The organism is Caballeronia sp. LZ016 (assembly GCF_031450805.1).
Lineage (GTDB): Bacteria > Pseudomonadota > Gammaproteobacteria > Burkholderiales > Burkholderiaceae > Caballeronia.
In genome coordinates, this window is sequence record NZ_JARTVY010000001.1 from 1202910 (window position 1) to 1318252 (window position 115343).

At 62.9% G+C, this 115343-nt stretch carries 99 protein-coding genes, 3 tRNA genes, 3 rRNA genes and 1 pseudogene (1 of these 106 only partly in view); 61 read left to right on the forward strand and 45 right to left on the reverse strand.

Annotated features, from left to right (window positions below; translation table 11 throughout):
* Nucleotides 1-28 precede the first annotated feature (28 nt).
* Nucleotides 29-1324 (reverse strand): glutamyl-tRNA reductase, encoded by a 1296-nt coding sequence (hemA, locus tag P9220_RS05805; RefSeq protein ID WP_309763969.1) that lies wholly within the window; start codon nucleotides 1322-1324, stop codon nucleotides 29-31.
* A gap of 170 nt (nucleotides 1325-1494) precedes the next feature.
* Nucleotides 1495-2307, reverse strand: coding sequence for a galactosyltransferase-related protein (locus P9220_RS05810; RefSeq protein WP_309763970.1), 813 nt, complete (start codon nucleotides 2305-2307; stop codon nucleotides 1495-1497).
* A gap of 298 nt (nucleotides 2308-2605) precedes the next feature.
* Here P9220_RS05810 and P9220_RS05815 point away from each other — a divergent pair, with 298 nt between their 5' ends.
* Genes P9220_RS05815 through P9220_RS05825 form a run of 3 tightly spaced genes read left to right on the forward strand, consistent with a single transcriptional unit; the run spans nucleotide 2606 to nucleotide 5400 of the window.
* Nucleotides 2606-2878, forward strand: coding sequence for a hypothetical protein (locus P9220_RS05815; protein ID WP_309763971.1), 273 nt, complete (start codon nucleotides 2606-2608; stop codon nucleotides 2876-2878).
* 46 nt (nucleotides 2879-2924) lie between these two features.
* A complete protein-coding gene (locus P9220_RS05820; RefSeq protein WP_309763972.1) occupies nucleotides 2925-4754 on the forward strand; it encodes an aminopeptidase P family protein in 1830 nt (609 codons plus the stop codon).
* Between the two features lie 22 nt (nucleotides 4755-4776).
* The gene (locus P9220_RS05825) at nucleotides 4777-5400 is read left to right on the forward strand and encodes an HAD family phosphatase (RefSeq protein WP_309763973.1); all 624 of its coding nucleotides are present in this window, start codon (nucleotides 4777-4779) and stop codon (nucleotides 5398-5400) included.
* Between the two features lie 20 nt (nucleotides 5401-5420).
* Here P9220_RS05825 and P9220_RS05830 read toward each other — a convergent pair whose 3' ends face one another.
* From P9220_RS05830 to ychF, 5 genes are all read right to left on the reverse strand, one after another.
* Nucleotides 5421-6545 (reverse strand): DUF748 domain-containing protein, encoded by a 1125-nt coding sequence (locus P9220_RS05830; RefSeq protein WP_309763974.1) that lies wholly within the window; start codon nucleotides 6543-6545, stop codon nucleotides 5421-5423.
* 139 nt (nucleotides 6546-6684) lie between these two features.
* Entirely contained in the window at nucleotides 6685-8352 is a 1668-nt protein-coding gene (gene ettA / locus P9220_RS05835) for an energy-dependent translational throttle protein EttA (RefSeq protein WP_309763975.1), read from the reverse strand.
* A gap of 159 nt (nucleotides 8353-8511) precedes the next feature.
* The gene (locus tag P9220_RS05840; RefSeq protein WP_309763976.1) at nucleotides 8512-8847 is read right to left on the reverse strand and encodes a DUF3761 domain-containing protein; all 336 of its coding nucleotides are present in this window, start codon (nucleotides 8845-8847) and stop codon (nucleotides 8512-8514) included.
* Between the two features lie 184 nt (nucleotides 8848-9031).
* Nucleotides 9032-9856 carry a hypothetical protein gene (locus tag P9220_RS05845; RefSeq protein WP_309763977.1) on the reverse strand — a complete coding sequence of 275 codons (825 nt, stop codon included), beginning with the start codon at nucleotides 9854-9856 and terminating at the stop codon, nucleotides 9032-9034.
* Nucleotides 9857-9989: 133 nt separating this feature from the next.
* Nucleotides 9990-11084 (reverse strand): redox-regulated ATPase YchF, encoded by a 1095-nt coding sequence (gene ychF, locus P9220_RS05850; protein WP_309763978.1) that lies wholly within the window; start codon nucleotides 11082-11084, stop codon nucleotides 9990-9992.
* Nucleotides 11085-11283: 199 nt separating this feature from the next.
* On the opposite strand from ychF, the gene P9220_RS05855 reads away from it, so the two are divergent.
* From P9220_RS05855 to P9220_RS05875, 5 genes are all read left to right on the forward strand, one after another.
* Nucleotides 11284-12465 carry a UbiH/UbiF family hydroxylase gene (locus P9220_RS05855; RefSeq protein ID WP_404980365.1) on the forward strand — a complete coding sequence of 394 codons (1182 nt, stop codon included), beginning with the start codon at nucleotides 11284-11286 and terminating at the stop codon, nucleotides 12463-12465.
* 61 nt (nucleotides 12466-12526) lie between these two features.
* Complete coding sequence (locus tag P9220_RS05860; RefSeq protein WP_309763980.1) at nucleotides 12527-13258, forward strand: DsbC family protein; 732 nt, start codon at nucleotides 12527-12529, stop codon at nucleotides 13256-13258.
* A 119-nt stretch (nucleotides 13259-13377) separates the two neighbouring features.
* On the forward strand, nucleotides 13378-15177 hold the full coding sequence (locus P9220_RS05865) for a PDZ domain-containing protein (protein WP_309765398.1): 1800 nt from the start codon (nucleotides 13378-13380) through the stop codon (nucleotides 15175-15177).
* A gap of 140 nt (nucleotides 15178-15317) precedes the next feature.
* Nucleotides 15318-15914, forward strand: coding sequence for an NAD(P)H-dependent oxidoreductase (locus P9220_RS05870; RefSeq protein ID WP_309763981.1), 597 nt, complete (start codon nucleotides 15318-15320; stop codon nucleotides 15912-15914).
* 19 nt (nucleotides 15915-15933) lie between these two features.
* The gene (locus tag P9220_RS05875; RefSeq protein WP_309763982.1) at nucleotides 15934-16149 is read left to right on the forward strand and encodes a hypothetical protein; all 216 of its coding nucleotides are present in this window, start codon (nucleotides 15934-15936) and stop codon (nucleotides 16147-16149) included.
* 329 nt (nucleotides 16150-16478) lie between these two features.
* Here the strand turns inward: P9220_RS05875 and P9220_RS05880 are convergent, their stop codons facing one another.
* The 8 genes from P9220_RS05880 to rpe form a co-directional block, all read right to left on the reverse strand.
* Nucleotides 16479-17252: a uracil-DNA glycosylase gene (locus tag P9220_RS05880; RefSeq protein WP_309763983.1), complete on the reverse strand. Its 774-nt coding sequence runs from the start codon at nucleotides 17250-17252 to the stop codon at nucleotides 16479-16481.
* The gene (locus tag P9220_RS05885; RefSeq protein ID WP_309763984.1) at nucleotides 17249-17902 is read right to left on the reverse strand and encodes a CYTH domain-containing protein; all 654 of its coding nucleotides are present in this window, start codon (nucleotides 17900-17902) and stop codon (nucleotides 17249-17251) included. Before P9220_RS05885 ends, P9220_RS05880 begins: the two co-directional genes overlap by 4 nt.
* 11 nt (nucleotides 17903-17913) lie before the next feature.
* A complete protein-coding gene (gene trpC, locus P9220_RS05890; RefSeq protein ID WP_309763985.1) occupies nucleotides 17914-18699 on the reverse strand; it encodes an indole-3-glycerol phosphate synthase TrpC in 786 nt (261 codons plus the stop codon).
* 12 nt (nucleotides 18700-18711) lie between these two features.
* Nucleotides 18712-19743 carry an anthranilate phosphoribosyltransferase gene (gene trpD, locus P9220_RS05895; RefSeq protein ID WP_309763986.1) on the reverse strand — a complete coding sequence of 344 codons (1032 nt, stop codon included), beginning with the start codon at nucleotides 19741-19743 and terminating at the stop codon, nucleotides 18712-18714.
* Nucleotides 19740-20330: an aminodeoxychorismate/anthranilate synthase component II gene (locus P9220_RS05900; RefSeq protein WP_309763987.1), complete on the reverse strand. Its 591-nt coding sequence runs from the start codon at nucleotides 20328-20330 to the stop codon at nucleotides 19740-19742. Before P9220_RS05900 ends, trpD begins: the two co-directional genes overlap by 4 nt.
* 12 nt (nucleotides 20331-20342) lie before the next feature.
* Nucleotides 20343-21839 (reverse strand): anthranilate synthase component I, encoded by a 1497-nt coding sequence (gene trpE / locus P9220_RS05905; RefSeq protein WP_309763988.1) that lies wholly within the window; start codon nucleotides 21837-21839, stop codon nucleotides 20343-20345.
* Nucleotides 21840-22236: 397 nt separating this feature from the next.
* Nucleotides 22237-22977: a phosphoglycolate phosphatase gene (gene gph, locus P9220_RS05910; protein ID WP_309763989.1), complete on the reverse strand. Its 741-nt coding sequence runs from the start codon at nucleotides 22975-22977 to the stop codon at nucleotides 22237-22239.
* Nucleotides 22974-23663, reverse strand: a complete 690-nt coding sequence (rpe, locus tag P9220_RS05915; protein WP_244793950.1) for a ribulose-phosphate 3-epimerase — start codon at nucleotides 23661-23663, stop codon at nucleotides 22974-22976. The genes gph and rpe overlap by 4 nt, the downstream gene beginning before the upstream one ends.
* Before the next feature lie 286 nt (nucleotides 23664-23949).
* Between rpe and apaG the strand changes: the two genes are divergently transcribed.
* The gene (gene apaG, locus P9220_RS05920; protein WP_309763990.1) at nucleotides 23950-24324 is read left to right on the forward strand and encodes a Co2+/Mg2+ efflux protein ApaG; all 375 of its coding nucleotides are present in this window, start codon (nucleotides 23950-23952) and stop codon (nucleotides 24322-24324) included.
* A 72-nt stretch (nucleotides 24325-24396) separates the two neighbouring features.
* On the forward strand, nucleotides 24397-25641 hold the full coding sequence (locus P9220_RS05925; protein WP_309763991.1) for an MltA domain-containing protein: 1245 nt from the start codon (nucleotides 24397-24399) through the stop codon (nucleotides 25639-25641).
* A 9-nt stretch (nucleotides 25642-25650) separates the two neighbouring features.
* On the opposite strand, the gene paaK is transcribed toward P9220_RS05925, so the two are convergent.
* The 4 genes from paaK to paaN form a co-directional block, all read right to left on the reverse strand.
* Nucleotides 25651-26955, reverse strand: a complete 1305-nt coding sequence (gene paaK, locus P9220_RS05930) for a phenylacetate--CoA ligase PaaK (protein ID WP_309763992.1) — start codon at nucleotides 26953-26955, stop codon at nucleotides 25651-25653.
* A gap of 66 nt (nucleotides 26956-27021) precedes the next feature.
* Nucleotides 27022-27447, reverse strand: coding sequence for a hydroxyphenylacetyl-CoA thioesterase PaaI (gene paaI / locus P9220_RS05935; protein WP_309763993.1), 426 nt, complete (start codon nucleotides 27445-27447; stop codon nucleotides 27022-27024).
* Between the two features lie 19 nt (nucleotides 27448-27466).
* Entirely contained in the window at nucleotides 27467-28258 is a 792-nt protein-coding gene (gene paaG / locus P9220_RS05940) for a 2-(1,2-epoxy-1,2-dihydrophenyl)acetyl-CoA isomerase PaaG (RefSeq protein ID WP_309763994.1), read from the reverse strand.
* Nucleotides 28259-28385: 127 nt separating this feature from the next.
* The gene (gene paaN, locus P9220_RS05945; protein WP_309763995.1) at nucleotides 28386-30095 is read right to left on the reverse strand and encodes a phenylacetic acid degradation protein PaaN; all 1710 of its coding nucleotides are present in this window, start codon (nucleotides 30093-30095) and stop codon (nucleotides 28386-28388) included.
* Nucleotides 30096-30231: 136 nt separating this feature from the next.
* On the opposite strand from paaN, the gene P9220_RS05950 reads away from it, so the two are divergent.
* From P9220_RS05950 to rrf, 6 genes are all read left to right on the forward strand, one after another.
* Nucleotides 30232-31008 (forward strand): enoyl-CoA hydratase, encoded by a 777-nt coding sequence (locus tag P9220_RS05950; protein ID WP_309763996.1) that lies wholly within the window; start codon nucleotides 30232-30234, stop codon nucleotides 31006-31008.
* A 465-nt stretch (nucleotides 31009-31473) separates the two neighbouring features.
* Nucleotides 31474-33005, forward strand: a 16S ribosomal RNA gene (locus P9220_RS05955).
* 61 nt (nucleotides 33006-33066) lie between these two features.
* Nucleotides 33067-33143, forward strand: a tRNA-Ile gene (locus P9220_RS05960).
* A 44-nt stretch (nucleotides 33144-33187) separates the two neighbouring features.
* Nucleotides 33188-33263, forward strand: a tRNA-Ala gene (locus tag P9220_RS05965).
* Nucleotides 33264-33548: 285 nt separating this feature from the next.
* Nucleotides 33549-36431 (forward strand): 23S ribosomal RNA (locus P9220_RS05970).
* 166 nt (nucleotides 36432-36597) lie between these two features.
* Nucleotides 36598-36710, forward strand: a 5S ribosomal RNA gene (gene rrf / locus P9220_RS05975).
* The 16S, 23S and 5S rRNA genes sit together here with 2 tRNA genes alongside, the layout of an rRNA operon.
* A gap of 101 nt (nucleotides 36711-36811) precedes the next feature.
* Here rrf and P9220_RS05980 read toward each other — a convergent pair.
* Nucleotides 36812-38005, reverse strand: coding sequence for a M20 aminoacylase family protein (locus P9220_RS05980; protein WP_309765399.1), 1194 nt, complete (start codon nucleotides 38003-38005; stop codon nucleotides 36812-36814).
* A gap of 163 nt (nucleotides 38006-38168) precedes the next feature.
* On the opposite strand from P9220_RS05980, the gene P9220_RS05985 reads away from it, so the two are divergent.
* On the forward strand, nucleotides 38169-40247 hold the full coding sequence (locus tag P9220_RS05985) for a molybdopterin oxidoreductase family protein (RefSeq protein WP_309763997.1): 2079 nt from the start codon (nucleotides 38169-38171) through the stop codon (nucleotides 40245-40247).
* A 128-nt stretch (nucleotides 40248-40375) separates the two neighbouring features.
* Entirely contained in the window at nucleotides 40376-42049 is a 1674-nt protein-coding gene (locus P9220_RS05990; protein WP_309763998.1) for a long-chain fatty acid--CoA ligase, read from the forward strand.
* A gap of 134 nt (nucleotides 42050-42183) precedes the next feature.
* Here the strand turns inward: P9220_RS05990 and P9220_RS05995 are convergent, their stop codons facing one another.
* A complete protein-coding gene (locus tag P9220_RS05995; protein ID WP_309763999.1) occupies nucleotides 42184-43347 on the reverse strand; it encodes a porin in 1164 nt (387 codons plus the stop codon).
* Nucleotides 43348-43702: 355 nt separating this feature from the next.
* Between P9220_RS05995 and coq7 the strand changes: the two genes are divergently transcribed.
* The 18 genes from coq7 to lpxC all read left to right on the forward strand — a co-directional run bounded on the left by coq7 (nucleotide 43703) and on the right by lpxC (nucleotide 64208).
* On the forward strand, nucleotides 43703-44356 hold the full coding sequence (coq7, locus tag P9220_RS06000) for a 2-polyprenyl-3-methyl-6-methoxy-1,4-benzoquinone monooxygenase (protein WP_309764000.1): 654 nt from the start codon (nucleotides 43703-43705) through the stop codon (nucleotides 44354-44356).
* A gap of 428 nt (nucleotides 44357-44784) precedes the next feature.
* A complete protein-coding gene (gene mraZ / locus P9220_RS06005; RefSeq protein ID WP_061121473.1) occupies nucleotides 44785-45213 on the forward strand; it encodes a division/cell wall cluster transcriptional repressor MraZ in 429 nt (142 codons plus the stop codon).
* A 16-nt stretch (nucleotides 45214-45229) separates the two neighbouring features.
* Nucleotides 45230-46183 (forward strand): 16S rRNA (cytosine(1402)-N(4))-methyltransferase RsmH, encoded by a 954-nt coding sequence (gene rsmH / locus P9220_RS06010; RefSeq protein WP_309764001.1) that lies wholly within the window; start codon nucleotides 45230-45232, stop codon nucleotides 46181-46183.
* Nucleotides 46180-46524, forward strand: coding sequence for a cell division protein FtsL (gene ftsL / locus P9220_RS06015; RefSeq protein WP_309764002.1), 345 nt, complete (start codon nucleotides 46180-46182; stop codon nucleotides 46522-46524). The genes rsmH and ftsL overlap by 4 nt, the downstream gene beginning before the upstream one ends.
* A complete protein-coding gene (locus P9220_RS06020) occupies nucleotides 46521-48374 on the forward strand; it encodes a penicillin-binding protein 2 (protein WP_309764003.1) in 1854 nt (617 codons plus the stop codon). The genes ftsL and P9220_RS06020 overlap by 4 nt, the downstream gene beginning before the upstream one ends.
* A complete protein-coding gene (locus P9220_RS06025; RefSeq protein WP_309764004.1) occupies nucleotides 48371-49909 on the forward strand; it encodes a UDP-N-acetylmuramoyl-L-alanyl-D-glutamate--2,6-diaminopimelate ligase in 1539 nt (512 codons plus the stop codon). The genes P9220_RS06020 and P9220_RS06025 overlap by 4 nt, the downstream gene beginning before the upstream one ends.
* Nucleotides 49906-51336 (forward strand): UDP-N-acetylmuramoyl-tripeptide--D-alanyl-D-alanine ligase, encoded by a 1431-nt coding sequence (gene murF, locus P9220_RS06030; RefSeq protein WP_309764005.1) that lies wholly within the window; start codon nucleotides 49906-49908, stop codon nucleotides 51334-51336. Before P9220_RS06025 ends, murF begins: the two co-directional genes overlap by 4 nt.
* 23 nt (nucleotides 51337-51359) lie before the next feature.
* Nucleotides 51360-52529, forward strand: coding sequence for a phospho-N-acetylmuramoyl-pentapeptide-transferase (gene mraY / locus P9220_RS06035; RefSeq protein WP_309764006.1), 1170 nt, complete (start codon nucleotides 51360-51362; stop codon nucleotides 52527-52529).
* Between the two features lie 53 nt (nucleotides 52530-52582).
* Nucleotides 52583-54094: a UDP-N-acetylmuramoyl-L-alanine--D-glutamate ligase gene (gene murD, locus P9220_RS06040; protein ID WP_309764007.1), complete on the forward strand. Its 1512-nt coding sequence runs from the start codon at nucleotides 52583-52585 to the stop codon at nucleotides 54092-54094.
* Nucleotides 54091-55389: a putative lipid II flippase FtsW gene (gene ftsW / locus P9220_RS06045; RefSeq protein ID WP_309764008.1), complete on the forward strand. Its 1299-nt coding sequence runs from the start codon at nucleotides 54091-54093 to the stop codon at nucleotides 55387-55389. The genes murD and ftsW overlap by 4 nt, the downstream gene beginning before the upstream one ends.
* A complete protein-coding gene (gene murG / locus P9220_RS06050; protein WP_309764009.1) occupies nucleotides 55386-56504 on the forward strand; it encodes an undecaprenyldiphospho-muramoylpentapeptide beta-N-acetylglucosaminyltransferase in 1119 nt (372 codons plus the stop codon). The genes ftsW and murG overlap by 4 nt, the downstream gene beginning before the upstream one ends.
* A 4-nt stretch (nucleotides 56505-56508) precedes the next feature.
* Nucleotides 56509-57903, forward strand: a complete 1395-nt coding sequence (murC, locus tag P9220_RS06055; protein ID WP_309764010.1) for a UDP-N-acetylmuramate--L-alanine ligase — start codon at nucleotides 56509-56511, stop codon at nucleotides 57901-57903.
* Between the two features lie 32 nt (nucleotides 57904-57935).
* Nucleotides 57936-58877 carry a D-alanine--D-alanine ligase gene (locus P9220_RS06060; RefSeq protein WP_309765401.1) on the forward strand — a complete coding sequence of 314 codons (942 nt, stop codon included), beginning with the start codon at nucleotides 57936-57938 and terminating at the stop codon, nucleotides 58875-58877.
* Between the two features lie 33 nt (nucleotides 58878-58910).
* The gene (locus P9220_RS06065) at nucleotides 58911-59663 is read left to right on the forward strand and encodes a cell division protein FtsQ/DivIB (RefSeq protein ID WP_309764011.1); all 753 of its coding nucleotides are present in this window, start codon (nucleotides 58911-58913) and stop codon (nucleotides 59661-59663) included.
* A gap of 26 nt (nucleotides 59664-59689) precedes the next feature.
* Nucleotides 59690-60922 carry a cell division protein FtsA gene (ftsA, locus tag P9220_RS06070; protein ID WP_035966862.1) on the forward strand — a complete coding sequence of 411 codons (1233 nt, stop codon included), beginning with the start codon at nucleotides 59690-59692 and terminating at the stop codon, nucleotides 60920-60922.
* Nucleotides 60923-61064: 142 nt separating this feature from the next.
* Entirely contained in the window at nucleotides 61065-62261 is a 1197-nt protein-coding gene (gene ftsZ / locus P9220_RS06075; RefSeq protein ID WP_309764012.1) for a cell division protein FtsZ, read from the forward strand.
* A gap of 252 nt (nucleotides 62262-62513) precedes the next feature.
* Complete coding sequence (locus tag P9220_RS06080) at nucleotides 62514-63017, forward strand: peroxiredoxin (RefSeq protein WP_309764013.1); 504 nt, start codon at nucleotides 62514-62516, stop codon at nucleotides 63015-63017.
* Nucleotides 63018-63290: 273 nt separating this feature from the next.
* Nucleotides 63291-64208 (forward strand): UDP-3-O-acyl-N-acetylglucosamine deacetylase, encoded by a 918-nt coding sequence (lpxC, locus tag P9220_RS06085; RefSeq protein ID WP_309764014.1) that lies wholly within the window; start codon nucleotides 63291-63293, stop codon nucleotides 64206-64208.
* A 50-nt stretch (nucleotides 64209-64258) separates the two neighbouring features.
* Here lpxC and P9220_RS06090 read toward each other — a convergent pair whose 3' ends face one another.
* A complete protein-coding gene (locus P9220_RS06090; RefSeq protein ID WP_309764015.1) occupies nucleotides 64259-64753 on the reverse strand; it encodes a DUF721 domain-containing protein in 495 nt (164 codons plus the stop codon).
* A 1273-nt stretch (nucleotides 64754-66026) separates the two neighbouring features.
* Between P9220_RS06090 and ltrA the strand changes: the two genes are divergently transcribed.
* From ltrA to P9220_RS06115, 5 genes are all read left to right on the forward strand, one after another.
* On the forward strand, nucleotides 66027-67727 hold the full coding sequence (gene ltrA, locus P9220_RS06095) for a group II intron reverse transcriptase/maturase (RefSeq protein WP_309764016.1): 1701 nt from the start codon (nucleotides 66027-66029) through the stop codon (nucleotides 67725-67727).
* A 193-nt stretch (nucleotides 67728-67920) separates the two neighbouring features.
* Nucleotides 67921-70737: a preprotein translocase subunit SecA gene (gene secA, locus P9220_RS06100; RefSeq protein ID WP_309764017.1), complete on the forward strand. Its 2817-nt coding sequence runs from the start codon at nucleotides 67921-67923 to the stop codon at nucleotides 70735-70737.
* Between the two features lie 193 nt (nucleotides 70738-70930).
* Complete coding sequence (gene argJ / locus P9220_RS06105) at nucleotides 70931-72172, forward strand: bifunctional glutamate N-acetyltransferase/amino-acid acetyltransferase ArgJ (protein ID WP_309764018.1); 1242 nt, start codon at nucleotides 70931-70933, stop codon at nucleotides 72170-72172.
* Nucleotides 72173-72204: 32 nt separating this feature from the next.
* On the forward strand, nucleotides 72205-73068 hold the full coding sequence (locus P9220_RS06110; protein WP_309764019.1) for an ATP-binding protein: 864 nt from the start codon (nucleotides 72205-72207) through the stop codon (nucleotides 73066-73068).
* A 5-nt stretch (nucleotides 73069-73073) separates the two neighbouring features.
* Nucleotides 73074-73505 carry an NUDIX domain-containing protein gene (locus P9220_RS06115; RefSeq protein ID WP_309764020.1) on the forward strand — a complete coding sequence of 144 codons (432 nt, stop codon included), beginning with the start codon at nucleotides 73074-73076 and terminating at the stop codon, nucleotides 73503-73505.
* A 13-nt stretch (nucleotides 73506-73518) separates the two neighbouring features.
* Here P9220_RS06115 and P9220_RS06120 read toward each other — a convergent pair whose 3' ends face one another.
* The 9 genes from P9220_RS06120 to P9220_RS06160 form a co-directional block, all read right to left on the reverse strand.
* Entirely contained in the window at nucleotides 73519-73710 is a 192-nt protein-coding gene (locus P9220_RS06120; RefSeq protein ID WP_309764021.1) for a DNA gyrase inhibitor YacG, read from the reverse strand.
* A 70-nt stretch (nucleotides 73711-73780) separates the two neighbouring features.
* On the reverse strand, nucleotides 73781-74536 hold the full coding sequence (gene zapD, locus P9220_RS06125; RefSeq protein WP_309764022.1) for a cell division protein ZapD: 756 nt from the start codon (nucleotides 74534-74536) through the stop codon (nucleotides 73781-73783).
* A 158-nt stretch (nucleotides 74537-74694) separates the two neighbouring features.
* A complete protein-coding gene (gene coaE, locus P9220_RS06130; protein ID WP_309764023.1) occupies nucleotides 74695-75297 on the reverse strand; it encodes a dephospho-CoA kinase in 603 nt (200 codons plus the stop codon).
* A gap of 16 nt (nucleotides 75298-75313) precedes the next feature.
* The gene (locus P9220_RS06135; RefSeq protein WP_309764024.1) at nucleotides 75314-76225 is read right to left on the reverse strand and encodes an A24 family peptidase; all 912 of its coding nucleotides are present in this window, start codon (nucleotides 76223-76225) and stop codon (nucleotides 75314-75316) included.
* A gap of 31 nt (nucleotides 76226-76256) precedes the next feature.
* Nucleotides 76257-77465, reverse strand: a complete 1209-nt coding sequence (locus P9220_RS06140) for a type II secretion system F family protein (RefSeq protein WP_309764025.1) — start codon at nucleotides 77463-77465, stop codon at nucleotides 76257-76259.
* The gene (locus P9220_RS06145; RefSeq protein WP_309764026.1) at nucleotides 77462-78625 is read right to left on the reverse strand and encodes a GspE/PulE family protein; all 1164 of its coding nucleotides are present in this window, start codon (nucleotides 78623-78625) and stop codon (nucleotides 77462-77464) included. Before P9220_RS06145 ends, P9220_RS06140 begins: the two co-directional genes overlap by 4 nt.
* A gap of 71 nt (nucleotides 78626-78696) precedes the next feature.
* Nucleotides 78697-79983, reverse strand: coding sequence for an HlyC/CorC family transporter (locus tag P9220_RS06150; protein WP_309764027.1), 1287 nt, complete (start codon nucleotides 79981-79983; stop codon nucleotides 78697-78699).
* A 146-nt stretch (nucleotides 79984-80129) separates the two neighbouring features.
* Nucleotides 80130-80206, reverse strand: a tRNA-Pro gene (locus tag P9220_RS06155).
* A gap of 39 nt (nucleotides 80207-80245) precedes the next feature.
* Entirely contained in the window at nucleotides 80246-81238 is a 993-nt protein-coding gene (locus tag P9220_RS06160; protein ID WP_309764028.1) for a polyprenyl synthetase family protein, read from the reverse strand.
* Between the two features lie 257 nt (nucleotides 81239-81495).
* Here P9220_RS06160 and rplU point away from each other — a divergent pair, with 257 nt between their 5' ends.
* The 4 genes from rplU to proB all read left to right on the forward strand — a co-directional run bounded on the left by rplU (nucleotide 81496) and on the right by proB (nucleotide 84575).
* A complete protein-coding gene (rplU, locus tag P9220_RS06165; RefSeq protein ID WP_309764029.1) occupies nucleotides 81496-81807 on the forward strand; it encodes a 50S ribosomal protein L21 in 312 nt (103 codons plus the stop codon).
* Between the two features lie 34 nt (nucleotides 81808-81841).
* Nucleotides 81842-82102 carry a 50S ribosomal protein L27 gene (gene rpmA, locus P9220_RS06170; protein WP_035966833.1) on the forward strand — a complete coding sequence of 87 codons (261 nt, stop codon included), beginning with the start codon at nucleotides 81842-81844 and terminating at the stop codon, nucleotides 82100-82102.
* 207 nt (nucleotides 82103-82309) lie between these two features.
* Nucleotides 82310-83407, forward strand: a complete 1098-nt coding sequence (cgtA, locus tag P9220_RS06175; RefSeq protein ID WP_309764030.1) for an Obg family GTPase CgtA — start codon at nucleotides 82310-82312, stop codon at nucleotides 83405-83407.
* A 49-nt stretch (nucleotides 83408-83456) separates the two neighbouring features.
* Complete coding sequence (proB, locus tag P9220_RS06180) at nucleotides 83457-84575, forward strand: glutamate 5-kinase (protein ID WP_309764031.1); 1119 nt, start codon at nucleotides 83457-83459, stop codon at nucleotides 84573-84575.
* A 79-nt stretch (nucleotides 84576-84654) separates the two neighbouring features.
* On the opposite strand, the gene P9220_RS06185 is transcribed toward proB, so the two are convergent.
* Entirely contained in the window at nucleotides 84655-85227 is a 573-nt protein-coding gene (locus tag P9220_RS06185; RefSeq protein ID WP_404989545.1) for a CNP1-like family protein, read from the reverse strand.
* Nucleotides 85228-85338: 111 nt separating this feature from the next.
* Nucleotides 85339-85980, reverse strand: coding sequence for an RNA pyrophosphohydrolase (locus P9220_RS06190; RefSeq protein ID WP_309765402.1), 642 nt, complete (start codon nucleotides 85978-85980; stop codon nucleotides 85339-85341).
* Nucleotides 85981-86279: 299 nt separating this feature from the next.
* Between P9220_RS06190 and P9220_RS06195 the strand changes: the two genes are divergently transcribed.
* Complete coding sequence (locus P9220_RS06195; protein ID WP_309764033.1) at nucleotides 86280-88016, forward strand: proline--tRNA ligase; 1737 nt, start codon at nucleotides 86280-86282, stop codon at nucleotides 88014-88016.
* On the forward strand, nucleotides 88016-88615 hold the full coding sequence (locus P9220_RS06200) for a MarC family protein (RefSeq protein WP_309764034.1): 600 nt from the start codon (nucleotides 88016-88018) through the stop codon (nucleotides 88613-88615). Before P9220_RS06195 ends, P9220_RS06200 begins: the two co-directional genes overlap by 1 nt.
* Nucleotides 88616-88658: 43 nt before the next feature.
* On the opposite strand, the gene P9220_RS06205 is transcribed toward P9220_RS06200, so the two are convergent.
* Nucleotides 88659-89210 carry a hypoxanthine-guanine phosphoribosyltransferase gene (locus P9220_RS06205; RefSeq protein ID WP_309764035.1) on the reverse strand — a complete coding sequence of 184 codons (552 nt, stop codon included), beginning with the start codon at nucleotides 89208-89210 and terminating at the stop codon, nucleotides 88659-88661.
* A 100-nt stretch (nucleotides 89211-89310) separates the two neighbouring features.
* Nucleotides 89311-90678: a signal recognition particle protein gene (ffh, locus tag P9220_RS06210; RefSeq protein ID WP_309764036.1), complete on the reverse strand. Its 1368-nt coding sequence runs from the start codon at nucleotides 90676-90678 to the stop codon at nucleotides 89311-89313.
* A 123-nt stretch (nucleotides 90679-90801) separates the two neighbouring features.
* Between ffh and P9220_RS06215 the strand changes: the two genes are divergently transcribed.
* The 3 genes from P9220_RS06215 (at nucleotide 90802) to P9220_RS06225 (ending at nucleotide 95727) form a co-directional block, all read left to right on the forward strand.
* Nucleotides 90802-91716: a cytochrome c biogenesis protein CcsA gene (locus P9220_RS06215; protein WP_309764037.1), complete on the forward strand. Its 915-nt coding sequence runs from the start codon at nucleotides 90802-90804 to the stop codon at nucleotides 91714-91716.
* Between the two features lie 25 nt (nucleotides 91717-91741).
* Nucleotides 91742-92050 carry a PP0621 family protein gene (locus tag P9220_RS06220; RefSeq protein ID WP_309764038.1) on the forward strand — a complete coding sequence of 103 codons (309 nt, stop codon included), beginning with the start codon at nucleotides 91742-91744 and terminating at the stop codon, nucleotides 92048-92050.
* Nucleotides 92051-92727: 677 nt separating this feature from the next.
* Complete coding sequence (locus tag P9220_RS06225) at nucleotides 92728-95727, forward strand: ribonucleoside-diphosphate reductase subunit alpha (protein ID WP_309764039.1); 3000 nt, start codon at nucleotides 92728-92730, stop codon at nucleotides 95725-95727.
* Nucleotides 95728-95918: 191 nt separating this feature from the next.
* Here the strand turns inward: P9220_RS06225 and P9220_RS06230 are convergent, their stop codons facing one another.
* Complete coding sequence (locus tag P9220_RS06230) at nucleotides 95919-97316, reverse strand: MFS transporter (protein ID WP_309764040.1); 1398 nt, start codon at nucleotides 97314-97316, stop codon at nucleotides 95919-95921.
* Here P9220_RS06230 and P9220_RS06235 point away from each other — a divergent pair.
* From P9220_RS06235 to P9220_RS06255, 5 genes and pseudogenes are all read left to right on the forward strand, one after another.
* Nucleotides 97291-97428, forward strand: a complete 138-nt coding sequence (locus P9220_RS06235) for a hypothetical protein (RefSeq protein WP_309765498.1) — start codon at nucleotides 97291-97293, stop codon at nucleotides 97426-97428. The two genes, P9220_RS06230 and P9220_RS06235, sit on opposite strands and share 26 nt — an antisense overlap.
* 7 nt (nucleotides 97429-97435) lie before the next feature.
* Nucleotides 97436-97645 (forward strand): DUF3820 family protein, encoded by a 210-nt coding sequence (locus tag P9220_RS06240; protein WP_309764041.1) that lies wholly within the window; start codon nucleotides 97436-97438, stop codon nucleotides 97643-97645.
* 578 nt (nucleotides 97646-98223) lie between these two features.
* Nucleotides 98224-99465: a ribonucleotide-diphosphate reductase subunit beta gene (locus tag P9220_RS06245; protein WP_309764042.1), complete on the forward strand. Its 1242-nt coding sequence runs from the start codon at nucleotides 98224-98226 to the stop codon at nucleotides 99463-99465.
* A 104-nt stretch (nucleotides 99466-99569) separates the two neighbouring features.
* A pseudogene (locus P9220_RS06250) lies at nucleotides 99570-99894 on the forward strand (hypothetical protein).
* Nucleotides 99895-99925: 31 nt separating this feature from the next.
* Nucleotides 99926-100690: a histone H1-like DNA-binding protein gene (locus P9220_RS06255; protein WP_309764043.1), complete on the forward strand. Its 765-nt coding sequence runs from the start codon at nucleotides 99926-99928 to the stop codon at nucleotides 100688-100690.
* A 252-nt stretch (nucleotides 100691-100942) separates the two neighbouring features.
* On the opposite strand, the gene P9220_RS06260 is transcribed toward P9220_RS06255, so the two are convergent.
* From P9220_RS06260 to P9220_RS06300, 9 genes are all read right to left on the reverse strand, one after another.
* Entirely contained in the window at nucleotides 100943-101422 is a 480-nt protein-coding gene (locus P9220_RS06260; RefSeq protein WP_244815181.1) for a hypothetical protein, read from the reverse strand.
* Nucleotides 101423-101447: 25 nt separating this feature from the next.
* Nucleotides 101448-102386, reverse strand: a complete 939-nt coding sequence (locus P9220_RS06265; RefSeq protein ID WP_309764045.1) for a carbohydrate kinase family protein — start codon at nucleotides 102384-102386, stop codon at nucleotides 101448-101450.
* A 131-nt stretch (nucleotides 102387-102517) separates the two neighbouring features.
* The gene (tpx, locus tag P9220_RS06270) at nucleotides 102518-103018 is read right to left on the reverse strand and encodes a thiol peroxidase (protein ID WP_309764046.1); all 501 of its coding nucleotides are present in this window, start codon (nucleotides 103016-103018) and stop codon (nucleotides 102518-102520) included.
* Nucleotides 103019-103118: 100 nt separating this feature from the next.
* Nucleotides 103119-104342 carry a DUF3426 domain-containing protein gene (locus tag P9220_RS06275; RefSeq protein ID WP_309764047.1) on the reverse strand — a complete coding sequence of 408 codons (1224 nt, stop codon included), beginning with the start codon at nucleotides 104340-104342 and terminating at the stop codon, nucleotides 103119-103121.
* Nucleotides 104343-104390: 48 nt separating this feature from the next.
* Nucleotides 104391-105293, reverse strand: a complete 903-nt coding sequence (prmA, locus tag P9220_RS06280) for a 50S ribosomal protein L11 methyltransferase (protein WP_309764048.1) — start codon at nucleotides 105291-105293, stop codon at nucleotides 104391-104393.
* A gap of 19 nt (nucleotides 105294-105312) precedes the next feature.
* Nucleotides 105313-106680 (reverse strand): acetyl-CoA carboxylase biotin carboxylase subunit, encoded by a 1368-nt coding sequence (accC, locus tag P9220_RS06285; protein ID WP_309764049.1) that lies wholly within the window; start codon nucleotides 106678-106680, stop codon nucleotides 105313-105315.
* Between the two features lie 148 nt (nucleotides 106681-106828).
* Nucleotides 106829-107305, reverse strand: a complete 477-nt coding sequence (accB, locus tag P9220_RS06290) for an acetyl-CoA carboxylase biotin carboxyl carrier protein (protein ID WP_309764050.1) — start codon at nucleotides 107303-107305, stop codon at nucleotides 106829-106831.
* 532 nt (nucleotides 107306-107837) lie between these two features.
* The gene (locus tag P9220_RS06295) at nucleotides 107838-108377 is read right to left on the reverse strand and encodes a TlpA disulfide reductase family protein (protein ID WP_309764051.1); all 540 of its coding nucleotides are present in this window, start codon (nucleotides 108375-108377) and stop codon (nucleotides 107838-107840) included.
* A 23-nt stretch (nucleotides 108378-108400) separates the two neighbouring features.
* Nucleotides 108401-109057, reverse strand: coding sequence for a UDP-N-acetylmuramate--alanine ligase (locus P9220_RS06300; RefSeq protein ID WP_309764052.1), 657 nt, complete (start codon nucleotides 109055-109057; stop codon nucleotides 108401-108403).
* A 174-nt stretch (nucleotides 109058-109231) separates the two neighbouring features.
* Between P9220_RS06300 and mpl the strand changes: the two genes are divergently transcribed.
* The 6 genes from mpl to P9220_RS06330 form a co-directional block, all read left to right on the forward strand.
* The gene (gene mpl, locus P9220_RS06305) at nucleotides 109232-110650 is read left to right on the forward strand and encodes a UDP-N-acetylmuramate:L-alanyl-gamma-D-glutamyl-meso-diaminopimelate ligase (RefSeq protein WP_309764053.1); all 1419 of its coding nucleotides are present in this window, start codon (nucleotides 109232-109234) and stop codon (nucleotides 110648-110650) included.
* Nucleotides 110647-111246, forward strand: a complete 600-nt coding sequence (locus tag P9220_RS06310) for a YqiA/YcfP family alpha/beta fold hydrolase (RefSeq protein WP_309764054.1) — start codon at nucleotides 110647-110649, stop codon at nucleotides 111244-111246. The genes mpl and P9220_RS06310 overlap by 4 nt, the downstream gene beginning before the upstream one ends.
* Nucleotides 111247-111308: 62 nt before the next feature.
* Nucleotides 111309-113357 (forward strand): RNB domain-containing ribonuclease, encoded by a 2049-nt coding sequence (locus P9220_RS06315; protein ID WP_309764055.1) that lies wholly within the window; start codon nucleotides 111309-111311, stop codon nucleotides 113355-113357.
* Complete coding sequence (gene aroE, locus P9220_RS06320; RefSeq protein WP_309764056.1) at nucleotides 113354-114211, forward strand: shikimate dehydrogenase; 858 nt, start codon at nucleotides 113354-113356, stop codon at nucleotides 114209-114211. The genes P9220_RS06315 and aroE overlap by 4 nt, the downstream gene beginning before the upstream one ends.
* Complete coding sequence (gene mtgA, locus P9220_RS06325; RefSeq protein ID WP_309764057.1) at nucleotides 114211-114972, forward strand: monofunctional biosynthetic peptidoglycan transglycosylase; 762 nt, start codon at nucleotides 114211-114213, stop codon at nucleotides 114970-114972. Before aroE ends, mtgA begins: the two co-directional genes overlap by 1 nt.
* A 362-nt stretch (nucleotides 114973-115334) precedes the next feature.
* On the forward strand, nucleotides 115335-115343 hold the beginning of the coding sequence (locus P9220_RS06330) for an IclR family transcriptional regulator (RefSeq protein WP_309764058.1). 906 nt of this gene lie beyond the right edge of the window; the window shows 9 of its 915 coding nt (coding positions 1-9); the start codon lies at nucleotides 115335-115337; the stop codon falls past the right edge of the window.

Below are 115343 nucleotides of genomic sequence, written 5' to 3' on the forward strand. Positions count from 1 at the left end.
GCATTCGGGAATAGCAAACGGGACGCCGCTAACGGTCCGACGATTCGGACGACGATCCGTGGCGGTAGAAGCCGCTCATCAGGTCGATGAGCTGGTCGCGCTCCTCACGGCTCGCGCGGTTAAGCGCATGCGTGGGGCCGTGAATGAGCTTGTTCGTGAGCGATTGCGACAGCGCTTCGAGCACGGCGGCGGGGTCGTCGCCGCGCGCGAGCAGCTTGCGCGCGCGTTCGACTTCGGCGCGACGCAACGCATCCGCTTGCGTGTGCATGTGACGGATGACCGGCACGATGCTGCGCGCATCGAGCCACTGCATGAAATTCGCGACGCGCGTCTCGATGATGGCCTCGGCCTGCGCGACGGCAGCCTGCCGCGACGCATTGCCTTCGCGAACGATCGCGCCGAGGTCATCGACGGTATAGAGGAAGACGTCTTGCAGATTGCCGACTTCCGGCTCGATGTCGCGCGGCACGGCGAGATCGACCATGAAGATGGGCCGATGCCGGCGCGCCTTCACCGCGCGCTCGACCGCGCCGAGGCCGATGATCGGCAGCGTCGACGCCGTGCACGACACGATGATGTCGAACTCGTGCATGCGCGCGGGTAAGTCGGACAGCGGAATGGCCCGCCCATTGAAGCGTTCGGCGAGCTTCTCGCCGCGCTCGGCGGTGCGATTCGCGACGACGAGTTCACGCGGGCTCTGCGCGGCGAAGTGCGTCGCGCAGAGTTCGATCATTTCCCCCGCGCCGATGAAGAGCACGCGCTGGCTCGACACGTTCTCGAAGATGCGCTGCGCAAGCCTGACGGCGGCGGCGGCCATCGATACCGACTGCGCGCCGATTTCGGTGGTGGAGCGCACTTCCTTCGCGACCGCGAACGTGCGCTGGAACAACTGGTTCAGGTAGGTGCCGAGCGCGCCGGCTTCCGACGCCGTCCGCACGGCGTCCTTCATCTGGCCGACGATCTGCGTTTCGCCGAGGACCATGGAATCCAGTCCCGACGCGACGCGGAACGCGTGGCGTACCGCCTCCGATTGCGGCAGCGCATAGACGTGCGGCGCGAGCTCGGAAACGGGCAGATTGTGGTACTGCGACAGCCAGTGGACGGCGGCTTCGCGCGCGGCGGTGTCGTCGGTGGCGCAGTAGAGTTCGGTGCGGTTGCAGGTCGACAGGATGGCCGCTTCCGGCGATGCCTTGACCTTCGGGCCGAGCCAGACATCCTTCAATGCGGACAAAGCCGGCTTGATCTGTTCGAGCGGAAACGCCACGCGTTCGCGCAGAGCGACAGGCGCAGTGTGGTGGTTGATCCCGATCGTGAGGAGCTGCATGTAATTATGCGTGTGGCCTAAGCCGTTGGCCTTTCAGATAGCCCAATATTATAGCGTTTTACGAATCCCTTCATTTATACGCGGCATTCGGGGAGCGATCCGGCACCGCCGCGCGGCGTATGCGGCCAAAGCTGCTTTCGCCCGGCGCGGCAATCGACCGCACCGTGCGGTCAGGCGAAATACTTCGCAAGCTCCGCTGCTCGCGCTTCGAGTTTCGGCAGCGGCATATCGCGCGTTTCGGCTGCGGCTTGCCGGTTGCGTTCGGCGGCAATCAGCGCGTCGCGCCGGGAGGTGGAGTCGTGGTGAAGGTGGAAGAGCGCGGCGCGCGGTTCCTGAATGGAATGCCAGCGCACCCCGAGCCGGATGGCGCGGCTGAGAAAATCGTCGTCCTCGCCGCCCCAACCGGTGTATCGCGGATCGTATCCCCCAACGCGTACATAATCCGCGCGCTTGATGAGTACGATTGCGCCCGGCGTATTCTCGTACAGCATTTCCATTGCTTCCGGTAACGCTGTTTCCAGATACGGTTCGAATAACGCGTAATTGCCGGCGTCGATGAAATCTTTTCGAAGCGCGTTCGTGACGTTAAACACGCGCAGGAACGGGCACAATGCATCGCTGGATACGCCATTTTTAATTGCGTGAATGCAAAGCGGCAGATATTCGGGATTCGCAATCTTATCCGCATCGTGGAAACAGATCACCTCTCCCGTGCATAAGCGTGCGCCAAGGTTGCACAGTTTCGCTTTGGGAAAAGGGCCGTCGTCGTGAACGAAGACATGGCGGATTTTTTCATCGCCGAGGCCGGACCAGTGGAACGTCGGCGTGGCGTCGGCTTCCATCAGGTAGAGCGTGTAATCTGAATACGTCAGGTTCAAATGGCGGAGCACGCCGCGAAGATTTTCGCGCCGTTCCTGCGTCGAGCCGCGATAGGTCATGATCATCTCAAGACCGTGAAGGGAAATCAGCTTTTTTTCGCTCATGCGTCGCATCCGGGTAAAGCGAAGTCGAAAGAGTATGCCGCCAGACATATGATTGCCGGGCATATTTGCTCGGTGCACTTTATTAGACGCTAATCATTGACTGGCGATAGTGAAATCGAGTGTAACACTTGGGCATTGCGCCGATCTTAAGGATATTCTCAGTAGTCTTTGAGACAGTACAGCGTCTTATTCGCTTTTCGGGCCGCTTGCCATCGCTAACCTGGCCCCCTAAACTCATTCGTTTCGCCCCGGCGCCCTGCGCCGTTTCTGAATCGAAGCCAAATGGAGCGGCCGCCCGATGAGTTGGATCGGCATGATTTTTCTAGGCGCGGTTATCGGCGCGGCGGGTTGGTGGCTCCATCCGCTGCGGCGCGCCGGACGTGTCGGGCAGGGCGCGGCAGGCCGCATATGGACCGCTGTCATTGCAGGCGTGCTGGCGGCCGTCATCGCGCGCATGTTCGGCAACGTCGTCGGTGTCTATCACGATGGCGATACCCTCGAGTGGTTCGCCTGCACGCTGTTCGCGCTGGTCGTCGTCACCGCGACCGTCGCACTGGCGGCGCGCCGCTGAAATCTCCCCAACATCGCATCCATCCGGCATTCAAGGCAGGTCACTCATGAACGATCGCGTTGCACATTCCGCCACCCCCGACGCAGCCACATTCGCGCACCGCGTCGAGACCTTGCGCCGCCGCCTGGCCGCGGACCGGTTCGACGCGGTGCTCGTCCCGTCCGCCGATCCGCACCTGTCCGAGTATTTGCCGGAACGCTGGCAGGCGCGTCAGTGGCTGTCGGGTTTCACCGGCTCGGTCGGCACGCTCGTCGTGACGCAGGATTTCGCGGGCGTCTGGGTCGATAGCCGCTATTGGACGCAGGCGGAGACGCAACTCGCCGGGACCGGCATCGTCTTGATGAAGATGATGGGCGGGCAGCAGACCGCGCCGCACGTCGAATGGCTCGCGGAAAACGTGCCGTCGGGCGGCGTCGTCGTGGTCGATGGCGCGGTGCTCGGCGTCGCGGCGGCGCGCGCACTCGGCGATGCGCTCACCGCGCGAGGCATCGCGCTGCGCACGGATGTCGACGTGCTCGACGCAGTCTGGCCCGATCGCCCAGGCCTGCCGGACGCACCCGTGTACGAGCACGCCGCGCCGCACGCGAGCGTCGCCCGCGCCGACAAGCTCGCGAAGATCCGCGAGGCGATGCGTGCGAAAGACGCGCAGTGGCACTTCATCTCGACGCTCGACGACCTCGCGTGGCTCTTCAACCTGCGCGGCGGCGACGTGAGCTACAACCCGGTGTTCGTCGCGCATGCGCTCGTCGGTCTCGACGACGCCACGATTTTCGTCGCCGAGGGCAAGGTGCCGGACTCGCTGAAAGAGACGCTTTCGCGCGATGGCGTGCGCGTCGCGCCGTACGCGAGCGCGCCCGATGCGCTCGCCGCGTTGCCTGCCGGCGCGACGCTGCTGATCGATCCGCGCCGCATCACACATGGCCTGCTGGAGAAGGCGCCGTCCGGCGTGAAGATCGTCGAGACGGTGAATCCGTCGACGTTCGAGAAGTCGCGCAAGACGCCCGCCGAAGCCGAACACATTCGCTCGACGATGGAGCAGGACGGCGCCGCGCTCGCCGAATTTTTCGCGTGGTTCGAAGAAGCGCTGGGCCGTGAGCGCATCACGGAACTGACCATCGACGAAAAACTCACGGCGGCGCGCGCGCGTCGGCCGGGCTTCGTCAGCCTGAGCTTCGCGACGATCGCGGGCTTCAACGCGAACGGCGCGATGCCTCACTACCGCGCGACCGACGCGTCGCATTCGGTGATCGAAGGCAACGGGCTGCTTCTGATCGATTCCGGCGGGCAATATGTCAGCGGCACGACGGACATCACCCGCGTGGTGCCCATCGGCGAAATCACGGCGGAGCACAAGCGCGATTTCACGATCGTGCTGAAGGGCACCATGGCGCTGTCTCGCGCTCGTTTCCCGCGCGGCATCCGCTCGCCCATGCTCGATTCGATCGCGCGCGCGCCGATCTGGGAAGCGGGCGCGGACTACGGACACGGCACGGGCCACGGCGTCGGCTACTTTCTGAACGTGCACGAAGGACCACAAGTCATTTCCCACTACGCGCCCGCCGAGGCGTGGACGGCGATGGAAGAGGGCATGATCACGTCGATCGAGCCGGGGATTTATCGGCCGGGCAAGTGGGGCATTCGGATCGAAAATCTGGTGATGAACGAGAGCGCCGGCAAGAGCGAGTTCGGCGATTTCCTGTCGTTCGAAACGCTGACGCTTTGCCCGATCGATACGCGCTGCATCGACCTTTCGCTGTTGCGCGACGACGAGCGCGCGTGGCTCAACGCGTATCACGAGACGGTGCGGCGGCGCGTGTCGCCGCATGTCGAGGGGGCGGCGAAGGCGTGGCTCGAGAAGCGGACGCAGGCGATCTGACACAGACAGGGAGCGACCAACGATGACCATCAAAGCAGTCGTATTCGATTTCGGCGGCGTGCTGATCGACTGGGACCGGGAGTATCTCTACCGGCAACTGATTCCGAACGAGACCGAGCGCCGCTGGTTTCTCGATAACGTCTGCAAGATGGATTGGGTCGTCCAGCAAGACGGCGGACAGAGCACCGAGGAAGGCACCGCCGAGCTCGTCGCGCTGTACCCGGAGCACGAAGCGCTGATTCGCGCGTTCTATGCGCGCTGGCATGAGATGGTGGCCGGCGTGCTGCAGGAGGGCGTGGCGCTGGTCGACCGTCTGGATGCGGCAGGCGTGCCGCTGTTCGGGCTGACGAACTGGTCAGCCGAGACGTTCCCCTACGCGTGGGAGCGCTTTGATGTGCTGCGCCGCTTCCGGGAAATCGTCGTGTCGGGACGCGTCGGCCTCGTCAAGCCGGATCCGCAAATCTTCGCGTTGATGCGCGCGGAAATCGAGAAGCATCTGCCGGGCGTCGAACCGCAAGAACTCGTGTTCATCGACGATAACCTGAAGAACGCGGAAGCCGCGACCGCGCTCGGCTGGCACGGCGTTCATTACACCGGCGCGCTCCATACGGAATCGAAGCTGCGCGCGCTGAACCTGCCCATCTGACAGCACGCGAACGGCACGCGCTACTGCGAGAGCAGATTCTTCAGCGCGTTGCCGATGCCCCGCACCGTATCGCCTGCGCCTTTCGCGACGCCTTCGGCGCTCACGCCCAGCGCCTTCGCGAACCCGGCCGCGAGCTTCCTGGACAGGCTCTCCGAGAGCGAGAATGTCGGATCGCGCAGATCCCCCTCGAGCACGAAATCGAGCTTGATCTCGTCCTTGCGATCTTTCAGCGCGGCGATGGCGGCTTTCGTCGGTATCGAGAGAAAGGTGTCGAGCGGACCGGCGCCGTCGCTGATCTGCAGGTGATTCAGCGTCAGAGAGCCGGGCGCGTGAATGCGGTAGTCGCGCACGCTGGCGTCGATCGTCATGTCGATGGTGCCGCCCGTCACTGCCGCCTTCGCGCCGGCTTTCTTCAGCAGGTAAGGATCGAGCGTCGAAATGTCGACGCTGCGCAGCGTCGCGCGCGTCTGCGAATCCTTGCTGGCGATCACCATCCAGCCGCCCCACGATACCGTGCCCGTGTGCGACGGACCTTTGATGGAGCCGGTCATCGAAAGGGACGTGCGTTCGGCGAGCGCCGGCAGATGCAGATGATCGATGGTCGCGCGTGCGTCGCTGATGAGCACCCGATACGGCGGCTGCTGAACCGATGCATCGAAGAATTCCATCGCGCCGCGTTCGAACGACACGCGGTCGATCAGCTTTTCTTCCTGCGCGGGGCGGGCGGTTTTGTCGGCGGGGCTGGCGTCGGCGGTGCGCGCGGTTTCCTTGAGACCGGGGAGGATGAGCACGCGGCCATCGGCGGCGCGCACGATCGACAGATAGTAGTTGTCGACGCTGACATTGCGCAGATGCACGCGATTCGACAGCGCCGCGCGCATATCGACATCGAGGACGATGCGCTCGGCGCGCATCGCGTCGGACGCCGGCCAGTCGTTCGGGCCGCGCAGCCGCACCCGCGTGAGCGTCACCTGGCCGAAGCCGACATCGATCTCGTCGACGGAACCGTTCGGCCCGAGCGTCTCGCGGATGCGCTCTTTCATCTGATGGGCGATGAAGAACCATCCGCCGATCGCCACGACGACGATCGCAATGACGATCCCCACTGCCCATCGCGCTCCCCGCCGCGCGCCCGATGCCGCCATGTGTTGCGTCTCCCCGTGCTAGCTCGTCGATTGGCGAAAGCCGCCGCGCAAAGAAAAAATGGCGACGTGCCCGAGACAGTCGCCATTTTTGTGCTTGATGTCCGTGCGCGCGCCCGCATTGAGCGCACTCCGGCGCCGGTCAGCGCGTGATCGGCTTGTAGCGCAGGCGCTTGGGTTTCGCGCCTTCTTCGCCGAGGCGCTTGCGCTTGTCGGCCTCGTACTCCTGGTAGTTGCCGTCGAAGAACTCGACGTGCGATTCGCCTTCGAACGCGAGAATGTGCGTGGCGATCCGGTCGAGGAACCAGCGGTCGTGCGAAATCACCATGACCGAGCCGGCGAATTCGAGCAGCGCGTCTTCGAGCGCGCGCAGCGTTTCGACGTCGAGGTCGTTCGACGGTTCGTCGAGCAGCAGCACGTTGCCGCCCGCGATCAGTGTCTTCGCGAGATGCAGACGTCCGCGCTCACCGCCCGACAGGTTGCCGACGAGCTTTTGCTGGTCGCTGCCTTTGAAATTGAAGCGGCCGATGTAGGCGCGCGACGGCGTTTCGTACTTGCCGACGGTGAGCACGTCGGCGCCGCCGGAGATTTCCTCGAAGACGGTCTTGTCGGCTGCGAGCGCGTCGCGGCTTTGATCGACATAGGCGAGCTTGACGGTCGGTCCCTTGATGATTTCGCCCGAATCCGGCTGCTCCTTGCCGGTCAGCATGCGGAACAAGGTGGACTTGCCCGCGCCGTTCGGCCCGATGATGCCGACGATCGCGCCGGCCGGAATCTTCATGCTGAGGTTGTCGATCAGCAGCCGATCGCCATACGCCTTGCTGACGTTCTTGAACTCGATGACTTCGTTGCCGAGCCGATCGCCGACAGGAATGAAGATTTCCTGCGTTTCGTTGCGCTTCTGATATTCCTGGCTGTTCAGTTCCTCGAAGCGTGCGATACGCGCCTTCGATTTCGCCTGACGTCCCTTCGGATTCTGGCGCACCCATTCGAGTTCTTTCTTGATGGCCTTTTGACGCGCGGATTCGCTCGCCTCTTCCTGCTTCAGGCGGTCTTCCTTCTGGTCGAGCCAGCTCGAATAATTGCCCTTCCACGGGATGCCGTGGCCGCGGTCGAGTTCCAGAATCCATTCCGCGGCGTTGTCGAGGAAGTAGCGATCGTGCGTGACTGCGACGACGGTGCCGGGGTAGCGTGTGAGGAACTGCTCGAGCCATTCGACGGATTCGGCGTCGAGGTGGTTGGTCGGTTCGTCGAGCAGCAGCATGTCGGGCTTTTGCAGCAGCAGCTTGCAGAGCGCGACGCGGCGTTTTTCGCCGCCCGAAAGATGTTCGATCTTCGCGTCCCAGGCGGGCAGGCGCAGCGCGTCGGCGGCGACTTCGAGTTGTTGCTCGGGGCTGCCGCCGTCGCTCGTGGCGAGGATGGCTTCGTATTTCGCCTGTTCGGCGGCGAGCTTGTCGAAGTCGGCGTCGGGTTCGGCGTAGGCGGCGTAGATTTCGTCGAGTTTCTTTTGAGCCTGGAAGACATCGCCGAGACCTTCCTCGACGGCCTGACGCACGGTCTGCTGCGGGTCGAGCTGCGGCTCCTGCGGCAGGTAGCCGATGTTGAGGTTCGGCATCGGCTGGGCTTCGCCTTCGATGTCCTTATCGACGCCGGCCATGATGCGGATGAGCGTCGACTTGCCGGAACCGTTCAGCCCGAGCAGGCCGATTTTCGCGCCGGGGAAGAACGAGAGCGAGATGTCTTTCAGGATCTGACGCTTCGGCGGGACGATCTTGCCGACGCGGTTCATGGTGAAGACGTATTGGGCCATGTGGATTGTCTGTGATCGTTTGAAGATGCGAACGCCGTGCGCGGGCGGCGCGTGAACCGGCGTTCGATGGATTCGTTCGCGCGGGATGGTGCGCGTGCCCGCTTCGCTGAACGGGGCGCGGCGGGGTCGTGTGTCATTGTACTTCGGGCTTGAGTCGGGTTATTGCCAGCCGTATCGCCCGCCATATTGCCACCGCGCGACGCCGCCGTGCCGCGAGCATGTGCCGCTGTGATGGCGGCTGAAGCTGTAGGTCCCGTCGCGACACTGGGCGCTCGCGCCTTCGGGGACGACGCCGGAGCGCGAGCGGGCGGGGGAGTGGATGATGTTGCCGTCGCGGTTCTTGTAGTGGCCGTGGTTGTCGAGGTCGGATTCGTTCGGTTGCTGCTGGTACGTGCCGTTGTAGTAGGCGTGGGCTGGAACGTGGGGTAAGACGCCGGTTGCCAGCGCGAGCGCGCAACCTAGCAGGAACGTGCGGATGCTTCTATGTCTCTTCATTTTGTTTTGGCCTCTCATTGTTCTTATCGGCGATCGTTCGCCATGCGCCGCTCATGAAAAAAGCGGAGTGCCATTTTTCAGGCGCTCCGCTTCTAGAAGCAAGGTGTTGTGACGACTCTTGACGCTTCTATCGATTCGTCGGTTTGCTACATGACGCTTCGTTGCTCCTAACAGCGTGAAGCGCTCAATGGAGGGCTGTTGTCAAAGGCTGCGTCGCGGATGGCTGCCTGGAATGATTCGTCGCGGCCATGGTCTTTTCCATCAGCGTGCAGAACGCATCCTGCGTTAAGTCAGGAAACAGCGAGGGCGAGTAGTGCATTCCGCACGAAATCTCTCTGTCCGCAGTCAATTGGGGAGAACGATAGTAAATTCGTTGCAACACATATTTTAAGCCTTCGTCTTTCGTCGCGAAACGAACGCGAATCAGTGGCGCATGGCGGCGCACGGCGGCAACGACTAAAAGCATCCGCGGAATAACGTGTATGTCGCTAAGTACGTTGAAGATGCGTGGACTGTGCGGCTTCAATACGCGACGGGCATGAGCACTGCCGTACAAGCATGCGAGAGCCAAGACGACGAGCGGATCGCTAGTGGGCAAACTGCATTCATGTGCGGATTGGATGATCCGGTTTTCTATTTTGTTTCTACCACGCTTTTCAACGCCCGTGGCGATCATTGGCGCTACGCACTGCAAGAAGCTGGATCGAGCTTCGCTTCTAAAATTAATGTTTCCAGCAAAGGCCTCTGCTAGCTCTTGTGATGCCACGTCAAGGTGGTCGGAGTCAGTGACGGCCAAGCGAAAGAATAGGCGAATAGCTTGGTATTCCTTTTTCTGCGTTACTTGCTTCTCTGTAACCGATTCAGGCTCGCCCAACTGTCCTTCGATAATTGAGAGTAACGGGCTTATGAGATTGCCCGGACGATCCAACTTGCGGGTCTTTCCGAGGTGCTCGATTTTTTTCTTCTCTGTCTGAACAATGCCGTTGTTGCCGTCCTTTATAAGCGACACAAGGCAGCGGTCGAGAAAGTAGACGTATCGAATCGATGGACACCTTTGCATGTCAGCCTCACAACGAAAAAGCGGAGTCCCTTTATCGCGGACTCCGCTCGGCGAGGCAAGCTGCGTTGACCGTTCTTGACGCTCACACGTTAAACAGAAAATTCATCATATCCCCATCCTGCACGACATACTCCTTCCCTTCCGCCCGCATCTTCCCGGCTTCCTTCGCGCCTTGTTCGCCCTTGTACGCGACATAATCATCGAACGAAATCGTCTGTGCGCGAATGAAGCCGCGTTCGAAGTCCGTATGGATCGCGCCCGCCGCCTGCGGCGCCGTATCGCCGATATGGATGGTCCACGCGCGCACTTCCTTCACGCCCGCCGTGAAATACGTCTGCAATCCCAGCAGCTTGAAACCCGCGCGAATCACGCGATTCAGCCCCGGCTCGTCCATGCCCATGTCAGCGAGGAAGTCCTGCTTGTCGGCGTCGTCGAGATCGGCGATTTCCGCTTCGATCGCCGCGCACACCGCCACCACCGGCGCATTTTCTGTTTCCGCATGCTTGCGCACGACGTCGAGATACGGATTGTTCTCGAAGCCATCGTCCTTGACGTTCGCGACATACATCGTCGGCTTCGCGGTGATCAGGCAGAACGGCTTGATAAGCGCCTGTTCATCTTCGTTCAGATTCAGGCCACGCACCGGCTTCGCCTGATCGAGCTGCGCGCGCACTTTCTCGAGCACCGCGACGAGCTTCGCCGCTTCTTTATCGTTGCCCGACTTCGCCGCCTTGGAATAACGCGTGAGCGCCTTCTCGACCGTCGCCAGATCGGCGAGCGCCAGTTCGGTGTTGATGACTTCGATATCCGCGATCGGATCGATCTTGCCCGCAACGTGAATCACGTTCTCGTCTTCGAAGCAGCGCACGACGTGCGTAATGGCATCCGTCTCGCGGATGTTCGCGAGAAACTGATTGCCGAGGCCTTCGCCCTTGCTCGCACCGGCGACCAGGCCCGCGATATCGACGAACTCGACGACCGCCGGCAGGATGCGCTCCGGCTTCACGATTTCCGCCAGCGCCGTCAGACGCGCGTCCGGCACTTCCACGACGCCGACGTTCGGCTCGATCGTGCAGAACGGATAGTTCTCGGCGGCAATCCCCGCCTTGGTCAGTGCATTGAAAAGTGTGGACTTGCCGACGTTAGGCAAGCCGACGATGCCGCATTGGAGGCTCATGGAATCCTTCGAACTGGTGAGACGGCGCTTCGTCGCGCGCATTCGCCAAACGATGCTCGCGAGGCGGCCAGAAATGCGCGCCAGCGCCGGGCCGCATCCGCAGCCGGGCAAACCGACATTGTACCGCCGCCCGGCATCGGGGTTTCCGCGCGATCCGCGTCAAAGCTGCGCCAAAACCCGCGCAACCCTCGCGGCTATAATGCCCCACATGACTTCGCATCCCTTGACCTATCACGCGGTCGTCGTCGGCGGCGGGCTCGTCGGCAAGACGGCTGCACTCGCGCTTGCCCAGTCCGGCCTGCGCACCGCGTTGCTCGCGCCGCAGGCAGCAGGCTTGCCGCCCGGCGCCATCTTCGATTCGCGCATCTACGCGCTGTCGTCCAGTTCACAGGAATTGCTCGAACGGCTGCGCGTCTGGCAGGCGCTCGACCGCTCGCGCCTCGGCCCCGTCTTCGACATGCGCGTGTTCGGCGACGCCCACGCGGAACTGCACTTCTCCGCTTTTCAGGCGTCGGTGCCGCAGCTCGCGTGGATCGCCGAATCGACATTAATCGAACAGGCGCTCGACGCCGCTTTGCGCTTCCAGCCGAGCCTTTCGTGGTTCGAAGCACGCGCGCAAGGCATGACCGTCGAAGAAGACGCGGCGTTCGTCACGCTGTCGAGCGGTGAAACGCTGCAGACCGATCTGATCGTCGGCGCGGACGGCGCGCATTCCTGGGTGCGCGCGCAGATGGGCGCGAAGATGGAGCGTCGCGACTATCGGCAAACGGGCGTCGTCGCGAACTTCAAGGCGGAACGGCCGCACGGCGAAACGGCGTATCAATGGTTCCGCGATACGGAAATCATCGCGTTGCTGCCGCTGCCGGGCGATTACGTGTCGCTCGTCTGGTCGGCGCGCACCGAGCATGCGGACGAACTCGTCGCGCTCGATCCGGCGCAGCTCGCCGCGCAAGTGGAACACGCATCGCAACACATGCTCGGCGCGCTCGATTGCGTGACGCCCGCGCGGGGCTTTCCGCTCGGCCTGCAGACGGTCGACCGGCTGATCGCGCCGCGTGTCGCGCTCGTCGGAGATGCCGCGCATCTCATTCATCCGCTGTGCGGCCAGGGCATGAATCTGGGTCTGCGCGATGTCGCCGCGCTCGCGGATGTCATCGCCAACAAGGAAGCGTTCCGCGACCTCGGGGATTCGATCCTGCTGCGCCGCTACGAACGCGCGCGCCGCGAAGATATTCAGAAGCTGGTGATCGTCACGGACGGCATGCAGCGCCTCTTCTCCGCGCCGGGCACGATCGCACGCGCGATCCGCAACACGGGCATGGCTTTCGTCGGGGCGCAGCCGCTCGCCAAGCGCTGGCTCGTCTCGGCGGCGCTCGGCTGAGCGGTCAACTCACATTCAGCGGGGCGCTCGACCACGTCGCCCCGCGTTCACGGGAAACGGCATGAAAACCACGCTTCGCCTGAGTCTCGCCGCGGTCACGACGCTGGCCGTGACGCTCGGCCTCGGCTATTCGGCTCAGGCCGATCAAACCACCGACAAGCTCAAATCGACGCTCGAATCGCGCATGGGCGATTCGACCATCAAGAGCATCGAGAAAACGCCCGTTTTGGGCCTTTACGAAGTGAACCTTGGTTCCCAAATCATTTATAGCGATGCAGCCGGCAACTACGTGCTGCTCGGCGATCTCGTCGATACGCGCAACAGCAAGAACCTGACCGAAGCGCGGCTCGCGGAAACCAACAAGATCGATTTCGCGAAGCTGCCGTTCGAGAACGCGGTGAAGGTCGTGAAGGGCAACGGCAGCCGGAAGATCGCCGTGTTCTCCGACCCGAACTGTCCATACTGCAAGCAGCTCGAATCGACGCTGAAGTCGATCGATAACGTGACTGTCTACACGTTCCTGTATCCGGTGCTGTCGCCGGACTCCACGGCGAAGTCCAAGTCGATCTGGTGCGCGAAGGATCGCGCGATGAGCTGGGAAGGCTGGATGCTCGACCACAAGGCGCCGACGAGCGCCGCCGCCTGCGACACGACAGCCATCGACAAGAACCTCAAGCTCGGCCGTTCGATGAACATCACCGGCACGCCGACCGTGTTCCTCGCCGATGGCCGCCGTTTGCCGGGCGCGGTGCCTGCGGACCGGTTGGAGAAGGAATTGTCGACGGCACGCTGAAGGCGGTGTGATCGACGGGAAGGAGGCGCATCTGCGCCTCCTTTGGTTTTTCGGCCTGCCATTGCGCACGCGCGCCGTGCAGCCCCAAAAAGAACAAGGACTACGCGATGAATTCCCCGCTGCAACCGGTGCGCTACAGCATCGTGCCGAAGAACCCGGCCGCCCACGTTTTCGAAGTGACCCTCACCGTTGCGGAGCCGGACCCGGCCGGCCAGCGGTTCATGCTGCCGGTGTGGATTCCCGGCAGCTACATGATTCGCGAATTCGCGCGCAACATCGTGACGCTCCAGGCGTTCAACGCGGCGGGGCGGCGAATCGCAATCGAAAAGACCGACAAGCACGCATGGCAGGCCGCCCCGATCGATGGCCCGATCACGCTGCGCTACGAGGTCTACGCGTGGGACATGTCGGTGCGCGCCGCGCATCTGGACGACACCGTCGGCTTTTTCAACGGCACGAGCGTGTTCCTCGCGGTGGAAGGGCAATCGACTGCGCCTTGCATCGTCGATATTCAACCGCCCGCCGGCGGCGCACTTCGCAACTGGCGCGTGGCGACGGCGCTTGCCGAATCGCGTGGAACGAAGCGTTACGGCTTCGGCGCTTACGAGGCGGCGAACTACGACGAACTCGTCGATCATCCCGTCACGCTCGGCGAATTCGCGCTCGGCGGATTCACGGCGCATGGCGTGAAGCATGACATCGTGATTGCGGGACGCGTCGTCGGGCTAGACATGCAGCGGCTCGCCGTCGACCTGAAGCGCGTATGCGAGGCACAGATCGCGCTGTTCGAACCGCGCACGAAGAAAGCGCCGATGGACCGCTACGTGTTCATGACCGTCGCCGTCTCGGATGGCTACGGCGGCCTCGAGCATCGCGCATCGACGGCGCTGATCTGCAATCGCGGCGATCTGCCGGTGCAGGGCCGACCGGAAATGAGCGACGGCTATCGCACGTATCTCGGTTTGTGCAGCCACGAGTACTTCCATACGTGGAACGTGAAGCGCATCAAGCCGGCGGCGTTCGCGCCGTACGATCTGTCGCAGGAGAATTACACGTCGCTGCTGTGGCTCTTCGAAGGCTTCACGTCGTATTACGACGACCTCATGCTCGTGCGCAGCGGACTCATCAGCGCAAGCGACTATTTCTCGCTGCTCGGCAAGACTATCGGCGGCGTGCTGCGCGGCAGCGGCCGGCTGAAGCAATCCGTCGCGCAGAGTTCGTTCGATGCCTGGGTGAAGTACTACCGCGCCGACGAAAACGCGCCGAACGCGATCGTCAGCTATTACCAGAAGGGTTCACTGATCGCGCTCGCATTCGATCTGTCGATTCGCGCGCAAACCGGCAATCGGAAGTCGCTCGACGACGTGATGCGTCTGCTGTGGCAGCGCTACGGCCGCGACTTCTATAACGGCAAGGCGCGGGGCATCCGCGAGGGAGACGTCGAGGCGCTCTTCGCCGAAGCGACCGGCGCGGACTTGCGCACGCTGTTTCGCGACGGCGTGCGCGGCACTCGCGATCTGCCGCTCGACGTGCTGCTGGAGCCGTTCGGCATCGCACTTGCGCCCGACGTGGCGACCAACGGCACGGCCGGCAAGCCGTCGCTCGGCGCGCGCGTGCGAGGCGGCGCGGATTGCACGCTGGCGGTCGTTCACGACGGGGGCGCGGCGCAGAAAGCGGGGCTGTCGGCGGGCGACGTGCTCGTGGCGATCGATGGCCTGCGCGTCACCGGATCGAATCTGGATGCGCTGCTGGCGCGATATCTGCCGGGCGCGAAAGTCGAAATTCATGCGTTCCGACGCGATGAATTGCGTCGCACCGAGTTGCGGCTCGACGCGCCGGAAGTATCGCGTTACGTGCTGACCGCGATGGACGGACGCGGTCCGTCGAAGCAATGGCGCGAGCGCTGGCTGAGAGGTTGAACGCGAGGCTGAGGGCGATTGTTCTACCGGTGCAACGATCCTTCACGGTCGCGCGGCTTTTTCGCGGACGTCGAAAAACTGAGAATGCTTTCCAACGCGGGCGCTTCCGGCGCCCGGATTCATACAGGAAGGAAGACATCATGACGACGATTCTGCAAATCAACTCCGCTGCTCGTTCGCAAGGCGCTCAATCGACGCTGCTGGCCGACGAACTGACCGCAAAGCTGCAACAGAGCAATCCGGGCGCGAAGGTTGCCGTGCGCAATCTGCTTGCGGACAACCTCCCGCACCTCGACGATGCCACGCTCGGCGCGTTCTTCACGCCCGCCGATCAGCGCAGCGCGGAACAGGCGGCGATCGTCGCGAAGAGCGACGCGCTGATCGCGGAACTGCAAGCGGCGGATATCGTCGTGATCGCGGCGCCGCTGTACAACTTCGGCATTTCGTCGCAACTGAAGGCGTACTTCGACCAGATCGCTCGTGCGGGCATCACGTTCCGCTACACCGCGAACGGTCCCGAAGGATTGGTGACGGGCAAGAAGGTGTTCGTGGTGTCGGCGCGTGGCGGAAAGTATGTCGGCACGCCGCACGATTCGCAGACGCCGTATTTGCAGTCGTTCCTCGGCTTCCTCGGCATGACCGATGTGAACTTCATCTACGCGGAAGGCCTGAACATGGGCGCGGATGCGGCCGGTGCGGCGCTCGCGCAAGCACGCGAGGCGATTGCGGCGCTGTAAGCTGGCGATACGCCGGTGCATGAAAAAACCCGCTGGGTCTCGCGACCGCAGCGGGCTTTTTTGCGTCGATCACGTTCCCGGGTGCGCGGTGAAGATCCCCGCGATCAAGGCGCTGATACACGCGATGGCCGGCACAACGGCGATGGCTCGCATTGTCGAGTCTTGTGAACGCGCGGCCCATGTCGCCATTGCTATGGTCAAGACGAAGAAAACAGCGGCGGCCGGGAAAGCATAGCAGCTCAGAGACGCCAGATTGACTCGCCAAAGGTTCGTCAGAATCAAGTACGACACAGAAACTCCTCGAAGTGCCCGCACGTGACCTCGCAGCAGAGAGTCCGTGGAGAATGTCAAACGGCAGCGAATCTGTGCTGTTCGGCACACTGCTCGTGCGTTGAAGCTCACATGATAGTTCGTCATCCTTATATTGAAATTAAGCGCAGTTGATTCATTCTGTGCCAAAAGCCCGCGGGCGATTCAACGGAAAGAGCGCGCTGTCCTCCAGCCGCGTCCAAAAAAAACCCGCTGGGTCTCGCGACCGCAGCGGGTTTTTTTGCGTCGATTCCTTCAATCCGGCAGCCGCCAGTCGATCGGCTCCCGCCCTTGTTGCACGAGATACTCATTCGCGCGCACGAAATGCCCGCATCCGAGAAATCCGCGATGCGCCGACAGCGGCGAAGGATGCGGCGCTTCCAGTACGCAATGCGCCTTTCCCGTCCCTTCGATCAACCCGCGCTTCGCCTGGGCATGCGCGCCCCACAGCATAAAGACGAGGCCATCGTGCCGAAGCGCCATCTCGTGGATGAGCGTGTCGGTGCATTGCTCCCATCCGCGTTTCGCGTGACTGCCGGCTTTATCGCGCTCGACGGTCAGCGATGTGTTGAGCAACAGCACGCCTTGCTTCGCCCACGCATCGAGACAGCCGTGCGACGGCGCTGCAAAGCCGAGACTCGCGTGAATCTCCTTGAAGATGTTGCGCAGCGACGGCGGCGGGCGCACCGGCGCGGGCACCGAGAATGCAAGGCCGTGCGCCTGTGGCGCACCCTTGTCCTCGCCGTGGTACGGGTCCTGGCCGAGAACGATCACCTTGACGTCTTCGGGGCGCGTCAGGCGCAGCGCGCGGAAAACATCGGCGGGATAGACCGTCTTGCCCGTGGCGCGCTCCGCATCGACGAATTCGCATAGCGCCACATAGCGCGGGCTGTCGATGAACGCCTTCAGATGACGCCGCCAGTCGGCGGGCAGGGCGTCGAACTGGCTTTCGAGCGTAGTAAAGCCCGACGCGTCGGATGCGTCCGGTGCGGCTTCGGCTTCCCCGAAAAGAGACGGCTGACGATTCATGCTTCGGCGTCGTTGATATGAGTCTCTGGCCGCTCGCGCAGCCGATACCCGCGCTGCGCCTTGCTGACGTCCTCGGGATCGAGCGCCGGAAAGGCGCCGCGCAACTCGGCGGCAAGCGTTTCGAGCGCGCTTGCGTCGCCCGATTTCAGCTCGATCTCCAGTTCGCTGATCTCCGCGCGGCGCGGCTCGCCATCGACTTCCGCAGTGATCGCGCCGGAATCGAGCGCGACTTCGATCTGCGATCCTTCGCGCTCGACATCCCACACGATGCGCGTGAAATCGGTCCGAAACAGCGCGATGAGATCCGGCGCGGCGGCTTGCAATGCGTCGCGGGCGGCGTCGTCGTCGCAGGCGGCGAGAAGGGCATCGATTTCGAGCGCCTCGCCCAGGACCGGCAATTCCCATTCGTGCCGGCTATGCAATCCGGCCTTCGCTTCGCCGAGCGTCTTGTAGGTCTGCAGCCATTGCTCCGGCGTGCGGCGCAGGCGCAACGCGGACTTCGCCTTGGCGAGCGTCAGCGACGGCGTGTCGAAGTAGACATTGCCGAGCGTCATCGGCTTTCCCGCGCCGGTGCGTTCGTCGAAGAAACGTGCGACATCGTCTTGCGACGAAGGCGGCAGCGCCAGCTTGATTTCTCGTTCGATACCCACGATTGTGCCCGTCAGAAGAACATGCGGGCGAGTTCCGCGCCCGGATCGTCGGCGCGCATGAACGCTTCGCCCACGAGGAAGCTATGCACGTGCATCGCGCGCAGCCGCTCGACATCGACGCGCGACAGAATGCCCGACTCCGTCACGACGATACGATCATCCGGCACCGATTCGAGCATGCCGATGGTCGTGTCGATCGTCGTCTGAAACGTGCGCAGATTGCGGTTGTTGATGCCGATCAGCGGCGTCTTGAGCGTCAGCGCATTGCGCAGTTCGTCGGCGTCGTGCACTTCGACGAGCACCGCGAGCCCGAGCGAATGCGCATACGCTTCGAGGTCCTGCATCTGCGACAGTTCGAGCGCGGCGGCGATCAGCAGGATGCAGTCGGCGCCCATCGCGCGCGCTTCGATGATCTGATACGGATCGATGATGAAGTCTTTGCGCAGCACCGGCAGACTGCACGCGGCGCGCGCTTCTTCGAGATACGCGACGCTGCCCTTGAAGAACTGCACGTCGGTCAGCACGGACAGACACGCGGCGCCGCCTTGCTCATACGAACGGGCGATGTCGGCCGGCACGAAATGCTCGCGCAACACGCCCTTGGACGGACTCGCCTTCTTCACCTCGGCAATGACAGCAGCCTGATTCGCCGCGTGCTTCGCGCGCAAGGCGCCGACGAAATCGCGCAAGTCCCGCGCGCTGGCTTCGAGCTTCAGTTCTTCGAGCGGCGCGCTTTGTTCGGCGGCGCGGATTTCCTCGCGCTTGACCGCAATGATGCGATCCAGAATGTCACTCATGTCGGCTTCCGTTTAACTTTTGAACTGCTGCGTGAACTTGGCCAGCGTCTCGACCTTCTCGCGCGCCGCGCCGCTCGCGATAGCCTCGCGCGCCGCAGCCATGCCATCCGCGATCGAATCGACGACATCTGCGGCATACAGCGCCGCGCCCGCGTTCATCGTAACGATTTCACGCGCGACGCCCGCCTTGTTGTTCAGCGCGCCGAGCAGCATGGCCTTCGATTCCTGCGCGTCCTGCACCTTCAGCGTGCGGTTCGACACCATCTGCAAGCCGAAGTCCTCGGGATGAATTTCGTACTCGGTCACTTCGCCGTTCCTCAGTTCGCCGACCTTGGTCGCGGCCCCCAGCGACACTTCGTCCATGCCGTCCTTGCCGTACACGACGAGCACGTGTTTCGCGCCGAGCCGCTGCATCACGCGGACCTGGATGCCGACGAGATCCTCGTGGAACACGCCCTGCAGCTGATTCGGCGCGCCCGCCGGATTCGTCAGCGGCCCGAGAATGTTGAAGATGGTCCGCACGCCGAGTTCGCGTCGCACCGGCGCGATGTTTTTCATCGCTGGATGATGATTCGGCGCGAACATGAAGCCCATGCCGGTTTCGTGAATCGATGCGGCCACCTGTTCAGGCGTCAGATCGATATTGACGCCGAGCGTTTCGAGCACGTCCGCGCTGCCCGACTTGCTCGACACGCCGCGGTTGCCGTGCTTGGCGACCTTCGCGCCGGCGGCCGCCGTGACGAACATCGACGCAGTGCTGATATTGAAGGTATGCGAGCCATCGCCGCCGGTGCCGACGATATCGACGAAATTGGAGTTGTCGTCGACTTCGACGTGATTGGCGAACTCGCGCATGACGGTGGCCGCCGCCGCGATTTCACCGATGGTTTCCTTCTTCACGCGCAAGCCGGTGATGATCGCGGCGGCCATCACGGGCGACATCTCGCCGCGCATGATCGTGCGCATCAGGTGCAGCATCTCGTCGTGGAATATCTCGCGATGCTCGATCGTGCGTTGCAGCGCTTCCTGTGCAGTGATGGTCATCGTTTCGCGCCCTTGCCTGCGGTAGTGTTTTTCACGAAGTTCTCGAGCAGGGCGTGACCGTGCTCGGAGAGAATCGATTCCGGATGAAACTGCACGCCTTCCACTTCCAGGTCCCTGTGCCGTACACCCATGATCTCGCCGTCCGGTGTCCACGCTGACACTTCCAGACAGTCGGGCAGAGACTCACGTTCAATTGCAAGCGAGTGATAGCGCGTGACGTTGAAGTGTTTGGGCAGATCGGAGAACACGCCCTTACAGTCGGTTTCGATCTGGCTCACCTTGCCGTGCATGATGGTCTGCGCGCGCACGACGCGTCCGCCGAACGCCTCGCCGATCGCCTGGTGGCCGAGGCACACGCCGAGAATCGGCAGCTTGCCGGAGAACTCGCGCAGCACGTCGAGCGTGATGCCCGCGTGCTGCGGATTGCTCGGTCCCGGCGACAGGCAAATGCGGTCGGGTTCCAGCTTCGCGATGTCATCGAGCGTGATTTCGTCGTTACGATAGGTGCGCACGTCCTCGCCGAGCTCGCCGAAGTACTGGACCAGGTTATAGGTGAACGAGTCGTAGTTATCGATCATCAGCAGCATGGTCTTGTCTCCTCAGAAGTCGCTGTCGAGGCCGTCTTGCACTTGCTCGGCGGCGCGCAACACGGCGCGTGCCTTGTTTTCCGTCTCTTGCCATTCGGACTCGGGCACCGAATCGGCCACGACGCCCGCCGCCGCCTGAACATACAGATTGCCCTTGTTGATGAGGCCGGTGCGGATCGCGATCGCCAGATCCATCTCGCCGCTGAACGACAGATACCCGACCGCGCCACCATACAGTCCGCGCTTGACGGGCTCCAGTTCGTCGATCAGTTCCATCGCGCGCACTTTCGGCGCACCGGACAGCGTGCCGGCCGGGAACGTGGCGCGCAGCACGTCGAAGTTGTTCATGCCGGGCTTCAGCTTTCCTTCGACAGAACTCACGATGTGCTGAACGTGCGAGTATTTTTCGATGACCATCTTGTCCGTCACCGCGACCGAACCCGTCTGCGCGATGCGGCCCACGTCGTTGCGCGCGAGGTCGATCAGCATCACGTGTTCGGCGATTTCCTTCGGATCGTTCAGCAATTCGGTGGCGAGCTCGGCGTCGCGCTCGGGCGTGTTGCCGCGCGGACGCGTGCCGGCGAGCGGGCGAATCGTCACGATGCGATCCTCGGCGCGCTTCTCCTGCCGAACGAGAATTTCGGGCGACGCGCCGACCACGTGCACATCCCCGCCGAAGTTGTAGTAGTACATGTACGGCGACGGATTCAACGACCGCAGCGCGCGATACAGCGAGAGTGGATTGTCGCGGAACGGCTTGATGAGACGCTGGCCGACCTGCACCTGCATCAGTTCGCCCGCCGCGATATATTCCTTCGCGCGTCGCACGGCGTTCAGATAATCCTCTTTCGCGAACTCGCGATAGGTCTCCGTTCGCACGCTCGCGGAGGTCACCGGCGGCTGCACGGTCGCGCGCAGCCGGCCGCGCAGTTCGCGCAGACGATGCTTCGCCTTCGCGTAGGCTTCGGGCTTCGTGGGATCGGCGTAGACGATCAGATACAGCTTGCCCGCAAGGTTGTCGATGACCGCGACTTCCTCGGTCAGCAGCAACTGGATGTCGGGCAGGCCGAGGTCGTCGCGCGGGGCCGTGTCCGCCAGTTTTTTCTCGATGTAACGCACTGCGTCATAGCCGAAGTAACCGGCGAGACCGCCGCAAAAACGCGGCAAGCCCGGACGCAGCGCCACTTTGAAGCGCTTCTGGAATCGCTCGATGAACGCGAGCGGATCGCCTTCGTGGGTTTCCGTCACGGCGCCATCGGTGACGACTTGCGACACGCCGTTCTGCACACGCACCATCGTGCGCGCCGGCAAGCCGATGAACGAATAGCGCCCGAAACGCTCGCCGCCGACCACCGATTCGAGCAGGAACGAGTTCGCGCCATTGCGTTCAGGTTGCGCGAGCTTGAGGTAAAGCGAGAGCGGCGTTTCGAGATCGGCGAGCGCTTCGGCGATCAGCGGAATGCGGTTGTAGCCTTCATTGGCCAGCGATTGGAATTCGAGTTCGGTCATGTTGCGATCCTTGATCGACGCGCGCTTTCATCTGGAGATGCGGCATCGGGAAGAATTGGGGCGCTGCGATCGGCTTGTTTCTCGCGTTGTCGGCAGATGCGTGCGAGCCGCACGGATACGGTTCGGACGGCGATCGAACGCCTCGCGGCAGCGCGCGGCATGCGCCACATAGGACGCACGGCAACGCATGCCGAAGCACGGCTCGATGTACCAAATAACGGAAACGGCGCGGGGTTGCGCAGCGAAACAAAAAACGGATGCTGAAGCGAGTGCAGTCAGATGCGACATGGCTTCAGCGTACCTCGGGCGAGGTTAGCGCGACCAGCGACGCCAGGGCCAGGCTCCCCGGTCGATGCTGCTCAGACTCCGTTTTCTGTTGAGAAACATGAAAGATGGACTATTCAGTCAGGGTGGTGTCGGGCGGCGCCAGTGTCGCGGCGATCGCCATGGCTGCGGTTCGCAGCGTGGAAACTATACCATCGGATTTCACCGATTGCACTGCTTTCCCGTGGTTATAGCCATAGGGCACGGTAAGCGTGGCCATGCCGGCGGCGCGGCCCGCGAGCGCATCGTTCTCCGAATCGCCGACCGCGACGGTGTCGCGCGGCAGCACGTCGAGGCGTTCGCACGCGGTGAGCATCGGCAACGGATCGGGCTTCTTGAGCGCGACCGAATCGCCACCGAGAATCACCTTGAAATACTGCGCCACGCCAAAGTGCGACAGCAGTTCCACCGCAAAGCGATGCGGCTTGTTCGTCACGCACGCGAGCGCGATGCCGAGTTCGCGCATTGCTTCCAGACCTTCCTTCACGTCGGGAAAGAGCGTCGAATGCTTGCCGTTGATCTTCGCGTATTCGCTTTGATAGGTGGCGAGCGCGTCGTCGAATCGGGCGGTGGCCTGCGGGTGCGGCAGACGGGCGGCGAGCACGCTGCGGATCAGATTCTCCGAGCCCTTGCCGATGTAGCCGACGACTTCATCGCGCGTAACGAGCGGTTCCACGTCGATGTGCGCGAGCATGCCGTTGAGGGCGGCGACGAAGTCGTCGGCGGTATCCACCATGGTGCCGTCGAGGTCGATGATGGCCGCGCGGATGGGCCGGTTCGCAAAGGCGGGCAACGCCGCCTGGGTATCGCTCATTGTTGCGCTCCCGAATTCGCCAGTTCGACACGCATCGCGTCGATCACCTGCTTATAGTCAGGCTTGCCGAAGATGGCCGAGCCCGCGACGAACGTGTCCGCGCCGGCCGCGGCGATTTCCGCGATGTTGTCCACTTTCACGCCGCCGTCGATCTCGAGGTGGATGTGACGGCCCGTGCGCTCGCGGTAAGCGTCGATGCGCGCACGCGCTTCGCGCAGCTTGTGGAGCGCTTCGGGAATGAACGACTGCCCGCCGAAGCCCGGATTGACCGACATGATCAGAATGAGATCGAGCCGGTCCATTACGTGATCGAGATAATTCAACGGCGTTGCGGGATTGAACACGAGGCCCGCCTTGCAGCCGTGGTCGCGGATCAGCGACAGCGTGCGGTCGATGTGATCCGAACCTTCCGGATGAAAGCTGATCACATTGGCGCCGGCTTTCGCGAAATCGGGCACGATGCGATCGACGGGGCGCACCATCAGATGCACGTCGATAGGCACATCCACGTGCGGGCGGATGGCCTCGCAGACCATCGGGCCGATGGTGAGATTCGGCACGTAGTGGTTGTCCATTACGTCGAAGTGAATCCAGTCGGCTCCGGCGGCGACGACGTTGCGGACTTCCTCGCCGAGCCGGGAAAAATCCGCCGAAAGAATGCTGGGAGCGATGTGAAATTGCGCCATGAGCGTATCTGATAGAGAGGCCAGAGGACGTGAAAGCCTGGTGGCTCGCAGGCCAGCAGGCGCGAAGCGCGGTCAGCGTGCGGCCCCGAGTCCGAAGCCGTGATTCTAACCCGCGATTTTCCCGGCGTAATTCGGCCGAATGGCCAACCGAACGCTACTCGCTACGCTCCGCGCGCAGGATTGCGTGTTGCGGGCACGGGCTGCATCAAGCAGAATGCGTGACCAATAGCGGCACACTCGCTTGCTGTCTGCCGGCAGTGAAGCGACGAATTGACTTGGAACAACGATGAGCCAGTACGAATTCAGCGTGTCCGTCGAGACGCGATACCTGCCCGAACAGTCCGATCCGGACAGCCGCCAATATGCCTTCGCCTACACACTGACGATCCGCAACACCGGCGAGGTCGCGGCTCAGCTCATTTCGCGGCACTGGATCATTACCGACAGTGACAGCCACGTACAGGAAGTAAAGGGACTCGGCGTAATCGGGCAGCAGCCGCTCCTGCCGCCCGGCGAGCAGTTCGAATATACGAGCTGGGCGGTTATCGCGACGCCGGTCGGCACGATGCGCGGCGAATACTTCTGCGTCGCGGAAGACGGCGAGCGCTTCGAGGCGCCGATTGCTGAATTTGCGCTGCACATGCCGCGTACGTTGCATTGAGATTAACGGCGCCTGGCTGCGTCGTTCTCGCGGTTCCGGTGTTTCTTCTTGCCCGATGCCGTCCACGCGACGATGAAAATCAGCAAGGCAAGCGCCACGAGCGCCTCGAGCGCAAAAATCAGCATTGGATATTCGTCGAACAGATCAGACATGGCGGTTCCCATCAAGAACGAGCATTGTATGCGCAGTATCGTGCGAAGCGCCGCACGGGGAGCGGCGTGGGCCGCATCGATCGCAGCGGCCGTGCTGCTCGCCTCGTGCGGCGGCGGGAGTTATGTGAAGCCGGGCCCGAGCACGGCCGGCAGCACGCCCATCCAGACGGGGCAGCGCGCTTCGTCGCGGCTGACCGCTGTGAGCTGGCAACAGGTTCCCGGCTGGAACGACGATTCGCTGATCGGCGCGACCGCCGCGCTGCGTCAGAACTGCAGCCGGCTTGCGCGTCAAGCCAACTGGCAGAAGGCGTGCGCGGCAGCACAGCGTCTGGACGACCTCGACATGTCGGAGGCGCGCAGCTTCTTCGAGACGTATTTCACGCCGTTCCAGTTGGCCAACACCGACGGCACGCTCGACGGCCTCGTGACCGGCTACTACGAACCGCTGTTGCGCGGTTCACGCACGCGGCACGGTGTCTATCAGTATGCGTTGTATCGATGGCCGTATCGCTATAAGGCCGGCACGGCCCTGCCTGCCCGGGCTCAGCTCGAACGCTCTGGCGTGCTGAACGGCAACGAACTGGTCTGGGTCGACGATCCGATAGAAGCGTTCTTCCTGCAAGTGCAAGGCTCGGGACGCGTCGTCATGGAAGACGGCAGCGTGATGCGCGTGGGCTTCGGCGGGACCAATAATCAACCGTACCGGTCGATCGGCAAGGAATTGCTCGATCGTGGCGAACTGACGCCCGGGCAAGCGACGATGCAAGGCATCAAGGCGTGGGCGAAGGCCAATCCAGCGCGCGTCGATGCGCTCCTCGACGTGAATCCGCGCTTCGTGTTCTTCCGCGAAATGCCCGCCACCACGGCGCTGACGACGAGTCTCGGCGACGGCCCGGTCGGCGCGCTCGGGGTGCCGCTGACGCCCGAACGTTCGATCGCGGTCGATCCTTCCGCGATTCCGCTCGGCACGCCCGTGTTTCTCCAGACGACGCGCCCTCTCAGCAACCAGCCGATGAACCGGCTCGTCTTCGCTCAGGACACCGGCACCGCAATCAAGGGCGGCGTGCGCGCCGATTACTTCTGGGGCCTCGGCGACGATGCCGGCGATCTCGCGGGACGCATGAAGCAGGGCGGCCGGATGTGGCTGCTGATGCCCAATTCGTAGTCGCAAGACTTATGGCTTGAGGCTACGCTTGTCCACCACGCGCCGCGCTTTGCCGACAGAACGCTCGATGCCGTTCACCGGCAGCACGTTCACCACGGCGCTGACGCCGATCAGCGCCTTGATGTCGTAGGCGAGCGCAGTCCGGGCGCTGTCCAGCGCAGCCATGTCAGGCGCCGATTCGGGGCACGGCTCGCAGTTCAGCGTGAACACGTCGAGCGGACCGTCCTTCGTCAGCACGATCTGATAGTGCGGCGCGAGCACCGGCCGCTTCAGCAACAACTCCTCGATCTGCGTCGGGAAGACGTTGACGCCGCGCACGATCATCATGTCGTCCGAGCGGCCGGTGATCTTCTCCATGCGGCGCATCGTGCGCGCAGTGCCGGGCAAGAGGCGCGTGAGATCTCGCGTGCGATACCGGATGATCGGCAGCGCTTCTTTCGTTAGCGACGTGAACACCAGTTCGCCGAATTCGCCGTCCGGCAGCACTTCGCCGGTGTCGGGATCGATGATCTCGGGATAGAAGTGGTCTTCCCAGATCGTCGGGCCGTCCTTCGTCTCCGCGCACTCCGAAGCCACGCCCGGTCCCATCACTTCCGAAAGACCGTAGATGTCGACGGCATCGATGCCCATGCGCTGCTCGATTGCACGGCGCATGTCGTTCGTCCAGGGTTCCGCACCGAAGATGCCGATGCGCAGCGAACAGCTTGCCGGATCGACGCCTTGCCGCTCCAGCTCGTCAGCGATGGAGAGCATGTAGCTCGGCGTCACCATGATGATGTCGGGGCGGAAGTCCTGAATCAGTTGCACCTGCTTTTCGGTCTGTCCGCCGCCGAACGGGATGACGGTAAGGCCCGCGCGCTCCGCCCCGTAGTGCGCGCCGAGGCCGCCGGTGAACAGGCCGTAGCCGTAGCTCACGTGCACCTTGTCGCCGCGACGCGCGCCAGCCGCGCGGATCGAACGGGCGACCAGATCCGACCAGGTTTCGATGTCCTTCGCCGTATAACCGACGACGGTTGGCTTGCCCGTCGTGCCCGACGAAGCGTGGATGCGCGCGACCCGTTCCTGCGGCACGGCGAACATGCCGAACGGATAGTTGTCGCGAAGGTCCTTCTTCGTGGTGAACGGAAAGCGCGCGAGGTCGGCGAGCGACTGCACGTCGTCGGGATGCACGCCGGCTTCATCGAACTTGCGGCGATAGACAGGCGAATTGTCGTAGGCGTGCCTGAGCGTCCATTTCAGACGCTGCAACTGCAGCGCGACGAGTTCGTCGCGGCTCGCCTTCTCAATCGCTTCGAGCGGCAACGGTGTAGTCATCGATGTCTCCTTCATGCTCGCTATGCGTCGCGGTCGTCGCCGCGTTCGCGTGATCGATCGGTTCCGTTAAAGGGGAACCACGGCGCCTTTGATCTGGGCGGACTTGCCACGAAACATCGCGACGACTTCGCCTTCGCGATTCGTGACGCGGATATCGTAGATTCCGGTGCGCCCGCTCAATGTCTGCTCCACCGCCTCGGCGGTCAGGCGGTCGCCGCCGTGCACGGGGCGCAGGAATTCGATGGAACATCCCGCCGCCACGGTGCTGACGTTGTAGGAGTTGCACGCGAAGGCGAACGCGGAGTCTGCCAGCGTGAACATCAGGCCGCCGTGGCAGATGGCGTGGCCGTTGAGAAAGTCCGGGCGCACGTTCATCGCGAGCCGCGCATAGCCGGGCCGCACTTCGACTAGCTCGATGCCCAGCGCGCGCGAGCAGGCATCCGCTTCATACATGGCCTTGGCCGTGGCTTCGGCGATTTGTTGAGGCGTCATGCGAGTCTCCCTGATGGTGTCAAAGCCCTTCGAAGCGCGGCGCGCGCTTTTCCTTGAATGCGGCGACGCCCTCGATGTAGTCGGGCGATGCGCCGAGTTCGCGCTGCAGGTCGCGTTCAAGGTCGAGCTGCGCATCGAATGTGCTGGTCGTGCTCGCACGCATGGCCTGTTTGATCGCGGCGATCGCACGCGCGGGCTGCTGCGCGAGTTGCGCGGCCAGTTGCGCGGCGGCGTGCGGCAACTCGGCATCGTCCACGACGCGCCAGACGATGCCCCACGCTTCGGCTTGCTCCGCGCCGAGCTTGTCGCCGGTCAGCGCCAGCCCCAGCGCACGCGCCTCACCGACGCGGCGCGGCAAGAGCCACGTCCCGCCCGAGTCCGGCACGAGGCCGATTTTCACGAACGCCTGAATGAAGCTCGCCGAACGTGCGGCGATGGTGATATCGCAAGCCATCGCCAGGTTGGCGCCCGCGCCGGCGGCTGTGCCATTGACCGCTGCGATGACGGGCAGCGGCATTGTCTGCAGGCGGCGCACGAGCGGATTGAAATGAGCGTCGATCAGTTCGCCGAGATCGGACATCGAACCGGGCGTGAAGTCCAGATCCGCGAGATCCTGACCGGCGCAGAACGCCCGTCCCGCACCGGTCAACACGATCGCGCGCGCGTTCGCTGCCTGGGCTCGATCGAGCGCCTCGCTCAATTGGCCATGCATCTCGCGAGTGAAACTATTCAGTTTGTCGGGCCGATTCAGAGTGATCGTCGCGACGCGCGTATCGCCATTGATTTGAAACAGAACAGACTGCTCGGGCATGGCATCTCCTTTGGCACGGGCCGCGTTCGGGTTCGTCAATTGGTGATGCTAGACGCGCGGCCCGATGCTTTCCATTCGGCCGAACGGCATAAGCCGATTGCACGAATTCGCGTTCTCGTCGTTTTGCTTATGCCGTCTGGCCGGCTTCCGCGAGCGCGGCCTTGGGCGCAACATGCACTCGGCTCTGAACGACGCGGAATCGATTCGCGACGAAGGCGGCATCGGCGAGAGCGGCGTTCGCGGCCGGGTTCGCGCCCGTGCCGTGAAAGTCGGAGAACGCTGCGGACTGGTTGACGAAGACACCGCCCGTCAAGTTGATCGAGAGCGCGACACCGCCGCGTATCGCGGCTTCGTGTGCGGACTCGATGACCGCGTCGTCCGTGCTGTAGACCGACAGCGTCAGCGCGCCGTGCTTTTGCGCGATGGAGCCGGCGAGGTCGAGCGACTGCGCCGTGGATTCGGTCGCGACGACGAACGCGATCGGGCCGAACCATTCTCTCGTGTACGTAGTTTCGTGAGTGCGTGCGTCGAGCTTGAGCAAGAGCGGTGTATGGACCCGCGCCTCGGGGAACGCGGGGTGCGTGAGCGTTTGGCTATCGACCAGCACCTCGCCGAGCCCGCGCGCTTCGGCGATTCGCGCCACGATGCCTTCGTTTTGGATCGCGCCGGTCAGCTCGACGGCGCGCGTGGCATCGGACGTAAGCTTCTCGACCGCGCCGGCGAGCGACGTCGCGACTTCGTCGAAGGTCAGCTGGCCGTCGGCGGTGCGGATGCCGTCGCGCGGCACGTAAATGTTTTGCGGCGCGGTGCACATCTGGCCGGAGTACAACGCGAGCGAGAACGCGATGTTGCGCGCGGCGGCTTTCATATCGTCGACGGAATCGATGACGATCTGATTCACGCCTGCTTTCTCGGTGAAGACCTGCGCCTGATGCGCGTTGCGCTCCAGCCAGGCGCCGTTCTGCGTGCTGCCCGTGAAATCGATCAGCTTGATCTCGGGACGCACGGCGAGTTGCTGAACGAGCGGGCCATCGTTCGGCTCGGTGGCGAGCAGCGTGACGATGTTGGGATCGAAGCCGGCTTCGCCCAACACTTCGCGAGCGATGCGCACTGTGATGGCGAGCGGCAGGATCGCGCCGGGATGCGGCTTGACGATGACGGTGTTGCCCGTGGCCAGATCGGCGAAGATGCCGGGATAACCGTTCCATGTCGGGAACGTGCAGCAGCCCAACACGAGACCGGCGCCGCGCGGGACGATGGTGAAGCGCTTCTGCATCGCGAGCGGCGGATTCTTGCCTTGCGGCTTTTCCCAGTGCGCTTCAGCCGGAATGCGGCGCAGCTGGTCCCAGGCATAGACGACGGCCTCGAGCGCGCGATCTTGCGCATGCGGGCCGCCGGCCTGGAAGGCCATCATGAACGCCTGGCCGGTCGTGTGCATCACGCTGTAGGCGATCTCGAAGCTCGCGCGATTCAGCCGCGCCAGGACCTCGAGGCTGACGCCGACCCAGGCTTGCGGGCCGGCGGCGCGCCACTGCTTTTGAGCGTCAAGCGAGGCACGGACGAGAACGTCCGGGTCCGCCTTCGGATACTTGATGTCGAGCGAGATGCCGAAGGGCGACCGCTCGGCGCCGACGGTTTCGCCCGTCGATGGTTGATCGATTTCGAAGGTCTTGCCCAGATGTGCCTTGAACGCCGCTTCGCCGTCCGCGCTGGCTGTTTCCCCGTACACTTTGGGACTCGGCATTTCGACAAACGGGCTCCAATAGCCGCGTGTTTCGATAGCGGAGAGCGCTTTGTCGAGCATCGCTTCGTGCTTCGTGAACAGGGAATGTGTCATGGTCGCGAGAGAGGATTGGTGGACGGTGCCGATCGATTAATTGACCGACCGGTTGGTTGGTGATGGTAGCATTATCGAGATGATGTACAAGATGGTCTTTCACTAGGACTTACCAGAGGATCGCCAGGAGGAGCGAATGACTTACGAGAACGTGCTGGTAGAGACACGCGGACGGGTCGGACTGATCACGCTGAATCGGCCGAAGGCGCTGAATGCGCTCAACGATGCGCTGATGGACGAACTGGGTACAGCGCTGAAGGCCTTCGACGCGGACGAGAACATCGGCGCGATCGTACTGACTGGCAGCGAGAAGGCGTTTGCGGCGGGCGCGGACATCGGCATGATGGCCGGCTACTCCTATATGGACGTCTATAAAGGCGACTACATCACGCGCAACTGGGAGACCATCCGCTCGATCCGGAAGCCGGTCATCGCTGCGGTGGCGGGCTTCGCGCTCGGAGGCGGCTGCGAGCTGGCCATGATGTGCGACATCGTCATCGCGGCCGACACGGCGAAGTTCGGACAGCCGGAGATCAAGCTCGGCGTGATTCCTGGCGCGGGTGGTACGCAACGCTTGCCTCGAGCGGTGTCGAAGGCGAAGGCGATGGATATGTGCCTGACCGCGCGCATGATGGACGCTGCGGAAGCCGAGCGGGCCGGACTGGTGTCGCGCATCGTTGCGGCGGATCGTTTGCTCGATGAGGCCGTGGAAGCGGGGACTATCATCGCCGGCTTCTCGTTGCCCGCGGTCATGATGGCCAAAGAGGCGGTCAATCGCGCATACGAAACGACGTTGGCGGAAGGCGTCCATTTCGAGCGGCGTCTGTTCCATTCCCTCTTCGCAACGGAAGATCAAAAGGAGGGGATGACGGCGTTTGTCGAGAAGCGAAAGCCGATTTTCAAGCACCGTTAATCGCAGCAAAGAAATCCCTTGCATATTGCCTCGGCGCTAACTAGAATTCCGTTCCTTCGCGATTCACTGAACGCGAAGGAAGCGGGATGAGGCGGTTTGGAAGGGCGCGGGAGAGTGGCGGTAGAAGGTCTCCAGCGCAGTCAGCAAGTAAAGCGATTGAAAAACTTGTTGACAGACTTCGAAGCGATGTTCATAATCTCGTTTCTCTGCTGCTGACGCAGCGACGCAAGACGAAGCAGGGTGGTCTAGCGAATGTTCTTTAAAAACTAACAGCCGATAAGTGTGGGCGCTTGATGGCGAGTGCGGTTCTGGTGCTTAGGTGCTGGAGCGACAAGCAAAAGTAATCAAGAGTCTCACACGAAGTATTAAGAGGAAGGTTTATCTGTCTTCGGACGGATTAATCATCGTCAGTACGTTGAGTGAGCGACCGGTTTCTAACGGAACCGAAAAACAGTAACAGGGTTTGAACTGAAGAGTTTGATCCTGGCTCAGATTGAACGCTGGCGGCATGCCTTACACATGCAAGTCGGACGGCAGCGCGGGCTTCGGCCTGGCGGCGAGTGGCGAACGGGTGAGTAATACATCGGAACGTGTCCTGTAGTGGGGGATAGCCCGGCGAAAGCCGGATTAATACCGCATACGATCTACGGAGGAAAGCGGGGGATCTTCGGACCTCGCGCTGCAGGGGCGGCCGATGGCAGATTAGCTAGTTGGTGGGGTAAAGGCCTACCAAGGCGACGATCTGTAGCTGGTCTGAGAGGACGACCAGCCACACTGGGACTGAGACACGGCCCAGACTCCTACGGGAGGCAGCAGTGGGGAATTTTGGACAATGGGGGCAACCCTGATCCAGCAATGCCGCGTGTGTGAAGAAGGCCTTCGGGTTGTAAAGCACTTTTGTCCGGAAAGAAAACTTCGTCCCTAATATGGATGGAGGATGACGGTACCGGAAGAATAAGCACCGGCTAACTACGTGCCAGCAGCCGCGGTAATACGTAGGGTGCGAGCGTTAATCGGAATTACTGGGCGTAAAGCGTGCGCAGGCGGTCTGTTAAGACCGATGTGAAATCCCCGGGCTTAACCTGGGAACTGCATTGGTGACTGGCAGGCTTTGAGTGTGGCAGAGGGAGGTAGAATTCCACGTGTAGCAGTGAAATGCGTAGAGATGTGGAGGAATACCGATGGCGAAGGCAGCCTCCTGGGCCAACACTGACGCTCATGCACGAAAGCGTGGGGAGCAAACAGGATTAGATACCCTGGTAGTCCACGCCCTAAACGATGTCAACTAGTTGTTGGGGATTCATTTCCTTAGTAACGTAGCTAACGCGTGAAGTTGACCGCCTGGGGAGTACGGTCGCAAGATTAAAACTCAAAGGAATTGACGGGGACCCGCACAAGCGGTGGATGATGTGGATTAATTCGATGCAACGCGAAAAACCTTACCTACCCTTGACATGGTCGGAACCCTGCTGAAAGGTGGGGGTGCTCGAAAGAGAACCGGCGCACAGGTGCTGCATGGCTGTCGTCAGCTCGTGTCGTGAGATGTTGGGTTAAGTCCCGCAACGAGCGCAACCCTTGTCCTTAGTTGCTACGCAAGAGCACTCTAAGGAGACTGCCGGTGACAAACCGGAGGAAGGTGGGGATGACGTCAAGTCCTCATGGCCCTTATGGGTAGGGCTTCACACGTCATACAATGGTCGGAACAGAGGGTTGCCAAGCCGCGAGGTGGAGCCAATCCCAGAAAACCGATCGTAGTCCGGATCGCAGTCTGCAACTCGACTGCGTGAAGCTGGAATCGCTAGTAATCGCGGATCAGCATGCCGCGGTGAATACGTTCCCGGGTCTTGTACACACCGCCCGTCACACCATGGGAGTGGGTTTCACCAGAAGTAGGTAGCCTAACCGCAAGGAGGGCGCTTACCACGGTGGGATTCATGACTGGGGTGAAGTCGTAACAAGGTAGCCGTATCGGAAGGTGCGGCTGGATCACCTCCTTTCTCGAGCTTCGCGCTTAAAGTTAAGCGCTCACGCTTATCGGCTGTCAGAAAGACAGGCTAAGGGTCTGTAGCTCAGTCGGTTAGAGCACCGTCTTGATAAGGCGGGGGTCGTTGGTTCGAATCCAACCAGACCCACCATCCGAATCAGGCGTGGCTGGGCAACACCTTAGTCAGGCCTCATCGGGGGATTAGCTCAGCTGGGAGAGCACCTGCTTTGCAAGCAGGGGGTCGTCGGTTCGATCCCGTCATCCTCCACCAATCCTCAATGCCTAGCGCTTCGGGTAAGCGTTAAGCATTGGCGATTGCTAGCCAGTTGATGTCGCAAGTATTGAAACACGCTTGTCGGCTAAACGTTCTTTAACAATCTGGAAGAAGTAGTAAAGAGAATCTGGGAAAGCGCTTAGAGATGGGCGCGAGTAGCAGGTTCAGGGTAGTGATTGTATCGAGTATGAAAAGTGATCTTAATGATGACTTGGAATACGGCACAACGCGAAAACTCAGCCTATGGCGGATGTGGCTCGATGAGAGACGCACTCGTTATAGGGTCAAGCGAACAAGTGCATGTGGTGGATGCCTTGGCGATCACAGGCGATGAAGGACGCGGTAGCCTGCGAAAAGCTTCGGGGAGCTGGCAAACGAGCATTGATCCGAAGATGTCCGAATGGGGAAACCCGGCCCGTATGGGTCACCCATGACTGAATACATAGGTCATGTGGAGCGAACGCGGTGAACTGAAACATCTAAGTAACCGCAGGAAAAGAAATCAACCGAGATTCCCAAAGTAGTGGCGAGCGAAATGGGAAGAGCCTGTACTCTTTATCTGCATTGTTAGCTGAACGCTCTGGAAAGTGCGGCCATAGCAGGTGATAGCCCTGTAAGCGAAAGCAGCGTGGAAGAACTAGGGGTACGACAAGTAGGGCGGGACACGTGAAATCCTGTCTGAAGATGGGGGGACCATCCTCCAAGGCTAAATACTCGTGATCGACCGATAGTGAACCAGTACCGTGAGGGAAAGGCGAAAAGAACCCCGGGAGGGGAGTGAAATAGATCCTGAAACCGCATGCATACAAACAGTCGGAGCCTCGCAAGGGGTGACGGCGTACCTTTTGTATAATGGGTCAGCGACTTACGTTCAGTAGCGAGCTTAACTGATTAAGGCAGGCGTAGCGAAAGCGAGTCCGAATAGGGCGATCAGTTGCTGGGCGTAGACCCGAAACCAAGTGATCTATCCATGGCCAGGTTGAAGGTGCGGTAACACGTACTGGAGGACCGAACCCACTAACGTTGAAAAGTTAGGGGATGAGCTGTGGATAGGGGTGAAAGGCTAAACAAACTTGGAAATAGCTGGTTCTCTCCGAAAACTATTTAGGTAGTGCCTCGTGTATCACCTTCGGGGGTAGAGCACTGTCATGGTTGTGGGGTCCATTGCGGATTACTACGCCATAGCAAACTCCGAATACCGAAGAGTGCAATCACGGGAGACAGACATCGGGTGCTAACGTCCGGTGTCAAGAGGGAAACAACCCAGACCGCCAGCTAAGGTCCCCAAGATTGGCTAAGTGGGAAACGAAGTGGGAAGGCTAAAACAGTCAGGAGGTTGGCTTAGAAGCAGCCACCCTTTAAAGAAAGCGTAATAGCTCACTGATCGAGTCGTCCTGCGCGGAAGATGTAACGGGGCTCAAGCCAGTCACCGAAGCTGCGGATGCGTACGCAAGTACGTGTGGTAGGAGAGCGTTCCGTAAGCCTGCGAAGGTGTGTCGAAAGGCATGCTGGAGGTATCGGAAGTGCGAATGCTGACATGAGTAGCGATAAAGGGGGTGAAAAGCCCCCTCGCCGTAAGCCCAAGGTTTCCTACGCAACGTTCATCGGCGTAGGGTGAGTCGGCCCCTAAGGCGAGGCAGAAATGCGTAGCTGATGGGAAGCAGGTCAATATTCCTGCACCATTGTTAGATGCGATGGGGGGACGGATCGCGGAAGGTTGTCCGGGTGTTGGACGTCCCGGTCGCTGCATTGGAGAAGGTGCTCAGGCAAATCCGGGCACAGGATTCAAGGGTGTGGCGCGAGCTTCTTCGGAAGCGAAGCAATTGGAAGTGGTTCCAAGAAAAGCCTCTAAGCTTCAGTCTAACGATGACCGTACCGCAAACCGACACAGGTGGGCGAGATGAGTATTCTAAGGCGCTTGAGAGAACTCGGGAGAAGGAACTCGGCAAATTGGTACCGTAACTTCGGGATAAGGTACGCCTCTGTAGCTTGACTGGCCTGCGCCAGAAGGGTGAAGAGGTTGCAATAAACTGGTGGCTGCGACTGTTTAATAAAAACACAGCACTCTGCAAACACGAAAGTGGACGTATAGGGTGTGACGCCTGCCCGGTGCCGGAAGATTAAATGATGGGGTGCAAGCTCTTGATTGAAGTCCCGGTAAACGGCGGCCGTAACTATAACGGTCCTAAGGTAGCGAAATTCCTTGTCGGGTAAGTTCCGACCTGCACGAATGGCGTAACGATGGCCACACTGTCTCCTCCCGAGACTCAGCGAAGTTGAAGTGTTTGTGATGATGCAATCTCCCCGCGGCTAGACGGAAAGACCCCATGAACCTTTACTGTAGCTTTGCATTGGACTTTGAACCGATCTGTGTAGGATAGGTGGGAGGCTATGAAACCGGAACGCCAGTTTCGGTGGAGCCGTCCTTGAAATACCACCCTGGTTTGTTTGAGGTTCTAACCTTGGTCCGTGATCCGGATCGGGGACAGTGCATGGTAGGCAGTTTGACTGGGGCGGTCTCCTCCCAAAGCGTAACGGAGGAGTACGAAGGTACGCTAGGTACGGTCGGAAATCGTGCTGATAGTGCAATGGCATAAGCGTGCTTAACTGCGAGACCGACAAGTCGAGCAGGTGCGAAAGCAGGTCATAGTGATCCGGTGGTTCTGTATGGAAGGGCCATCGCTCAACGGATAAAAGGTACTCTGGGGATAACAGGCTGATACCGCCCAAGAGTTCATATCGACGGCGGTGTTTGGCACCTCGATGTCGGCTCATCTCATCCTGGGGCTGTAGCCGGTCCCAAGGGTATGGCTGTTCGCCATTTAAAGAGGTACGTGAGCTGGGTTTAAAACGTCGTGAGACAGTTTGGTCCCTATCTGCCGTGGGCGTTGGATATTTGAAGGGGGCTGCTCCTAGTACGAGAGGACCGGAGTGGACGAACCTCTGGTGTACCGGTTGTCACGCCAGTGGCATCGCCGGGTAGCTATGTTCGGAAGAGATAACCGCTGAAAGCATCTAAGCGGGAAACTCGCCTTAAGATGAGATATCCCCGGGGCTTCGAGCCCCTTGAAGGGTCGTTCCAGACCAGGACGTTGATAGGTCAGGTGTGTAAGTGCAGTAATGCATTGAGCTAACTGATACTAATTGCCCGTAAGGCTTGATCCTATAACCAGTGTGTTTCGCAGTGAGTTAGCGCTTTAGCGCTTACTCACTGCAACCCCCGAAGGGGGCACGCCGGTTGAGTGACGCGACTGTGCCCAACAGTCACTACCGAATCTACTTCTTCCCAGATTGGTTGTGCCGTCCCCAACGCGCACAACAACAAGTCATGCCTGATGACCATAGCGAGTCGGTCCCACCCCTTCCCATCCCGAACAGGACCGTGAAACGACTCCACGCCGATGATAGTGCGGATCCCCGTGTGAAAGTAGGTAATCGTCAGGCTCCTCATGCCTTAAACAAAAACCCCACCCCTCAAAGGTGGGATTTTTGCGTTTGGGCGCACTTCAGCACGCAGCGTCTTCAAGCGCTGCGCGCTGCCTCAATCAGCGCTGAGGCAAAAATTGCTCTGCCAGTCGCACCCAGTACGATGATCCCACTGACAACAACGCGTCATTGAAGTCGTAGCTGGCGTTGTGCAGCATGCAAGGCCCTGCGCCATGTCCGTGGTCTCGGTGCCCGCCATCGCCGTTGCCCAGAAACGCGTAGCATCCCGGTTTCTCGAGCAGCATGAACGAGAAGTCCTCAGCGCCCATCGTCGGCTCCACTGAACTATCGACCTTATCTGCTCCCACCACCTGGGCCATCACTCGCGCGGCAAACTGCGCCTGTTCTGCGTCGTTGATCGTCGGCGGATAGTTCCGGTGAAAGAGCACTTCTGCTTCGCAGTCGTAGGCGGAAGCCGTTGCCTCCACAATTTTCCGCATCCGCGCTTCGATCAAATCGAGCGTCTCCACGGTAAACGTCCGAACTGTCCCGCCTAACCATGCCTGGTCGGGGACTACGTTCGCAGCCTCTCCCGCATGAATCTGCGTGACGGAAAGCACTGCCGTATCCAACGGCTTCTTGTTGCGCGTGATGATGCTTTGCAACGCATTCGCGATCTGGACAGCTGTGAACACCGGATCGCGACCGTTATGCGGTAGTGCCGCGTGCGAGCCGGTTCCGTTGATGTTGATGCGAAACTCATTACTCGATGCCATGATCGGGCCCTCGGTCACCCCAAAGTGACCAGCCGCGATGCCCGGCCAATTGTGAATGCCGAACACCGCATCGACGGGAAAGCGCGTGAAGAGTCCATCGTCGATCATGGCTTTTGCGCCCGCACCGCCTTCCTCCGCCGGCTGGAAGATGAATACGATCGTCCCATCGAACGTTCCATGTTCGGCCAGGTATTTGGCGGCGCCGAGCAGCATCGCGGTATGGCCGTCGTGGCCACAGGCGTGCATCCGCCCTGCGTGCGTGGATCGATGTTCGAATGTGTTCACTTCCTGGATGGGCAACGCGTCCATGTCGGCGCGCAATCCGATGGACGCGCTACTCGATCCGCGTTTCAAGATGCCGACGACGCCAGTCTTACCCACGCCGCGATGCACGGCGATGCCCCACCGTTCGAGACTTTCAGCCACGAGCTTGGCGGTGCCGACTTCTTCGTATCGCAACTCGGGATGAGCATGGATCGTTCGTCGGAGGGCCTTGATTTCATCGTGAGATGCTTCGATTTCAGGGATCAAACTCATTTGAACTGCTCTCTCGTTGATATTCGGATCGCGCGGATTGACACGCGGCATGACTCATTCTACGCCGCCACTATTTGCTCGATCGGACAGTCGATCGCATAGCCGGCGTAATAGAATTCGTTCATCTGCCGCCGCCCGTTTCTCTGACTGACCGGACTTTTCGATGAACGCTCCCGCCGAGTTTGCACGCGCCGTATGCCCGCATGATTGTCCCGATACCTGCGCGATGCGCGTCACCGTGCAGAACGGCAAGGCCATCAAAATCAGCGGAGATCCCGATCACCCCCCGACGCAGGGCGTCCTCTGCACGAAGGTCACGCGATACGCCGAGCGCACGCATCACAAGGATCGTCTGGTTACGCCATTGCGGCGCGTCGGACCCAAGGGCGCAGGAAAATTCGAAGCGATCGGCTGGGACGAAGCGCTGCGCATCGCTGCTGACCGGCTGCAGCCGATCGCGCGTCGCGCGCCGGAAGCGATTCTGCCGTATAGCTATGCAGGCACGATGGGCCTCGTGCAGGGCGAAAGCATCGCAGCGCGCTTCTTCAACGTGCTCGGCGCATCGCGTCTGGACCGCACGATCTGCGCCGCCGCCGGCGCGGCCGGCCTGCGTTATACCTATGGCGCGAGCGTCGGCATGCACGTCGACTTTTTCGAGGAAAGCGAACTGATTCTGATCTGGGGCGCGAACCCGATCGCATCGAGCCTGCATTTCTGGACGCGCGCGCAGGAGGCAAAGCGGCGCGGCGCGAAGCTCATCGCGATCGATCCGTACAAGTCGCTGACCGCCGAAAAGTGCCATCAGCACATCGCGTTGCGGCCGGGCACGGACGCGGCGCTCGCGCTCGGCATGATGCACGTGCTCATTCGCGAAGGCTTGGTCGACCGGCACTATGTCGATGCCCACACGCTGGGCTTCGATGAACTCGCGGAGCGGGCGGCCCTGTATCCGCCGTCGCGTGCTGCCGCGATATGCGGTATCGACGAGCAAGTGATCGTCGAGCTTGCGCGCGCCTTCGGGTCCGCGAAGAAAGCCGCGATCCGTCTCAACTACGGCATGCAGCGTGTGCGCGGCGGCGGCAACGCGGTGCGGGCGATTGCTTGCCTGCCGTCGTTGACCGGCGCCTGGCGCGAACGGTCCGGCGGGCTGCTGCTGTCGTCGTCCGGCTGGGCGCCGACGCACAGTGCCGCGCTTCAGCGGCCGGACTTGCTGCCGAAAGGATCGACGCTGCCGCGCCTCGTGAACATGAACGCCATCGGGGATGCCTTGCTGCATCCCGGCGACGAGAGTTTCGGCCCGAAAATCGAAGCGCTGATCGTCTACAACTCGAATCCCGTAGCGGTCGCGCCGGATTCCGCGAGAGTCGCGGCGGGCTTTGCGCGCGAGGATCTGTTCACCATTGTGCTGGAACACTTCCAGACAGATACCGCCGATTACGCCGACCTCATCTTCCCCGCGACCACGCAGCTCGAGCATCTCGACGTCCACCAGTCATACGGGCACACGCATGTCATGGCCAATCTGCCTGCCATCGCGCCTGTCGGAGAATCGCGGCCGAACACGGATTTCTTCCGGGGGCTCGCGCGCGCCATGGGTTTGACTGAACCAGCGCTCTTCGAGACCGACGAGCAAATCGCATCGAAGGCGTTCCGCTGGGATCATCCGACGCTGCAAGACAAGAACTGGGACGCGCTCAAATCTTCTGGCTGGATCAAGCTCGATTTGCCCGATGCACCGTTCGCCAATGGCGGCTTCCGCACGCCGTCGGGCAAGTGCGAGTTTTACAGCAAGCGCCTGAAGGACGAGGGCCGCGACCCGCTACCGGATTACATCCCGCCGTACGAGTCCGCTGAAGCCGCGCCCGAACTGGCCGCCCGCTATCCGCTCGCGATGATCTCGCCGCCCGCGCGCAACTTCCTCAACAGCAGTTTCGTGAACATCGAGAGCCTGCGTGCCACGGAGCGCGAGCCGCATCTCGATATCCATCCGCAGGACGCTGCCGAGCGCGGCATCGCCGATGGCATGCAGGTCCGCATCTTCAATGATCGCGGCTCGATGCAGGCGCGCGCGCGCGTGACGGAGCGCGCGCGTGAAGGCGTCGTGGTCGGTTTGTCGATCTGGTGGAAAAAGTTGTCCCCCGATGGCTGCAACGCCAATCAAGTAACGAGCCAGGCACTGACCGATCTGGGGGGATCGGCGACGTTCTACGATTGCCTGGTGGAAGTGGAGTCATTGCATTGAGAAGTCTGAAGCACACGGGTTCGCACGAGCCTGGAATGCGGCGTCTAACCGGATTGTCGGCAGCGGGGCGAGCGGCTAGCATCTCGTTTTCGCACGACCATTCGAAAATCAAATAAAGGAGACGCCGTATGGAGAAACTTTGGCTAAAATCGTATCCGGCCGGCGTGCCTGCGGAGATCGACGCGTCGGCGTATCGGTCGGTGTCTCAACTGCTCGAGGATAGCTTCCGCAAGAACCGCGATCGCCGAGCGTTCGTTTGCATGGGGCGGGCAATCACGTATCGCGAGCTCGACGACATGTCGAAGAAGCTTGCAGCGTGGTTCCAGCACAAGGGGCTGAAGCCCGGCGCGCGCGTCGCGCTGATGATGCCCAACGTGTTGCAGTACCCCGTCGCGATCGCCGCCGTGCTGCGGGCGGGCTACATCGTCGTCAACGTGAATCCGCTGTACACGCCGCGTGAACTCGAGCATCAGCTTCGGGACAGCGGCGCGGAAGTCATCGTCATTCTCGAAAACTTCGCCGTGACTCTGCAGGCCGTGATCGCGAATACGGCGATCAAACATGTCGTCGTCGCGGCGATGGGCGACCTCATGGGCGTGAAAGGGCTCGCGGTCAATTTCGTCGTGCGCCGGATGAAGAAGATGGTGCCCGAGTGGAATCTGCCCGGCAGCATCCGCTTCAACCAGGCTCTCGTCGAAGGCGGCGGACAAACGCTCGCGCCCGTCGAACAGACGCCGGAAGACGTCGCGTTTCTTCAATACACGGGCGGCACGACCGGCGTGGCGAAGGGCGCGACGCTCACGCACCGCAACCTGATCGCCAATGTCCTGCAATCCGAAGTGTGGCTGGAGCCGGCGCGCAAGCAGCGGCCTGACATCGACCAGTTCGTGTGCGTGGTGGCGCTGCCGCTGTATCACATCTTCGCGCTGACGGTGTGCGGCATGCTCACCATCCGTACCGGCGGCCTCGGCGTGCTGATTCCGAATCCGCGCGACGTCGCCGGCATGATCAAGGAGTTGAAGGGCGTTCAGATCAACACGTTCCCTGCGGTCAACACGCTGTATAACGCGATGCTGAACCATCCCGATTTCAGCAAGCTCGATTTCTCCAAGCTCATCGCTGCGAACGGCGGCGGCATGGCGGTGCAGGAGGCCGTCGCGAAGCGCTGGTTTGCGGTGACGGGCGTACCGATCGTCGAAGGTTACGGTTTATCGGAGACGTCGCCCTGCGTGACCTGCAATCCGGTGACGGCCACGGAGTACACCGGCACCATCGGCTTGCCGTTGCCATCGACGGAGATCTCCATCCGCGACGACGACAACCACGAAGTGCCGCTCGGCGAGGCAGGCGAAATCTGCATCCGCGGGCCGCAAGTGATGGCGGGCTACTGGAATCGCCCCGACGAAACCGCCAAGGTGATGACGCCCGACGGCTTCTTCCGATCCGGCGACGTCGGCGTATTCGACGAGCGCGGTTACGTGAAGATCGTCGATCGGAAGAAGGACATGATTCTCGTGTCCGGCTTCAACGTCTATCCGAACGAGATCGAAGACGTGGTTGCGATGCTCCCCGGCGTTTTCGAGGTCGCGGCGGTCGGCGTCAAGGACGACAACTCTGGCGAGGCGGTGAAACTCTTCATCGTGCGCAAGGACGAGAGCCTGACCGAAGCGGATGTCATGGCGCATTGCCGGGAGCGTCTGACGGGCTACAAGCGTCCGCGCATCATCGAGTTTCGCAGTGACCTGCCGAAGAGCAACGTCGGCAAGATCCTGCGGCGGGAGTTGCGCGACGGGACTGTCTGAAGCGCGCGTTATCACGTATAGAGAAGCCTTCGTGTCCGTGGCCGGACGCGAAGGCTTCTCCTTTATGAAGAGCGCGGACGCAAAAAAAGGCGCCCGAAGGCGCCTTTAGTCGATACCGCATTGTTACGTGCTTCTTAGAACTTGTGGCGGATGCCGACGATCGCAGCAACCTGATTCGACGTCGACGACGGCGACAGGCCGTTGATGTTCGCGACAGCGGCAGTGCGCGTCGAGTCGGTGCCCGATGCGTGCTGGTAGATACCGTCGATATACACGTCCGTGCGCTTCGACAGGAAGTAGTCGGCGCCCAGCATGCCCTGATGGTACTTGGCGTTGGTCAGGCCGTAACCCTTCGTGTAGTCGTAAGCCGCGCCGACCAGCAGCGCCGGGGTCAACTGATACTTGAAGTTGATTTCGGCGTTGTGGAACTTGCCCGAACCGCCGGTGTAGCCAGCCGGATTCAGACCCGTGCCCGGCTCCGTGCCGACATCCTTGAATTGCGTATTGCTATACGTCGCGCCGACGGTCGCTGCGCCGAACGTGTAAGCCGCGCCCGCCGAGATCACTTGTTGCGTGTGAGCCGAAGCGAAGCCCGAGTACACGCGGCTGCCCGTCATGTTCGAACCCGTCGTGCTCGAGGCCGGCGTGTTGCCGAAGAACGAGAAGTTCGGATCCTTGACGTTCAAATAGCCCGCGCCCAACTGCAGCGGACCACGCGAGTAGCCGAGGCCGACCGACCAGATCTGGTTGCGGTTGAACTGACCAGCGACACCGCCCAGGCTGTACAAACCGCCGAACGTGAAGCCCGCGTAATTCGCGCTCGTGAACTTGATCGCGTTGTTCACGCGATTCGAGTTGTTCATGTTGTCGAGGTCGCCCGGGTGCGCGCCGAAGTACGTTGCCCACTGGCTGCCGACTTCGAATGCGCCGGTGAAGTCGACCACGGAGTCGTACTGGCGACCCAGCGTGACCGTGCCGAACTGAGCCGTCGACAGACCGACATACGCCTGGCGGCCGAACTCGGCGCCGCCCTGACCCAGACGGCCGTTGAACACGTTAAAGCCGTTTTCCAACACGAACAGTGCCTTCAGACCGCCACCGAGGTCTTCCGTGCCACGCAGGCCCCAACGGCTGCCCTGCACGTTGCCGCTGTTCAGCGCGTACAGCTTCTGGCCGGCGCTGTTGTTGCTATAGAGGAAGCCCGCGTCGATGATGCCGTACAGCGTCACGCTGCTCTGCGCATGTGCGGCGCCAGCGAAGACGCCCAATGCTGCCAGAGCGAGAAGCGACTTTTTCATTGAATAGATCTCCAAGGATGTTCTGCAACTTGTTTTGGCAAGGTCACTGTTCTAGCGCCAGTGTGTTGACGGTCCCTGCCGGAATACTTCTTTACGAAGTTGACACGTAATGTAGCAAACACGTCCTGATCGGCGGAAGGAAAAGGGGGCCGCGTCAGCCGCTCGTGTGACGTTTTTGCAACATGCGCTAAAATCTTGGTTTTTCAGCATTTTCACGAGTCGTGTTTGCCCTAATTACAAAAAATGGCGCTTGCGAACGGGCAAATTCGCATCGCCGACCAGAGAGAATAGGGCTTGCTAAGCATGGGCGGTGGCGCTGCTGCCGAAGCACGAACACGAACAAAGAGGTGAGAACATGACGCTCGATGAAATCATTAGCGAGTTCGATCGGGGCTTGCGTTCCATGGTCGGCGTGAGCCGCATGTCGCGGCCCATTCCCGAATCGATCCCTGCGGGCCGGGTGGAAGGCGCTTCTCTCGCGGCGGAGCCGGAACTCACGGAAAAGGAAAAGGCGCACTCGGCGGGGCTGATGCGCGTGAACCACGTTGGCGAAGTCTGCGCTCAGGCGTTGTATCAGGCGCAAAAGCTCGCGACGAATTCTCCGACGCTCAAAGCGAGCTTCGAGCAGGCGGCTCGCGAAGAAGAAGACCATCTCGCATGGACTGCGCAACGCCTCAAAGACCTGGACTCACGCCCGAGCCTGCTCAACCCGCTCTGGTATGCGGGTGCGCTCGCGATCGGCTTTGCAGCGGGGCGCTTCGGTGACCGCGCGAGCCTCGGCTTCATGGCCGAAACCGAGCGACAGGTCGAGCAGCATCTCGACGGTCACATGCGTACCTTGCCGGCGACGGACTTCGCTTCGCGCGCGATCGTCGAGCAAATGCGGCACGACGAAAGCGCACATGCTGCGGCCGCCATCGGCGCGGGCGGAAGCGAAATGCCGTTTCCGGTGCGGGCGCTCATGCGGGCGGCATCGAAAGTCATGACACGCACCGCTTACTACATCTGATCGGCAGCGGAACGCCGGTGGCCGTGCATCGCAACGAGAGCGGCCATCGAGCCGCGCCCCATTCGTCACACGATGGGCGCACAGAAACCGTTACATTTCACGTCTCTTTCCGGTCGAATTCAGACTTTACCTTCACATCCCGCACTAGCCCTCTAATTTCAAACGAATTTCTTCTCCTCTCGCGCTTCAAGATGTTGCGCTAAGTCCTTGTTCTAACGAGCAAAACCTTCCTGAAAAAATCCGTCGCGTCTTGACCGAGGAAATCCGTTCCTCTAAAGTGGGAGACAGTGTGAGAAAGTGGTTCTTTGTGTGATTGTGGACCCACTTTCGGGAGGTTTGCGGCGGGAGTGGCGTCATCGTGAACGTCGTCAGCTTTGCTGGACCAGCGACACAGACGGTGAGCCGGTCGATAACGGGGAGAAGGGCGAGTGTTCCAAGGGGCGTCGGCGCTGACGCTCGATGCGAAAGGGCGGATGTCGGTTCCGTCTCGCTATCGCGAAGCGCTGCAAGGGCAGGCAGAAGGCCGGGTGACGCTCACGAAGAGCCCGGATGGATGCCTGTTGCTCTTTCCTCGTCCCGAATGGGAAGTCTTTCGCGCCAAGGTCGCCGCGCTCCCCATGGAGGCGATGTGGTGGCGGCGCATCTTTCTCGGCAACGCAATGGATGTCGAACTCGACAGCGCCGGGCGCGTGCTGGTGTCGCCCGAGCTTCGTGCTGCCGCGTCGCTCGAAAAAGAAGTGACGCTGCTCGGCATGGGCGCGCACTTCGAATTGTGGGATTCACAGACATATGCCGCGAAGGAAGCCGCGGCGATGGCGCAGGGCATGCCCGAGGCGCTGAAGAACTTCACTTTCTGACGCGGCGCTCAACAACATGGCACCTGCGATGGGAAATGAACTGCAGCATCGCACGGTGCTGCTCAACGAAGCGGTAGACGGACTGATCACGCGCGCGGACGGCATCTATATGGATGGCACCTTCGGGCGCGGCGGTCATAGCCGGGCAATCTTGCAGCGTCTGGGGGAATCGGGGCGGCTCATCGCTTTCGATAAAGACCCGCTCGCAATCGCCACGGCGCAACAGATTCACGATTCGCGTTTTTCGATCGTGCACGACAGCTTTGCGTCGATGCGCGATGCGGCGAGCGAACGCGGAGTGCAGAAGGTGTCTGGCGTGCTGCTGGACCTCGGTGTGTCGTCGCCCCAGGTGGACGATCCCGAGCGCGGCTTCAGCTTCCGGGCGGAAGGCCCGCTCGACATGAGAATGGACCCGACTCGCGGCGAGTCGGCGGCCGAGTGGCTCGCGCGGGCCACGGTGCAGGAATTGACAGAGGTGATCAGAGATTATGGGGAAGAACGGTTTGCTTTTCAGATTGCAAAGGCGCTTGTTGCTCGCCGGGCAGAGTCCGACCGTCTTGGGCCTCTCGTCAGCACGCGCGAGCTTGCCGAAATCGTGGGTCACGTCGTCAAGACCCGTGAAAAGGGCAAGGACCCGGCAACCCGCACCTTTCAGGCTATACGGATTCACATCAATCAAGAGCTTGCGGAGCTGCAGGTAGTCCTCGAGTCGGCACTTTCGATGTTGGAGCAAGGGGGGCGGCTGGTCGTGATCAGCTTTCATTCGCTCGAAGACCGGATCGTCAAACGGTTCATGCAGGCGCAATCGAGCGCGCCGGCGGTGGACCGTCGCTTGCCGATCCGCGCGGTCGATCTGCCGAGTCCGCCTTTGCGGATCGTCGGCCGCGTGTTTCCGAGTGACACCGAAGTCGCCGACAACCCGCGCGCACGGTCCGCGGTCATGCGCATCGCGGAGCGCATCGCGCCATGAACCGCCTCAACATCTTCCTGTTGATGATCGTGCTCGGGTGCGCGCTGTCGGTCGTCAGCGCCACCAACAAGCAGCGGCAGGTGTTCATCGAACTGCAGCGGGCGCAATCGCAGGAACGCCAGCTTCAACAGGATTTCGCCCAGTATCAGTATCAGCAGAGCGCGTTGTCGAAGACTTCGCGCATCGAGCAGTTGGCCACTAACTCACTGAAGATGCAGCCCGTGACGACCGGCCGCACGCAATATCTCACTTACGATCCGGCGACCGCCAAGGCCGCCGATGCGCCCATGCCGCCGCCGCTGCCCGCCTCGGCGCCGTCCGCTCGCGGAGCGAAACGATGAAGAAATCCGCGAAACAAAAGGACGTCGCCTACACGCCGAACCCGATCCTCGCCGTGCGCCTGCCGATGTGGCGCTCGAAGTTCGTCGTGTTCCTGCTGTTCATGGCGTTCGTCGCACTGGCTGCGCGCGCATTCTGGATCCAGGGCCCCGGCAACGCGTTCTTCAAGAAGCAGGGCGAAAACCGCTATCAGCGCACGCTCGAATTGCCCGCCACGCGCGGCCAGATTACCGACCGCAACGGCCTCGTGCTGGCCACGAGTCTGCCCGTGAAGGCCATCTGGGCCATTCCCGAAACGGTGCCGGACGACCTCGGCGCGGACAAGCTGGCCGAACTGGCGAAACTGCTCGACATGTCGCAGAAAGACCTGCGCGCAAAGCTGTCGATGGACAAGACCTTCGTCTACGTCAAGCGTCAGGTGCCGCTCGAAGTCGCGCAGAAGGTAGCGGCGCTCGACATCCCCGGCATTTATTCGCGCGGGGAATACAAGCGCTTCTATCCGGAAGGTGAAATCACCGCGCACCTGATCGGCTTTACTAATATTGAAGACAAGGGTCAGGAAGGCGTCGAACTCGGCGATCAGAGCGTCCTCGCCGGCACGCCGGGCATGCGCCGCGTGATCAAGGATCGCATGGGCCATATCGTCGAGGACGTCGACGAACAAGTGGTGCCGCATAACGGCAAGGACGTCGAACTCTCGATCGACAGCAAGATTCAGTACATCGCGTACACGAACCTGAAAGCCGCCGTCGAGAAGTCGAAAGCGAAGGCGGGCGCGGCCATCGTCATCGATACGAAGACGGGCGAAGTGCTCGCGCTCGTCAACTATCCCACCTACAACCCGAATGACCGCTCGCGCATGACGGGCGAGCAGTTGCGCAATCGCATTCTCACGGACACTTTCGAGCCGGGCTCGATCATGAAGCCGTTCACCGTTTCGCTCGCGCTCGACCTGCATCGCGTGTCGCCGAACACGCTGGTCGAAACAGGCGGCGGCGTGTTCGTGCTCGACGGCGCGCGCATCACGGACGACGCCGGCTTCGGCACCCTGACGGTCGGCGGCGTGATTCAGAAGTCGAGCAATATCGGCGCGACCAAAATTGCGATGCAATTGCGGCCCGAAGAAATGTGGAACATGTACACGAGCATCGGGCTCGGTCAGGCGCCGAAAGTCGGTTTTCCGGGCGCGGTGACCGGGCGTTTGCGGCCGTGGAAGAGCTGGCGGCGTATCGAGCAGGCAACGATGTCCTACGGTTACGGCCTGTCCGCGTCGCTATTCCAGCTCGCTCGCGCTTACACGGCGATCGCGCATGACGGCTCGGTTCTGCCGGTGTCCATCTTCCGCACGGAGGGCGACCAGCCGCCGGTCGGTCAGCAGGTCTTTTCGCCGACCACCGCACGTGAAGTGCGCGCAATGCTCGAAACCGTCGTGTCGAAGAACGGGACGTCGCCGGATGCGGCGGTGCCGGGCTATCGCGTCGGCGGCAAGTCGGGTACGGCGTACAAGCACGCGGGCCGGGGCTATGACAAGTCGAAGTACCGCGCGTCGTTCGTCGGCATGGCGCCGATGCCGAATCCGCGCATCGTCGTGGCCGTATCGGTCGACGAGCCGACGGCCGGCAGCCACTTCGGCGGACAGGTGTCGGGGCCGGTGTTCTCCGGCATTGTCGGCGATACCTTGCGCGCGCTGAATGTGCCGCCCGACATGCCGGTCAAGCAGATGGTGGTGACGGACGAATCCGGCTCCGCGCCGCAATCCGGGGCGCAGCCGGCGAACACCAACAATGCGAACACGGCGAAGAAGGTCGCCGTGTCGAGCAACACGAAGACTCATCCGGGAGTCGTGCGATGAGCGCGGCCCGACAAAGCAAGATGCAGAAGGACGTTTCGAACGCCGTTGATTGGCTGCGCGCGCATGCGCGGCCGGAGGCCCAGTTACATGCCGACACGCGCTCGCTGAAAAGCGGCGACGTGTTTTTCGCCTATGCGGTCGATGGCGCGGACAACCGCGCGTATATCGACGCCGCGTTGAGCGCGGGCGCGGCGGCCGCGCTGTATCAGCCGGAGAACTTCGCGGGAAAGCCGGACGCATCGAAGACGCTCGCCGTCGCCGCGCTGAACGAACTCGCCGGTCCGATCGCGTCCGCGTGGTATGGCGAGCCGACCGCGTCCATGCTGACCGTCGGCGTGACGGGCACCAACGGCAAGACATCGTGCAGCCAGTGGATCGCCACTGCGCTGACCGCGCTCGGCCGCCCATGCGCGATTGTCGGGACGCTCGGCATCGGCATGCCGGGCAAGCTCGTGCATACCGGCTTCACGACACCGGACGCGCCGCAACTCCAGCGCAGTCTCGCGCAGTTGAAGAGCCAGGGCGCGGAAGCCGTCGCGATGGAAGTGTCGTCGCATGCGCTGCATCAGGGGCGCGTGAACGGCACGGATTTCGACATCGCCATCTTCACGAACCTGACGCAGGACCATCTCGACTACCACGGCACGTTCGAAGCCTATGAAGCGGCCAAGGCGCGCCTCTTTGCATGGCCGTCGCTGAAGACGGCGATCGTCAATCGCGACGATGCCGCCGGTCAGCGCCTGATCGCATCGTTGCGCGGCAAGGTCCGCACGATTGCATACGGCGTCGAAATGCTGGCCGATGCCGCGCCGAGCGCCGACGCGATGCTGCTCGCTACCCAGGTCCGTGCGACGGTCACCGGCACCGCGTTTCATCTCTCGTCCGACTGGGGCGAAGCAGAAGTCGAGGTCGGCACGCTCGGCACATTCAACGTCAGCAACCTGCTCGCGGTGCTCGGCGTGCTGCTCGAAGTAGGGGTTCCGTTCGATGCCGCCATCGCGCGCATTGCGAAGCTCGAGTCGGTCAACGGGCGCATGGAGCGTCTCGGCGGCCGCCTGCAAAACGACGAGCCGCTCGTCGTGATCGACTACGCGCACACGCCCGACGCGCTCGACAAGACGCTCGCTGCGCTTCGCCCGATCGCGGATGCGCGGGGCGGCGAGCTCGTCTGCATGTTCGGATGCGGCGGCGACCGCGACGCGACGAAGCGTCCGCTGATGGGCGAGATCGCGGAACGTCTCGCCGATCAGGTCGTCATCACGAGCGACAACCCGCGCAGCGAAGATCCGCTCGGCATCATCGATCAAATCGCCGCCGGCATGAAGGACGCAGCGAAGGCGCGGCGCATCGAAGACCGTGCGAGCGCGATCCTGCAGGCCGTGCGATCGGCGGCGCGCGAGGATGTCGTCGTGCTGGCCGGTAAGGGGCACGAAGCCACACAGGAAATCATGGGCAAGAAGCGCGCGTTCTCCGATCAGGACCACGCGCGCCTCGCGCTCGCAGCACGCGCGACGCAGCGCGGAGGCACGGAATGACCATGTTCAGCTTGCGCGAAGCGGCCGCGCTGATTCCCGGCGCGACGTTCATCGGCGATGAGAGCATTGCGATCGAACGCGTCGTGACGGATAGCCGCGCCATTCAGGCGGGCGATCTTTTCGTCGCGGTGAAGGGCGATCGCTTCGATGCGCATGATTTTCTGGATCAGGTTGCGAAGAGCGGCGCGGCTGCGGCGCTCGTGTCGCGTGAGCTGCGCAATTCGGATGCCTGGCCGCTTCCTGTCATCAAGGTAAAGGACACGCGCGCGGCGCTCGGTGCGCTGGCGCACGGCTGGCGCAAGCGCTACATGATGCCGCTCGTCGCCGTCACGGGCAGCAACGGCAAGACGACGGTGAAGGAAATGATCGCGTCGATCTTCGCGGCGGCTGTCGGCGAAGAAGCGCGCCTCGCGACGGCGGGCAACTTCAATAACGACATCGGCTTGCCGCTCACGCTGTTTCGCCTGAGCGCGGCGCACGAACTGGCCGTGGTCGAACTCGGCATGAATCATCCGGGCGAAACGGCTGAACTCGGCAAGATCGCGGCGCCGACCGTCGCGGTCGTCAACAACGCGCAGCGCGAGCATCAGGAATTCATGGCGACGGTCGAAGCCGTCGCGCTCGAACACGCTTCGGTCATCCATGCGCTCGGCGAAACCGGCACCGCCGTCTTTCCCGCCGACGACCATTACGCGAGCATCTGGCGCGTCGCCGCGACCGGCAATCCGATCATGGACTTCGCGCTCACGAGCGACGAATCGAAAGCCGCCGTCACCGGCACGGTCAGCGGCACGACGGTGCATGTGCGCTCGCCGCAAGGCGTGATCGACGTGACGCTGGCCGTGCTCGGCGAACACAACGCGCGCAATGCGCTGGCGGCAACGGCTGCGGCGCTTGCTGCCGGCGTTTCGCTCGACGCAATCAGGCGCGGCCTCGAAGCATTCCAGCCGGTGAAGGGCCGCCTGCAGGTCAAGCGCGCGGTGATCGGCGCACTGGCCGGCGCGACCGTCATCGACGATACGTACAACTCCAATCCCGACTCCATGCGCGCGGCCATCGACGTCCTCGCGGCGCAAGCCTCGCCGCGCGTGCTCGTGATGGGCGACATGGGCGAAGTCGGCGAAGAAGGGCCGGCGTTTCATCGCGAGGTCGGCGCTTATGCGGCGCAACGCGGCATCGATGCGCTCTTCGCCCTCGGCGACGCCAGCCGCGATTCGGTGAACGCATTCAACGCAACGGCATCGAAGCAGACCGGCGCGCATTTCGACGATGTCGCCGCGCTTGTCGAAGCACTCGAACAGGCCGGGTTCGGACCCGGCGCAACGTATCTCGCCAAAGGCTCGCGCTTCATGAAGATGGAACGCGTGGTTGACGCCCTGACGAGCCCACACCAACCCGCCGCGGGCGCTGCGCCCGCTGCACACTGACTCACTGAAAGAGAAGGCCCAGCATGCTACTCGCACTCGCGCAATGGCTTCAGAATGACGCCAGCTTCATGCGCGTGTTCACCTACATTACTTTCCGCGCCGTGGGAGCCACGGCGACGGCGTTGTTGATCGGTCTGGTCTGCGGCCCGTGGGTGATCCGCAAACTGACCGCGATGAAAGTCGGCCAGGCCGTTCGCAAGGACGGTCCGCAGACGCACCTCGTCAAGTCGGGCACGCCGACCATGGGCGGCGTGCTCATTCTCATCGGCATCGCGGTATCGACGCTGCTTTGGGCCGACCTCACGAATCGCTTCGTGTGGATCGTCATGCTCGTCACGTTCGGCTACGGCGTGATCGGCTGGGTGGACGACTATCGCAAGGTCGTGCACAAGGACCCGCGCGGCATGTCGTCGCGCGAGAAGTATTTCTGGCAATCGGTGATCGGCATTTTCGCGGCGGTTTATCTCGCGTTCAGCGTATCGGAAGCGAACAACGCGCGCGTGTTCGATCTCTTCATGGCGTGGGTGCGCAGCGGCCTCTCGATGGGCCTGCCCGCACGTGCCGACCTCATGCTGCCCTTCCTCAAGTCGATCACGTATCCGCTCGGCGTGTGGGGCTTCATCGCGATGACGTACTTCGTGATCGTCGGGTCGAGCAATGCGGTCAACCTCACCGATGGCCTCGACGGTCTCGTCATCATGCCGGTCGTGCTCGTGGGCGCGTCGCTCGGCGCGTTCGCCTACGTGATGGGCAGCTCGGTCTACTCGAAGTATCTGCTGTTCCCGCACATTCCCGGCGCGGGCGAACTGCTGATCTTCTGCTCGGCGATGGGCGGCGCGGGCCTCGCCTTCCTCTGGTACAACACGCACCCCGCGCAGGTCTTCATGGGCGATGTCGGCGCGCTTGCGCTCGGCGGCGCGCTCGGCACGATCGCGGTCATCGTGCGTCAGGAAATCGTGCTGTTCATCATGGGCGGCATCTTCGTCGCGGAGACGCTCTCGGTGATGCTGCAGGTTTTCTGGTTCAAGTTCACGAAGCGCCGGTATGGCGAGGGCCGCCGTTTCTTCAAGATGGCGCCGCTGCATCACCACTACGAACTGTCCGGCTGGACGGAAACGCAAGTGGTGGTGCGCTTCTGGATCATCACGTTGATGCTGTGTCTGTTTGGCTTGTCGACGCTGAAATTGCGTTGATTTCCGGGCATCCGAAAGTTCGTCTGTTTCTGGTCTAGTTCAAAGGTAAAGCGATGTTTGGCGAGAAGTTTTCCGGTCGGCAAGGTCCGATGGTGCTCGTGCTGGGGCTCGGTGAATCCGGCCTCGCGATGGCGCGCTGGTGCGCCAGGCACGGCTGCCGGCTGCGGATCGCCGATACGCGCGAGAATCCGCCGAACCTGTCCGAATTGGTCATCCATAACATCGATGCGGACTTCGTCGGTGGCACGTTCACGACGGAACTGCTCGACGGCGGCATCGAACTCGTCGCGGTAAGTCCGGGCCTGTCGCCGCTCGCGCCGGATCTCGCGCCGCTCGTCGCCGCCGCGAAGGAACGCGGCATCGCCGTGTGGGGCGAACTCGAACTCTTCGCGCAGGCGCTCGCGGGACTCGCCGTGAACGGCTATCAACCGAAGGTGCTCGCGATCACCGGCACCAACGGCAAGACCACGACGACCGCGCTGACCGGCCTGTTGTGCGAGCGTGCGGGCAAGCGCGTGGCGGTGGCGGGCAACATCAGCCCGGCGATGCTCGACAAGCTCGCCGAAGCCATCGATCAAACTGCGTTGCCCGACGTATGGGTGCTCGAGTTGTCGAGCTTCCAGCTGGAGACCGCGCACACCTTCGAGCCGGACGCCGCCGCGGTGCTCAACATCACACAAGATCATCTCGACTGGCACGGCGGCCTCGATGCCTACGCCGCCGCGAAAGGCCGCATCTTCGGCCCGCGCACCACACGCGTGCTGAATCGCGACGACGCCCGCACGATGGCGCTCGCCGTCAATGTTGCGCAGGACCGCGTCGTGACTTTCGGCCTCGATGAGCCGTCGAAGCTCGGCGACTACGGCTTGCTGCGCGACAACGGCATCGCGTGGCTTGCGGAAGCCATCGATCGCGACGCGGCCAGCGAACCCGCGCCGTCGCGCCGTCGCAGGCAGGAAACAGCCGCGCCGAACGTCGTCGCCAAGCGCCTGATGCCGTCCGACGCGCTGCGCATTCGCGGCTTGCACAACGCAGCCAACGCGCTCGCCGCCCTGGCGCTCGCGCGTGCCATCGGCCTTCCGCTCGCCGCGCTGCTGCACGGCTTGCGCGAGTACCGGGGCGAGCCGCATCGCGTGGAAGTGATCGCTCAGATCGACGGCGTGGATTATGTCGACGACAGCAAGGGCACCAACGTCGGCGCAACCGTCGCCGCGCTCGATGGCCTCGCCCAGCGCGTCGTGCTGATCGCCGGCGGCGACGGCAAGGGGCAGGACTTCTCGCCGCTCGAAGCGCCGGTCGCGCGCTGGGCTCGCGCGGTGATGCTGATCGGCCGTGACGCGCCGCGCATCCGCGAGACGCTCGCATCGACGGGCGTCGCGCTCGAAGATCATGCGACGCTCGAAGCCGCGACGCAGGCCGCCGCGCGCATCGCTGAACCTGGCGACGCCGTGTTGCTGTCGCCCGCGTGCGCGAGCCTCGACATGTTCAAGAACTATGCACACCGCGCGGACGTGTTTCGCAGCGCGGTCGAAGATATCGCCGCAGCGCGGGGAGTGATGCTATGAGCTGGTCGGAACGCTTCGGATCGAAACTGACCGGCCAGCGCAACGCGGTCGCGAACGACTCGCTCGCCGGACGCGCGGGCGCGAGCGCGCGCGTCGGGCGCACGGAGAGCGCGGGCGGCATTTCGAGCGCGGTCAACGGTGTGCGTCCCGCTCGCTCCCGCATGCTCGACTACGATCATTCGCTGCTCTGGGTGACGATCGCGCTGCTCGGCCTCGGCATCGTGATGGTGTATTCGGCATCGATCGCCATGCCCGATTCGCCGAAGTACGCGCAGTATCGCGATTACCACTTTCTCGTGCGTCACCTCATCTCGATCACGACGGCGCTCGTCGGCGCGGTCATCGCATTCAAGATTCCGGTGAAGACGTGGGAGAAGTACGCGCCGAAGCTGTTCCTGCTCGCGCTCGTGCTGCTGGTCATCGTATTGATTCCGCACGTTGGCAAGGGCGTGAACGGCGCGCGCCGCTGGATTCCGCTCGGCATCACGAACATGCAGCCGTCGGAAATCATGAAGCTCGCGGTCACGATCTACGCCGCGAACTACACGGTCCGCAAGCAGGAGTTCATGCACAGCTTCGGCAAGGGCTTCCTGCCGATGGCCGTCGCCGTCGGCGCCGTCGGCGCGCTGCTGCTGCTCGAACCGGACATGGGCGCGTTCATGGTGATCGCCGCGATCGCAATGGGCGTGCTGTTTCTCGGCGGCGTGAACGGCAAGCTGTTCGGCGGTCTCGTTCTGACGGCGGTAGGCACGTTCGCCATGCTCGTGTGGCTGTCGCCGTGGCGTCGCGAGCGCATCTTTGCTTATCTCGATCCGTGGGACGACCGCTACGCGCAAGGCAAGGCGTATCAACTGACGCACTCGCTCATCGCGTTCGGGCGCGGCGAATGGTTCGGCGTCGGCCTGGGCGGCAGCGTCGAAAAGCTCAACTATCTGCCGGAAGCGCATACCGACTTCATCCTTGCGGTGATCGGCGAAGAACTGGGTTTCGTCGGCGTCATCTGCGTGATTCTGCTGTTCTACTGGATCGTGCGCCGCGCGTTCGAAATCGGCCGTCAGGCGCTCGCCCTCGATCGCACGTTCGCGGGCCTGATGGCGAAGGGCGTGGGCATCTGGTTCGGCGCGCAGACCTTCATCAACATGGGCGTGAACCTCGGCCTCTTGCCGACCAAAGGTCTCACGCTGCCGCTCGTGTCCTACGGCGGCTCGGGCATTTTGCTGAACTGCGTCGCGCTGGCGGTGTTGCTGCGCGTGGATTACGAGAACCGGGTCTTGATGCGCGGAGGAAAGGTATGACCGCGCAGAACACCCGCACGCTGATGGTCATGGCCGGCGGCACCGCCGGCCACGTGTTTCCGGGGCTGGCCGTCGCGCACTGGATGCAGGCGCGCGGATGGCGCGTCGTGTGGCTCGGCAACGCGAACGGCATGGAAGCGACGCTCGTCCCGAAGCACGGCATTCCGATGGAATCCGTGCGTTTCGGCGGCGTGCGCGGCAAGGGCATCAAGACCAAGCTGATGCTGCCCGTCAACCTGCTGCGCGCGTGTTCGCAGAGTCTGCGCGTGCTGCGCGAAGTGAAGCCCGATGTCGTGCTCGGCATGGGCGGTTACATCACATTTCCGGCGGGCGTGATGACCCGGCTCGCAGGTTGTCCGCTCGTGCTGCACGAACAGAACTCCATCGCCGGTCTCGCGAACAAGGTGCTCGCGCATCTCGCGAAGCGCGTGCTTGTCGCGTTCCCGAATGCGCTGCCCAATGCCGAATGGACCGGCAATCCGATTCGTGCGGAACTTAACGAGACATTGCCGCCCAAAGAACGCTACGCCGCGCGCTCGGGCAAGCTGAATGTGCTCGTGGTCGGCGGAAGCCTGGGCGCTGCCGCGCTCAACGAAACGGTGCCGAAAGCGCTTGCGTTGCTTGCGGCCGATGTTCGTCCGCGCATCGTGCATCAGGCGGGTGCGAAGCATATCGAAGCATTGGAAGCGAACTATGCGGCAGCGGGTCTGCAGCGCGGCGAAGACTTGCAGCTCGTGCCCTTCATCGAGGACATGGCGAGCGCCTACGCATCCGCCGATCTCGTGATCTGCCGCTCGGGCGCGATGACGGTATCGGAAATCGCGGCGGTCGGCGTGGCGGCGCTCTTCGTGCCGTTCCCGTTCGCCGTCGACGATCACCAGACGACCAACGGCGCCTTCCTTGCGAAGAACGGCGCCGCGGAATTGATACAACAACGCGATTTGTCGGCGGAAAGACTCGCCGGCTGGTTGCGCGCGCAGTCGCGGGAGACGCTCGCCGAAATGGCCGTGCGCTCGCGCGCGCTGGCGAAGCCGGACGCGACCGAACGGGTCGCAAGCATTTGCGCCGACGTCGCCGGCGCGCGTTTGAGCGCGCAAGCTCGGGAGGCACATTAGGACCATGAAACACATCGTCAAGCACATTCACTTCGTCGGTATCGGCGGAGCGGGGATGAGCGGCATCGCAGAAGTGCTGCTCAACCTCGGATATCAGGTCAGCGGTTCGGACCTCTCGCAGAACGCGGTCACTGAGCGGCTGCGTGCGCTCGGCGCGCGCGTCGAGATCGGGCATCGCGAAGAGAACATCGAAGGCGCGAACGCGGTCGTCGTGTCGACGGCTGTCCGCCCCGACAATCCGGAAGTGCTCGCCGCGCGCCATCGCCGTGTGCCGATCGTGCCGCGCGCCGTGATGCTCGCCGAGCTCATGCGCCTGAAACAGGGCATCGCCATTGCCGGCACGCACGGCAAGACCACGACCACGTCGCTCGTCGCGAGCGTGCTCGCCGCGGGCGGGCTCGATCCGACCTTCGTGATCGGCGGGCGTCTCATCAGCGCGGGCGCGAACGCGCGGCTCGGCACAGGCGACTTTATCGTCGCGGAAGCGGACGAGTCCGATGCGTCGTTCCTGAACCTCTTTCCGGTGATCGAAGTCATCACGAACATCGACGCCGATCACATGGACACCTACGGCCACGACTTCGCGCGGCTCAAGCAGGCGTTCATCGAGTTCACGCATCGCCTGCCGTTCTATGGCATTGCGGTGCTGTGCGTCGACGACCCGAACGTGCGCGAAATCCTGCCGTTCGTGTCGAAGCCGATCATCCGCTATGGCATCGGCGCGGAGGCGCAAGTGCGCGCGGTGAACGTCGAGGCGCGCGGCGGCTGCATGCATTTCACGACGATGCGCGAAGATGCGCCGCCGCTCGATATCGTGCTGAATCTGCCGGGTCTGCATAACGTGCAGAACGCGCTCGCGGCCATTGCCATTGCGACTGAACTCGAAGTCGCGGATGCCGATATCCAGAGGGCGCTCGCCGATTTCAACGGTGTCGGCCGGCGCTTCCAGCGATACGGCGAAGTGAAGGCCGCCGACAGCGAAGGCGCGTACACGCTGATCGACGATTACGGCCATCACCCGGTCGAAATGGCCGCGACGATCGCGGCGGCGCGCGGCGCGTTCCCCGACCGGCGTCTCGTGCTCGCATTCCAGCCGCACCGCTATACCCGTACCCGCGACTGCTTCGAGGACTTCGTGAAGGTGCTCTCGACGGTCGACGCCCTCGTGCTCACCGATGTCTACGCGGCCGGCGAAGCGCCGATCGTGGCCGCCGATGGCCGCGCGCTCGCGCGTGCGATTCGCGTCGCCGGGAAGGTCGAGCCGGTGTTCGTCGAAACGGTGGATGAGGTGCCCGACGCGCTGACGACGATCGCGCGCAACGGCGACGTAGTGATCACGATGGGCGCGGGTTCCATCGGCGGTGTATGCGGACGGCTCGCGCAGAGCCAGCCGCAGTGATGACAGCAATGAGCAACGCAATGAGCAACACAGTGAACAACATCGATCCGAAAGTCTTCGGCAAAGTGGCCGTGCTTCTCGGCGGCAATTCCGCTGAGCGCGAGGTCTCGCTCAATTCCGGCCGGCTCGTGCTCGAAGGGCTGCGCGAGGCCGGCGTGGACGCGCATCCGTTCGATCCCGCCGAGCGTCCGCTTTCGGATCTCAAGGCGGAAGGTTTCGAGCGCGCGTTCATCGCGCTGCACGGCGGCTATGGCGAGAATGGCCAGTTGCAGGGCGCGCTGGACTTCTACGGCATCCGGTACACCGGCAGCGGCGTGCTCGGTTCCGCGCTCGGCATGGACAAGCTGCGCACTAAGCTCGTGTGGCAGCAGACCGGCATCCCGACGCCGCCGTTCGAAACCGTCGTGCGCGGCGACGACTATGCCTCGCGCGCGCAGGACATCGTCGCGAAGCTCGGCCTGCCGCTCTTCGTGAAGCCGGCGAGCGAAGGGTCGAGCGTCGCGGTCATCAAGGTGAAGAACGCGGAATCGCTCGTGCCGGCGCTGGAGCAGGCCGCGCAGTTCGACAAGATCGTGATCGTCGAGAAGAGCATCGAGGGCGGCGGCGAGTACACGTGCTGCATCGCGGGCGATCTCGACCTGCCGGTCATCCGCATCATTCCGGCGGGCGAGTTCTACGACTACCACGCCAAGTATGTCGCCGACGACACGCAATATCTGATTCCCTGTGGCCTGACGGACGCGGAAGAAACGCGCATGAAGCAGTTGACGCAGCGCGCGTTCGACATGCTCGGCTGCACCGACTGGGGCCGCGCCGATTTCATGCTGGACGCGGACGGCAACCCGTACTTCCTCGAAGTGAACACCGCGCCCGGCATGACGGATCACTCGCTGCCGCCCAAGGCCGCGCGGGCGGTCGGCATCAGCTACAAGGATCTGGTGGTGAAGGTGTTGTCGCTCACGCTCGCGAGCTAACGAAGGATCAACGGACAAGACGAAGCACAAACCATGTGGAACAACGTTCGCCAGATGAACCTCGCCGCAAGCGCCCTGCACGCCATGCTCGTGCTGATGCTGCTGTGCGCGGCGGGCGTATGGGCGATCCAGCGTCCCGAGTTCCGCCTGCGCGAGATTCAGATCGACGGCGACACCCAGCACATCAATACGCCGACGGTGCGCGCGAGCGTGGTCGGCCATTTGACGGGCAACTTCTTCACTGTCGATCTCGATACCGCGCGCACCGCCTTCGAACAGATGCCGTGGGTGCGTCATGCGAGCGTGCGCCGCGTATGGCCGAACGCCATCGCGGTGACGCTCGAGGAGTACAAGCCGCTCGGCACGTGGGGCAACGATCAATTGGTGAGCGTCGACGGCGAGCTCTTCACCGCGAATCAGGGCGAACTCGACGACGACCTGCCCGCATTCGACGGTCCGGAAGGCACCGCGAAGGAAGTCGTCGCGCGGTATCACGATTTTCAGAAGTGGTTCGCGCCGCTCGATGCGCAGCCGGAGGAAGTGACGCTGTCGCCGCGCTTCGCGTGGACGGTGAAGCTCTCCAACGGCACGCAGATCGAGCTTGGGCGCGAGCGCAATCAGGACACGCTGTTCGACCGCTGCAAGCGGTTCGTCGCATCGTGGCCCTCCGTAACGGGGCGGTGGGGCAAGGAGATCGAATATGCGGACTTGCGTTACCCGAATGGCTTCGCGATACGCGCCGCCAGCATGCGCTTCATCAACGACACCGATAAGGCCAAGAAGTAAGCAGACATCACAGGCATGAGCACGCTATGAGCAAAGACTACAAAGACCTGCTGGTTTCCCTCGACATCGGAACGTCGAAGGTGGTCGCGATCGTCGCCGAATTGAAGGGCGAGGGCCACTACGAGGTGATCGGACTGGGTCAGAGCGACTCGAAGGGGTTGAAGAAGGGCGTCGTGGTCAATATCGAGGCCACGGTGCAGTCCATCCAGCGCGCGCTCGAGGAAGCCGAGCTGATGGCGGATTGCAAGATCACCAACGTCTTCACCGGCATCGCGGGCAGCCACATTCGCAGCTTCAATTCGAGCGGGATGGTCGCGATCAAGGACAAGGAGGTCACGCAGACCGACGTCGCGCGCGTGATCGAGACGGCCAAGGCCATCAACATCCCAACCGATCAGCAGGTGCTGCATATCCTGACGCAGGAATTCATCATCGACGGGCAGGAGGACGTACGCGAGCCCATCGGCATGAGCGGCATCCGCCTGGAAGTGAAGGTGCATATCGTGACGGGCGCGGTGAGCGCGGCGCAGAACATCGTCAAGTGCGTGCGCCGCTGCGGGCTCGAAGTGAACGACCTCATCCTGCAGCCGCTCGCGTCGTCGCTCGCGGTGCTGACCGAGGACGAGAAGGAACTGGGCGTCGTGCTCGTCGATATCGGCGGCGGCACGACCGACATCGCCATCTTCAGCGAAGGCGCGATCCGTCATACCGCCGTGATCCCGATCGCCGGCGACCAGATCACGAGCGACGTCGCGATGGCGCTTCGCACGCCGACGCCCGACGCGGAAGACATCAAGGTGAGTTACGGGATCGCGAAGCAGGCGCTCGCCGATCCGGACGAAATGATCGAAGTGCCGGGCCTCGGCGAACGCGGTCCGCGCACGCTGTCGCGTCAGGCGCTGGCGGCCGTGGTGGAGCCGCGCGTCGAGGAGCTGTTCTCGCTCGTGCAGCAGGTCGTGCGCGAATCCGGTTACGAAGAGCTGCTGTCGAGCGGCGTCGTGCTGACCGGCGGCGCGGCAATGATGCCCGGCATGGTCGAACTCGGCGAAGACATCTTCCTGAAGCCGGTACGCATCGGCGTGCCGGAGTACGCGGGCGGTCTCGCGGATGTCGTGCGCAACCCGCGCTATTCGACCGCGATGGGCCTGCTCGCCGAAGGACGCTCGCAGCGCATGCGCGGCCGCAAGGTCGCGGTGCAGAACGGATCGATGGGACAAGTGCTCACGCGCATGAAGGACTGGTTTCTGGGGAACTTCTAAAGCCCCAGCGCAGCACAGCAGTACGAACAAATTGATGTAAGCAGTGAATATAATTCGCGCCGGTACCGGCGGCTAGCGCGCGGGGAGAGATTGCCCGATCTCTCACCGGATAACGCCGATCTTCATTCTTGACGGAGGCAACATGGATTTCGAAATGCTGGAAACGGAAACCAACGGAACGATCATCAAGGTGGTCGGAGTTGGCGGTGCGGGCGGCAACGCCGTTCAGCACATGATCAACCGGGGTGTGCAGGGCGTCGACTTCATCGTGATGAACACCGACGCGCAGGCGCTGGCCCGCTCGCGCGCGCCGGCGGTTCTGCAGTTGGGCATGACCGGCCTCGGCGCAGGCGCCAAGCCGGAAAAGGGTAAGGAAGCGGCGGAAGATGCACGCGAGCGCATCGCCGACGCGCTGCGTGGCGCTCACATGGTGTTCATCACCGCGGGCATGGGTGGCGGCACGGGCACGGGCGCGGCGCCGGTCGTCGCGCAGATCGCGAAGGAAATGGGCATTCTGACGGTCGGCGTCGTCAGCAAGCCGTTCGAGTTCGAAGGCGGCCGCCGCATGCGCGTCGCTGAAGCCGGCTCGCAGCAACTGGAAGATCACGTCGACTCGCTGATCGTCGTGCTGAACGACAAGCTCTTCGATGTGATGGGCGACGACGCTGAAATGGACAAGTGCTTCCAGTGCGCCGACGACGTGCTGAACAACGCTGTCGCGGGCATCGCTGAAATCATCAATGTCGATGGTCTCGTCAACGTCGACTTCGAAGACGTGAAGACCGTGATGGGCGAGCAGGGCAAGGCGATGATGGGCACGGCGACGGTCGCCGGCGTCGATCGCGCGCGCCTCGCGGCTGAACAGGCCGTGGCGAGCCCGCTGCTCGAAGGCGTGGATCTGTCGGGTGCGCGCGGCGTGCTGGTGAACATTACGTCGAGCCGTTCGCTGCGTCTGTCGGAAACGCGCGAAGTGATGAACACGATCAAATCGTACGCAGCCGACGACGCCACGGTCATCTTCGGCGCCGTGTACGACGACGCAATGGGCGACGCCCTGCGCGTGACGGTCGTTGCGACGGGCCTCGGCCGCGCAGCGAAGAAGCAGCAGCAAGCACCGATGACCCTGTTGCGCACGGGCACCGACAATCAGCCGGTCGCCCACGCAGCACATGGCAACTACGCGCCGCAGCACGGGCAGACGACGGATTACGGTCAACTGGATACGCCGGCAGTGTGGCGTTCGACGCGTGAAACCGCGGCATCGCATGTGCAGGCATTGCAGGAAAAGGGCGTCGACACGTACGACATCCCGGCATTCCTGCGCAAGCAAGCGGACTGACAGGCCCACGCCTTTCGGTTGCTGGCGCCAGCAGTGCAGCCACCGCAGGCTCGTCTGGCGTGAGGCGGCGATGAAGGTTTCGCGTGGGGCAGCTGTCCAAGGCCGCGTCGAATTCGGACGCCAGGCCGTGGCCAGCCGCCCGCGAATTTGCCGAAGGGCAAATGAAACCGGCACCGTCGAAGCACGCACCGGCGGCACTGCGGAACAATGAGCGCCAAGGATGTCCGGGCACTGACGAGGGAAGGACCGAGCATGATCGAAGTGGGTGAAACGTTGCCTGATGCGCGTCTCTTCGAGTTCATCGAAGAGGCGAGCGAGGGCTGCGCCGTGGGACCGAACGGGTTCTCGGCGCGCGAGCGGGCCGAAGGCAGGCGCGTGGTGATCTTCGGATTGCCGGGCGCGTTCACGCCGACGTGCTCCGCCAGACACGTCCCGGGCTACGTCGACGCAGCGGAGGAGTTGTTCGCCGCGGGCATCGACGAAATCTGGTGCGTTTCCGTCAACGACGCGTTCGTCATGAACGCGTGGGGACGCGATCTTCAAACCGCGGGCAAGGTGAAGATGATTGCGGACGGCAGCGCGCGTTTCACTCAGGCACTCGGACTGGATCAGGATTTGGCCGAGCGTGGCATGGGAATCCGTTCCCGGCGCTACGCGATGGTGGTCGACAACGGCGTGGTCAAGACGCTCGCTGTCGAAGCGCCCGGCAAATTCGAAGTCAGCGACGCCCAAAGCATCCTGGCGACGTTGAGCTGATCGCAGCGGCGTCGCGTCGCGTGTCGTTGCAGGCGCGCAACGCTGAAAGACGTCCTCGCAATTGGCAACAACTTAGGGCCGATGACCGGAAATGCCTCCATTCCGGCCATCGGCCCGTTTCACTTGACTCGCCGGGCGTCGCGGCGTAACACAGGGAAACAGTTGATACCTCTTGGTTTGGGACGGAAAGTTCCGAATCGAGTATACTTCGTTCTATTAGAATTCTGCGTGCGATTAATTCCTTTTATCGGGAACGCTATCGGACTAAAAATCATGTTGAAGCAGCGAACAATCAAGACCGTCGTCAAAACCGTGGGAATCGGGCTTCATTCCGGCCGAAAGGTCGATCTGACGCTGCGCCCGGCGCCGGCTGGAACGGGCATCGTCTTCGCGCGGGTCGACCTGCCGCAGCCGGTGGACATTCCGGCGTCCGCCATGGCGATCGGCGATACGCGGCTCGCGTCGGTGTTGCAGAAGGACGGCGCCCGCGTGTCGACCATCGAGCATCTGATGTCGGCGTGCGCGGGTCTCGGCATCGACAATCTCTACGTCGATGTGACCGCCGAAGAAATCCCGATCATGGACGGCAGCGCTGCTTCCTTCGTGTTTCTGATTCAGTCGGCAGGTATCGAAGAGCAGAACGCGCCGAAGAAGTTCATCAAGGTGACGAAGCCCGTCGAAGTCCGCGACGGCGACAAGTTCGCGCGTCTCGAGCCGTATTTCGGGTTCAAGCTGAGCTTCACCATCGACTTCCGTCATCCCGCCGTCGACAAGACGGGCCAGGCGCTGGAAGTGGATTTCGCGACGACGTCCTATGTCCGCGAAATCGCTCGCGCGCGCACGTTCGGTTTCGCGCATGAAGTGGAGATGATGCGCGAACTGGGTCTTGCGCGCGGCGGCAGCATGGACAACGCGATCGTGCTCGACGAATACCGCATTCTGAACAACGACGGCCTCCGCTACGACGACGAGTTTGTGAAGCACAAGATGCTCGACGCGATCGGCGACCTTTACGTGGTGGGGCATCCGCTGCTGGCGTCGTACAAGGCGTACAAGGGCGGCCACGCAATGAACAACATGCTGCTGCGCGAGTTGCTGGCGAACGAGGACGCTTATGAAATCGTCACGTTCGACGACACGCAGAAAGCGCCGCGCGGTTTCGGGTTCGATACGCAAACCGCATTCGCCTGATCATCGGCAGCAGGCATGCAGGGCAATGTGAGCGGCAGCGAAAGCGCCGCTCATTTTTTTTGTCCGCGCCCCTGATGGCGTGCGGCCATGCGCGCGAGCGCTTCCTGCAACGGCGACGGCGCGAGCGTCTCGGCCAGCTCATGCAACGCCGATGCCCCCGCCGCCGACATGCGCGCCTGCTTCGGCGGCGCGGCTTCCTTCACTGCTTGCGGCCGCACGCGGATTTTGAGCGAATCGACCGCCCATCCGCGCTGCTGCAAATCGGCAAGCAAACGTGGCTCGATATGGCGCAGACGCGCCGCCAGCGCGTTGTGCGCGGCGAAGAGCGCGAGCACGCCGTCCTTGATGAAGCCGGGATCGATGTTCGCCGCGAGGTAGTCGGGAAGGAGCGCGGTGAGATCACGCTGGAGCGCCGCCATTTGCTCGACGCCGGCGCGCAGCGCGCGAAACGCGTCGGTCCGATCCAGCACGTCGGCGACGGCTTGCGGCCGGCGCGGATCGAACCGCTTCGGCGCGTACCTTGAATTTGTAGAAAAACGGCTCATTTTTTAATCGACGGACGCCTGACGCGACGCATCGATTGTACCGCGAGGCTGCCGCGCGGCACGCCCGGATGCCTTGTGCGGAGGCCCGCGCGGCCAAGCTTTCAGGCGGTTGACTGTCGCGTGCCGCCGACGTCCGCAAGCCCACGCCGACGCAAGATGTGCTTGACTCGCGTGCTAAAATTCCCGATTCGGTGCGACACGCACACTCGTGTCCGGCCGCCCCACGACAAGGGGCATCGACCGTCGGAAATCAGTTGGGGTCGCGGTCCCGGCTGCTCTGCTGACCATAGTGCTGGCACCTTGAGGCCAGCAATTTGTAGTGAAGCGATACTCGGAGGAGTAACACTGGGTATCGCCATAGGCGATCTCTGGTGCTGCATTCGCTGGAGTTCGCATTGCATTAACTCGGTTACCACCGAGTTCCGCCCTGTCAGCGGCTTCAACTCCGCTGCCAAGCGGATTGTTGTTTGCAAGTCCCAAGCCACAAGCTCAGGGATTCGCTAGCGGTACGAGTGGACAACTCGATGTGTCATTGTTCAAACCGACGCAGCACTGATCGGTTAGTGAACCTGTTATACGACTAGCAGTAGCCTAGGAGGACATGCGTCACTGGTAACGGTGGGGTGTGAAGCTTCTCTGACAATGTAGCCTCCCGGATGTTTCGGGCACACCGGTCCGTGAGGAGGGGTGTGGTACTCCTAGCAGCACTGGGGTACGGAGCTAGGCTGACTGATAGGGTTAACGCAAGTGAACTGCTGATAAACCTCGTTAGAATTGAGGTGCCTAAGCTGCTGTGTGGCACTGACCAAAAGGTATGCGGCCGGCTGTCTCGCTCGAATCTCGGGACACGTCGTCGTTGGGCCGTCGGGGAATAGGCAGAACCTAAGTCAGTCGTGTGACGCATCGGGAACGTGGTAAGCCCGTATTGTTGCCGGGGCTGTTGCCCGGCAGGCGAACCGTGAGGAACGCTGTTGATGGTGCGGGTATGGGAGGACGGAGCAAGCGAACGTCGGGCTGTAATGGCCCGGATAGGAGTTGAGACATTACTCCACGCGAAAGCGGGCAGACTTCCGTCTGGTCTACCGTCGCAAGACGGCTGGCTAACCCTCTGGTACTTGGTTAGATGCGGGCGCATGCGCCTGTATTGATATGTCTGTTCGAGACGTGGGTGCATGCACTCACGTTGAGTTCTGTTGTTCCCCAGCGGGGTGTATCTGCCCCGCTGGGGGAGATGCGCCTTCTGCCGGGGTCTAACCCAAGGTAGGAGAGCAGCATGAGAGTATCGAGTCGAACGACTGGGTCTGCGCTTTCCCACGTCCCAGACAACTGGCACGCTATAGACTGGCGGGTCGTTGAACGGAATGTGAGAGGGATTCAGATTCGAATTGCGAAGGCGACGCGGGAAGGTGACTGGCGCAGGGTGAAGGCCCTGCAACGGATGCTGACTCGCACGTTGTCCGCAAAGCTGTCTGCGGTACGACGTGTTACACAGAACCAAGGTGCGCGAACGGCAGGAGTCGATCGCGAACTGTGGGATTCGCCCGAGAGCCGATGGGAAGCTGTCGGCAGGTTGAAGCGGCGCGGATATAAGGCACTGCCGTTACGGAGAGTCTATATCCCCAAGGCCAATGGGAAAGAACGCCCTCTGGGCATTCCGACCATGCGGGACAGGGCGATGCAAGCCTTGTATCTGTTGGCTTTGGAGCCTGTAGCGGAGTCGAAGGGCGATCCGAACTCATATGGGTTCCGAAGAAACCGCTCTACGGCCGATGCTATGGGTCAACTTCGTGTGTGCCTTTCTCGCGAGGTTTCCGCCTCGTGGATACTGGAGGCAGATATAGAAGGCTTCTTCGATCACATCAACCATGATTGGCTGATCGCGAATGTCCCGATGGACACGAGCATCCTGCGGAAGTGGTTGAAGGCTGGCCTGATTTATCAAGGCCAGTTTCAGGCGACAGAGGCCGGTACGCCACAGGGAGGGATTATCTCCCCGACTTTGGCTAACATTACGCTGGACGGGTTGGAGGACGGTCTGACGACGCACCTACGTGCAAAGTTGGGCAAGACGAAGGCTCGAACGCTGAAGGTGAATGTGGTGCGGTACGCGGATGATTTTGTGATTACTGGTAACTCCTGCGAGTTGCTGGCACAAGACGTCCGGCCTTGGGTGGAAGGATTCCTCGCTCAGCGCGGACTGCGACTATCCGAGCAGAAAACGCGCATCACCCACATTGCCGATGGGTTCGATTTCCTCGGTTGGAACTTTCGGAAGTACAACGGAAAGTACCTGCCGAAACCTAGCAAAAAGAACGCGCAAGCTTTCTATCGCAAGGTGGCGGAAACGATCAGCGGCAACAAAACGGTGTCACAGGCGGATCTAATCCGGCTGTTGAACCCGATGTTGCGGGGATGGGCTCAGTATCATCGGGTCGTCTCGGCTAAGAAGGCGTACAGCCGCATGGAGCATCTGGTTTTTCGGAAGCTTTGGTGGTGGTCCCGCAGGCGACATCCACGCAAGAGTGCCGGATGGGTGAGAAGGAAGTACTTCCATACATCAGGCACCCGGCAGTGGGTCTTTGCTTGCCGTACGCCGTCTGATGACGGTAAGTGGGAGTTGAGTGAGTTGTTCGCACTCAGCGCAATGAGCATCAAACACCACACCAAGATCCAGGGGGACTACAACCCCTTTGATCCCACGTGGGAAGTATATGGCGAGCGCCTGCGACAGACGCGTATGTGGGAATCAATGCGCTACCGTAAGCAGTGGGCGACGCTATATATGTCGCAGGGCGGGCTTTGCGCGCACTGTGGTGGTGCCCTGACGGACGAGACAGGTTGGCACGAACATCATCTGCAATACCGGATGCATGGCGGTTCCGACGCGTTGTCCAACAGGGTTCTGCTCCATCCATTCTGTCATCAACGGGTGCACGCAGGTAACTTGGTAGTAACTAAGCCGGTTCTGGCGTAAGTCGGAACTTTGTTCGTAGATTTGAGCCGTATGCGGGGAAACTCGCACGTACGGTTCTCGGGGGGCCCGATCTTCGTAAGAAGGTCGGGCTACCCGACATTTCACCCAATGGACTTAAGTCGCCGAGGCCTTCCGAGCCCGGACGCAGCTTACCCTGTCGTCCATCCGAAGCCGCGACGCAGACACTGATCCGATGACGACCGGTTTCCTTCAGAAGATTTTTGGCAGCCGCAATCAGCGGCTGGTCAAGCAGTATCAAAAGACCGTTGCGGCGATCAATGCCCTCGAGCCGACCGTCGAGAAGTATTCGGACGATCAGCTGCGCGCGAAGACGGACGAGTTTCGCAAGCGTGTCGCTGGCGGCGAATCGCTCGACGTGCTTCTCCCGGAAGCCTTCGCCGTCTGTCGCGAAGCGAGCCGGCGCGTCCTGAAAATGCGCCACTTCGACGTCCAGCTGATCGGCGGCATGGTCCTGCACTTCGGCAAGATCGCTGAAATGCGCACCGGCGAGGGCAAGACACTCGTCGCCACGCTCGCGGCGTATCTGAACGCGCTGTCGGGCCGTGGCGTGCACGTGGTGACGGTGAACGACTACCTCGCCCAGCGCGACGCCGAATGGATGGCTCGCCTGTACAACTTCCTCGGGCTCTCGTGCGGCGTGAACTTGTCGCAGATGCAGCACGCGCAGAAGCAGGAAGCCTACGCGGCGGACATCACCTACGGCACGAACAACGAATTCGGCTTCGACTATCTGCGCGACAACATGGTCTACGAGACCGACGCGCGCGTGCAGCGGCCGCTCAACTTCGCGATCGTCGACGAAGTGGATTCGATCCTCATCGACGAAGCGCGTACCCCGCTCATCATCTCCGGCCAGGCCGAAGACCACACCGACCTGTACGTGCGCATGAACGCGCTGCCGCCGCTGCTCGAACAGCAGATCGGCGAAGAGAAGGCGGACGGCACGGGCGTCGAGAAGCCGGGCGACTACACGCTCGACGAGAAAGCGCGCCAGGTGTTCCTGACCGAATCGGGCCACGAGAAGGCGGAGCGTCTGCTCGTCGAGTGGGGCTTGATCGGCGAGGGGGAAAGCCTCTACGCGCCGCAGAACATCACGCTGATGCATCACATCTATGCCGCGCTGCGCGCGCATACGCTTTTCCATCGCGATCAGCATTACGTGGTGCAGAGCGGCGAAGTCGTGATCGTCGATGAATTCACGGGCCGCATGATGACCGGCCGCCGCTGGTCGGACGGCTTGCATCAGGCGGTCGAAGCGAAGGAGCACGTGCAGATTCAGGCGGAGAACCAGACGCTCGCCTCGATCACGCTGCAGAACTACTTCCGCATGTACGCGAAGCTGTCCGGCATGACCGGCACGGCGGACACCGAAGCGTACGAGTTCCAGGAGATCTACGGCCTGGAAACGGTCGTGATCCCGACCAACCGTCCGCCGAAGCGCGTCGACAAGCAGGACCAGATCTACAAGACATCGAAGGAACGCTACGACGCGGTCATTCGCGACATCCGCGATTGCGTGGAACGCGGCCAGCCGACGCTCGTCGGCACCACGTCGATCGAAGCGTCGGAGTTGCTGTCCGGCTTGCTGACGCAGGCAGGCGTGCGTCACGAAGTGCTCAACGCGAAGCAGCACGCGCGCGAAGCGGCGATCGTCGCGGAAGCGGGCCGGCCGGGCGTCGTGACCATCGCGACGAACATGGCGGGTCGCGGCACGGACATCGTGCTCGGCGGCAACGTCGAGAAGCAGGCGTCGTTCATCGAGGCGGATCTTTCGATTCCCGAGGACGAAAAAGCCGCGCGCATCCAGAAGCTGCACGACGAATGGCAGGCGCTGCACGACCACGTGAAGGCGGCGGGCGGGCTGCATATCATCGGCACGGAGCGTCACGAATCGCGCCGTATCGACAACCAGCTGCGCGGCCGTGCGGGCCGTCAGGGCGACCCGGGCTCGTCGCGTTTCTATCTCTCGCTGGACGATCCGCTTCTGCGCATCTTCGCGGGTGACCGCGTCCGCGCGATCATGGATCGCCTGAAGATGCCGGAAGGGGAGCCGATCGAAGCGGGCATGGTCACACGTTCGATCGAAGGCGCGCAGCGCAAGGTCGAAGCGCGCAACTTCGATATCCGCAAGCAACTGCTCGAATACGACGACGTCGCGAACGATCAGCGAAAGGTCATCTATCAGCAGCGCAACGAGCTGCTCGAAGCGAACGACGTGCAGGAAACCATCGCCGCGATGCGTCAGGGCGTGATCGGCGATCTGGTTCGCACGTTCGTTCCGGCGGGCAGTATCGAGGAGCAGTGGGACGCGCCGGAACTCGAGGAAGTGCTGCGCAACGAGTGGTCGCTGGACCTGGCCATTCAGGAGATGATCAACGAGTCGAATTCCATCGACGCCGAGGAAATCTGCGAAGCCGTGCTGTCCGCCGCCGACGAAGCGTACGAGGCGAAGGTCGCACTGGTCGGCCGCGAATCGTTCAGCGCGTTCGAGCGCTCGATCATGCTGCAGACGCTCGACAGCCGCTGGCGCGAGCACCTCGCCGCGCTGGATCACCTGCGTCAGGGCATCCATCTGCGCGGCTATGCGCAGAAGAACCCGAAGCAGGAATACAAGCGCGAGGCATTCGAACTGTTCGCCGCGATGCTCGACGCCGTGAAGCAGGAAGTCACGCGCGTCGTGATGAACGTGCAGATCCAGTCGCCGGAACAACTGGAAGAAGCCGCCGAGCAGTACGAGGAGAGGGGCAGCCATCTGGAGAACGTGTCGTTCACGCACGCGGACTTCAATGCGCCCGCCGCGCCGACCGCGACGCCGGCAGCCGCCGCCGCGACCGCCACGGCGCAGATGGTCAATCAGGCGATGGCCACGAACGACGACATCACCGTCGCCACGCGCCCGTCCGACGAAGTGCCGAAGGTCGGCCGCAACGACCCGTGCCCGTGCGGCAGCGGGAAGAAGTACAAGAACTGTCACGGAAAGCTGGCATAAGGGCTTTCTGATCGACGAACGGACGAGCGACGCAGCAATGCGTCGTTTGTCTTTGCAGGTCTCAATCGGGCCGCGCGGCGCGCCCGAGCGTTTCACGGCGCCGTCCAGAGGTTCATCGCTTCAGACGGCGTCAGTCTTTCACAGCGTGCCGGCGCATCGGGCCGGCACTCGCCACCATCAGCGAGTCGCGAACATGGCTGTCAACTTCCCCTCGATCGATCCCGCCGCGCTGCATCCCGTTGCAGGCGTCACGCTAGGCTGGGCCGAAGCGAACATCCGCAAGCCCAATCGCAAGGACGTGCTCGTGATTCGCGTCGATGAAAACGCGACCGTCGCGGGCGTGTTCACGCAGAACCGCTTCTGCGCCGCGCCGGTGACGGTGTGCCGCGAGCATCTCGACGCAGTGCGCACCGGCGGCAAGGGCATTCGCGCGCTGGTCGTCAACACGGGCAACGCGAACGCGGGCACCGGCGAACCGGGCCTGACCCACGCACGCGAAACCTGCGCGGAACTCGCGCGGCTCGCGGGCGTCGACGCCCAGCAGATTCTGCCCTTCTCGACGGGCGTGATTCTCGAACCGCTGCCGATCGATCGCCTGAAAGCCGGCCTGCCCGCCGCGCTCGCGAACCAGCAGGCCGCGCACTGGTTCGACGCCGCGCAGGCCATCATGACGACCGACACGCTGCCGAAGGCGTCGTCGCGGCAAGTGCAGATCGACGGTCACACGGTCACGCTCTCCGGCATCAGCAAGGGCGCGGGCATGATCAAGCCGAACATGGCGACGATGCTCGGCTTTCTCGCTTTCGATGCCGCCGTCGCGCAGCCGGTGCTCGACGAGCTCGTGAAGCACGTGGCGGATCGCTCGTTCAACTGCATCACCATCGACGGCGATACGTCCACGAACGATTCGTTCATCCTCATCGCATCGGGTAAATCGAGCCTGCCCGCGATCACGTCGACGGATGCGCCGGCCTACGCCGCGCTGCGCGACGCAGTGACGGCTGTGGCGCAGGAACTCGCGCAACTGATCGTGCGCGATGGCGAAGGCGCGACGAAGTTCATGACGATCACGGTCGAAGGCGGCAAGGATGTCGCGGAATGCCGGCAGATCGCCTACGCGATCGGCCATTCGCCGCTCGTGAAAACCGCGTTCTACGCGTCCGATCCGAACCTTGGCCGCATCCTCGCGGCCATCGGTTATGCGGGCGTGACGGACCTCGACGTCGGCAAGATCGATCTTTATCTCGACGATGTGCTCGTCGCGAAGGCGGGCGGGCGCAATCCCGACTACCGCGAAGAAGACGGCCAGCGCGTGATGAAGAAGAGCGAAATCGCGATTCGCGTCGTGCTCGGCCGTGGCAACGCGCAGGCGACCGTCTGGACCTGCGACCTCTCGCACGATTACGTCAGCATCAACGCCGACTACCGCTCGTAACGCGCGCTGAACCGGCGCGCAAAGAAACCGACATGGACAAACTCGAACAATTTCTCACGCGCGCCGAAGCGGTTCTGGCACGCATCGAAGGCATGCTGCCGCCTGCAACGCCCGATATCGACTGGCAATCCGCAGTGGCGTTTCGCTGGCGCAAGCGGCAGGGACGCGGCTTTCTGCAGCCGGTGCCCGTCATCTCCCACATTTCGCTCGACGACCTGCAGAACATCGATCGTCAGAAAGCGCTCATCGAGCAGAACACGCGGCAGTTCGTGAACAAGCTGCCTGCGAACAACGTCCTGCTGACCGGCGCGCGCGGAACGGGCAAGTCGTCGCTCATCAAGGCGTGCCTGAACGCGTACGCGAAGGACGGCCTGCGCCTGATCGAAGTCGACAAGGACGATCTTCACGATCTCGGCGACATCGTCGATCTGATCTCGACGCGGCCCGAGCGCTTTATCGTCTTCTGCGACGATTTGTCGTTCGAGGAAGGGGAATCGGGCTACAAGGCGCTGAAGGTCGCGCTCGACGGATCGGTGGCCGCGCAGTCGGACAACGTGCTGATCTATGCGACGTCCAATCGCCGTCATCTGTTGCCCGAATACATGAGCGACAACGAGTCGTACAAGCACATGCCCGATGGCGAGATTCATCCGGGCGAAGTCGTCGAAGAGAAGATTTCGTTGTCCGAGCGTTTCGGGCTGTGGGTAAGTTTCTATCCGTTCAAGCAGGACGACTATCTGACGATCGTCGGCCACTGGCTCAGGCACTTCGGATGCGATGCGGCCGAAATCGAGAGTGCACGCGGCGATGCGCTCGTCTGGGCGCTGGAGCGCGGTTCACGTTCTGGCCGCGTGGCGTGGCAGTTCGCGCGCGACTGGTCGGGCCGCAAGCAATGAGCGGCATGAAGGATGCGCAAACCGACATCGCACCCGATGGCCGCAAGGTGACCGAAGTGGCCGTCGGCGTGATGGTTCACCCGGACGGCCGATATCTGCTCGCGCAGCGGCCCCACGGCAAGCCGTACGAGGGCTACTGGGAATTTCCGGGCGGCAAGCTGGAAGCGGGCGAGAGCGTCGAAGCGGCGCTCGCACGCGAGTTGCACGAGGAACTGGGCATCGATGTCTACGCGTGCGAACTGTGGCGCACGCTGGAACACGACTATCCGCACGCGTACGTGCGTCTTTTCTTCTGCAAGGTGACGGGCTGGACGGGGACGCCGCTTGGCCGCGAGGGGCAGGCAATCACGTGGCAGGCGCTCCCGGTGGACGTCGCACCGCTTTTGCCCGCCGCGATTCCGGTGCTGGAATGGCTCGCGGCGGAAGCGGGGCAATGAACCGACGAAGCGTCTAGTTGAGGCCGCCGTGCGAGTCGTCGTCCGGCGGCGTTTCCTGCGAGTTGCCCGCAATCTTGTATTTTTCCGCTGCCCAGGCGCCGAAATCGATTTGCTTGCAGCGCTCCGAGCAAAACGGACGAAAGCGGTTTTCCGGGACCCAGCGCACTTCCTTCGCGCAGGTCGGACATTTGACGACAGTGGTCATGACGGTAAGGCGTGGCCGGTTGAGCCGGCGTTTGATCGACAGTCGACTATATAAGGCCGAACCGCCCGGTTCAAAGGCTGCAAAGCGTCAGATGAAAGGGAACGTCGACATCGACAGGGCGCGGTTTCAAATCGCCGTCCTGCACGGTGAAACGCACCCACAACATGTACTTGTTGGCGCTCGCTTCGGGAATGACGCGCACTTCGGGCGATACGCGCACCTGCATCAACTGGTACGTGCGGCCTGAAAGCATCTGCTGATAGCTGCCCTGCATCGCCATGACTTTCGACGCCTGCCCCGACTCGCGGGCGAGCCGAAGGACGATGGAGGCGGCGTCGCGCAGGGCGAGCATCGGCATGACCCAGCTTGCGATGTCCTGACGGCGCTGCTCCACGGGCAACTGCTGCCACGCGTAATACGACGGCAGATCGAACTTGCAGGTGCCGCCGGGGATGATCGTGCGGCTGCGGATGCTCGCAAGCCATTCGTTGTCCGCAAGATGCTGGCCGGTCTTGCCGTGCATGTCGCCGAGACCGGCGAGCGTTTGTTCGATTTCGCCGAGGACGGCTTCCAGCGCCTCCTGCTCGATGCCCGGATTGCCGCGAAACGGCGCGAGCGTCTGACGCTGACGCTCCAGTTCCTTCATCAGGTCGGCTTTGAGATCCGTGCGCCCCGCGACTTCCGCGATTTCGAAGAGCGTTGTCAGCGCCACGTGATGCTCCCGGGGATCTTCCTGCGTCAGGAAGAACGTGAAGCGCTCGAACAAGTCTTCGAGACGCAGCAGCGTCCGAATCCGCTCGTTGAAGGGATACTCGTAAAGGATCAAGCGCTCGCCTCGGCGTGGGTCGGTTGCTTCCGTGAGCGGAAGTCAGCACATTCTAATGCCGCATGCTAACCCTAGCAAATCGAGCCACATTCTCACCGCCGTTGCCGCTTTTTGAGCCGATATTTGCAGCTTCTTCGATGTCTGGCGCTCGAAAACCGTCACCCGGCGAGCTTCGAATAAAGCGCGTGAAGTTCGTCGACGCGATGGGCAAGCGTTTCGAGCGTGGCGGCATCGTCGTTCAGCACCATGTCATCCGCCGCCGCGAGCCGCGTTTCGCGGGAGGCCTGCTTTGCGATGATCGCGAGCACCTGCTCGCGCGGAAAGCCGTTGCGCCGCATGACGCGCGCAATTTGCGTCTCGACCGGACAATCGACGACGAGCACGCGTGACACTCGCGAAGCCCAATTCCCTGATTCGACGAGTAACGGCACCACGACGATGTGGTACGCGCCGCCCGCTTCGGACCGCTGGCGCTCCGTTTCCGCGCGTATCAGCGGATGCAGGATGCCTTCGAGGCGCGCTTTCGCGGTGTCGTCGGTGAAGACGAGTCCGCGCATTCTCGCGCGATCCAGCGAGCCGTCGGGCGCGACGAAGTCACTGCCGAACTCGCTTGCGATCATCGGCATCGCAACGCCGCGCGGCGCCGTGACCTGATGCGCGATGATGTCCGTATCGATCAGCGGGATGCCGCGCGCGGCGAACAGGTCCGCGACCGTGCTCTTGCCGCTGCCGATACCGCCCGTCAGCCCGATGCTGAACATCCGCTGCTCCTTGTCTTCATCCGAATAATGCATAAAGCGGCGTGCCGACGAAAAGCGTGATCGCTCCGCCCGCCGCGAGGAACGGACCGAACGGCAACGGCTCCTCGAAGCGCATGCGGCCCCGCCACGTCGCGAGAATACCGAAGACCGCGCCCGCCACCGCCGAGATCAGGACCACTTGCGCGAGCGCGGCCCAGCCGAGCCACGCGCCGATTGCGGCCAGCAGCTTGAAGTCGCCGTAGCCCATGCCTTCCACGCCGCGCGCCAGCTTGAAGATCCAGTAGACGCACCACAGAAAGAGATAGCCCGCGATCGCGCCGGTGACCGCATCGTGAAGGGTCGCGAATCCGCCTTCACCCAGATTGACGATGAAGCCGGCCCACAGGAGCGGCAACGTCAGCACGTCGGGCAGATAGCGCGTGTCGTAATCGATGAGGCTTGCGGCCAGCAGCGCCGCGCAGAGGCCGAACGCGGCAAGCGCCGGCCAGTCCGGGCCGTAGGCGTAAAGCGAGAGCGCGGCGAGGGCGGCGGTCGCCAGCTCGATCAGCGGATAGCGCGGGCTGACGCGCGCGCCGCACGACGAGCATCGGCCTCTGAGCGCGAGATAGCTGAAGACCGGCACGTTCTCCCAGGCACGCAGCACATGCCCGCAATGGGGACACGCGCTGCGCGGCACTGCGAGATTGAAGCGCTCGGGGTAGGCGTCGGCGGGTGCTTTGGGGGCATCGGGCACGGCGGCGTCGAACTCCGCGCGCCACGCGCGTTCCAGCATCACCGGCAAGCGATGCACGACGACCGTCAGGAAGCTGCCGATCACGAGCCCGAACACGACGGCGAACACATACTGCGCGACGACCGGCAAAGCCGCGAACGGCGCCAGGTAATCGCTCGCGTGATGCGCGGCGGAAGGATCGAACGGAGGCTGCATGATAGGGATGCGATGTCTTTGGCCCGCGATGCTACACCACGTTGCCGAGCTGGATGATCGGAAGATACATCGCGATGACGAGACCGCCCACGAGCGCGCCCAGCACCGCGATGACGAGCGGCTCGCACAGGCTCGCGAATGCGCCGATGCGTTCGTCCACCTGACGATCGGCGAGCGTGGCGAGATCGAGCAGCATCGCATCGAGCGAGCCGGATTCTTCCGCGACCGCGATCGGCTGCACGACGTCTTGCGGGAAGCAGTCGAGCGCGCGCATCGCGGATGCCAGGCGTTCTCCGTTGCGCAGCCGCGCGGCTATCTCGACGGTCGCGCGGTCGAATACCTGGTTGCCGGTGGCGTGCGCGAGGGAATCGAACGCGTCGGAGAGCGGCGTGCCGGCCGCGAGCAGGGTGCCGAGCGCGCGGCTCCATCGGGCGACGCCGAGCGAGCGCAGCAGGGCGCCGACGATCGGCAGCTTCAGCGCGATGCGGTCCGCGGTTTCGCGCGCGCGAGCGGACCGCCTGACCCACCGCGCGCCAAAAAGCACCGCGCAGGCGAAGACGGCCGCGAACCCCATGCCATGACGGGCGACGGCATCGGACAACGCGAGCACGAAGCGCGTCGGCGCGGGCAGCGCGGCGCCGAAGCCATCGAAAATCGTCTTGAACGTCGGCACGACGCCGATCAGCAAGCCCGCCGTGATCGCCAGCGACAGCAGCAGCACCATCACCGGATAGGCGAGCGCGGCGCGCAGCTTCGCGCGCTGAGCGCTGGCGCGGTCGTGATCGTCGGCGAGTCGCGCGAGGACGGCGGGCAACGCGCCGGCCACTTCGCCGACCGCGACGAGCTGGCAATAAAGCGCGCCGAAAGCCGCCGGATGACGCGCGAGCGCCGCCGAGAACGGCACGCCGCGCGTGATGTCGCGCCCAAGAGAACGCACGATGCGCGAAAGACCGCCACGGCCGCCCGCATTGCCGAGCATGTCGAGCGCGCTTGCAAGCGGCAGCCCCGCGTGCAACAAACCGGCGAGCTGACGCGTGAAAACGCCGACATCCGCGGACGATGCCTTCGGCGGCGGTGCGTCGCCTAGTGTCTCGAGTTCGAGGACGATCACGCCGTCGCGTCGCAAGGACGCGCGGGCCGAAGCCGGATCGGCGGCAATCAGCTTGCCGCTCTTGCGCACGCCTTCCGCGTCGATGCCTCGCCAGCCGAAGCGCAGTTCCAATGATCCGTGCGCGCTCATGCGATCTCCGTCGCGTCGACGGCTTCGGCGACGCTCGTGACGCCTTCGCGCACGCGTGCAAACGCGGCGTCGCGCAGCGCCGGCATGCCTTCCGATTGCGCTAGCCGCGCGATTGCATGCGTCGCCGTTCGACCGACGATGAGCTCGCGCATCGCATCGGATACCGGCATCAACTGATGCACGCCGATCCGCCCGCGATACCCGATGCCATGACACGCCGGGCATCCGCGCGGCTCGAACGGCCGCACGCCGTCGTCGAGGGTGAGCGCCGACGGCGTGCGGCACACTTCGCATAGCTTGCGCACGAGCCGTTGCGCGGTGACGAGTCTCAGCGCCGACGCGAGGTTGTACGGCGCGACGCCGATATCGATGAGACGCGCGATGGCGGCAGGCGCGTCGTTCGTGTGAAGCGTGGACAGCACGAGATGGCCGGTCTGCGCGGCCTTTACCGCGACATCGGCGGTCTCGGCATCGCGGATTTCGCCGACCATGATGACATCGGGGTCCTGCCGCATGAACGCGCGCAACGCCACGGCGAAGCTCAGGCCGGCCTTTTCGCGCACGCTGACTTGATTGATGCCGGCGAGCTGGATTTCGGCTGGATCTTCGACCGAGCAGATGTTGCGCGCGTCGGCGTTGAGCATCTGCAGGAAGCAATAGAGGGATAAGGTCTTGCCGCTCCCCGTCGGTCCGGTGACGAGCACGAGGCCGTGCGGCGCGCGAATCGCCGATTCGACGATGCGGCTTTGCCCTTCGTTCAGCCCCAGCGCGCCGAGCGAAAGGTCGGGCGGCAAGGCGTCCAGCCGACGCAGCACGAGCTTTTCGCCGAAGAGCGTCGGCAGGGAATTCACGCGATAGTCGCCGATCTGTCCGCCGCCAAGCGCAAGCCGCAGCCGGCCGTCCTGCGGCACGCGGCGCTCGGCGATATCCATACGCGCCAGCACTTTGATGCGTGTCACGAACGCGTCGCGCAGATGCGGCGGCGGGCGGCGCAGCACGTGCAACGCGCCGTCGACGCGCAGCCGAATGCGCCATTCGTGCTCGGACGGTTCGACGTGGATATCGGACGCGCCGCGCTCGGCGGCTTCACGCAGGGTGTTCGCGAGCAGCGAGACGGCGGGCGTATCGGAATCGGATGCAGTGTCGAGGGCGGAGATCATGGGGCGATGGTGGCGATGACGATGATCCGATCATCCCGCGCCCGCTTGCCCGCGCCTACTCGTCCGAATGGCTAACGCAGCCCGCGCTTGGCCAGCGTCTGCGGGCGGAAGATTTTGACGGTGCGGATCGCCTGATCGTCGCTGCGCAGGACTTCGAAATGAACGCCCGCAATACGCACCGATACGTCGCCGTCCGGAATATCTTCGAGCGTTTCGAGGATGAGACCGTTCAGCGTCTTCGGCCCGTCGGTCGGCAAGCTGATCTTCAGCCAGCGATTCAATTCACGCAGCGGCATGCTGCCCGCGACGATACATTCGCCGTTCTCGTCCCAGCCGCGCGAACCGGCGCTGCGCGGAATCGTCGTCGTGAACTCGCCGATCAGTTCCTCGATGATGTCTTCCGGCGTGACGAGGCCCTGCAACTCACCGTATTCGTCGACCACGATGGCAATGCGGTGGCCGCTCTCCTGAAAATATTGAAGCTGCTGGAACACCGGCGTACCGGCGGGCACGAAGTAAGGTTCCGTGAGCAATTCGCGCAGCGTTTCGCGCTCGAGTTCCTGGTTATGCAGCGCCGACAGCGTCTTGCGCACGTGCAGGATGCCGAGCACGCGGTCGATGTCGCCCTGATAAACGACGAGCTTGTTGTGATAGCAGGTTTCGAGTTGATGCAGGATCTGGTCGAACGGCGCGTCGAAGTCGAGTGCTTCGATGCGGCGGCGGGGGATCATTACGTCGTCGACGGAAATGTTCTCAAGGTCGAACAGATTCAGCAGGATGCTGCGGTGCTTGGTCGGCATGAAGCTGCCCGTTTCCAGCACGATAGTGCGCAGTTCTTCCGGCGACAGACGCTGGTCTCGGCCGCCTTTCGTATTGATGTGCAGCGCGCCGAGAATGGCGTTGGCAAAAAGATTGACGAACCACACCAGTGGCCGCGCGATGCGCATGAGCGGCGCGAGCACGAGACTCGCCGGAAGCGCGACCTTCTCCGGATACGTCGCGCCGACGATTTTCGGCGCGATTTCCGCGAACACGATAATCAGAAACGCGATGACGCCCGTCGTGACCGACAACACGATGTTATTGTGCCCGAACGTGTGCAGTGCGATGGATGTCGTGAGCACCGGGATGATCGTGTTGATCAGGTTGTTGCCGATCAGAATGACGGAAAGCAGCTGGTCGGTCTTCGCAAGCAGCCCCTGCGTGGTGCGCGCGCGCAGCGATCCCTGACTAGCCAGATACTTCAGCCGATGGCGATTGAGCGCCATCATCGACGTTTCGGAGATCGAGAAGAAACCGGAAAGGATGAGAAGCAGAAAGATGGCGCTGATTTGCGCCCATAAGGGAAGGTTGTCCACGCGGTGGTCGAGTAGAAGCGATGATGAAGGGACTATAGCAGACGGCTTTCCCGCTCCGCCCCGCGCCGTTTAGCTTGAGAGCCTTGCGCAGCGGCGGGCTCAAAAGAAAAAACCCGCATGGCGGACCATGCGGGTTTTTGCAATTCTGGTCGGGGTGAGAGGATTCGAACCTCCGGCCTCTACGTCCCGAACGTAGCGCTCTACCAGGCTAAGCTACACCCCGAATTAACTTAACTAGACGTTTTGCGCGTTGAAGTCTCGTTTAAGACTGTCTCGCCGTCGAGTAAGAACATAATTCTAGCAGGCTATCTTTGAAAATGGAACTGGGAAACGAAGAAATTGCATCGGCGGCGGCTTGTGCTTCATTTCGCGCGCATTGCAACGTGTGATCCAGCGCGCCCGACGTGGTGATTGCATGGAAGATGGTGTCGAAGCGATCCGTGCCGCCTTGCTCGATGGCTTCGCGCGCGAGCGTCGCCTGTTCGGGCGTGCCGTGTTCCATCAGATAGATGAGCGGCAGCGTGGGCTTGCCTTCGCGCAGGTCGTCGCCGGCGTTCTTGCCCATCGATTCGGGCGTGCCGGTGTAATCGAGCCAGTCGTCCATGATCTGGAACGCGGTGCCGATGCGCCGGCCGAACTCCGCCGCAGCCGCTTCGGTGCGCGCATCCGCGCCGGACAGCACCGCGCCGAGTTGCGCCGCCGCCTCGAAGAGCTTCGCCGTCTTGTAGCGGATGACCTGCATGTAACGCGCTTCGTCGACGTCCGGGTCGTGCATGTTCAGAAGCTGCAGCACTTCGCCTTCCGAAATGATGTTGGTGGCGACAGACAGAATCTCCATCACGCGCATCTTGCCGACGCTCACCATCATCTCGAACGAGCGAGAGTAAAGGAAATCGCCGACCAGCACGCTCGCCGCGTTGCCGAACAGCGCGTTGGCGGTCTTGCGGCCACGGCGCAAATCGGACTCGTCGACGACATCGTCGTGCAGCAGCGTCGCGGTGTGGATGAATTCCACCACCGCCGCGAGTTCATGGCGATGCCCGGTCGTATCGCCAAGCGCGCCCGCAACCAGCAGCAACAACGCCGGACGCAGCCGCTTGCCGCCCGCGCCGATGATGTACTCGGAAATCTGATTGATGAGCATCACTTCTGATGCCAGGCGCTGCCGGATGACGCGGTTGACCTGCTGCATGTCCTCGGCGATCGGGGCAAGCAGTGCGGCGGCGTCGGGGGAAGAAGTGGCGGTGGACGACATGATCGGCAAATAAGGTAATGCGGCGGATTATAAGGCGAATCGGTGCGGCGACGGGTCCCGCGGCGCGCGATGGTCGCGTGGACGGGCGCAATCGCGATCGGATCGGGGAGAAATCGCCGAAGATCGGACACGGATGCCGCACACCGGGAACATGCGGCAAATGTCAATGCCTTTTGACGTGCTGCCTAACCCTATGTATAATCTCGTGTTTTCCGCGCGTGGTGCGTGGAAAAACGAAATTCTGAGTGAGGTTCTCAATGTACGCGGTCATAAAAACCGGCGGCAAGCAGTATAAGATTGCCGTTGGCGAAAAATTGAAAGTAGAACAGATACCGGCAGACATTGACGCTGAAATCACGCTCGACCAGGTTCTCGCAGTAGGCGAAGGTGAATCGATTCAGTTCGGTACGCCGCTGGTCAGTGGGGCTTCCGTCAAGGCTACCGTCGTGTCCCAGGGTCGTCACAAGAAAGTGACCATCTTCAAGATGCGCCGCCGGAAGCACTACCAAAAGCACGCTGGCCATCGCCAGAACTACACCGAACTGCGCATCGACGCGATCAACGCTTAACGCGTCGCGCATAACGGTAAAGGAGCTATAGCAAATGGCACACAAAAAAGCAGGCGGGTCTTCCCGCAACGGCCGCGACTCGGAATCGAAGCGCCTCGGCGTGAAGGTTTACGGCGGCCAGGCAATCAACGCGGGCGGCATCATCGTTCGCCAGCGCGGCACGCGCATGCACCCGGGTGAAAACGTCGGCATCGGCAAGGACCACACGCTGTTCGCGCTGACCGATGGCCACGTCCAGTTCACGACGAAGGGCGCAGCGAAGAAGCACACGGTCGTCGTCGTCCCGGCAGCGTAAAAAGTACGCACGGGCTTCAGGACCGCAAAAGGCCCCGCGAAGTTCGCGGGGCCTTTTGCATTGGTGCGCGCAAAACGCCGCACCGAGAGAATTCACGGTTATCGATGACCGGCAGCCGCCGGTCACGGCAAAATAGCGTGTCGGCTGCAGCCAGGGCGTTCTCGCCGGGCCAGCCTCATCGCTTGGAAACACGGGACGGAGCAACGCATGAAGTTCATTGACGAAGCGAGGATCGAAGTCATCGCCGGCGACGGGGGAGATGGCAGCGCGTCGATGCGCCGCGAAAAGTTCGTCCCGTTCGGCGGGCCGGACGGCGGCGACGGCGGGCGCGGCGGCAGCGTGTACGCGGTCGCGGATCGCAACATCAACACGCTGATCGACTACCGGTTCGCGAAAAAGCATCAGGCGCGCAACGGCGAAAACGGCCGCGGGTCGGACTGCTACGGCAAAGGCGGCGAAGACATCACGCTGCGCATGCCGGTCGGAACCATCATCTCGGACCAGGAAACGGGCGAAATCATCGCCGATCTGACCGAGCACAATCAACAAGTCCTGATCGCGCAGGGCGGCGCGGGCGGCCTCGGCAACCTGCATTTCAAGTCGAGCACGAACCGCGCGCCGCGTCAGAAGACCGACGGCAAGCCGGGCGAGCGCCGCATGCTCAAGCTCGAACTGAAGGTGCTCGCGGATGTCGGCTTGCTCGGCATGCCGAACGCGGGAAAATCGACGTTCATCTCGTCAGTGTCGAACGCGCGGCCCAAGATCGCCGATTACCCGTTCACGACGCTCGCGCCGAATCTCGGCGTGGTGCGCGTCGGGCCGAGCAAGAGCTTCGTGATCGCGGACATTCCGGGGCTGATCGAAGGCGCGGCGGAAGGCGCGGGGCTGGGTCATCGCTTCCTGCGGCACTTGCAGCGCACCGGCGTGCTGCTGCATCTGGTCGACCTTGCTCCGTTCGATGAAAATGTCGATCCCGTCGCCGATGCGAAAGCGATCGTCGGCGAGCTGCGCAAGTACGACGAGGCGCTTTATGAAAAGCCGCGCTGGCTCGTGCTGAACAAGCTCGACATGGTGCCCGAGGAGGAGCGCGGGGCGCGCGTTAAAGACTTCATCGAGCGTTTCGAATGGGAAGGCCCGGTCTATGAAATCTCCGCGCTGACCGGCCAGGGCTGCGAGGCGCTCACATACGCCATCTTCGATTACATCTCGCAGCATTCCGACGCCTCCCGCGCGGCCGAAGCCGAAGACCTTGCCGCCGACGTCCGCTTTCGTGACGACGCCGCGAGCAAAGAAGCCAACGAGTAAAGAAGCGACCTGCTGAAACGGGCCGCGACACCCGAGGAGAAAGCGCACGATGCGTTCGGTCATCGCCGCTGCGAAGCGAATCGTAGTGAAAGTGGGGTCCAGTCTCGTCACCAACGACGGGCGCGGACTGGATCACGCGGCCATCGCGCGTTGGGCGTCGCAGATCGCGGCGTTGCGCGAGCAGGGCAAGGAAGTCGTGCTCGTCAGTTCGGGCGCGATTGCGGAGGGCATTCACCGGCTCGGCTGGAGCAAGCGGCCGCGCGTGATCGACGAGCTTCAGGCCGCCGCCGCAGTCGGGCAGATGGGGCTCGCGCAGGTCTACGAAAGCAGCTTCGGCGCGCACGGCATCCGCACCGCGCAGATTCTGCTCACGCATGCCGATCTCGCCGATCGCGAGCGTTACCTGAACGCGCGCTCCACGCTTTTGACGCTGCTTCGGCTCGGCGCGGTGCCGATCATCAACGAGAACGACACCGTCATCACCGACGAAATCAAGTTCGGCGACAACGACACGCTCGGCGCGCTCGTGGCGAATCTGATCGAAGGCGATGCGCTCGTGATCCTCACCGATCAGCGCGGCCTTTTCACCGCCGATCCGCGTAAGGACCCGAACGCGACGCTCGTGGAGCAGGCCGATGCCGGCACGCCCGAACTCGAGCAGATGGCCGGCGGCGCGGGCTCGAGCCTCGGGCGCGGCGGCATGCTGACCAAGATTCTCGCGGCCAAGCGTGCGGCGCATAGCGGCGCGAACACCGTGATTGCGAGCGGACGGGAAGCCGATGTGCTGACGCGCCTCGCGTCAGGCGAGATGATCGGCACGCAACTCATCGCACGCACCGCGCGCATCGCGGCGCGCAAACAGTGGATGGCCGATCACCTGCAGGTGCGCGGGCATGTGGTCATCGACAAGGGCGCCGTGCAGAAGCTCACCGCCGACGGAAAGAGCTTGCTGCCGATCGGCGTCGTCGATGTGAAGGGCGCGTTCGATCGCGGGGAAGTGATCGCATGCGTCAACGATCAGGGACAGGAAGTCGCGCGCGGCATCACCAATTACAGTAGTTCGGAAGCGCGGCTGATTCATCGGCGGCCGAGCGGCGAGATCGAGACGGTGCTCGGCTATATGCTCGAACCGGAACTGATCCATCGCGACAATCTGGTGCTCGTCTGAACCGCGAAGCCATGAAAGAAAGCCCGCTGAGCCGAAAGGCCAGCGGGCTTTTAACTATGCAAACGAAACGACGACAACCTCAGCGCAGATTGATCGAACGCTGCGTGCGCTTGTACTGAATGTTCTCGACGATCTGCTTCGCATTGCCGACAGGCAGCTTGCTCGTGCAGAAATAATCCTGATAGAGCGCCGCCTGATACGCGTTCAGTTCGCCGTTTTCGATGCGCCGGAAATCGAACGTGGCGCCGCGATCCCAGCCGGTCTGCGTGTCGTCGATGCTCGCGTAGCGCCGCCATTCGTACGTATCGCAACGGATGCCTTCGTAGTTGACGTTGCGCGCGCCGCCCGGACTCGTCACGACGACGACGTATCGCACGACGCCGTCACTGCCGACGCTGAGCGAAGTCTTGTCGATGGCGAACGTCAGAGGAGTGTTCTGCGAGACGTCGAACGGCAGCAGGCTGGACGTTTGCGGCAGCGGCGGCAACGTATCGACCTTGTTCTCGACCCATTCCGACTTCCGGTCGAGCAGATACGTGAACACGCTGTCATCCTGGTTGGACGCGTTCGGAGCTTTGGAACTGGAACAGCCGGCGAGCGCGGCCAACACGGCCACGGCTACCGCAGATGAGACGATGACTTTCAATTCGATGTTCCCGAAAGACGGATGCGCGGACGGCGAAGCGCCCGGCGCGGCGAGCCATGCTCGCGTGCCGGGTTCTACGAAGTGCCGAGTGTCAAAATGAACGAAGAGCGGCGCCGGTCATTCGCACGATGCACGCGTGGCGATGATCCGCACTTCTTCGCTGATCGTGCATTCTGCCTGAACCGCAGCGCCAGCGGCGGTTACGGCAGGTGCTTCGATCGTCATCGTCTGGACGACGCGTGGATAGCGCGGCCCGTGATGCGCGGCGCGATCGCCGCGAGAGTTGGTTCTCCGCAAGAAGCGGGATAGCTCGGTGAGAGCAAGTTGATAAACGTCGCGCTTGAACTCGATGACCGCATCCAGGGGGACCCAGTACTCGTTCCAGCGCCAAGCATCGAATTCCGGATGGTCCGTCGCGCGCAGGCAAATGTCACAGTCGCGTCCCACCATGCGCAGCAGAAACCATATCTGTTTCTGACCGCGATAATGTCCGCGCACTTCGCGCTTGATGAACTTATCCGGCACCTCATAACGCAGCCAGTCGCGCGTGCGACCGACAACTTTCACGTGTTCAGGCAGCAGGCCGGTTTCTTCGTGTAACTCCCGATACATTGCTTGCACGGGGGTTTCGCCGTATTTGATACCCCCTTGCGGAAACTGCCAGGAATGTTCACGCAGCCGCTTGCCCCAAAACACTTCGTTGCGCGCGTTCAAGAGGATGATGCCGACGTTCGGGCGAAAGCCTTCACGATCCAGCATACAACCACCTTCGAATCCTTTAAAATTGCTTTGATTATAAACAGATAACGGACCCGGCGCATCGGTTTCAACCCGTGGCGGCGGCCGCGTTCCGAGGCAGAAATGCCGCGCGAGTGCCAGGAATCTTTGCCAGGCAACGAGGAAGGCGGCAGAATCTTCTCCTTGTCGGCCAGGATTCAGCGCGTGCGGTACACGAAGGCCGTCCACGCGAAGCCGTCCACCGTTCCGTCGTTCACACGTCTCGCCAGCCTCGTAGCCGCATGCTTTCGAGGCGCGCGCCGCTTTTGGAAAATTCTTGAATGAAAGCATCCCGTTTCTTCATCGGCACCCTGAAGGAAGCCCCCGCCGACGCCGAGATCGTCAGTCACAAGCTGATGATGCGCGCCGGCATGATCCGTCGCGTCGCGGGCGGTATCTACGATTACATGCCGATCGGCCTGCGCTCCATTCGCAAGGTCGAAGCCATCGTGCGTGAAGAGATGAACCGCGCGGGCGCGCTCGAATTGCTGATGCCCGCCGTGCAGCCCGCCGAACTGTGGCAGGAATCGGGCCGCTGGGAGCAATACGGTCCTGAGTTGCTGCGCATCAAGGATCGCCACGAGCGCGATTTCGTGGTCGGGCCGACGCACGAAGAAGTGGTGACGGACATCGCGCGCCGCGAGATCAAGAGCTATCGCCAGTTGCCGGTCAACTTCTATCAGATTCAAACGAAGTTCCGCGATGAAATCCGTCCGCGTTTCGGCGTGATGCGCGGCCGCGAGTTCATCATGAAGGACGCGTATTCGTTCGATAAGGACAGCGCCGGCCTCGCCGAGTCGTATCGCAAGATGTACGACGCGTACGTGCGAATCTTCACGCGCATCGGCCTCGAGTTCCGTGCGGTTGCGGCGGACAACGGTTCGATCGGCGGCAGCGGCTCGCACGAATTCCACGTGATCGCCGAAACGGGCGAGGACGACATCGCGTATTGCCCGACCTCTGATTTCGCGGCGAACGTCGAAGCTGCCGACGCGCTGCCGCTGATCGCGCAACGCGCCGCGCCTGCCGAAGAACTGAAGAAGACGCCGACGCCAGGCAAGGCGAAGTGCGAGGCGGTCGCCGAGCATCTGAACATTCCGCTCGAAAAGACCATCAAGTCGATCATCCTCGCCACCGACAACGAAGGCGCGGAACCGACCATCTGGTTGCTGATGCTGCGTGGCGATCATTCGCTGAACGACATCAAGGTCAACAAGCTGCCGGGCCTCGCGGGCTATCGCTTCGCGACCGAAGCGGAGATCGTCGAATGGTTCGGCACGCCGCCGGGCTATCTCGGGCCGATCGGCACGAAGAAGCCGGTGCGCGTGATCGCCGACCGCACGGTGGCGAACATGAGCGATTTCGTTGTCGGCACGAACGAAGTCGATTACCACACGACCGGCGTGAACTGGGGCCGCGATCTGCCGGAGCCTGAGGTCGCGGATATCCGCAATGTCGTCGCGGGCGATCCTTCGCCGGATGGCAAGGGAACGCTGGAAATCTGCCGCGGCATCGAGGTCGGCCACGTGTTTCAGCTCGGCACGAAGTATTCGGATTCCATGGGCGCGACCTATCTCGACGAGAACGGCAAGCCCGCTCCGATGCTGATGGGCTGCTACGGCATCGGCGTGACGCGCGTGCTGGGCGCGGCGATCGAGCAGAACTTCGATGACAAGGGCATCATCTGGCCCGAATCCATCGCACCGTTCGAAGTGGTGATCTGCCCGATGGGCTACGACCGCAGCGACGCCGTGCGCGAGCAGGCCGACAAGCTGTACGCCACGCTGCAGGAAGCGGGCGTCGACGTGATTCTCGACGATCGCGGCGAGCGTCCCGGCGTGATGTTCGCGGACTGGGAACTGATCGGCGTGCCGCATCGCATCGTGATCGGCGATCGCGGGCTGAAGGAAGGCAAGCTCGAATATCAGGGCCGCCGCGACACCGAAGCCACGCTGCTGCCGGTGGATGAGGCTGCGGGCGTCGTGACAGACAAGGTGCGGGCCGCGCTCGCGAAGTAATGCAGTACAACTTTCTGTCTGCGACGGTTCTGCTGCTGCTGATCACCGATCCGCTCGGCAACATCCCGATCTTCATCAACGCGCTGCGGGGCGTCGCCATCGAGCGGCGCCGCGTGGTGATTCTGCGCGAAGTGGCGATCGCGTTCGGCATCCTGCTGTTGTTCATGCTGGCCGGCGATCACTTCTTGCGCGCGATGCATCTGACGGACTTGTCGTTGCGAATCGGCGGCGGCATTGTGTTGTTTCTGATCGCGCTCCGGATGATCTTCCCGCACCCGGATGGCCCGATGGGCGGCGACTCGCGCGGCGGCGAGCCTTTGATCGTGCCCCTCGCCATTCCCGCGCTCGCCGGGCCGTCGGCGCTCGCCACGGTGATGCTGCTGACATCGCAGGCGCCGGGGAAGATGCTCGAATGGATCGGCGCGCTGACCGTCACGATGGTCGTCTGCGCGGTCGTGCTGATTCTTGCGGAGAAAATCCAGCAGTGGCTCGGCGAGCGTGCGGTGACGGCGTTCGAGCGGTTGATGGGCCTCGTGCTCGTGGCAATTTCCGTCGAGATGATTCTGACCGGGATACGGGCGTTCGTGCATCAGCTATGAAAAAAGCGGCCTCGGCCGCTTTTTTCTTGTCGCGAGAAAAGGCTCACGCTCCTTCGGTCAACGCCCGGATGGTCGGCAAGTTCCGCCAGTAACCCTTCGCATCCATGCCGCAACCGAACACATACCGATCGGGCACTTCGAACCCGCAAAAGTCTGGGCGCAGCGGCTTCGCCTTCGGGATGATCTTCTCGCACAGCACCGCCGACAGGAACTGTTTCGCGCCCATCGCCATGATGCGATCCCGGATGGCGGCCATCGTTTCGCCTTCGTCGAGGATGTCGTCGAGCACGAGCACCACGCGATCCTTCACCGATTCCGCCGGCGCCACGCGCCATTGCATTTCGCTGCCGCCCTTGATGGCGTTGCGATAGCGCGTCAGATGGATGTAGTCGAACTCGAGCGGGAAGTCGAGATGCGGCAGCAGCATGCCGGTGAACACGGCCGCGCCCCCCATGACCGAGAGCACGAGCGGAAAGTCTTCGCTCGTCGCCGCCTTGATGGCCGCAGCCATGCGTTCGATCGATGCGTTGACTTCGTCCGCCGAAACGATCTCTTCGGAGTGGCTGTAGATATGGAGGGCTTCTTCGCGATTCATAGGAAAGCGGGGGAGGCTGATTGCTTGCTGTGGAGAAAAACGGCGGCGCGGACCTTATCATAAACCCGCGCGAAAGCCACGCGGGTCTAGTGCAACGCGATCAACGCATGCCGGGCATCATGCCCTTCATGCCGCGCATCATCTTCTGCAGGTTGCCGCCCTTGAGCTTCTTCATCATGCCGCGCATCTGCTCGTACTGATTCAGCATGCGGTTCACTTCCTGCACATGGACGCCCGCGCCCGCCGCGATACGACGCTTGCGCGCGGCCTTGATCAGCTCCGGCTTCGCGCGCTCCTGCAGCGTCATCGAATTGATGATGCCTTCCATGCGGCGCATCTGCTTCTCGGCGTTGTTCATGTCCGCGCCTTGCGCGGCCTGCTGGAACTGCGCAGGCAGCTTGTCCATCAGCGACGACAGACCGCCCATCTTCTTCATCTGCGACAGTTGCGCCTTGAAGTCGTTCAGATCGAAGTCGCCGCCTTTCTTGACCTTGTCGGCGAGCTTCTGCGCGGCAGCGGTATCCACGCCACGCTGAGCTTCTTCGACGAGCGCGAGGATGTCGCCCATGCCGAGGATCCGGTTCGCCATGCGATCCGGGTGGAAGACTTCGAGGCCATCGAGCTTTTCGGCGACGCCCACGAACTTGATCGGCTTGCCCGTGACATGGCGCACCGAAAGGGCCGCGCCGCCGCGCGAATCGCCGTCGAGCTTGGTCAGCACCACGCCCGTCAGCGGCAGCGCGTCGTTGAATGCCTTGGCGGTGTTGACGGCGTCCTGACCGAGCATCGCATCGACGACGAAGAGGGTTTCGGCGGGCTTCAGCAGCGTATGAAGCTGGGTGATCTCGTTCATCATCGCTTCGTCGATGCCGAGACGGCCGGCCGTATCGACGATCACGACATCGTGATAATGCCGCTTCGCCCAGTCGATCGCCGCGCGCGCGATGTCCGCCGGCTTCTGATCCGGCTCCGACGGGAAGAAGTCCGCGCCGACTTGCTCGGTGACCGTCTGCAACTGGCGGATAGCGGCGGGGCGGTACACGTCGACGGAAACCGTCAGCACCTTCTTCTTCTGCTTCTCGCGCAGCAGCTTGGCGAGCTTGCCGGTGGTCGTTGTTTTACCCGCGCCCTGCAGGCCGGCCATGAGAATGACCGCAGGCGGCGTGACGGCGAGATTGAGTTCGGCCGCCTTGCCTTCGTAGTCGCCGCCGATGACGGCAGTGAGCTCGCGCTGCACGACGCCGACGAGCGCCTGACCCGGCGACAGGCTCGAGAGCACTTCCTCGCCGAGCGCCTTTTCCTTCACCTTTGCGATGAACTCGCGCACGACCGGCAGCGCCACGTCGGCTTCGAGCAGCGCGAGGCGCACTTCGCGCAGCATTTCCTGCGTGTTGGCCTCGGTGAGCCGGGCCTCGCCGCGCAGCGTCTTGACGACGCGCGCCATCCGTTGAGTGAGGTTGTCGAGCATGGGGAATGTAGAGAATGCGGCCCTTGTTTACCTGCGGCGTGAGAGCGGCTTCGCGGCGATGCGCCTTATTTCGGCGCAAGGGGGAAGACGTCGCGGGTTCGGGGCCTAGTGTAAACTTCGAACATGGATATTGTACTGTATGCCCTCACTGCGCTTCTCTACGGCGGACTGGCCGTGGCGGGCTGGCGCGCGCATCGTCATACGGGCGTCGAGCCGGCATTGGCGGGCGTGCCTGCGGGCGTCGGTGCGCCGCCTGCGCCTGCATCGAAAGCGTCCGGCATGAGCGGCGTCGGGCGCGCTCTATTATTAATAGCGTTGCTCGTGCACGGCCTCTTGCTGCACACGACCATCTTCCCGCAGAACGCGATGGTGTTCGGCTTTGCGTTCGCGCTCTCCGCGATGTTCTGGCTCGGCGCGGGCATCTACTGGATCGAGAGCTTCTTCTTTCCGCTCGACGGCTTGCGCCTGCTCGTGCTGCCGCTTGCGTGCGTCGCGTCGCTGTTGCCGCTCGTGTTCGGCGGCGTGCGCGTGCTGTCGTATTCCGCAGCGCCGATGTTCAAGCTGCACTTTCTAATCGCCAACATCGCGTACGGATTGTTCGCCATCGCCGCGCTGCACGCCATCCTGATGCTGATGCTGGAACGCCGCCTGCAGCGCATGCGCGGCCTCGCGATGCGTCACTCCGGCAACAACGGCTGGCTCGCGAGCTGGCTCGACACCTTGCCGCCGCTGCTGACGCTCGAGAAGCTGCTGTTCCGGCTGATCGGCGCGGGCTTCCTGCTGCTGACGCTCACGCTCGTCTCGGGGATCGCGTTCAACGAGCAACTGGTCGATCGCGCGCTGAGCTTCGATCACAAGACCGTGTTCGCTTTCCTGTCCTGGCTGATGTTCGGCGCGCTGCTGACCGCGCGGCGCATCTCCGGCTGGCGCGGGCGCGCGGCGCTTCGCTGGGTGCTCGCATCGTTCGTGGCATTGCTGCTCGCGTATGTCGGCAGCCGGTTCGTGTTCGAAGTGCTGCTGCATCGCGCGGTCATCTGAGCGCGTGATTCCACCTTTCTAGCCGATGCGAAACTTCATTCTTCTAATCGTCCTCTTCTTCGTCACGCAGTGGCTCCTGAAGAAGCTGCGCCGTGCCAACGAGCGCGCGCAATCGGGCGCGACGGGCTCCGCCGGTTCCACGAACTCGACGCGCGGCCGCAATGGCGCCGCCGCGACCGATGCCCCGCAACTCGCCGACCCGCTCATCCGCTGCGCGCAATGCGGCGTGCATACGCCACGCAGCGAATCCATCGTGGTGGCGGGGGAGCGCTTCTGCAGCAACGACCACGCACGCCGTCACGCCGCACGTCCGACAGGCCGCGACGCACGATAAGCACGGTGGCCTTTGCCATCGGTCAAGCGCGATCGATTGCGATCCTCGGATCGCTCGCCAGCGTGCGTCGCCCACATCCATTTCTCCGATTCAGCTCCGCATCGAAGCAACCGGCGAGCCACCGCTGAGCGCCGCGTAAGGGCTTTCTCGCGGCGATGCAGCAGCGTGACGCGCAAGCCCTTGCCGTGCTTTGGCGCAGCAGAAGTCAACCCCGCGCACGCGTTTCCTCAGCAAAAAAAACCTTTTTGAGACCGTGCGAAGTTCCACTATACTTGGTGCCGACAGACGTACTTTGCACTATATCTTGTGTTGTCGAGGCGGCGCCCGCTCCCACGAGCCGGCGCCGTTGGCTTTCCGGCGCAAGAGAAGTTCGGCGGGCGCCGGGCGGTTCCCGGGCTTCGGGGCATACGCGAAGCGCGCCGAGCGCCGGCGAGCAGCATCGTGAGGAAGCAGGCAAGAGAACGCGAGTCGCGTCGACCGATAACCGCGCGCCAACGCGGGTCCCGCACGCGGCGCCAAGAACATGCGGGCCGTCATCGCCGGGAATCGCGTTCAGAGTCGGCTTCACGGCTGGAATTCACAGCCCGGCTTCACCGCAAAAAATCCGCGCGACGCGCGCGGGACAAGTGATAAATCCGCGGATCATCCGCACCATTCGAACACCAGGAGTTTTGCACATGCAAACCACCGAAAACGCCACGTCTTCCTTCGAAGGCGCATCCGCACAGCCGGCAGGCGGTGCGCAGGTTCCGGGCGCGCAAGCGCTCGCGCCCAACACGACGTTTGCCGACTACAAGGTCATCCGTCGCAACGGAAGCGTGGTGTCGTTCGAGCCGTCGAAGATTTCCATCGCCGTGACGAAGGCGTTCATCGCCGTCAATGGCGGGCAGGGGGCGGCTTCGGCACGCGTGCGCGAGCTCGTCGAGCAACTGACGCAGGCGGTCGTGCGCGCGCTCGTGCGCAGCCGTCCGCACGGCGGCACGTTCCACATCGAAGACATTCAGGATCAGGTCGAACTCGCGCTAATGCGCGGCGGCGAGCACAACGTCGCGCGCGCCTACGTGCTGTATCGCGAGAAGCGCACCCAGCAGCGGTCGCAAGAACGTTCGGCCGCGCAGAACGCGCAGTCGCCCGAAGGCGGCGTCATCAACGTGACGGACAACGGCGTCACGCGCCCGCTCGATATGGAAGCGCTGAAAGCGCTGATCGTGTCCGCATGCGCGAATCTGGGCGATGCGGTGTCCGCTGATCCAATCGTCGCCGAAACGGTGAAGAACCTGTACGACGGCGTGCCGATGAGCCAGGTCTACGACTCGGCCATTCTCGCGGCCCGCACGATGATCGAAAAGGACCCGGCGTACAGCCAGGTCACGGCGCGCATCCTGCTGCACACGATCCGCCGCGAAATCCTCGAAGAAGAAGTGACGCAGGCCGAAATGGGCGAGCGTTACGCGGAATACTTCCCGCAGTTCATCAAGCGCGGCGTCGAAGCCGGCCTGCTCGACGAGAAGCTGCAACAGTTCGACCTGAAGCGTCTGGGCGCCGCGCTCGACCAGAACCGCGACCTGCAGTTCGGCTATCTCGGCCTGCAGACGCTGTACGACCGCTACTTCCTGCACGTCGACGGCACGCGCATCGAGTTGCCGCAGGCGTTCTTCATGCGCGTCGCGATGGGTCTGTCGCTCAACGAAATCGACCGTGAAGCGCGTGCGATCGAGTTCTACAACGTGCTGTCGTCGTTCGACTTCATGTCGTCGACGCCGACGCTGTTCAACTCGGGCACGCATCGCTCGCAGTTGTCGTCGTGCTATCTGACGACCGTCGCCGACGACCTCGACGGCATCTACGAAGCGCTGAAGGAAAACGCGCTGCTCTCGAAGTTCGCGGGCGGCCTCGGCAACGACTGGACGCGCGTGCGTGCGCTCGGCTCGCACATCAAGGGCACGAATGGCAAGTCGCAGGGCGTCGTGCCGTTTCTGAAGGTGGTGAACGACACGGCCGTCGCCGTGAATCAGGGTGGCAAGCGCAAGGGCGCGGTGTGCGCGTACCTGGAGACGTGGCACCTGGACATCGAGGAATTCCTCGAGCTGCGCAAGAACACGGGCGATGACCGCCGCCGCACGCACGACATGAACACGGCGAACTGGATTCCCGACCTGTTCATGAAGCGCGTCCACGAAGGCGGCGACTGGACGCTGTTCTCGCCGGCCACGTGCCCGGACCTGCACGATCTGTTCGGCGCGGAGTTCGAGAAGGCGTACACGGCTTACGAAGACAAGGCGGCGCGCGGCGAGATCAAGCTGTTCAAGAAGGTGCCGGCGGCGCAATTGTGGCGCAAGATGCTGGGCATGCTGTTCGAGACGGGCCACCCGTGGATCACGTTCAAGGACCCGTGCAACGTGCGTTCGCCGCAGCAGCACGTGGGCGTCGTTCACTCGTCCAACCTGTGCACGGAAATCACGCTGAACACGAGCGACAGCGAAATCGCCGTGTGCAACCTGGGTTCGGTGAACCTCGTCGCGCACCTGACGAAGCAGGCCGACGGCACGCTCGCGCTGGATCATGCGAAGCTGAAGCGCACGATCAGCGTCGCGATGCGCATGCTCGACAACGTCATCGACATCAATTACTACGCGGTGGCGAAGGCGCGCAATTCGAACCTGAAGCATCGTCCGGTAGGCATGGGCATCATGGGCTTCCAGGACTGCCTGCACTTGCTGCGCACGCCGTACGCGTCTGCGGATGCGGTGGAGTTCGCGGATCGTTCGATGGAAGCTGTCTGCTACTACGCGTATTACGCGTCGACGGAACTGGCGGAAGAGCGCGGCCGTTATGCGACGTATCGCGGCTCGCTGTGGGATCGCGGCATTCTTCCGCAGGACACGATCAAGCTGCTGGCCGAGGCGCGCGGCGGTTACGTCGAAGTGGATTCGACCGAGACGATGGACTGGTCGACGCTGCGTTCGCGCATCGCGACGCACGGCATGCGCAATTCGAACTGCGTGGCGATTGCCCCGACGGCGACGATCTCGAACATTATCGGCGTGTCGGCGTGTATCGAGCCGACGTTCCAGAATTTGTATGTGAAGTCGAATCTGTCGGGCGAATTCACGGTCGTCAACGACTACCTGGTGCGTGATCTGAAGGCGCGCGGCCTGTGGGATGAGGTGATGGTGTCGGACCTGAAGTACTTCGACGGCACCTTGTCGCGTATCGACCGCATTCCGGCGGACCTTCGCGCGATCTACGCGACGGCGTTCGAAGTGGATCCGAAGTGGCTGGTGGAAGCGGCGTCGCGCCGTCAGAAGTGGATCGATCAGGCGCAGTCGCTGAACATCTATATGGCGGGCGCGTCGGGCAAGAAGCTGGACGAGGTCTATAAGCTCGCGTGGCTGCGTGGTCTGAAGACGACGTATTACCTTCGTACGATGGCGGCGACGCACGTCGAGAAGTCGACCGTTGCACACGGTGCGCTGAATGCGGTTCCGTCTTCGGGTTCTGATGGTGGGTTCGGTGCTTCGGGTGCTTCGGGTGGCTCCTCGGCGGCGAGCGGCGCCGCGGGCGGTGGGTTCAATGCGGCATCTGCTTCGGCGGCGGCTGCGCCGGAAGCCGATGGGCCGGTTTGCATGATGCGTCCGGGGGACCCCGGGTTTGATGAGTGTGAGGCCTGTCAGTAAGGGTTTCTAGCTCGGCGCTACCGAGGGCGTTGCTCTCGGGGCGGTTAGGCCGGTCACCGTGGTTTCTTTTCCCCCGGGGGAATAGGGCTTCGGTGCCGGTCTTTTCTTTTGTCGGTCTTGTCGTTTGCGTCGTTAAACAAGCTCACCGAAAGACGAGGCATCCCCCGAACCGCGCGAGCACCGAAACCCATTCATCCCCGCGTCCCACGCGAAATCTCATGTCCCGCATCCCGCGCGAGCCGCGCACTGACCGGCATCGAGAGAAACGAAAACAGACCCACAACCAGAAACGCAGGCCAGAAGTCCGACCACCGCACGGAAGCGTGCCCATTGAGATACTGCGAAAGCTCGAGCGTGATGCCCGCGATCGTCACCCCAAGCCCCAGCGAAACCTGCTGCACGAAACTGGCGAGGCTCGTCGCCCGCCCGACATCGCGCGTCTCGATCTCCGCATAAGCGAGCGAGTTGAGCGAAGTGAACTGCAGCGCAGGAAAGAACCCGCCCAGCAGCACAACCGCCCAGATGACCCACGTCGGGGTGCCGGGAAAGAACGCGCCGCACGCAGCGATTGCGATCCCCGACAACGCCGCGTTATAAAGCAACGTCTGCCGAAAGCCGAAGCGATGCAACACCCGCGACGCCAGCGATCGCATGAACATGCCGCCGAACGCAGAAGCACACGTGATCGCGCCGGACTTGAACGCCGTCATGCCAAGCCCTTCCTGCAGCGCGAGGGGCAGCAGAAACGGCACCGCGCCCAGCCCGATGCGAAAGAGCGAGCCGCCCCCGACGCTCGCCTGAAACGTCGGGACGCGAAAGAAGCGCAAGTCGAGCAACGGCCGCTCGGCGCGTCGCGCGTGCAGGATGTACAGCACGACCATCAGCGCGCCCAGCACGCACATCGCGTACGCGACGCTCGGCGGCACCAGCTCGCCGCCGACGAGCGACAGCCCGAGCATCAATAACACGCCCGCGCTCGCCGAAAGAAAGAAGCCGAACCAGTCGAGCCGCCCGGGATGCTCCTCGCGCGTGTCGGCGATGTATCGATTGGTCAGGTAGATGCCGGCGATGCCGATAGGAATGTTGATGAAGAAGATCAGGCGCCAGTGCAGATACGTCGTAATGAAGCCGCCAAGCAGCGGACCGGCCGCAGGTCCGAGCATTGCAGGCACCGACAGATAGTTCATCGCGCGAATGAACTCCGAGCGACGCACCGAGCGAAAGATGATGATGCGTCCGACAGGCACCATCATCGCGCCGCCGACGCCTTGTATGAAACGCGCGACGGTGAACGTGCCGAGCGATGTCGACGCCGCGCACAGCAACGACCCGACGACGAAGATGCCGATGGCCGTGCGGAATACGACGCGTGCGCCGAACCGGTCCGCAACCCAGCCGCAGATGGGAATGAACACGCCCAGGCCGAGCACATAACTCGTGACCGCAATCTTGAGTGTGACGGGATCGCGTCCGAACGCTCGAGCCATTTCGGGAATCGCAGTGACGATGACGTTGGCGTCGACGCTTTCCATGAACATCGCACATGCGACGATGAGAGGGGCAATGAAAGCTTTGACGGCGAGCGGCATCAGAGAACGCGATCATCATGGCGGGAGGAGCGGCGATTATGGCACCGATGTGGAGCACATGCCGACGGTCACCGACGCGCTATGTGACGCGATGAACATACACGAGGAGTGAAGAAGCGATGGACCCGCAAGACCTGCAACGTCTCGTCACGCAGACGATGCCCTACGGCAAGTACAAGGACCGGCTCCTCGCCGACTTGCCCGGACACTATCTCGCATGGTTCGCGCGTGAGGGTTTTCCTCAAGGCAAGCTCGGCGCGTTGCTCGCACTCATGCACGAGATCGATCACAACAACCTGCGCTCACTGCTCGATCCACTGCGGCGATGATGCTTTTTTCGCACTTGCGCGGCGGCCCTATAGGTTGTATGAGATGGGCGCAGCGGACACAATATCTTGTAGCGAACGCGCCGAAAATGCTAAACTTCGGCAACGAAATCGACGCGGTGGAAACGCACCAGGCGGCGTCCATCAGCGAGTCGAAAGTGTCGTCGGTGCGCGCGAGATGCATACGAAGATCGCGCGTATCAGTGCCGCTTCATCGTCAATGACATCGCATTCGAGATCGCATGAGTCGCATCGAGTTCACGCGTGTCGAAGATCCATGCGAGTCATCGAACGCCGTACATCGGCACGTGCTGCGTCTGCGTTCACACCACAGCTTCGAAGCATCGATGCAACGCAGCGCAGAAGGTATCGAAGCACTCGATGACAGTCAGTCAGGACCGCTTCACACCTGTCTCATCGATGCCCGCATCACGCGTCACACACGAAGCGAAGAGCCAAGTGTTGTATGCAGGTAGCAACGCTGAATCCAAATCGCTGGAAAACGAGAATTTTCATGAGCAAGCTCTTTTATCGCTCATGAAAAGATGGTACAAACCGATCTAAATTGATGGTGAGAATTTATGCTCAACTGGGATGACGAGAACACGACCGTAGCTCCCTCGAGCGCTTCGCAACAGAACTCGTTGCGCAACGCTCAAGGCACGACTTTCGGTACGCAAGCAGCGCATGCTGCAGCTCATCAAGCCGCCCATCAGACTGCTCAGGCGAACAACATCTTCTCCGATGGCTTCGTTCCCCCCGCAGCCGCCACGCCCTCCGCTGGCGCCATCGCCGCGCAGAGCGAAGCGCGTGTCAACGTCGCAGACAAGCGCATCATCAACGGCAAGACCGACGTCAATCAACTGGTCCCGTTCAAGTACAAGTGGGCGTGGGAAAAGTACCTCGCCGGCTGCGCGAATCACTGGATGCCGCAGGAAGTGAACATGTCGCGAGACATCGCCCTGTGGAAAGACCCGAACGGCCTGTCGGATGACGAGCGTCGCATCGTCAAGCGCAACCTCGGCTTCTTCGTGACGGCGGACTCGCTCGCCGCGAACAACATCGTGCTCGGCACGTATCGTCACATCACCGCTCCCGAGTGCCGCCAGTTCCTGCTGCGCCAGGCGTTCGAAGAGGCGATCCATACGCATGCGTATCAGTACATCGTCGAATCGCTCGGTCTCGACGAAAGCGAGATCTTCAACGCGTATCACGAAGTCAAGTCCATCCGGGACAAGGACGAGTTCCTCATCCCGTTCATCCAGACGTTGACCGATCCCGCGTTCACCACCGGCACGCTGGAAGCGGACCAGAAATTGCTCAAGTCGTTGATCGTGTTCGCCTGCATCATGGAAGGGCTGTTCTTCTATGTGGGCTTCACGCAGATTCTGGCGCTGGGTCGCCAGAACAAGATGACGGGCGCGGCGGAGCAGTACCAGTACATCCTCCGCGATGAATCGATGCACTGCAATTTCGGCATCGACCTCATCAACCAGATCAAGCTCGAAGAGCCGCAACTGTGGACCGCCGACTTCAAGGCGGAGATTCGCGAGCTCTTCAAGCAGGCTGTTGATCTCGAATATCGCTACGCTGAAGACACCATGCCGCGCGGGGTTCTCGGCCTGAATGCGTCGATGTTCAAGAGTTACCTGCGCTTCATCTGCAATCGGCGTTGCCAGCAGATTGGCCTGGACCCGCTCTACCCGAACGAGGAAAACCCGTTCCCGTGGATGAGCGAAATGATCGACTTGAAGAAGGAACGCAACTTCTTCGAGACACGCGTGATTGAGTATCAAACCGGCGGCGCGCTGACCTGGGAATAACAACGAGCCCAGGACGTGTTGCAGACGAAATCGATGGGACGGGCAGGCAGCGGCGTGACACTCACGCGCGCCTGACCGACAAGGTTTAGGAGAACGGTCGCCTGATGCAAAGTGCGCCTACTGACTTAACGGAGCAAGTGATCCGATTGGAAGACAGGCGTTTTGCGTTCCCTTCATTGGGATGGGCAAACTTCCCCCCGGAAAACGCCAGCGGCAAGCTCGCTGGCTCGATCAAGCGATGGGCAGCGCTGCGTATGCGCGCTGACTTTATTTGGCGCGCGGTGCCTCGGGGCACGGCGCGCCTTGCCGTATTCATTAGCGTAAGCAGGTGGGATCAGCGTACGCCGATGAATAATCCGCTTCGTAGCGTGTGCCCTGAGAGCCTCCACGCGGGAAGCGGGTTTTGACGAAGGGTGTTGTTTGAACTGACTCTCATCTGAAAACCTGAAGGAGAAAAATCATGGCAGTTGCCAAGAAGAAACCCGCCGCGAAGAAGGCCGCAGCAAAGAAAGTCACCGCCAAGAAGGCAGCCGCTCCGGCGAAGAAGGTAGCAGCGAAGAAGGTTGCCACCAAGAAGGTCGCTGCGAAGAAAGTCGCGGTGAAGACGGTTGCCGCCAAGAAGGCAGCGCCGGCCAAGAAGGCAGCAGCGAAGAAGGTCGCGACCAAGAAAGTAGCGGCGAAGAAGGTTGCAGCGAAGAAGGCGCCGGCGAAGAAGGCCGCAGCCAAGAAAGTCGCTGCCAAGAAGGCGCCTGCCAAGAAGGCCGCAGCCAAGAAAGTCGCGACCAAGAAAGTAGCGACGAAGAAGGCCGCAGCGAAGAAGGCGCCTGCGAAGAAGGCTGCCGCCAAGAAGGCGCCTGCGAAGAAAGCGGCCGCCAAGAAGGCTGCCGCCAAAAAGGCCCCCGCCAAGAAGGCTGCTGCGAAGAAGGCCCCTGCGAAGAAGGCGTCGGCGAAAACCGCCTCTGCCCCTGCCCCTGCCGCGCCTGCTGCTCCTGCGCCCGCTTCGACGTCGGCGTCGGCGCCTGCTCCGGCAGCGAAGAAAGCTGCACCCGCAGCGAAGAAGGCTCCGGCCAAGAAGGCCGCTGCCGCCAAGAAGACGACGGCTGCTGCTCCCGCAACGACGGCAACGACTGTCTCGACGCCCGCTCCGGCCGCTCCGGCTGCAGCGGTCAAGACGGCGCTGAACCCGGCGGCAGCATGGCCGTTCCCGACGGGCAGCCGTCCGTAAGTCTCGGCACCAGCAGGACGCATCATCGCGGCACACTTCGATGTGCCTTAGGACCGGGTAGGGCTACCCGGCCTCAACCCGTCGCGGGGGAAACCCGGCGGCGGGTCTTTCGTTTATGGGGCACTCAGCGAGTTGCCCGCACGCCCAGGCGATCGGCCAACAAGAAAAGCGCATGCCTCTTTCGATGCATGCGCTTTTCTTGTTGGCCGAAGCGTCGCTATGGATTCTTCGGCTGAATGCGTCCGCGCTTGCTTAGTGCGTCACGCGCGTCACGCCGCCGCTCGACAACAGGCGAACGCGCTCGCCAGCTTGAAACACTTCGCCGTTCGATGTCTGCGTGATCGCGCGAAGATCGCCGTTGTCGAGGCGCACGGTGATCTCGAGCCCGTTCTTCGTTGCGACGCTGTTCTCGACCGCGTTACCCGCAACCGCGCCCGCCAGGCCGCCGATGATGCCCGCGATGATCGACCCGTTGCCGCCGCCGATGGCGCTGCCCGCCGCGACGCCGCCAAGCGCGCCGCCACCGATTGCGCCGAGACCGGTCGGCTGCCCGTTGTTCGAACTGATCTTCACGCCGCGCACGCTTTCGACGGTCGCCATGCGCACCGTTTCCTCGCGCTGCGCCTGCGACGCCGTATAGACGTCCGGCGAACTGCTGTTATAGGCGCAGCCCGTCAGCGCCACTGAGCCGATGAGCGCTGCTGCCAGCACGATGCGACTTACCGTTTTCATCCCTTCACTCCCTTCTTCCACTCGCTCACGACAGGCTGGTTCCGAATGCCTGCTTGAAACGCTCTTCGATTTCGGCGCGCGTCGGCGCATAGGTTTGCGGGCCCTGATGTTCGATCTTCAACCCACCCATCAGACTCGCGAGACGCCCCGTCTTTTCCCAGCCAAGATTGTTCTCGATGCCGTACAGCAGGCCGCCGCGGAACGCGTCGCCACAACCGGTCGGATCGATCACCTGACGCGCCTTCGCAACCGGCACGTCGAGCACGCCGCCTTCATGATAAATCTGGGCGCCATGCTCGCCGCGCGTCACGACAAGCGCATCGACACGGCTCTTGATGTCTTCTATCGACCAGCCGGTCTTGTTGCTCAACAACTTGGCTTCGTAATCGTTGACCGCCACGTATTTGGCAAGTTCAATCATGCGACAGAGTTCTACACCTTCAAGGATAGGCAAACCCTGACCCGGATCGAAGACGAACGGCACGCCCGCAGCCGCGAATTGCGCTGCGTGTTCGCGCATGCCGTCGGCGCCGTCCGGCGCCACGATGCCGAGCGTGATGCCCTGCGCTTCGTCGGCGCGGTTGAGGTGCGATTCCATCATCGCGCCGGGGTGGAACGCGGTGATCTGATTGTTCGCGAGATCGGTCGTGATGAAGCATTGCGCCGAATGCTGACCGGGCAGCACGCGCACATATTCTTTCGACAGACCGAGCGCGTCGAGGCGATCGATGTAGAGCTGCGCGTCCGCTTCGCCGAGCGTCGCCATGATCTTCGGATCGCCGCCGAGCAGTTTCAGCGCATACGCGATGTTGCCCGCGCAGCCGCCGAAGTTGCGCCGCATCGTCGGGACCAGGAAGCTGATGTTCAGCATGTGCACCTGATCCGGCAGGATGTGGTCGCCGAAGCGGCCCTGGAAGGTCATGATGTTGTCGTAGGCGAGCGAGCCGCAGATGAGCGTAGCCAAGGCGAACGTCCTTTAAGTTGGGATGCCGAGCAAGAAAATGCGCATACGGCGCGCGGCGGCGGCCTTTCGGCTCGGAGCGGCAGCCGCGCCCCGTATGCGCGGACCGCCAGAAGCGGTCCGGGTCGTGCAGCTTACTTCAGCGCCGACAGCGCCGCATCGTAGTTCGGCTCGTCCTTGATTTCCGGCACGAGTTCCGCATGCAGCACCTTGTTGCTTTCATCGAGCACGACGACAGCGCGCGCCGTCAGTCCCTTGAGCGGGCCGCTCGTGACATCGACGCCATACGCCTGCGCGAATTCACGGCCACGGAACGTCGACGCCGTCACCACGTTGGCGAGCCCCTCCGTCGTGCAGAAGCGCTTGGCGGCGAACGGCAGATCGCCCGACACGACGAGCACGACGGTGTTGTCGAGCTTGCCGGCGGATTCGTTGAACTTGCGCGTGGAGGTGGCGCAAGTGGGGGTGTCGAGGCTCGGCACGATGTTCAGCACCTTGCGCTTGCCGGCGAAGCTCGCGAGCGTGATGTCGCCGAGGTCCGTGCCGACGAGCGTGAACTCGGGGGCCTGCTGTCCTGCGCTCGGAAACGTGCCGCTGACTTCGATGGGATTGCCGCCGAGGGTAACTTGACTCATGTTGCGCTCCAGAGAGATGTCAGATGCTGACGGGAAGATGCACTTGGCGTTAGCGCGATTCAGCGGACAGGACGTGGACGCCCGTCGCGCGATCGCGCCATCACGGATAGAAGACCTGAACGCGGTAATTCGCGGCGACGGCATCGCCGGTATCGAGCCGCACGACGACCGGCTGCGCGCTTTGCGGCGGAAGGCCGATGGCGAATATCGTACCCGGTCGCGCGTAATCCTGCGGCCAGAGCACGCGGCGGATGGCGACATCGCTTTTATCGTCGAGCAGCGTGAGTTCGAGCGCCGGATAGGCGAGGGGAACGTCGGCGCGATTGCGCAGCATCAGCTTGAGTTCGAGCTTGTGCGGACCGTCGACCTGACGCAGCCCCGAACTCTCGATCTGCAGTCCCGCGATATAGCGCGGCGGCGAGAACGTGCAGCCGACTTCGGTGCAGATATCGGCGTAGAGCGCGCGCGTGCCGGGCATGTAGACCATCACCGCTTCGCGCTGCCACCACGCGAGCTGCATGAGAAACATCACCGCGAGCACCGCGGCAAGCAGGTAGCCGGCGATCAGCACGCCTTTCCGCCCGCGCTTGGGCGGCTGCGCGGCGGGACGCGGCTCGCGCATCACGGGAAACGCTTCGTTCGCGCTCGGCGCATGAGCCGCGCCCGGTTGGGACGGCCTCGTGCCGAAGCCCGGCTCGTCGTCGTGCCAGGCGGGCGTGGGCTCGACCGGTGGTGCCGGACGGGCAGGCGGCGTATCCGCCTGGCGATGCCCGGGGCCGATGAACGGCTCCGCGCGGTCGTCGACAGGATTCACGAAGCGCGTCGGCGGCGGTTCGGCACGCGGCGGCGCCGGCTGGGCGCGATCGCCGTCTGGCGCCTTCACCCGAACGAAGGGTTTGCGCCGGTCGTCCGCCGGAGGCTCGACAGCCGGTTCGTTGGCTGCATCTTTTCGAACCGGTCTCGCCGATGCCGCAGCGAATGCCGGCGGCTTCGCTTGGAGCGTAGGGTCGTCGTCTTCGGGGGATGAAGTCCGCTTGCCGAGTTCCAGCGTGCGGGGCACGGCGAGCGTGGGCGGCTCGTGATCGGCTTCGCTCGTCGGCGCAGTGAACGTGGACGGCCCGACCGCGACTTCATCGTCGACGATGGCGGCGTGCTGCGCTTCGTCTGCTGCCGCGGCGTCGTCCGGAAGCTCGAACGTGTGATGCGCGGCGTCGAAGACTTCCTGACAGTGGCCGCAACGCACACGGCCATCATGCGGTGCGACCAGATGCGGGTCGAGCCTGAATACGGTTTCGCAGTGAGGGCAGCGGGTTGCGAGCGCCATTTCTAATGCCATTGGCCTCGCGGCCGCGTCGTGAACGATGGCGCTATTCTAAAGGCTTTCGCGGCGCGTTCCGGCGAGGCACACCCAGCCTTCGTGCTCGCGCCAGACGGCGATGTCGATCCATCGCGCGTAGACCGCCGCGACTTCGTCGGCCTGTCGAGCGAGGATGCCCGACAGCGCGATGCGCCCGCCCGGTTTCACCTTCGCGGAGAGCATCGACGCCATCAGCTTGAGCGGATTGGAAAGAATGTTCGCAACGACGATATCGAACTCGCCGGCGGGGCATTCGTCGGGCAGGCCGTAGGCGACATCGGCGTGGTTGCGTTCGCTGTTCTGGCGCGCGGATTCGACCGCCTGGGGATCGATGTCGATGCCGTGGACCGGATCGGCGCCGCACTTCTTCGCAAGAATGGCGAGGATGCCCGAGCCGCAGCCGTAGTCGAGCAGCGACTGCCCCGGCTTCACCGATTGCTCGAGCCATTCCATGCACAGGCGGGTGGTCGGATGGCTGCCCGTGCCGAACGCGAGGCCGGGGTCGAGTTCGAGGACGAGCGCGGACGGATCGGGCGCGTCATGCCACGACGGCACGACCCAGATGCGCTCGCCGATCGGAATCGGATCGAACTGCGCCTGCGTCAGGCGCACCCAGTCCTGTTCTTCCACGACGCGCACCGAGAACGCAGGCGTCGCGTTCAGGCCGATTTCGTTTGCGGCCGCCGCGAGCAGCACGGCGGGATCGGCGTCTTCGGCCAGCAGCGCGACGACGCGCGAACGCTTCCACGCGCTGCGCTCCGGCGTGAGGCCGGGCTCGCCGAATAGCGGCTGCTCGTCGGGCGTATCGGCGTCGGCGTCTTCGACCGATACCGACAGCGCGCCGATGTCCAGCAGCGCGTCCGACAACGCTTCCGCGTGCTCGCGGTCCAGCTCGGCGATCAGTTCCCGGTAACTCATGCTCGTGTCTCTATCCGACTCAGGACTCTTCCGCCACCGCCGCCTGACGCGCGGCCAGCTTGTTCTCGAGGTAGTGGATGCTCGTGCCGCCCTCGACGAACTTGGCGTCGATCATCAACTCGCGATGCAGCGGGATGTTGGTCGAAATGCCCTCGACGACCATTTCCGACAGCGCGATGCGCATGCGGTTGATGGCCTGCTCGCGCGTCGCGCCGTAGGCGATCAGCTTGCCGATCATCGAATCGTAGTTCGGCGGGACGAAGTAGCCGTTGTACGCGTGCGAGTCGACGCGGATGCCCGGCCCGCCCGGCGCATGCCACGACGTGATGCGTCCCGGCGACGGCGTGAACTTGAACGCGTCTTCGGCATTCACACGGCACTCGATGGCATGGCCGCGGAACTGAATGTCCTTCTGGCGGAACGCGAGCTTCTCGCCGGCGGCGATACGAATCTGCTCCTGCACGATATCGACGCCCGTGATCAGCTCCGTCACCGGATGCTCGACCTGCACGCGCGTGTTCATTTCGATGAAGTAGAACTCGTTGTTCTCGTACAGGAATTCGAACGTGCCTGCGCCGAGATAGCCCATCTTCTTGCATGCGTCGGCGCAGCGATCGCCGATTCGGTCGATCAGCCGCCGCGCGATACCCGGCGCGGGTGCTTCCTCGATGACCTTCTGGTGACGGCGCTGCATCGAGCAATCGCGCTCGCCGAGCCAGATCGCGTTGCGGAACGAGTCCGACAGCACCTGAATCTCGATATGCCGCGGGTTCTCCAGGAATTTCTCCATGTAGACCTGCGGATTGCCGAACGCGCGGCCCGCTTCTTCGCGCGTCATGTTGACCGCGTTGACGAGCGCTGCTTCCGTATGCACGACGCGCATGCCGCGTCCGCCGCCGCCGCCCGCCGCCTTGATGATGACCGGATAGCCGATCGCGCGGGCAATCTTCACGATCTCCTTCGGATCGTCCGGCAACGCGCCTTCCGAGCCCGGCACGCACGGCACGCCGGTCTTGATCATCGTCTGCTTGGCGGTGACCTTGTCGCCCATGAGGCGGATGGTTTCGGGGCGCGGCCCGATAAACGTGAAGCCCGACTGCTCGACGCGCTCGGCGAAGTCGGCGTTCTCGGAGAGGAAGCCGTAGCCGGGGTGGATGGCTTCGGCGTCGGTGACTTCAGCGGCGCTGATGAGCGCCGGCATGTTCAGATACGACAGGTTCGACGGCGCCGGTCCGATACACACGGCTTCGTCGGCGAGCTTGACGTACTTGGCTTCCTTGTCGGCTTCCGAATAGACGACGACGGTCTTGACGCCCAGTTCGCGGCACGCGCGCTGGATGCGAAGCGCGATTTCGCCGCGGTTCGCAATGAGGATTTTTTCAAACATGGCTGTGGGTCGGCTCATCAACGGGCACGCGCGAGCGGCCCTCGGGATTCGAATCGGCGGCGCGCGCTTGCACGAGTCATGCTGAAGCGCGCGCCGGCGCGGTGCAGCCGGCAGACGGAGCGACGCCCCGGCGCACGGCCCGACGCGCTTAGTCGCCGATCACGAAGAGCGGCTGGCCATACTCGACCGCCTGACCGTTCTCGACGAGGATTTCCTTCACGACGCCGGACTTGTCCGCTTCGATCTCGTTCAGGAGTTTCATGGCTTCGATGATGCAGATGGTCTGGCCTTCCTTGACCGTATCGCCGACCTGGACGAACGGATCCGCACCCGGCGACGGCGCGCGATAGAACGAGCCGACCATCGGCGACGTCACGATGTGGCCCTGCGGCGCGGAAGCCGCCGGCGTCGCTGCGCCCGCGCTCGCGCCGGCATCGACGCCCGCGGAAATGCTCGGCGCGGACTGCGTCTGAGCCTGCGGCGCGTACTGCTGCGGCGCCTGCATGTAGACCGGTGCTGCGTTCTTGACGATGCGAACCTTGCCTTCGCCCTCCGTCACTTCCAGCTCCGAGATGCCGGATTCCGAGACGAGGTCGATCAGCGTTTTCAGTTTACGAAGGTCCATCGAAAAATCCCCTTTCAATACTTGGAGACCGGGACTGCCCGGTGCTTGACTTGATTTGTGGGTGTATGACGTCAGCCGCGAGCCGGCGCGAGCGGCCCGCTGGCGCGCGCATGCATTCGGCGCATCGGTGCGCCCGCCCATGCGCGGGCTGCAAAATCGGCGGAGTCGATCGGCACGCGGAGAACGCTCGCACGGAACGTCATGGCGTGATCGCCTGGAAGCGCGCGCCCGAACGGCACGCGAGCAGTCTCATTTCGCGCGGCGCGGCGGCACGGCCCGTTCGATCGGGCATCGGCTGGTTCAGCTGCGTGGCTTTGCGGCGCCGGCGGAATGATCATGGTCGCTTCGGTTGTGCGGAATTCGGCGCACTTTAGCGCCGTTTAGAGAATGTTGTCTAGTTTTGCCGTGCAAGCGCCAAAATCGGGACGGGAGTATTTACCGGCAATGTCGCTACCGAAGGACGAAGTTCCCGCAAAAGCACGCTAAGTTGCTGCTTACTTATCGTAAAGGCGAGGCATCAGGTGGCGATTTTTTACAGCGCGTCCAGCGTTCGCTTGAGTTCCGCTTCGTTCACTTCGCCGAGTTTTGTCGCCCGGACAGCGCCCTTCGAGTCGATGACGACGGTAAATGGCAGTCCACCCGCGTTATTGCCGAAACCCCGCGCAAGATCCGCGCCGCCGAAACCGGTCACGTAGACGGGGTAATCGACCGGGACTTTCTTCAGGAAGTCGTTGACGTTCTTCTCGCTGTCGACGCCGAGCCCGATGAACGTGACACCCTTCTTTTGATATTCGCGTTGCAGCGCGGAGAGCGTCGGCATTTCCTTCACGCACGGGCCGCACCACGATGCCCAGAAGTTGACGACGACCGGCTTGCCCTTGAAAGCCGCGAGCGGCTGCGACGTGCCGGCGGCGGCGGGCGGCGTCGCCTGCCACAATTGTTCGACGGCGTTGCCGCTCGGCTGCGTGGCGGCTTCCGTATCGACGCCGGAAAAGTAATGGCCCGCGTAGAAGCCGCCGACGGTCGCGGCGATCGCAACCGCGAGGGCCGCCAGGATGCGTTTGCTGTTCATGGACGTGAGAGCGTGTTGAAGTTTCAGCCGCCGACTTCGAGCGGCGGACGACCGGAATGGCCGGGATCGTCGAGCAGGGCGCGCACGGCCGCCGCGTTCGCTCGTGCGAGCCGTCCGCGTCCGTCGGCACGCACCGCGCCGCGCAGATCGTTGCTTCCGTAGAGTGCGATATGCACGCCGATCGGCTCCTCGCCGCGTTCGCGATGCAGGAAGCTGAGCGTTTCCACATAGCCGCGCCCCGCGAAGTGACGCGTTTCGGAGACGTCGTACTGAATGTTGGCGTTGAGCAGATAAATGGCGACTTCCTTCGGGTTGTCGCAGAAGCATTGCAGATGGATATCCGAATGCTCGCCCGCCGTGCCGTTGAGCACCGCGCCGGTCAGATACGGATCGAAGGGCTTGAGCCGCTCCATCCAGTCGAGCGCCACCTCGCGCATGCGGCGCAGGACGGCGGGCTGGCTGTCGCTCTGGAAAATCGCCTGGTACTCGCGGATTTCCTCTTCGATCTGATCGTTGTCGGGTAGGAATTCGCCGCCGATTTTCGCCTCGCCGACGACCTGCCGCGCCGCCTTGCGCTTCGCGGTGGAGTAGTCGAGGCCATCTTCGGCGATCATTCTCGCTGCTGCGATCGCGATTTCCTCGCGCACGCGCTGCGGATCGAAGTGTGATTTGCGGACCATTGGGGAATCATACTAGATAACGCCTGGCGGCCTTTGCGGCTCGCGGGCGCGCCGTCAGGCGGCCGGCGCGCTCGGTTACAATATGCGCCTCCAGGCGCGTTCCTGCACGGGCTTTCCGTCCGCGCGCCGTTCGTCTTTTCTGCACTTCATCGCCTGCGCGGCGCAACACGGTTTATGCACATCCATATCCTCGGCATCTGCGGCACCTTCATGGGCGGTCTCGCCGTCCTGGCTCGCGAGGCGGGCCACAAGGTCACGGGCTGCGACGCGGGCGTCTATCCGCCGATGAGCACGCAGCTCGAAGCGCAGGGTATCGAACTGATCGAGGGCTATGGCGTCGAGCAACTCTCGCTGGAACCGGATCTCTTCGTCGTCGGCAATGTGGTGTCGCGCGGCAATCCGCTGATGGAAGCCATCCTGGATCGCGGCCTGCCGTACACGTCCGGCCCGCAATGGCTCGGCGAGCACGTGCTGGCGGGCAAGTGGGTGCTCGCGGTCGCGGGCACGCACGGCAAGACCACGACGAGCTCAATGCTCGCGTGGCTGCTCGAAGACGCCGGCATGAACCCCGGCTTTCTGATCGGCGGCGTGCCGCTCAACTTCGGCATCTCCGCCCGTCTGACCGATTCCAGCTTCTTCGTCATCGAAGCCGACGAGTACGACACCGCGTTCTGCGACAAGCGTTCCAAGTTCGTCCATTACCGGCCGCGCACGGCCGTGCTCAATAACCTCGAGTTCGATCACGCTGATATCTTCCCCGATCTCGCCGCCATCGAAACGCAATTCCATCATCTCGTCCGCACGGTGCCGGGCGTCGGGCGCATCGTGTCGAACGGGCGCGAGGCGGCGCTCGAACGCGTCCTGTCGCGCGGATGCTGGTCGGGCGTCGAGCGTTTCGGCGTCGAAGGGGGATGGCAGGCGCTGCCCGCCCGCGACGGCGAACCCGTCGACGAGCAGTTCGCGGTCTACTGGGAAGGCGAGCGGCAGGGCGTCGTCGAGTGGCAGGTGCAGGGCGAGCACAATCGCATGAACGCGCTCGCGGCGATTGCGGCGGCGCGCTCGGTCGGCGTCCCGGCGGCGCAGTCGGTCAAGTCGCTGGCGGGTTTTCGCAACGTCAAGCGGCGCATGGAAGTGAAGGGCAGCGTCGAGGGCGTCACCGTCTACGATGACTTCGCGCATCATCCGACCGCCATCGAAACCACCGTCGCGGGCTTGCGCACGCGCATCGGCGATGCGGGCCACGCTCGTATCCTCGCCGTGCTCGAGCCGCGCTCGAACACGATGAAGCTCGGCACGATGAAAGCGCAGCTGCCCGCGAGCCTCGCCGGCGCGGATCTCGTGTTCGGCTACGGCGCGCGCGATGGCCGCGACAAGCTCGGCTGGGACCTGGCCGAAGCCTTGTCGCCGCTCGGCGACCGGGCGCAGGCCTTCAATGAAATCGAGCCGCTGGTGAAAGCGGTCGTAGGTGCGGCGCGCCCCGGTGACCACGTGCTCGTGATGAGCAACGGCGGTTTCGGCGGCGTACATCAGAAACTGCTCGATGCGCTGTCGGCGCGTCCGGGTCCGGGGACAACCGCAAGAGGCCCCGCGTGATTCTCTACCTGCACGGCTTTCGCTCGTCTCCCCAATCGTTCAAGGCGCGCATGATGCGCGCGCGCCTCGCGGAACTCGGCCGGCTGAGCGAATGGCAGTGCCCGGTGTTGCCGGTTTCCCCGTGCGACGCCATCACGCTCGCGGAGTCCATCGGCGGCGCGGCGCAGCCGGACGATGTCACCGTCGTCGGCAGTTCGCTCGGCGGCTACTACGCCACCTATCTCGCCGAGAAACACGGCTGGCGCGCGGTGCTGCTGAATCCCGCCGTCATGCCCGACGTCGATCTCAGTGCGTATCTCGGCGAACAGCCGTTGTGGCACGGCGGCGGCACCATTACCGTGCTGCCGCGTCATCTGGACGAGCTTCGCGCGCTTCATGTCGATGCCGTCACGCGCCCCGAGCGCTATTTCCTGATGGCGGCGACCGGCGACGAAGTGCTCGACTATCGCGCGATGCTTGCGCACTATCCGGGCGTTCGCACGACGCTGATCGAAGGCAGCGATCATGCGATCAGTGACTTCGCCGACCATCTCGCCGATGTGCTCGCGTTCTGCGATCAGGCGCCGCGCGCCGCGCTGGCTCCCGCAGCTGCGTGATGCCCCATTCATACGCTGGCGCGCCCGCTGCGCGCCGGTCCACCGTCTTACGAGAGTATTGAGTGAACGTTTTCTTCGAGGAATCGGGTAGTTTCAAGGCCGGCTCGGTCTTGTCGAAACAGGGCGACGCGTTTCAGGTCGAGTTGCCGGGCGGACGCCGCGCCAAGGTCCGCGCGAAGGACGTGCTGATCGAGTTCGAAAAGCCCGCCGCCGGCGATCTGATGCAGGAAGCCGACGCCATCGCACAGGAGATCGACCTCGATTTCCTGTGGGAATGCGCGCCCGACGAGGAGTTTCCGTTCGCCGCGCTCGGCGCGGACTATTTCGGCGACAAGTTCGGCCCCGCCGAACGCGCCGCGCTCGTGCTGCGCATGCACGGCTCGCCGGTCTATTTCCGCCGCAAGGGGCGCGGGCAGTATCAGCGCGCGCCGCAGGAACAGTTGCAGATGGCGCTCGCGTCGCTGGAACGCAAGCGTCAGCAAGCGCTCGTGCAGGCCGGTTACGAAGAGGAACTGAAGGCGGGCAAGCTGCCCGAGGCGCTGAAGGGCAAGGCCATCGGCCTCTTGACGAAGCCGGACAAAAACTCGATCGAGTACAAGGCGCTCGAAGCCGCCGCCGCGGCGCGCGGCATTTCGCAGGCGCGGCTGATGCTCGAATGCGGCGGCATTCCGTCCGCGCGTGCGCTGCACGAGGCGCGTTTCCTGTCGGAGTACTTTCCGCACGGCGTCGGCTTTCCGGCGGTGCAGCCCGCGCCGCTGCCGGATGACCTGCCCGAAGCGCATGTGCAGGCGTTCTCCATCGATGATGTCACGACCACCGAAATCGACGACGCCTTCTCCGTCGAGCATCTTGCGGACGGGCGCCTGCGCATCGGTATCCACATCGCGGCCCCGGCGCTCGGCATCGCGCGCGGCGACACGGTCGATTCCATCGCGCGCAGCCGTCTGTCGACGGTCTACATGCCGGGCGACAAGATCACGATGCTGCCCGACAACGTCGTCGAGGTGTTCACGCTGGGCGAAGGCGGACTGCGTCCGGCGCTGTCGCTCTACATCATCGTGAATCGCGAGACGCAGGAGATCGTCGCCACCGAAACGCGCGCCGAACGCGTGTTCGTGAAAAGCAATCTGCGGCACAACCATCTGGACGAGCACGTCACCGAGGAGAGCCTTGCCGCCGGCACGGGCGACTATCCGCACAAGGAAGACATCGCGGTGCTGTGGCCGCTCGCGCAGTCGCTCTTCGAGAAGCGTCAGCAGGCGCGCGCCACCTACGGCCTCAAGCGCGAAGTGCAGCGCAACAACGACTTCAACTTCTACGTCGAGGGCGAGCACATCACGATCACGCCGCGCCGCCGCGGATCGCCGCTCGATCTGATCGTCGCCGAGCTGGCCATTCTGGCGAATTCTTCGTGGGGCGCGTTTCTCAACGATCACGGCGTGCCGGGCATCTATCGCTCGCAGCGCGGTTTCGGCGGTCCCGGCCCGAAGCGCACGCGCATGCAGACGACGCCCGCGCCGCACGAAGGTCTCGGCGTCGCGCAATATGCGTGGAGCACGTCGCCGCTGCGCCGTTACGTCGACCTCGTCAATCAGTGGCAATTGCTCGCGTGCGTGCAGCACGGCGTCACCGCGAAGCTGGCCGCGCCGTTCAAGCCGAAGGATGCCGACTTGTTCGCGGTCGTGCAGGGCTTCGACGATACCTACAGCGCCTACGCTGATCACCAGCGCCGCATGGAGTATTTCTGGTGTCTGCGCTGGCTGAAGCAGGAGAACAAGCGGCACGTGCCGGCGTCGGTGGTGAAGGACGATCTCGTGCGTCTGGAAGAGATTCCGCTGATCCTGCACGTGCCCGGCCTCGGCGTGCATGCGCGCGGCACGCGGGTGATGCTCGAAGTCGTATCGATCGATGAACTGACCGTCGAAGCGTCGTGCCGCCTGCTGCACGTGATCGACGCGCCGTCCGCGAGCGCGCCCGTCGAGGAAGAGGAAGCCGAAGAAGAAATCATCGAGGCCGACGATCTCAGCGCCGAAAGCGAAGCCGAAGCGCAAGCGGAAGCTTCTGCCGAGCCGCAAGCATCAGCACCGGATTCCACGGAGCCGACGCAATGACCCAGCCTGCGCAAGCCGACCGCTATGCGGTCATCGGGAACCCCGTCGAGCACAGCAAGTCGCCGTGGATTCACGCGCGTTTCGCCGGGCAAACGGGCGAGCCGGTCGAATACAGCCGCATTCTCGGGCCGCTCGGCGGTTTCGAGGCAGCGGTGAAAAGCTTCATCGCGTCGGGCGGGCGTGGCATGAACGTGACCGTCCCGTTCAAGCTCGACGCCCACGCCTTCGCCGATTCGCTCTCGCCGCGCGCGGCGGCGGCCGGCGCGGTGAACACGCTGTCGTTCAGCGACGACGGCGTGCGCGGCGACAACACCGATGGCGTCGGCCTCGTGCGAGACATCGAAGTGAATCTGGGCGTGAGTCTCGAAGGCGCGCGGATCCTGCTGCTGGGCGCGGGCGGCGCGGCGCGCGGCGTCGTGTTGCCGATTTTCGACCGGAAACCGGCTGCCCTCGTCATCGTCAATCGGACGGCGGCGAAGGCGCGCGAACTCGTCGCTCAGTTCGCAGCACGCGCGGAGGAAACCGGCGTAAGCCTTACCGGCGGCGGCGCGGACAGCGCCGATAACGCGCGTTACGACGTAGTCATCAACGCGACGGCCGGCAGTCTCGACGCCGCGCTCCCCGAGTGCGACGACGCCGCATTCGGCGCCGGCACGCTCGCCTACGACATGATGTACGGCCCGAAGCCCACTGTCTTCATGGAGCACGCGGAGCGCCTCGGCGCACGTGCCGCCGATGGTCTCGGCATGCTCGTCGAGCAGGCGGCCGAGTCGTTTTTCATCTGGCGCGGCGTGCGTCCGGACGGCGGCGCGGTGTTGCGCGAATTGCGCCACACGCTCGCGGCCAAAGCCTGATGACCACCGCGCCGGCCTCGAACCGCACGTCGCCGCGCTCGCGGCAGACGCGCCCGGCCGTGCGCCTCGGCCCCGCGCGATGGATCGCCTACGGCATATCGGTGTTCGTCATCGCGGCAATCGCGACGCAGCTCTACTTTTTCGCGCAAGTCGGCGTGTGGACGGTGCTGAATCCCGGTTCGACCGCGTTCATGCGCGCCGACGCGTGGGCGCTCGCGAAAGCCCGCCCCGGCGCGCCGCTGCAACGGACGTGGGTGCCTTACGACCAGATATCGCGCAATCTGAAGCGGGCGATCATCGCGTCCGAAGATGCGAACTTCGTCAACAACAACGGCTATGAGACCGACGCCATCCTGCAGGCGTGGGAGAAAAACAAGGCGCGCGGAAGGATCGTCGCGGGTGGATCGACCATTTCGCAGCAGCTCGCGCGCAACCTGTTCCTGTCGCGCGAGAAAAGCTATCTGCGCAAGGCGCAGGAACTCGTCATCACGTGGATGCTCGAGTTCTGGATGGACAAGCAGCGCATCTTCGAGATCTATCTGAATTCGGTCGAATGGGGCAACGGCGTCTACGGCGCGGAAGCGGCGGCGCAGTATTACTACAAGACATCGGCGGCGAAGCTGACGGCCGGACAAAGCGCGCGCCTCGCCGTGATGCTGCCGCGCCCCAAGTACTTCGACGATCATCGGAACTCGTCGTATCTCGCGGCGCGATCGCGCGTCATCGCGCGACGGATGGGCGCCGCCGAGCTGCCCGAGTGATATTTAGTTGGCGTCGCTAAACATCGCAAAGCCCTGATCCCTCAGGGCTTTTTCTTTTTCCGGCGGCTTTCGGCTGTCAGCCGGGGTCCCAGTATGTGAACGAGTCGATCACATATTGAATTATCGAGATAGCCGGAACTACAATCCGTGCAGGCTTTCGATGGAAGCGCCACGAAGCCCGCGCGCATGCACCGCTGACATGCGCGCATAAAAACAAATTCGGAGACACGTCATGCACTCGATCGCTCGCCCGCGCTCGCGGATTGCGTTGCACGATTCATCGGTTTTCCGCGCCGGCACGCGCCGGTCCGTCCAGGCGTCGCGGCTTTCGCGCGTTGCATGATTCACGAGGGCGAGCCGACATGAGCGAT

Bases quoted from the DNA above. Each gene is read 5' to 3' on its own strand.
- P9220_RS06200 (WP_309764034.1), top strand. From the start codon at position 88,016: ATGCAGTACAACTTTCTGTCTGCGACGGTTCTGCTGCTGCTGATCACC.
- P9220_RS06220 (WP_309764038.1), top strand. From the start codon at position 91,742: ATGCGAAACTTCATTCTTCTAATCGTCCTCTTCTTCGTCACGCAGTGG.
- P9220_RS06230 (WP_309764040.1), bottom strand. From the start codon at position 97,316: ATGCCGCTCGCCGTCAAAGCTTTCATTGCCCCTCTCATCGTCGCATGT.
- accB (WP_309764050.1), bottom strand. From the start codon at position 107,305: ATGGACCTTCGTAAACTGAAAACGCTGATCGACCTCGTCTCGGAATCC.
- P9220_RS05860 (WP_309763980.1), top strand. From the start codon at position 12,527: ATGAAAACCACGCTTCGCCTGAGTCTCGCCGCGGTCACGACGCTGGCC.
- tpx (WP_309764046.1), bottom strand. From the start codon at position 103,018: ATGAGTCAAGTTACCCTCGGCGGCAATCCCATCGAAGTCAGCGGCACG.
- P9220_RS06245 (WP_309764042.1), top strand. From the start codon at position 98,224: ATGCTCAACTGGGATGACGAGAACACGACCGTAGCTCCCTCGAGCGCT.
- paaI (WP_309763993.1), bottom strand. From the start codon at position 27,447: ATGACGCCTCAACAAATCGCCGAAGCCACGGCCAAGGCCATGTATGAA.
- prmA (WP_309764048.1), bottom strand. From the start codon at position 105,293: ATGAGTTACCGGGAACTGATCGCCGAGCTGGACCGCGAGCACGCGGAA.
- murF (WP_309764005.1), top strand. From the start codon at position 49,906: ATGACCATGTTCAGCTTGCGCGAAGCGGCCGCGCTGATTCCCGGCGCG.
- ftsW (WP_309764008.1), top strand. From the start codon at position 54,091: ATGAGCTGGTCGGAACGCTTCGGATCGAAACTGACCGGCCAGCGCAAC.
- P9220_RS06160 (WP_309764028.1), bottom strand. From the start codon at position 81,238: ATGTCGTCCACCGCCACTTCTTCCCCCGACGCCGCCGCACTGCTTGCC.
- P9220_RS06235 (WP_309765498.1), top strand. From the start codon at position 97,291: ATGAAAGCTTTGACGGCGAGCGGCATCAGAGAACGCGATCATCATGGC.
- trpE (WP_309763988.1), bottom strand. From the start codon at position 21,839: ATGACCGAACTCGAATTCCAATCGCTGGCCAATGAAGGCTACAACCGC.
- P9220_RS05855 (WP_404980365.1), top strand. From the start codon at position 11,284: ATGCCCCACATGACTTCGCATCCCTTGACCTATCACGCGGTCGTCGTC.
- coq7 (WP_309764000.1), top strand. From the start codon at position 43,703: ATGACGCTCGATGAAATCATTAGCGAGTTCGATCGGGGCTTGCGTTCC.
- argJ (WP_309764018.1), top strand. From the start codon at position 70,931: ATGGCTGTCAACTTCCCCTCGATCGATCCCGCCGCGCTGCATCCCGTT.
- ffh (WP_309764036.1), bottom strand. From the start codon at position 90,678: ATGCTCGACAACCTCACTCAACGGATGGCGCGCGTCGTCAAGACGCTG.
- P9220_RS06065 (WP_309764011.1), top strand. From the start codon at position 58,911: ATGTGGAACAACGTTCGCCAGATGAACCTCGCCGCAAGCGCCCTGCAC.
- P9220_RS05815 (WP_309763971.1), top strand. From the start codon at position 2,606: ATGAGTTGGATCGGCATGATTTTTCTAGGCGCGGTTATCGGCGCGGCG.
- P9220_RS05880 (WP_309763983.1), bottom strand. From the start codon at position 17,252: ATGAATCGTCAGCCGTCTCTTTTCGGGGAAGCCGAAGCCGCACCGGAC.
- lpxC (WP_309764014.1), top strand. From the start codon at position 63,291: ATGTTGAAGCAGCGAACAATCAAGACCGTCGTCAAAACCGTGGGAATC.
- P9220_RS06115 (WP_309764020.1), top strand. From the start codon at position 73,074: ATGAAGGATGCGCAAACCGACATCGCACCCGATGGCCGCAAGGTGACC.
- P9220_RS06140 (WP_309764025.1), bottom strand. From the start codon at position 77,465: ATGAGCGCGCACGGATCATTGGAACTGCGCTTCGGCTGGCGAGGCATC.
- P9220_RS06110 (WP_309764019.1), top strand. From the start codon at position 72,205: ATGGACAAACTCGAACAATTTCTCACGCGCGCCGAAGCGGTTCTGGCA.
- P9220_RS05825 (WP_309763973.1), top strand. From the start codon at position 4,777: ATGACCATCAAAGCAGTCGTATTCGATTTCGGCGGCGTGCTGATCGAC.
- P9220_RS05830 (WP_309763974.1), bottom strand. From the start codon at position 6,545: ATGGCGGCATCGGGCGCGCGGCGGGGAGCGCGATGGGCAGTGGGGATC.
- P9220_RS05925 (WP_309763991.1), top strand. From the start codon at position 24,397: ATGAAAATCAGCAAGGCAAGCGCCACGAGCGCCTCGAGCGCAAAAATC.
- P9220_RS06080 (WP_309764013.1), top strand. From the start codon at position 62,514: ATGATCGAAGTGGGTGAAACGTTGCCTGATGCGCGTCTCTTCGAGTTC.
- rplU (WP_309764029.1), top strand. From the start codon at position 81,496: ATGTACGCGGTCATAAAAACCGGCGGCAAGCAGTATAAGATTGCCGTT.
- P9220_RS05950 (WP_309763996.1), top strand. From the start codon at position 30,232: ATGACTTACGAGAACGTGCTGGTAGAGACACGCGGACGGGTCGGACTG.
- ftsA (WP_035966862.1), top strand. From the start codon at position 59,690: ATGAGCAAAGACTACAAAGACCTGCTGGTTTCCCTCGACATCGGAACG.
- ftsZ (WP_309764012.1), top strand. From the start codon at position 61,065: ATGGATTTCGAAATGCTGGAAACGGAAACCAACGGAACGATCATCAAG.
- secA (WP_309764017.1), top strand. From the start codon at position 67,921: ATGACGACCGGTTTCCTTCAGAAGATTTTTGGCAGCCGCAATCAGCGG.
- P9220_RS05820 (WP_309763972.1), top strand. From the start codon at position 2,925: ATGAACGATCGCGTTGCACATTCCGCCACCCCCGACGCAGCCACATTC.
- P9220_RS06225 (WP_309764039.1), top strand. From the start codon at position 92,728: ATGCAAACCACCGAAAACGCCACGTCTTCCTTCGAAGGCGCATCCGCA.
- ltrA (WP_309764016.1), top strand. From the start codon at position 66,027: ATGAGAGTATCGAGTCGAACGACTGGGTCTGCGCTTTCCCACGTCCCA.
- coaE (WP_309764023.1), bottom strand. From the start codon at position 75,297: ATGTTCAGCATCGGGCTGACGGGCGGTATCGGCAGCGGCAAGAGCACG.
- P9220_RS06275 (WP_309764047.1), bottom strand. From the start codon at position 104,342: ATGGCGCTCGCAACCCGCTGCCCTCACTGCGAAACCGTATTCAGGCTC.
- P9220_RS06215 (WP_309764037.1), top strand. From the start codon at position 90,802: ATGGATATTGTACTGTATGCCCTCACTGCGCTTCTCTACGGCGGACTG.
- P9220_RS05990 (WP_309763998.1), top strand. From the start codon at position 40,376: ATGGAGAAACTTTGGCTAAAATCGTATCCGGCCGGCGTGCCTGCGGAG.
- P9220_RS06255 (WP_309764043.1), top strand. From the start codon at position 99,926: ATGGCAGTTGCCAAGAAGAAACCCGCCGCGAAGAAGGCCGCAGCAAAG.
- murC (WP_309764010.1), top strand. From the start codon at position 56,509: ATGAAACACATCGTCAAGCACATTCACTTCGTCGGTATCGGCGGAGCG.
- mraY (WP_309764006.1), top strand. From the start codon at position 51,360: ATGCTACTCGCACTCGCGCAATGGCTTCAGAATGACGCCAGCTTCATG.
- murD (WP_309764007.1), top strand. From the start codon at position 52,583: ATGTTTGGCGAGAAGTTTTCCGGTCGGCAAGGTCCGATGGTGCTCGTG.
- proB (WP_309764031.1), top strand. From the start codon at position 83,457: ATGCGTTCGGTCATCGCCGCTGCGAAGCGAATCGTAGTGAAAGTGGGG.
- P9220_RS06025 (WP_309764004.1), top strand. From the start codon at position 48,371: ATGAGCGCGGCCCGACAAAGCAAGATGCAGAAGGACGTTTCGAACGCC.
- P9220_RS06260 (WP_244815181.1), bottom strand. From the start codon at position 101,422: ATGAAAACGGTAAGTCGCATCGTGCTGGCAGCAGCGCTCATCGGCTCA.
- paaK (WP_309763992.1), bottom strand. From the start codon at position 26,955: ATGACTACACCGTTGCCGCTCGAAGCGATTGAGAAGGCGAGCCGCGAC.
- mpl (WP_309764053.1), top strand. From the start codon at position 109,232: ATGCACATCCATATCCTCGGCATCTGCGGCACCTTCATGGGCGGTCTC.
- P9220_RS05870 (WP_309763981.1), top strand. From the start codon at position 15,318: ATGACGACGATTCTGCAAATCAACTCCGCTGCTCGTTCGCAAGGCGCT.
- aroE (WP_309764056.1), top strand. From the start codon at position 113,354: ATGACCCAGCCTGCGCAAGCCGACCGCTATGCGGTCATCGGGAACCCC.
- apaG (WP_309763990.1), top strand. From the start codon at position 23,950: ATGAGCCAGTACGAATTCAGCGTGTCCGTCGAGACGCGATACCTGCCC.
- P9220_RS06145 (WP_309764026.1), bottom strand. From the start codon at position 78,625: ATGATCTCCGCCCTCGACACTGCATCCGATTCCGATACGCCCGCCGTC.
- trpD (WP_309763986.1), bottom strand. From the start codon at position 19,743: ATGACCATCACTGCACAGGAAGCGCTGCAACGCACGATCGAGCATCGC.
- P9220_RS06195 (WP_309764033.1), top strand. From the start codon at position 86,280: ATGAAAGCATCCCGTTTCTTCATCGGCACCCTGAAGGAAGCCCCCGCC.
- P9220_RS05995 (WP_309763999.1), bottom strand. From the start codon at position 43,347: ATGAAAAAGTCGCTTCTCGCTCTGGCAGCATTGGGCGTCTTCGCTGGC.
- rpmA (WP_035966833.1), top strand. From the start codon at position 81,842: ATGGCACACAAAAAAGCAGGCGGGTCTTCCCGCAACGGCCGCGACTCG.
- P9220_RS05840 (WP_309763976.1), bottom strand. From the start codon at position 8,847: ATGAAGAGACATAGAAGCATCCGCACGTTCCTGCTAGGTTGCGCGCTC.
- P9220_RS06120 (WP_309764021.1), bottom strand. From the start codon at position 73,710: ATGACCACTGTCGTCAAATGTCCGACCTGCGCGAAGGAAGTGCGCTGG.
- ettA (WP_309763975.1), bottom strand. From the start codon at position 8,352: ATGGCCCAATACGTCTTCACCATGAACCGCGTCGGCAAGATCGTCCCG.
- P9220_RS06090 (WP_309764015.1), bottom strand. From the start codon at position 64,753: ATGAGCCGTTTTTCTACAAATTCAAGGTACGCGCCGAAGCGGTTCGAT.
- gph (WP_309763989.1), bottom strand. From the start codon at position 22,977: ATGAGCGATACCCAGGCGGCGTTGCCCGCCTTTGCGAACCGGCCCATC.
- P9220_RS06295 (WP_309764051.1), bottom strand. From the start codon at position 108,377: ATGAACAGCAAACGCATCCTGGCGGCCCTCGCGGTTGCGATCGCCGCG.
- trpC (WP_309763985.1), bottom strand. From the start codon at position 18,699: ATGAGTGACATTCTGGATCGCATCATTGCGGTCAAGCGCGAGGAAATC.
- hemA (WP_309763969.1), bottom strand. From the start codon at position 1,324: ATGCAGCTCCTCACGATCGGGATCAACCACCACACTGCGCCTGTCGCT.
- P9220_RS06240 (WP_309764041.1), top strand. From the start codon at position 97,436: ATGGACCCGCAAGACCTGCAACGTCTCGTCACGCAGACGATGCCCTAC.
- murG (WP_309764009.1), top strand. From the start codon at position 55,386: ATGACCGCGCAGAACACCCGCACGCTGATGGTCATGGCCGGCGGCACC.
- P9220_RS05985 (WP_309763997.1), top strand. From the start codon at position 38,169: ATGAACGCTCCCGCCGAGTTTGCACGCGCCGTATGCCCGCATGATTGT.
- ychF (WP_309763978.1), bottom strand. From the start codon at position 11,084: ATGAGCCTCCAATGCGGCATCGTCGGCTTGCCTAACGTCGGCAAGTCC.
- P9220_RS05875 (WP_309763982.1), top strand. From the start codon at position 15,934: ATGAAAAAACCCGCTGGGTCTCGCGACCGCAGCGGGCTTTTTTGCGTC.
- P9220_RS06135 (WP_309764024.1), bottom strand. From the start codon at position 76,225: ATGCAGCCTCCGTTCGATCCTTCCGCCGCGCATCACGCGAGCGATTAC.
- mtgA (WP_309764057.1), top strand. From the start codon at position 114,211: ATGACCACCGCGCCGGCCTCGAACCGCACGTCGCCGCGCTCGCGGCAG.
- P9220_RS06300 (WP_309764052.1), bottom strand. From the start codon at position 109,057: ATGGTCCGCAAATCACACTTCGATCCGCAGCGCGTGCGCGAGGAAATC.
- P9220_RS06205 (WP_309764035.1), bottom strand. From the start codon at position 89,210: ATGAATCGCGAAGAAGCCCTCCATATCTACAGCCACTCCGAAGAGATC.
- rsmH (WP_309764001.1), top strand. From the start codon at position 45,230: ATGGCACCTGCGATGGGAAATGAACTGCAGCATCGCACGGTGCTGCTC.
- paaG (WP_309763994.1), bottom strand. From the start codon at position 28,258: ATGCCCGAGCAGTCTGTTCTGTTTCAAATCAATGGCGATACGCGCGTC.
- accC (WP_309764049.1), bottom strand. From the start codon at position 106,680: ATGTTTGAAAAAATCCTCATTGCGAACCGCGGCGAAATCGCGCTTCGC.
- rpe (WP_244793950.1), bottom strand. From the start codon at position 23,663: ATGGCGCAATTTCACATCGCTCCCAGCATTCTTTCGGCGGATTTTTCC.
- P9220_RS06020 (WP_309764003.1), top strand. From the start codon at position 46,521: ATGAAGAAATCCGCGAAACAAAAGGACGTCGCCTACACGCCGAACCCG.
- ftsL (WP_309764002.1), top strand. From the start codon at position 46,180: ATGAACCGCCTCAACATCTTCCTGTTGATGATCGTGCTCGGGTGCGCG.
- cgtA (WP_309764030.1), top strand. From the start codon at position 82,310: ATGAAGTTCATTGACGAAGCGAGGATCGAAGTCATCGCCGGCGACGGG.
- P9220_RS05810 (WP_309763970.1), bottom strand. From the start codon at position 2,307: ATGAGCGAAAAAAAGCTGATTTCCCTTCACGGTCTTGAGATGATCATG.
- P9220_RS05980 (WP_309765399.1), bottom strand. From the start codon at position 38,005: ATGAGTTTGATCCCTGAAATCGAAGCATCTCACGATGAAATCAAGGCC.
- P9220_RS06190 (WP_309765402.1), bottom strand. From the start codon at position 85,980: ATGCTGGATCGTGAAGGCTTTCGCCCGAACGTCGGCATCATCCTCTTG.
- paaN (WP_309763995.1), bottom strand. From the start codon at position 30,095: ATGACACATTCCCTGTTCACGAAGCACGAAGCGATGCTCGACAAAGCG.
- P9220_RS05900 (WP_309763987.1), bottom strand. From the start codon at position 20,330: ATGCTGCTGATGATCGATAACTACGACTCGTTCACCTATAACCTGGTC.